Raw genomic sequence first — 84,680 nt, 5'->3', positions numbered from 1 at the left:
TTGTAGTTGCGGGTCTCGCTCAAGTCCCGCCCCCCCCGGGTACCGGGGGGGGGGGCCCGGGGTGGGGGGGGCGGGGCCGAGACTGGGCTCCGTGCCGGTGGTCGCCCCCTCCGTCACGGCGCTGATAGCGCCGCGCCACCTCCCCCGTTTCTCGGGGGAGGAGCAGGAGGCTAACCCGTCAGATCAAATCCCCGGCACGATCGCCTTCAGACGCGCTTCGCCGGTCGGGGCCTCGTGGCGGGGCGGGCCGCCATTGGGGAAGCCGCCGGGCGGCGGGCCGGGCGGGCGGCTGTTGGCGCCCTGGGGCGGCATGCCGCCGGGAGGCGGGCCCATGCCTCCGGGAGGGGGACCGCCAGGACCACCCGGACCCATCCCCGCATCGTCCTTCCAGTCGGCGGCGGGATCGACGCCCAGGACGAGGGCCAGGACGTAGCCGTCTTTCCCTTCCTTGACGCTGGCGACCATAGCCTCGCCGCCTTGCAGGGCGATGCCGTCCTGGCGGTTGAACATGTCCCGGTCCCGGGGCCGCTTGTAGGCCGGGAGGTTCTCGTAAAGGAACTCCGACAGGGCGTCGGGCACGAACAGCTGGGCGGTCAGGGCCGTGCGCTGATCGAGGTGCACCTTGATATGGATGTGCGGGGTGCGGCCTTCGTACCAGCCCGGCCAGATGGTCCTGAAGGCGACCTTGCCGGCGCTGTCGGTGGTCTGGGCCCCGCGCAGGAAGGTTGCTCCCTTGGCGGCGGCCTGGTGGTCGTCGCCCTGGCCTTCGTAGCCCGAATAGATGCCCTGCGCGTCGCAGTGCCAGATGTCGACCCGCGCGCCCTTCAGCGGCCGGCAGGCGCCGTCGACGACGGTCAGGGCCACGGTGACCGGCGCGCCTTTCTTGCCCTCGGTGATATCCGCGCGGTCGAGCTTGGGATCGAACCAGTAGGGGCCTTGCGTGACCTGGGGCGTCAGCGCGCAGACGCTTTCAGCGGCGGCGACCGGCCGAGCTGAGGCGGCGATGGCGGCGAACGGCGCGGCGCCGGCCAGGGCCAGCAGGCCGCGGCGGCTGGGGGAAACGGGCGAGGGCATCGGGACTCCGAAACGTGAGCCGCCCTTGTGGCCGGGCGATCCTGCCGGCGTATGTCGAGGTCTTGCGGGTTTGCAATGGTGGACGTCGCATGTGGGGCGCGAGTGCGAGGAACCTCCCCCCGTGGGGGAGGCGATCGCGAAGCGATCGGTGGGGGGAGTGAGGGGAGATCGGCCTGTGTCTTGGAAGCTGAAAGCGGCCCCCCACCGGCCTTCGGCCGCCTCCCCCAGAGGGGGAGGTTCCTCGCGTCGCCCTACAGATACTTCGTCAGGCTCAGCGACGAGAGCGTCGAGATCATCGAGTACATGGCCTCCAGCTGCGTCTCGTACTGGGTGGCCAGCACCGCGGTTTCGGCCAGGTCGGCGTCCTTGAGGTTGGAGGCCAGGGTGTCGATGCTCTCGATCTTGGCCTCGTTGCGCTCGATCAGGCGGTCGAGGGTGGAGGCCTGGATCGAGACCTGCTCCTGCAGCGAGCCGATGCCGGTCAGGGCCTCGCCGGCCAGGTCGTAGGCGGCCGAGACCACGTCGCTGTCGTTGGGCGAGGCGACGATCATCGACAGGGCGCGGGCCAGCTTCTCGAACGCCGCCGAGCCGCCCGAGACCGACAGGTCGATGGTCTGGCCGTCGGTGGTGGTGAAGGTCCGGGTGGCCGACGAGCCCTGGTAATAGTCGGCGTCGACGCCGGCCGAGGGATCCCAGTCCGCATCGCTGAAGTCGGCGGCTGCGGTGTCGCCCGCCGTGCCCGAGAACAGGTAGGTGCCGCCGGAGGTGCTGTTCATCAGCGCCTGAAGGTCATTGAGCCAGTTGGTCGCGTACTGGGCGGTGGTGGCCGAGTCGATCGTGGTGCTGGAGATCATCGAGGCCAGCTGGGTCTTGATGGTGGTGGCGAGGTCGGCGATGTCGCCCAGCGCCGAATAGGCGGCGTTAACGTAGGCCGTGGCGGTCTGGGCGGCGGCGTTCTCGGCGGTCAGGGCGCTGCTCTGGCTGGACAGGCGCAGCAGGCTGCCGGTGTTGCTGCCCAGGCCCCCGTAGGTGGTCGATTTCAGGCCGGAGGCCGTCTGGGCCTGCTGGTCGGCGAGCTTGGCCTGCACCTTGAGGCTGGCGGCCAGCATGGTCGTGGAATGGCCGAAGGTGGCGATGCGGCTGATCATGGTCAGTTCACCATCTGGATCAGGGTGTCGAACAGCTCCTGCACCATCGAGACGAGCTGGGCGTTGGCCTCGTACTGCGACTGGTAGGTGGTCAGCAGGGCCAGTTCCTCGTCGACATTGACGGCGGTGGTGTTCTGCAAGCGCGTGGTCGCCGCCTCGTAGGTCGACAGGGCGCTGGCGGCGCTGGACGAGGCGTTGGAAACGAGGGCGGCCGCGCCCGAGACGAAGCTTGCGGCATAGGACGACAGGCTGACGGTCTTGGCGGCCTGGTCGCCGGCGGCGGCGAAGCTGAGCGTCCCCGACAGCATCGAAGACAGCTTGTCGATCGTGGCGCTGTCGGAGGTCGACAGGGCCCGGTCGCCGGCCGCCAGGGTGGTCGAGGTGTCGAGGGCCGCGGTGGCCAGCAGGCTGTAGTCGCCCGACAGTTTGGATGAGATGGCGATGTCGGCGGCGGTCGAGCCCGAGAACAGGTCGTTGAAGCCGAAATAGTCCGAGAAGCCCTGCGATGAGGCTCCGACCGAGGCGGCGATGTCGCCCAGGGCGACGCCGTTGGCGCTGTCGTCGGCGGTGATCGACAGCTTGCCGTCCGAACCGATGCTGGCCGACAGGCCGTCGACGGCGTCGAGTGCGCTGACCAGGTCGGCGAGGTTGGAATAGGCCGAAAGGTCGATGTCCTGGGTCGAGACGGTCGAGCCGCTGGCGTCGACAACGGCCACCCGCAGCGTGCCGGTCGCCGAGAAGGCGTCGGCGCCCGAGATGGTGGACGCGCTGGTCAGGGCGGTCGGCGCGGGCGTGGCCGAGCCGGCGTTGGTGATGGCGTTGACCTGGGCGATCAAGGTCGAGGCCAGGGCGTCGAGTTCGGCCTGTTCGCCCGGCAGGGTGGTGTCGCGCAGGGTGACCAGCGCGCCCAGCTGGCCGGAATCGAGGCTTTCGGTGATGTCCTTGCCGTTCAGCGTGATGCCCGCGATCGAAGTCGGATAGGCGCTGGTCGAGGAAAGCGCGCTGGAGGCGGTGTAGGAAAGCTTGGCCGCCGTCGTGCCCAGAAGCTGGTCGCCGCCGGTGGTGTAGACCACCAGCCGGTTGTCGGAGGTGGTGTAGCTGCTGACCCCGATCAGGCTCGACAGGGTGGTCAGGGCCGCGTCGCGCTGGTCTTGCAGGGCGGTGACATCGCCGCCCTGGGCGGTGACCGAGACGATCTGGTCGTTCAGCGAGGCCAGGGTCGACAGGGTCGAGTTGATGGTGTCGACCGTGGTGGCGATCTCGGCGTTGGCCTGGGTGCGCAGGTCCTGGATCGAGGCCGACAGGCTGCTGATCCCCGCGGCCAGGTCGGACGCGGCCGAGACCGTCGCGGCCTTGGCCGTGTCGCTGTCGGTGCTGGCCGACAGGGCGGTCAGGGCGCTGGAAAAGGCGTCGAGCAGGCTGGAAAGGTCATCGCCGCTATCCACCGAGCCGAGGGCGGCGTCGTAGGACTGCATGTAGGTGTCGATGGTGGAGGCGTAGCCCGAGGCGGCCGCCGTCTTGACCACGGTCTTGGCCAGATAGGTGTCGGCCGCCCGCTGCACGGTGGCGCTGGAGGCCGAGTTCAGGGCGGTGGTCGCCGTCGTGCTGACCGTCTTCTTGCTGTAGGTCAGGTCGTCGGCGTTGGCCACGTTGGCGTTGGCCACCGCGATCTGCATCTGGGCGGTCGACAGGGCCGACGAGGCCGAGCTGATGATCGACGACAGCGACATGGCGTCAGTCCTTGCGGCGGCGATGGTCGCGCAGCGACGCCACCCCGCCGCGATAGCCGGCCTGGGCGTTCAGCCCGCGATTGACGGCCTGGATGCGCACGCGGTCCTGGGCCATCTCGGTCTCCAGGGTCGCCATGCGGTCTTCCAGCGTCGCCTGCACCTCGTGCAGGTTCGACAGCATGAGCAGCCGCTGGTCGTCCGACAGCGCCGACAGGCCCTCGGCGATGCTGCGGGCCAGGGCGCGGGCCTCCTCGACCGACGAGACCACGGGCGTGGCGGGATCGCGGCGGGCCTTCTGGGCGCGGGTGTGCAGGCGTTCGATCGTGCCCATGACGCTCACCGGACGGCCTGGATCAGGGTGTCGAACATGTCGCTGGTGGCGCTGATCACCTGCGAGGCGGCCGAATAGGCCTGCTGGGCGATGATCATCTTGTTGAACTCGGTCGCCGTGTCGGTGGTCGAGCCTTCCAGGGCGCTGGCCACCAGGCTGCCGGCGTTGCCCTCGCCCGGCAGGTTCAGGTGCACCTGGCCGGCGGCGGTGTTCTCGTCATAGACCGTGCCCGAGACGTGGGTCAGGCCGTTGGGGTTGCTGAAGGTGGCGACCGGGATCTGGTAGATCGCGAGACTCACCCCGTTGTCGAAATTGGCCGTGACCAGGCCGCTCTCGTCGATCGTGATCCCCGACAGCTCGCCGTAGTTGGCGCCGTCCTGCTCGAAGGTCGGGCTGATCGACAGGGTCGAGGAGGTCGAGGCGTACTGGGTCAGGCCGTCGGTGCCGCCCGACGAGCCGAGGTCGAGCACGATGGCGCTGTCGGCCGCGCCGGTCGACAGGCCCGTGATGCTGATGTTGACCGGCGACGGATCGGTGGTCGACAGACTGCCGTCGGAGTTAAAGGTGACGGTCACGGTGCTGGGGCTGATCGTGCCCGAGGTGGTGGCGCTGTCCTTGGTCAGGGTCGGGTCCGACAGGGTCAGCGACCAGGTGTTGTCGCCGGTCTTGGTCCAGGTCTGGCCGACCGTGTGGCTGACGCCCAGGGAGTCGATGATCTCCATGCTGGTGTCGAAGCTCTGGCCTGTCGTGGCGTCGGCCGGCAGGTTGGCGGCCATGCTCACCGTCGAGGTGGCCTTGGCGGTGCCGCTGATGGAGTCGAGATTGATCGCCGACAGGCTGGTCAGGTCGCTGGTGTTCGACGCCAGGACGTTGCCGTCGGAGTCCGTCGGATAACCCATCAGGTAATAGCCTTCGCTATTGACCAGATAGCCGTTGGCGTCCGTCGAGAAGCTGCCGTTGCGGCTGTAGACCAGGTCGCTACCGGTGTCGCCGGCGTTGGCCGCGACCACGAAATAGCCCGAGCCGTCGATGGCGATGTTGGTCGCCACGCTGGTCGACGAGATGGCGCCGGTGACGTTCAGCGCCTGGCTGGTCTTGGCCACCACCGAGCTGGTCGAGGTGTTGGTGCCCATGGCGCCGCTGACCAGCGACTGGAACGACACTTCCGTCGTCTTGTAGGCGGTGGTCGAGGCGTTGGCGATGTTCTCGGAGATCGCCGACAGGGCGATGCTCTGGGCCGAAAGGCCCGAGACGGCGGTCGAGAGGGCGGAAGACAGGCTCATGCTTGCGGCCCCTATTCCGAAGCCGAGGCGAGCAGTTGAACCTGGGTCAGCAGCGACGACATGTTGTCCGACATCGTCGTCAGCGTGTCGTTCATGTTGATCTGCTGCTCGAGCGACGAGTAGGTCGCCAGCTGGCTGGTGAACTCGGTCGGGTCGGTCGGATCGAGCGGGTTCTGGTTGGTCAGCTGCGTCATCAGCAGCTTCAGGAAGTCGGTGGTGCCAAGCTGCAGCGTGCCGGACGAGCTGCTCGAGCTCGTCGTGCTGGTGCTCGTCGCCGAGGAGACGGTGGTCATGGAGAAAGCCCTCCGGTGAAGTCGGTCCGGTCGCTCTGGGCGCCGATCGACGGGTTCAACGGAGGCTCCGCGCTGGATGGGGCGGATTATTTTTAGTTGGCCTGCCCCCTCTCTCATCGAGAGAGGGAGGGGCCCATGGCGCAGCCATGGGAGGGTGAGAGGTTACAATCTCCCAGGATGAGGCGCGGTCGTCGCGCGCTTCCGGTGATTTGAATTTTGCTCGCGCGCGTGTGGGTTTTCCGGTGAGCGGTGAAACCTCTCACCCTCCCACCGCTTCGCGGCGGGCCCCTCCCTCTCTCAAAGAGAGAGGGGACAGGGAGAGCGAAAAATAATCCGCCCCATCGTCGGCGGACGTCCCGTTCAACCCGTCGAAGCCAGGCCGTCAGAACGGCGGACAGCTTCCCGACCGGACTCTCCCCCGGGCGGACTCCAGACAGAGAACCGGACTAGAACATGCCTGTTATCTCCACCAACACGGCCGCCAACACCGCCCTGCGCTACCTGAACAACAATTCGGCGGCGCAGAGCGAATCCCTGGCGAAGCTGTCGAGCGGCTCGCGGATCGTCAGCGCGAAGGACGACGCCTCCGGCCTCGCCATCGCGACGTCCATGAACGCCGACATCACCGTGCTCAACCAGGCCGCCACCAACGTGACCAGCGGCACTTCGGTGCTGAACACCGCGGACGGCGCCCTGTCGAACATCGCCGACATCCTGCAGCGCATGAACTCCCTGACGGCCCAGGCCCAGTCGGGGACGTCGAGCACTGCCGACCTGTCGTACATCAGCGCCGAGTACGAACAGCTGACCGAAGAAATCGACGACATCGCCAAGACGACGACCTTCAACGGCGTCACTCTGCTCAACGGTGACAGCAACTACACCGAAGGCACGGGCGTCGATTTCATGGTCGGCACGTCCAGCACCGATGTCATCAAGGTCGAGCTGGGTGAGGCCAACACCACGGGGCTGAGCCTGACCGTCACCTCGATCACCTCCACCAGCGACGCCGTCGCTGCCATGGACGAAATCGACTCGGCGATCACGGCGGTCTCGAAAATGCGCGCCGACGTCGGCGCCACCCTGTCGCGCTTCGAGTTCCGCGGCGACGTGATCTCCACGTCGCTCGAGAACCTGGAGTCGGCGGCGTCGGCGATCACCGACGTGGACATCGCCGCCGAGCAGACCAACTTCACCAACGCTCAGACCCTGACCAGCGCAGCGATTTCGGCCCTCAGCCAGGCCAACTCGATGAGCCAGTCGCTTCTGAAGTTGCTGCAGTAGTCGCTCGTGTCGCGATGGCGGGGGCCTGGCTCCCGTCGTCCTGCAGACTGGCGGGGGAGCCCCTTAAGGCTCTCCCGCCGACTTTCCGGACATTGCCATGACGACCACCAGCAGCGTCTCGACCTCGGGTTCGACGACCTATCTGACGGGCACGATCTCGGGCCTCGACACCGACTCCCTGATCGAGGCGGCCGTCGCCCAGAAGACCGCCCGCGCCGACACCATCGACGCCAAGGTCACGGCCAACGAGACCAAGATCGCCTCGTATCAGTCGTTGCAGACCCTGCTGCAGGCGATTTCGGATTCGATGACCGCGCTGGCGGGCACGACCTACAGCTCGGTCACGACCACCACCAACGCCTTCGACGAGAAGAGCGCCTATCTGACCGCCTCTGACGGCACGGACGCCACCTCGGTGATCGCCGTCGACGCCGACAGCGACGCGGTGGCCGCCTCTTACGAAATCACCGTCACCCAGCTGGCCAAGGCCATGAAGGTGACGTCGACCGCCCAGACCGCCGGCACGGCGCTTGGTCTGTCGGGCGTGATGTCGGTGGGCGTCGACGGCGGGACCGCCGCCGAGATCACCGTCACCTCGACCATGACCGTCAGCGACATCGCCGCGGCGATCAACGCCAAGACCTCGACCACCGGCGTCACCGCCACCCTGATCACCAGCTCGACCGGCACGCGCCTGGTGATGTCGACCAGCGACACCAACCAGCAGATCAGCCTGGCGTCGGTCTCGGGCGACGATATCGGTCAGTCGCTGGGCCTGACCGACAGTTCGGGCGCCTTCGCCAACGTGCTTCAGGCCGCCCAGCCCTCGATCGTCACCATCGACGGGGTCGAGATCGAGAGCGACGGCAACGAGCTGACCGACGTCATTCCCGGCCTGTCGATCTCGCTGCTGCAAGCCACCAGCGGCCAGACCATCACCCTCGACATCGAGGCCAACTACGACGACATCAAGACGGCGATCACCGACTTCATCGACGCCTACAACGCCCTGCGCGCCTTCGTGGTGACCAACCAGACGGTGGGTTCGGGCGGGGTGGTGGCCGACGACGCGGTGCTGTTCGCCGACGGCATACTGCGTGACGTCAATCGCCAGCTGAACGCCCTCCTGGGCGGCAAGTCGGGTTCGGACGATGAGCTGACCGACCTGTCGGCCCTGGGCATCACGCTCAACAGCGCCAACCAGCTGGAGCTGTCGGACGAGACCTCGCTCGACAACCTGCTGCTGACCGATCTCTCCAGCGTGGCGGCCTTCTTCGAGACCAAGTTCGAGGCCAGCGACAGCAACCTCAAGCTCCTGAAGAACGACACCACCCTGTCGTACGACTTCGACCTGGAGGTCACCGTCACAGACGGGGCGATCTCCAGCGTGTCGGTGGATGGCGACTCGAGCCTGTTCACGATCTCGGGCAGCCGGATCATCGGCGCGACTGGGTCGATCTACGAAGGCCTGTCCTTCGCCCTGGCCACCCCCACCAGCGGCACGATCTCGGTGCAGATCACCCAGGGCTTCGCCAACCTGATCACCAGCCTGATGAGCGACTACGCCAACACCACCACCGGCGTGATCCAGCAGCGCATCAACACCCTCGACACGGTCAACACCAGCCTGACCGAACAGTCGGAGACCATCCGCGACAACGCGGAGACCTACCGAACCAAGCTGATCGCGAAGTACTCGGCGATGGAGACAGAGCTCTACGCCGCCCAGATCCTTCAAGAGCAGATCAAGGCCATCCTCGGAGCCAGCAGTGATGACGACGACTAACAGCCAGGCGTTCAGCGCCTATGCGGCCTCCAGCCGCCTGACCGCCAGCCCGCGCGACGTGCTGGCCTCGGTGCACGAGGAGCTCTACCGGGCCATCGGCTCGGCAAAATTCGCCCACGAGCAGGGGCGGCTGGATCAAATGTGCCGACACGCCATGCGGGCGACCCAGATCCTCACCGTGCTGTCGACCAGCCTGGATTTCTCGGCCGCCGGACCGGACGGCAAGACGTTGCGCAGCTTTTACCAGTACGTGCTCGACAGCATGGTTCGCGCCAGTCGCCGCAAAGATGTGTCCGGTTCGTATCAAATCGTACTCGACTTGTTGCGCCCGTTCTGCAAAGAACTCCGTTCTGAAAAATAGAAATATGCTGACGTATTGCGAATGTATCGGATGAATTCAGTGATGTAGTTATCTGACATGTGGCACGCTGTTTGCCAATCCCATTGCGATACAGCGATGGAGGCGAGTAATCGCCATGGCGAATTCAGCGATGACTGTGACGGGTGAGTTCGGGCTGGTGGACGCCCGCTCGGACGAAGACCTGTTCCTGGCCTGCCGCGACGGTGACCAGGTGGCGTTCCGGGTGCTGGTTGACCGGCATCTGCGGATGGTCCGGCGGCTGGCCCTGAACGTCCTGGGTGACGTGCAGGAGGCCGAGGACGCGGCCCAGGAGGCATTTATTGCCGCCTGGCGCGCCCGCGAACGCTGGACGCCGGAGGCGCGGTTCTCGACCTGGCTGCACCGCATCGCGGTTAACAAGGCCATCGACCGTCGCCGCGTTCGCAAGGCCGTGCCGGAAAGCCAGGAGGTCATCACCCGCCTGGCCGACGCCGAGGTGCGAGGAGCGGCCCAGGCCGACGCCCTGGCCAACCTCGAACGGTCGGAAGTCGCCGTGACCTTGCAGCAGGCCCTGGGCAAGCTGCCGGACACCCAGCGCCAGGCTTTGACTTTGTTCTATTTCGAAGAGCTCGAGGTCGGTAGAATCGCCGACGCCATGGGCTGTTCGGAACAGGCGGTCCGCTCGCTCCTGAAACGGGGCCGGCAGACCTTGAAGACGAGACTCCAGAGGCAGAAGAAGATCTGTGGCTATGGACCTGAAACTGTTCGAAGCGCGCCTGAAGGCGCTGGGCGCGGCGCTTGACCGCTGGCCCGAAGACGAGGCGGAGGCCGCGCTCGACCTGCTGACGACGTCGGAGGCGGCGCAGGACCTGTTCGCGCAGGTGACGGCCCAGGACATGGGGGTGTTCGACGACGCCGGCGGCGACCTGTCGCCCCTGGCCGACCGCATCGCCAGGAACCTCTAGCGGCGCCGCGCCTTGAAGCCGTCGTGATCGGCGGGCCATCCTGGCCGCCGAAAGCGAGGATCCGCATGCTGCTTCGACGACTGACGCTCGGCCTGGCGCTGCTGGCCATCGCCGCGCCGCCGGCCTTGGCCGCCTCGGATCCGATCGATCCCCAGAAGGAATACTCGCCGGCCTACGACCGCTGCCTCAATAGCGGCGACGCCATCAAGGGCGTCACCGTGGCCATGGCCGGCTGCACCAATGAAGAGCTCCAGAAACAGGACGCCCGCCTGAACCGCGCCTACAAGGCGGCGATGGCTGGCCGGTCCAAAGCTGACCAGGCCAAGCTGCGCACCGTTCAGCGGGCCTGGATCAAGCGCCGCGACGCCGAGTGCCGGGAAGACCTGACCGGCGGCACCATCGACATGCTCAACATCGGCGGCTGTCATCTCAGCATGACCACCGTCCGGGCGGTCGAGCTGGAGCGGATGGCGAAGGGCAAGCGGTAGCTGTCTTTTTGTCGTCATCCCGGCCGTAGCGAAGCGTAGAGCCGGGACCCAGGGGCCGCCGCACTGCGCTTGGCCCCTGGGTCCCGGATAAGCGCTGCGCGCTTTCCGGGATGACGGGCTGTGGAGGGGGCGGCGCCTACGCAGAACCCCTTATGCGGCGCTCCCGAATTTACCCGCACGAAGAGTAGGGAGAATGTGCCGGCGTCGGGGCGGCGTTTTTCGCCCCCATTCCTTCGGGAGCCGTCTGATGCTGTCGCCCCTCCGTTTCGAGCCCGCCTACGCCCAGCCGGCCCTGCCGGTCGCCGCCGCCAGCGTGATCCGCTACGCCGCCGGCGAGGAGATCTTCGCCGAGGGGGATCGCGCCGACCACGTCTACGAGCTGGTCGAGGGCACGGTGCGCACGGGACGCCTGCTGCGTGACGGCCGCCGCCAGATCGACGCCTTCCACTTCGCCGGCGAGGCCTTCGGCTTCGAGGCCGGCGAGGTGCGCCGCACCACGGCCGAGGCGGTCTGCGAGGTGACGGTCCGCATCGTCCGCCGCCGGGCGCTCAGCGACCTGGCAGCCCGCGACGGGCAGGTGGCGCGGCAGCTTTACCAGCTGACCATCTCGGGCCTTCAGCGCAGCCAGGACCACGTGCTGATGCTGGGCCGCCGCAGCGCCTGCGAGCGGGTGGCGGGGCTCTTGTTGCTGCTGGCCGACCGCACCGGCGAGGCCGCCTTCGACCTGCCGATGAGCCGCCAGGACATGGCCGACTATCTGGGCCTGACCATCGAGACGGTATCGCGCACCCTGACCGGCTTTCTCCAGGAGGGGCTGATCGCCCTGCCGACCGTGCGCCATGTGGATCTGCTCGACCGCGAGGCGCTGGAAGCGCTCTGCGAATAGGCCTCTGCGAGTAGGTTTGGGCGAATAGCAGAACGGCCTCCCCGCGGGGGCGGGGAGGCCGTTCGACGTCTTCGGGCTGTCGAGCGGATCAGGCCGCCGGCAGCTCGCCCATGGCGCTTTGCAGGTAGTTCTGCTCGCCCAGCGACTTGATCAGCGACAGCTGGGTTTCGAGGTAGTCGATGTGCTCCTCGGTGTCGTTGAGGATCTCGCGCAGCAGTTCGCGGCTGATGTAGTCGCGGGCCTGCTCGCACTGGACGATGCCCGGCACCAGCAGTTCGCGGTTGAACAGCTCGATCGACAGGTCGGCGGCCAGGCACTCGGGAACGGTCTCGCCGATCTTCAGCTTGTGCAGGTCCTGCAGGTTGGGCAGGCCCTCGAGGAAGAGGATGCGGTTGATCAGCTTGTCGGCGTGCTTCATCTCGCCGATCGATTCCTGGTAGACGATCTGGCCGAGGCGCTTGAAGCCCCAGTTGTCGTGCATGCGGGCGTGCAGGAAGTACTGGTTGACGGCCGTCAGCTCGTTGGTGAGCACAGCGTTCAGGACGCGGATAACGCCGGGATCGCCTTGCATGGCGGCCTCCTAAGGTTCGAGTTCGCCCGAACCCTTAGCCGCCTTTTTCAGGGCTTCAACAGTAATGTGTGCAAGTGTTTCGCAGCCTCACAGAAAAGCGTGAGAGTGCTTCGCGGTAACCTGAGATTGTCGACTTTGCGTCGCAAGAAGCCTTATTCGGCCGCGTAAGCCAGAGCTTCCTGGGCTTCCTGGATCATCTGGCGCATCTCGCAGACGCACTTGGCGCACTGGGCCTGGCAGCCCTTGTGGCGGAAGATCTCGGCCGGACGAGTCGCGCCCGCGTCGATCGCAGCGCGGACTTCACGTTGGCGGATGCCGTTACAATTGCAGACGTACAAGGAAAGAACGCCCTACCGAATGATTGTCATTCTCATCTAACAGTTTTCCACCGGTTTGCAACTGACTCTCAGTCGAGTGAACGGCGGCGCGTCGTCGCAGTGGAGGGGGGCGGAGTAACAGCCGAGGGCTTGGCCCCCCCTTTTCCCGAGCTTCCCCGCGAAGGCGGGGATCCAAGCTGATCCGGCGGATCTGTCGCGGCGCAGCCTCATCCTGAAAGTCGGCTTGGGTCCCCGCCTTCGCGGGGAATTGACGGTGTATACGGGGTCTATCGGAGAGAGCCTTCCCGGCCCAAGCACCCCCAAAGTCGCGCTGCGCGTCAAATCGGCGTAAAGGCGGCGCATGACGCTCGACTGCCGCCTCTACCTGATCACCCCGCCGTCCCTGCCGGACCTGGCCGCCTTCGGCCGCCAACTGGCCCGCGCTTTGGAGGGCGGCGACGTCGCGGCCCTGCAGATCCGCCTCAAGGACGTGCCCGACGATGTGGTCGCCGCGGCCGTCGAGGCGCTGTCGCCGATCGCCCGCGCCCGCGACGTGGCGGTGATCCTCAACGACCGGCCCGACCTGGCCTCCCGCCTCGACTGCGACGGCGTGCACGTGGGGCAGGGCGATACGCCCTATGCGGCCGCCCGCAAGCTGATGGGCAGGGACCGCATGGTCGGCGTCACCTGCCACGACAGCCGCCACTTGGCGATGGAGGCCGCTGAGGCCGGGGCCGACTATGTGGCCTTCGGGGCCTTCTTCCCGACCACCACCAAGGATGCGCCGATCGTCGCCGAACCCGACATTCTGTCGATCTGGCAGGAGACGATGGAGGTTCCGTGCGTGGCCATCGGCGGTATCACCGCCGCCAACGCTTCGGGCCTGGCGACCGCCGGCGCCGACTTCCTGGCCGTTTCGGGCGGGGTGTGGGCGCATCCCGGAGGTCCCGACGCGGCCGTGGCGGCGCTGAACGTGGCCATCGCGCAAGGGCTCGCGGCGCGCGGCTGATAGGTCGCCCGGCGCGCATAACGGCGTTCTCTTGCCGTGGTTGCAGGAGAGGCATAGCGTCCTTCCCGCGAACCATAACGGGGAGGGACCGCCATGAAGAAGCGGCTCGTAGCGTGTTTGCTCAGCGTACCCATGGTCATGGCCGCCGTTCCGACGGCCGCCGAGACCTGGAAGCCGGCCCCCGGCGAGGCCAAGACCTTCTATGACGCCGACTTTCTGAGGGTGGACGAGAAGACCGGCCTGGTGGTGCTGCGCATCGCCGAAGGCAAGGGCGGCGGGCCTTACAAGGCCTGGCCGGCCGGCAAGGGCCCGATCATGCTCTTCGCCCTCGACTGCGCCGCCGACAAGTGGATGGACCTCGGCATGGACTTCGCCGGCGACAAGGGTCTGCCCAAGAACTGGCGACAGGAAGCCAAGGTCGACGACATCTCCGGCGCGGCGGGCAAGGCCGGCAAGCTGGCCTGCGAGACGAAGGACAGCCTGCCCAAGACGCCCTTGCCCTGAAACGCGAAGTCGCCGCCCCGGCGGGCCCGCCGAGGCGACGTAATCGTCATGCTTAAGAATAGGGTTTCGTCGCCCCGGTAATTGAGGCGGCCCCCGGACAGTCCGGGGCGTCGGCGGAGGCCTGTCCGCGCGCGGTCGGCCTCCGCCCGTCCAGGCTTGGCCTAGACGTTCAGTTGCACGACCCGGTTGGTCCCGGTCGCGGCGTTGACCGCCCCGGCCGTGGCGCAGCCGCCGCTGTTGTTGTTGGCGATGACGTACCAGTCGCTGGGCTGGTCGACCCGGATCATGTGCTGGACGGTCTCGCCGCTCTGGCGGCGCATCAGGTTGCCGGTGCACACGACGTTCTGCACGGTGTGGAACTCGATGGCCGGGCCGCTGGTCCAGGTCAGGTCGGAGATCTGGTTGTCGGTCACCGTCAGGCCGGCGGCCTTGTAGGCGTCGAGGAAGATCTTCGACCCGCCGTTGCTCCAGTTGTTGCTGACGAACACGCCCTTCACGAGGTGGATCTGATCGTCGGCGTTGGGCGACTCCATCTTCACGAACTCCAGCGCGCTGCCCTGGAAGTAGCAGCCGAAGATGTGGACGTTGGAGATCCAGCACGGGTTCGCCGACGAGCCGTTCGACTTCAGCAGGACGCCGCGGCCGCACGGGCCGTCCATCTGGCAGTTGGTGATCCAGATGTCGGTGATGTTGGAGCGGTAGCCGTTCTGGGTGGTGCTCGACACGCCGTCGACAAGATGGAAGGCGTCGTTGAACTTGTGGAAGATGCACTTGTCGAAGCGCAGGGCCTGGATGCCGCCGAGCGCCGAGGCCTCGATAACGGTCTCCACGCCATAGGCGCTGTTGGCGGCGTTGTAGGCGGGGCCCGCGAACTCGCAGTTCTCGAACTCGCTGTCGCCGACCTCGGCCCGGCTGATGGTCGCGGCGGGCACGCGCACCCGGACGGCCACGCCGTTGGGCTGGTTCTCGAGCCACACGCCCAGGCGGTGGAACTTCACCAGGCGGGTGCGCTGCAGCAGCACCCCGACCGGGAAGCCGTGGATGACCACGTCCTCGACCAGGCTCAGGCGCTGGCCCTGGACATCGTACCCGTCGGTTTCCACGCCGACCTGCAGCCCGATCTTGGCGGTCGAGCCTTCGTTGACGATCGCGAAGCCGCGCAGTTCGAAGTCCGAGGTCTTGGAGACGTCATTGCGCCCGTTGATGGTGACGACCGCCTGGGTGGCCGGCCAGCTCGAGCCCCTGGCGATCAGCCGCGAGACGATGCCGCCGCCGCCGCCGGTGACGTGCAGGTTGTTGAGGCTGGTGGGGGTGAGGCTGACGCCTTCCGTCACCGGATAGGGGCCGGTCAGAACCAGTTCCAGCGGACCGCTGGAGGTGTCGATAGCATCCTCCATGCAGTTGATGGCGGCCTGGATGAAGGGGGCGTTGTTGGCCGCGCCCGAGCCGGCGCCCCACCACTCGGGGCACACCCGGCGAAGGCCGGTGATCTTGCCGCCGTTCTTGAGAATGAAGATCGTGCGATAGCCCGCGATCACCGAACCTTCGATGCGCAGAGTACAGCCGTCGACTTCGAAGTAACCGCCGGTCTCGAAGGTCCAGACCTGGTCGCGGGCGAGGGTGGTGTTGGTGGTGAAAACCTGGGTCGTATTGACAATGGGCATTCTGAAAATTCCTGAGTGCTGAAATGCCCTGCGATAGTGCGGTTTCAGCGCTGTCGCCGCAATCGCTAAGTTCGCATTTTGTTCTCATGTGTGACCGATTTTGACGTGGGTGCGCCTCGGCGCGGTTTCAGGCTTGGATCCGCGCCAGCTTGTCGGGATTGCGCATGGTGTAGACGGCGGCGATGCGGCCATCGACGATGTCCAGGCCCCAGGTCTGGAACACCACGCCGCGGTTCGACAGCACCACGCCGGGCTGGCCGTTGATGCGCGCCAGGCGCACGCTGGTGTCGCCGGGGTGGGGCCACTTGCGGGCGATGCCTTCGAGCAGGCGCACGGCGTTTTCCAGGCCGAAGACCGGGTTCATCGTGGCCGAGGCCTTGCCGCCGCCGTCGGCGTGCATGACGACGTCCTCGGCGAGAAGTCCGCGCAGGCTAGCTGCGTCCCCGCTCATCGCCGCGGCGATGAAGGCCTGCGTCAGGCGGCGCTCCTCGTCGGCGCTGGGCTTGTAGCGCGGCTTGCCGGCCTTGACGTGGTCTCGGGCCCGGGCGGCCAGCTGGCGCACGGCGGCCTCGGAGCGGTCCAGGGTGGCGGCGATCTCGGAAAAGGGCGTGTCGAACACGTCGTGCAGCAGGAAGGCCGCGCGTTCGAGCGGGGTCAGGCGTTCCAGGGCCAGCAGGAAGGCCACGGTCAGGTTCTCGCCCAGGCCGAAGGTCTCGTCGACATCGACCACCGGCTCGGGCAGCCATTCGCCGACATAGAGCTCGCGGCGGGCGCGGGCCGATTTCAGCCGGTCCAGGCACAGGCGCGAGACCACGCGGTTAAGAAAGGCGCCCGGATTGTCGACGCCGGCCGCATCGACCTCGCGCCAGCGCAGCCAGGCGTCCTGCACCACGTCCTCGGCCTCGGCCCGCGAGCCGAGCATCCGATAGGCCAGGCCGGTCATGGCGTGGCGGCGGCTTTCGAAGATCGTGTCGGCGGCGGTCATCGGCGGATCCCTCGGGTTCTCGCCGACAGGACGAGGCCAGGGCGCCAGACGTGACATGGCCGCGAAGTTTTTTCCCGACAAATCCACGCCGCCGGAAGGAGGGGTCCGGCGGCGTGGCGGGGGAGGCCTTATTCAGCCGCGTTGGCGGCGGCCGAGCGCAGGGCGGCGTAGTCGGCGCGGGCCTGGCCGAGGGTCTCGGCCACGCACGAGGCGTAGTTGGGGTGGCGGCTGGTCTTCAGCGTCTTGACGCACACCTGGCGGGCGGCGCGGGTCAGCTCGTCGCTTACGGCGGCCGAGGACTTGCCGGTCACCGAGACGCGCTGCGAGGCGCCGTTCAGCAGGGTCTCGGCGGCGACGGGTTGGGCCGCGGCCAGCAGGGCGAAGGCGGCGGCGGTGATCAGGGGGAGCTTGGTCATGGGGTCGTTCCTTGTTTGCGCTAAGGGGAGTTTGCGCGTGGCGCGACCCCTCGCTTTGCGCTGGATCAACCGCCGCCCTTAAAATTGACCGACCGGTCCCTTTTTTCAAGAGGGCTCGCTCAAGACGCGACAATCTGCCCCGCCTTGCCTTCCGACGGCGCCGCGTCTAGGTTCCGCGCCCGCTCTTTCCCACTGCCATCGTCCGTCTCCCGCCGCCGCGCTTCTGCGCGCCGGTGCAGGGAAACCCATAGGATACTTGCCCGTGCCCACGCCTTCCGCCCTTCTCAACGTGATGATCGACGCCGCGCGCAAGGCCGCCCGGGGTCTGGCCCGTGACTTCGGCGAAGTCACCGAGCTGCAGGTTTCCAAGAAGGGCGCGGGCGATTTCGTGACCAACGCCGACCTCAAGGCCGAGCAGACCCTGTTCGAGATCCTGACCAAGGCGCGTCCGGGCTACAGCTTCCTGGGCGAAGAGCGCGGCATGATCGAAGGCACCGACAAGACCCACACCTGGATCGTCGACCCGCTGGACGGCACCACCAACTTCATGCACGCCATCCCGCACTTCGCGGTCAACATCGCCCTGCAGCGCGAGGGCGAGGTCGTCGCCGGCGTCACCTACAATCCGATCACCCACGACCTGTTCTGGGTCGAGAAGGGCCGTGGCGCGTTCCTCGGCGCCGAGAAGCGCCTGCGCGTCGCCGCCCGCAAGCACCTGGACGAGTCGGTGCTGGCCACCGGCGTGCCGTTCGTAGGCAAGCCGGGCCATGGCCAGTTCCTGAAGGAGCTGCACCAGGTCAGCCAGAAGGTCGCCGGCGTGCGCCGCTTCGGCGCCGCCTCGCTCGACCTGGCCTGGGTGGCCGCCGGCCGCTTCGACGCCTACTGGGAACGCAACCTCAAGCCCTGGGACGTCGCCGCCGGCGTGCTGATGGTTCAGGAATCGGGCGGCAAGGTCACCACCATCGAAGAGCACGGCGACCCCGTGCAGGGCGCCTCGATCCTGGCCTCGAACCCCGAGCTGCACCCGCAGGTTCTGAAGGCCCTGCAAGCCGCCGGCTGAGGCGGTTCGCTGCTGAGATTGGAAGGGCTCCGGAATATCCGGGGCCCTTTTCATTTGTGGGTGCACGACTCCTATTTGCTTTTCTCGCCCTTGTGGCGAGGACCCATGCCGGAGACGGCTCAAACCTTGGCCGTCCTGTCAGTGTTTGAGCTGCGGAGACATGGATCCTGGGCACAAGGCCCAGGAAGGCAAAAGGCAAGGAGAGGGCATCAAACCGCCATCGGCCTCTCGCCAAACCGTCACACCCGCGCGCTAATCAGCCGCCATGACCCTACTGACCCGCCGCGCCATGACGACCGCCGCCCTCGCCGGCACCATGGGCGCCAGCATGATCCCGACCATGGTCCGCGCCGGGGTGCGCAAGCCGATCGTCATCGCCCACCGCGGCGCTTCGGGAGAGCGCCCCGAGCACACGCTGCTGGCCTACGGTCTGGCGGTCGAGCAGGGCTGCGACTTCATCGAGCCGGACCTGGTCGTCACCAAGGACGGCCATCTGGTGGTGCGCCACGAGAACGAGATCGGTGGCACGACCGACGTGGCCCAGCGGCCCGAGTTCGCCGCCCGCAAGGCGACCAAGACCATCGACGGCGAAAGCCTGACGGGCTGGTTCACCGAGGACTTCACCCTGGCCGAGATCAAGAGCCTGCGGGCCCGCGAGCGGCTGCCGCAGCTGCGTCCGGCCAGCGCCGCCTTCGACGGTCAGGCCGGCGTGCTCACCTTCGACGAGGTGGTCGCCTTCGCCCGGTCCGAGAGCAAGCGCGTGGGCCGCACCATCGGCGTCTATCCGGAGATGAAGCACCCGGCCTATTTCGCCTCGATCGGCCTGCCGATCGAAGGGCGGATGGTCGAGGCGCTGAAGCGCAACGACCTCAACTCCAAGACCGCGCCTGTGTTCGTGCAGTGCTTCGAGGTCGGGCCGCTGAAGACCCTGCGCCTGAAGACGCCCGCGCGCCTCGTTCTGCTGGTGGCGGGCGAGGGCGGCCCGGCCGATCTGCCGAACGTGAAATATGCCGAGCTCGTCACGCCCGAGGGGCTGAAAGGCGTGGCGGCCTATGCCGACGGCCTGGGCCCGGAAAAGACGATGATCATCCCGCAGGACAAGCAGACCCTGCTGCCGGCGACCTCGCTGGTGAAGGACGCCCATGCGGCGGGCCTCTTGGTGCATCCCTGGACGGTGCGGGCCGAGAACTACTTCCTGCCGGCCAGCCTGCGGCGGGGCAATGCGAGCGCCGCCGACTACCTGGCCCAGCGCGGGGACGTGGCCGCTGTGCTGAAGGCGCTGTACGCCGCCGGCGTCGACGGCGTGTTCAGCGACTTCCCGGGCCTGGCGGTCACGGCGCGCGGCTGATCACGGCTTGGGCGAGACGGGCGTTTCCTCAATGCCGTCCGTCGGAACGTCACACGCAAGCGTTGCAAACGGCGCATGCTGGCCTCTCCAGATCGGGAGGCCCGCATGACCCAGCCGTTCCAGCTTTCCCTCGCGCCGCGCCAGCTGACCCAGACCATCAATCCGTGGTCGTGGAGCTTCGGCGACTTCTCGCTGTTCACCGTCAATCTGGGCCAGTCGCGCAGCCCCGAGGTCGAGGCCCGGGTGCTGGACGAGGTGGGCAGCTACGGCCGCCAGATCGGCCGCATCAGCGAGGCGCTGCTGGCCCTGGTCGACTGGGCGCAGGAGCAACCGGACGGCCCCTCCAGCCCCGCCTTCCAGGCTCTGCGCGACCAGGTGGCCCACGTGGCCCTGATCAAGAAGGCCGTCGAGGCCGAGGGCGGCTAGGCGGCGTTGCGCAGCGCGTGCAGGCGGAAGCCGCCGCGGACGCCGGCGATGAAGCACAGCAGGGCGACCACGCTCATCACGATGCTGAAGGCCATCTGTACGGGCGGAACCAGGCCCAGTGCGGCCTGTCCGTTGGCGAAGGCCAGCACGGTGGTCAGCAGGCCGTAGGCGGCGAACAGCAGCATCAGCAGCGGGATCATCCGCGTCAGCCGCCGCCACTGCACGAAGCCCAGCCAGACGTAGACCAGCGTGATGACCACCGAGAAGCCGATGGTGGTCCAGGCCAGGATCGGGCCCATCATGGCCATGCTGGCTTCGAGCGTGGCCGGGTCCTGGGCGCTGGGGCTGGCCAGGGCCGCCTCGCGCATCTTGGCCAGATAGGTGTCGAAGCGGAAGAAGATCGAGGCCGCGCCGATGGCGCCGCCGACCGCGCTCAGCCAGGCGCCGACGGCGCCGGCCTTGGCGGCCCTGGTCGCGGCCTCGGCGTCGGGCAGCTTGGCGAACGGGTTCAGGACGGCCAGCTTGTCGATCATCTACGCACCCCCAGGATGAAGGGCGCGAGCTTTCGATGCTTGCGGGCGTCGCGTCAACGCCCGGGGCGCGGTCAGGCGGCCTCGACGCCGAATTGCAGGCGGGCCAGACGCGAATAGAGCCCGCCCCTGGCCACCAGGTCGGCGTGCGTGCCTTCCTCGACCACCCGGCCTTCCTCCATGACCACGATGCGGTCGGCCTGCAGCACGGTGGCCAGGCGGTGGGCGATCACGAGCGTGGTTCGCCCGCTCATGGCCGCGTCCAGGGCCTGCTGCACCAGCCGCTCGTTCTCGGCGTCCAGGGCGCTGGTGGCTTCGTCGAGCAGCAGGATCGGGGCCTGGCGCACCAGGGCGCGGGCGATGGCCAGGCGCTGGCGCTGGCCGCCCGACAGGGTCTTGGCGCGCTCGCCGACGGGCGTGTCGAAGCCCTGGGGCAGGGCGGTGATGAAGCCGGTGGCCTGGGCCGCGTCGGCGGCGGCGCGGGCTTCCTCCTCGGTGGCGTCGGCGCGGCCGAAGCGGATGTTGTCCATGGCCGAGCCCGAGAACAGCGGCGAGTCCTGGGCGACCAGCGCCATGGTCCCGCGCACCTCGGCGGGCGTGGCCTCGCGCAGGTCCACGCCGTCCAGGCGGATCGCGCCCCCTTGCGGGTCGTAGAAGCGTAGCAGCAGGCGCAGCACGGTGCTCTTGCCCGCGCCCGAGGGGCCGACCAGGGCGACGGTCTCGCCCGGCTTCACGGTCAGGGAAAAGCCGTTGAGGGCCGGCAGGTCCGGACGGCCCGGATAGGCGAAGGCCACGTCGCTGAAGGCGATCTCGCCGCGCACGGGCGAGGGCAGGGCCTTGGGCGCTTCCGGCGGGGCGATGCCGGGCTTGGCGTTCAAGAGCTCGGCGATGCGGTCCATGGCCCCCGACGCCTTCTGGACGTCGCCCCAGACCTCGCCCAGGGCGCCGACCGAGCCGGCCGCCATGATCGCCAGCAGGGCGAACTGGGCCAGGGTGCCCGGCGTCATCTCGCCCTTCAGGACGAGCTGGGCGCCGAACCACAGCAAGAGGGTCACGCCGCCGAAGGCCAGGGTGATGACCACCGAGGTCATCATGGCCCGCGCGCGGATGCGGCGCACCGAGGCGTCGAAGGCGGTCTCGACGGCCGAGCCGAACCGGCGGTCGGCCTCGCGCTCGCGCACGAAGGCCTGGACGGTGTCGAGCGCGTCCAGGCTCTCGCCCGCATAGCCCACGGCGTCGGCGAAGCGGTCTTGCGCCGTCGCCGAGAGTTTGCGGACGTTGCGGCCCATCAGGAACATCGGCGCCAGCACCACCGGCACCATCAGCACGATGAAGCCCGCCAGCTTGGGGCTGACCACGGCCATGTAGCCCAGGCCCCCGACGAGGCTGAGGGTGTTGCGGATGGCGATCGAGGCCGAGGCGCCGACCAGCTGGTCGATCAGGGTGACGTCGGTGGTCATCCGCGACAGCACCTCGCCGGTGCGGGTCTTGAGGAAATAGGCCGGGTCCAGCGACAGCACGTGGCCATAGAGCGCGCGGCGCAGGTCGGCCACGACCCGCTCGCCCAGGCGCGTGACGAAGAAGAAGCGCGCGGCCGTGGCCACGGCCAGCACCAAAGCCACGCCGCCCAGCAGCAGGAAGGCGCTGTTGACCGAACCGTGCGAGCCCTTGGCGAATCCCTTGTCGATCACTTCCTTGAAGGCGGCGGTCAGGCCCAGGGTGGCGCTGGTCGAGAACAGCAGGAAGAAACCCGCCGCCAGGGCGTCGCCGATGTGGCGGCGGACGAACGGCAGGAGGTGGGCGAGAGGCCGGATGTCCTTGCGGCGCGGGCGGCGGGCGGCCGCCTCGCTCAGGCTCTGGGCCAGTTCGGCTCCGGCGCCCGGGCGGCCGTCGGCCGAAATCTCGCCGCCGTTAACGTCGGTCATCAACTGGGTCCTTGCCAAAATCGCGCGGGTTCTTTATAGCCGCGCGTCTTCGAGGGCCACCCCGCTGGTGGTGCTCACCCACATTTCACGCCGCGCTCTAGTCGGTTGGACCGTCCGATGAAACAGAACATTCACCCCGACTACCACTTCATCACCGTCACCCTGACCGACGGCTCGAGCTACCAAACCCGCTCGACCTACGGCAAGGAAGGCGCGAATCTGGCGCTCGACATCGACCCGCGCACCCACCCGGCGTGGACGGGCGGCAACGCCCAGCTGATGGACCGTGGCGGCCGCGTCTCGCGCTTCAACGCCAAGTTCGCCGGTTTCACCGCGAAGAAGGCCTAAGGCCTCCAAGTCTCGCCGTAAGGGCGACGAAAAGCCGGCTCCGCGTTCGCGGGCCGGCTTTTTCTGTATCTGGGGTCTGGTTTGGTAGTGCGGTCCTCGCCCTTCGACAGGCTCAGGGTGAGGACTGGTAGAGGCTGTACGGTAGAAAACCTCATCCTGAGCTTGTCGAAGGACGAGGTTTTCGGTGCGAGGCTCAGCGCCAGGCGGTGGTGGTCTCGGCTTCCGGCTTGAACTCGAAGTCGCCGTCGGTCGAGGCCGACAGGTCACGCCAGGCGTCGAGCTCGCCTTGCAGGCTGTCGATCTTGGCCTGCACCATGCCAAGCGCGTCCGTGCCCGCGCACCAGCGCACGGGCGGCCGCTCGACGCCCGCCAGCGTCACCAGGGCCTGGCCCAGGCGCAGGGGATCGCCGGCCTGGTTGCGGCTGCGGGCGTCGTAGAAGGCCTTCAGGTCGGCGGCGACCTGGGCGTAGTCGGCGATGGCGTGCGAGGCGTGCCGCACCGAGGTCGGCTCCAGGAAGTCGGTGCGGAAGAAGCCCGGCTCGACCACCGTGACGTGGATGCCGAAGCGGCGGACCTCGCCGGCCAGGGACTCCGAGAAGCCCTCCACGGCGAACTTCGAGGCGCAATACAGCGTGCCGCTTTCGCCGCCGACGATGCCGCCCACCGACGAGATGTTGAAGATCCGGCCCGATCGCTGGGCGCGCATGGCCGGCAGCACGGCGCGGGTGACGTGCATCAGGCCAAAGACGTTGGTGTCGTACTGGGCCTGGGCGTCGGCGGCGGTCGACTCCTCGAACACCGACAGGTGGCCGTAGCCGGCGTTGTTGACCAGCACGTCGATGCGGCCAAAGCGCGCCAGGGCGGCGTCGACGGCGGCCTGCACCTGGTCGGGGCGGGTGACGTCGAGGGCCAGCGACAGCAGGTTGTCGGCGTCGGGGCCGAGGGTGTCGACCAGGCCCTGGCGGTTGCGGGCGGTGGCCACGACGCGGTCGCCGGCGGCCAGGACGGCGCGGACGATGTCGGCGCCGAGGCCGCGCGAGGCGCCGGTGACGAACCAGGTGCGGGGGGCGGTGGAAGTCATGGGGAAGCTCCTTCTGAGGAGCTTGCAGCATGGGCCCGGGTTGAGCGGAGGGCGTAGACGGATGCCGCCAGCCTCTTGCACGATCCTGCCATCGCGGCGATCGTGGTTGCTCGGCCAAGCCTTCAACGGTTGAATGTCGTCATGAACAAGTTGCCCGAACTCGTCGCCATGGTCCGCGGCCACCTGGGAACGGACTCGACGGACGGCGTCGGTCCGCTGGTCGCGCCGGGCCTGCACCTGATCGCCAGCACGACCGTCACCGAGGCCCAGCAGCTGGTCTATGAGCCTATGCTGTGCCTGATCCTCGACGGGTCCAAGACCACGACCCTGGGGGCCGAGAGCTATCCGTATCGCGCTGGCGAATATCTGGTGGTGTCGGCCGACCTGCCGGTCAGCGGGCGGGTGATCGCCGCGCCTTACCTGGCCGTGGGGATCCCGCTGGACCCGGCCATGATCGCCGATCTGCTGGTCGAGGCGGGAGAGGCCGTGCCCGAGATCACCCCGACCCGGGCCCTGGCGGTCAGCCGGATGGATGACGAGCTGATCGAGACGGTGATGCGGCTGGTGCGCCTGCTGGACCGTCCGCGCGAGGCGGCGGTGCTGGGGCCGATGGTGCGACGCGAGTTGATGTGGCGCCTGCTGAACGGCGAGCGAGGCGGCATGATGCGCCAGATCGCCTCGTCGGGCGGCCGCCCGGACCAGGTGCGCCGGGCCATCCGCTGGCTGCGCGCGCATTATGCCGAGCCGATGCGGATCGAGGCGCTGGCGCAGGTGGCGGGCATGAGCGAGACCTCGCTGCACCGGCACTTCAAGGCGGTGACGGCCATGAGCCCGCTGCAGTACCAGAAGCAGATCCGCCTGCAGGAGGCGCGCAACCTCCTGATGGTGCAGGGCCGCGACGTGGCCGGCGTGGGCTTCTCCGTCGGCTACGACAGCCCCTCGCAGTTCAGCAGGGAATATGCGCGCCTCTACGGCCGCCCGCCGGGCCGCGACATGGCGCGCTTGCGGGCCGATCCGTCGCTCAGCGTGGCGGTGTAGGGCCCAGAAGGATCTCCAACCAACTCCGCAAAGGAACCTCTCCCTGTGGGGGAGGCGTCACCAAAGACCCTCCCCCAGAAGGGGGAGGTGGCCCGGAGGGCCGGAGGGGGAAGTGTCTGATGAGCCTGAGCCAAGCGCCGGCGTGGGCAATCCCTTCCCCCTCAGTCGCTTCGCGACAGCTCCCCCTTCAGGGGGAGCGTCTTTGGGAGGGCCGAAGCGCGCCTCAGCGCGGCGGGGCGAAGCGGATGACGTTCTCGCCCAGGAAGGGCTCTTCGGACGCTTCCGGAGACGGCGCGAACAGCGGCTCCATGGCGTCGGCCGTAGCCGTGGGGCTTTCGGGTTGTTCCGGCGCCTTGGGGGCGGCCAGCAGGATGGGCATGCGCACCGAGACGCTGGTGCCCGCGCCCAGGCGGCTTTCGACGTGCATCTCGCCGCCATGCAGCTGGGCGAAGGCCCGCACCAGCGACAGGCCAAGGCCAGTGCCCTTGGCGCGCTGGTCGACGCCGCCGGCCTGCTCGTAGGGGCGGCCCAGACGTTCGAGGTCTTCCGGGCTGATGCCGACGCCGGTGTCGGCCACCACGATTTCCAGCATGCCGTCGTGGCCGTCGGCCGTGACCGTCACCTGGCCCCCTCTGGGCGTGAACTTGAGCGCGTTCGAAACCAGGTTCAGCACGATCTGCTTGAGCGCCCGGCGGTCGGCGTCGACGTCCAGTTCGCCCGGCGGCAGCACGCCGCGCAGCTGCACGCCGACGCTGTCGGCCTGCACGCGTAGCAGGCGCATGGCGGCGTTGACGGCCTCGCGGGCGTCGAACTCGCCGCGCGACAGCTCGAAGCGCTCGGCCTCGATCTTCGACATGTCGAGCACGTCGTTGATCAGGTCCAAGAGGTGGCGGCCGCTCTCGTGGATCAGTTCGGCATATTCGCCATAGCGATCGGTCAGGGGGCCGAACATGCGGGCGCGCATGATGTCGGAGAAGCCCATGATGGCGTTCAGCGGCGTGCGCAGCTCGTGGCTCATATTGGCCAGGAAGCGGGCGCGGCCCGAGGCCAGGTTCTCGGCGTCGGCGCGGGCCTGGTCCAGCTGCTGCAGGTGGCGGGTCTCGGCGGTGACGTCGCGCAGCACGCCCACCAGCATGCCGGGGCCGACGCGGCGCAGGGTCAGCGACAGGGTCTTTTCCGGGGCCTCGGCGGCCGGGAAGGTCAGCACGGCCTGATGCTCGCGCAGGGCCTGGCCCAGGGCGAAGTCGACGCGGGCGCGCTCGCCGGCCACGGCGGCCTGCGACAGGCCGTCGATCATGATCTTGTCGAGGGCGGCCCCTTCGGGCGGCACGCCGCGCACGGTGCGCACCCGGCCCTGAAGGGTGACGACGAAGGCCAGGAACGGCAGGCCGTCCAGCAGGGTGGAGAGGGCGGTCAGCTCCGACAGATTGCGCACGTCGCGCTCGCCGGCCCGGCGGTGGGTCAGCATCAGGCCGGCGGCGAGGCCAAGGCCGGTGGTGGCGACGGCCAGAAAGCCGAGGATGAAGGCGGTGGGGCCGGTGGGCGGCGGCGGGGCCAGGCCCGACAGCTGGGTCAGGGCGGCCATGGCGCCGCCGATCAGGGCCAGGGCCGCGCCCTCGGCCAGGCGGCGCGGGGCCGCCAGGGTCGAGGCGGCGGCCACGGGCGCCAGGCACCAGGCGCTCATGGCGCCCGAGACGCCGCCGGTCAGGGCGGCGGCCAGCGCGCCGCCGGCGGCCCAGCCGACCAGCAGAATCGACTGGGTGCGCTCGTCCTCGCTGTCGCCCAGCAGCAGGGCGGCGATGGCGGGCAGGGCGCCGGCCAGCAGGGCCGTCCAGATCGGCCAGCCCGTCGAGCCCGGGGTGAAGGCCACCGCTCCGCCGGCCAGCAGGGCCGCGGCCAGCCAGCCCAGACGCCAGGCGCGCGCGGTCTCGCCCGCGCCGAGCGCGGGGCGTAGAGCGGCTTCATCCTGCCGGGGCTGCACCGGGTCGATGTTCAAGTTGGCGGGTCCGCCTCAAAAGGTTCGTTATTGGTGAATCCTAACCCCGCTTCGCCCGATCTCCCAAGCGCGCACAATTGTGGGGCGACCAGCCGAATCCAGCTTCTTGTGGACGGAAACGGTTTCGTAAGCGGGTTGGTTCAGGGTGGCACAGAATGCCTTTACGGACAGAAGGTCCGGGAGTCCCCTATGTCACAGACGGCGTCCGCGGACGCTTCGTTCCCAGCCGAAGAGCTCGCCGAAAGCGGGGTCGAGGTTGATTCGCGCGGCGTGCAGCGGCCCTCCGAAGGCCCCACCGCGACGTTTCGCCGCGCCGCGGCCCGCGCACGCCGCAAGGCCGCGCTCGACGATCAGAAGCGTTCCTTCCTGCGCATGGTCAGCCACGAGCTGCGCACGCCCCTGAACGCGGTCATCGGTTTCTCTGAGATTCTGGCCAGCGAGCTCTACGGTCCGCTCGGCTCGCCGCAGTACAAAGAGTACGCCAAGCTGGTGCACGAGAGCGGCCTCAAGCTGCTGAAACTCGTCAATCAGATCGTCGAGATCGCCCGCCTGGAAGGCCACGTCACCGACCTGGACGTCGCCGCCGAGCCGCTGGACGAGGCCGTCGAGGACGTGATGGCCCAGCTGCGGGCCGAGTGCGAGGCGCGGGGCGTGGCGCTCAGCGCGCCCGATCTCGTCGGCATGCCCGGCGTGCTGGCCGACCGTCGGGGCCTGCGCACCATCCTCTCCAACCTGATGCAGAACGCCGTCGCCCACTCGCCGCGCGACGGGGTGGTGACCATCGAGACCGAGCGAGTCGCCGGCGGCATGGTCGAGATTTCGATCCGCGACCAGGGCGAGGGGGTCGACGCCGCCGACCTGCCGCGCCTTCTGCGCCCGTTCGAGCAGGGCGGGGCGTCGCTGACGCGGACCGGCGAGGGGGTGGGTCTTGGCCTGCCGATCGTCGACCTGCTGACGCGGGCGATGAATGGTTCTCTGCGTCTGAAGTCGGCGCCGGGGCAGGGGCTGACCGCGATCGTGAGCCTGCCCGGCGCCTGACGGCTTGCCCTTGATGGCTTGCATCGGGGGCGCGGCCCGCCTAGATGCCGCGCCATGAGCACCAGCCCCATCGACGCCGCCCTCAACGACCTCGCCGACGAGTTCGAAATGCTCGGCGACTGGGAAGAGCGCTATCGCTACGTGATCGAGCTGGGCAAGGACCTCGAGCCGCTGACGGCCGAGGAGCACTCCGAAGAGAACAAGGTGCGCGGCTGCGCCAGCCAGGTGTGGCTGGTCACCGAGCCGCAGGGCGACGGAAGCGTGCGCTTCCGCGGCGACAGCGACGCCCACATCGTCAGCGGGCTGATCGCCGTGGTGTTGCGGCTCTATTCGGGCGCCCAGGCCAGGGACATCGCCGCCTTCGACGCCTCGGCGGCCATGGCGCGCCTGGGGCTGTCGGAAGCGCTGTCGTCGCAGCGCTCCAACGGCCTCAAGTCGATGGTCGCCCGCATCCAGCGCGATGCGGCGGCTCTGGCGGGGGCCTAGAAGAACCCCGCCCTGTTGCCGATGAACACGATGGCCACGACGATCAGCAGAAGCTGGATCAGCCAGTTCACGGGCGAGGGGATCGGCGAGCGCTGGACGGCGTAGAGGGCCAGGCCAAGCAGCACGAGGGCGATGATGACTGTGATCAGGATGCTCATGGCCCGGTAACCCGCGTTATGCGCGCTTGGTTCCGGCCGTGCTTGAGCAGACCCGTCCGATCTTCTATGGCCCGCCCATGACCTCGACCTGGCGCATCGCCGCCCTCTACCGCTTCGCGACCTTCGACGACCCGGAAGCCATCCAGGCCGATCTCGCCAAGCTGTGCTGCGGCCTGAAGGTCAAGGGCACGCTGCTGCTGGCCCGCGAGGGGATCAACGGCACCATCGCCGGGACGCCAGCAGCGATCGACGCGGTGATCGCCCATATCCGCACCCTGCCAGGCTGCGAGACCTTGGAGCTGAAGTTCGCCGACGCCGACCATGCGCCGTTCCACCGGCTGAAGGTCAAGGTGAAGTCCGAGATCGTCACGCTTGGCGAGCCAGACCTCGATCCGGCCCACAATCACGGCGTCCACGTCGATCCGGCCGACTGGAACGCCCTGATCGCGCGAGACGACGTGATCGTCATCGACACCCGCAACGGCTACGAGGTCGATTGCGGCACCTTCGAGGGGGCGATCGATCCCAAGACGCCCAGCTTCGCCGACTTCCCCGCCTGGTTCGACGCCTTCCGCCAGACCTGGGACCCGGCCGCGCCGGCCCCGAAGGTGGCGATGTTCTGCACCGGCGGCATCCGCTGCGAGAAGTCCACGGCCTTGCTGAAGGCGCGCGGCGTCGAGGAGGTGTTCCATCTCAAGGGCGGGATCCTGAACTATCTGGAGACCGTGCCGCAGGACGAAAGCCTGTGGCGCGGCGAGTGCTTCGTGTTCGACGAGCGGGTCGCGGTCGGTCATGGCCTGTCGCAGGGCACGCACGCCCTTTGCCGGGGCTGCCGGATGCCGGTGTCCGAGGCCGACAGGGCCTCGTCGCTGTATGTCGAGGGCGTGGCCTGCCCGCGTTGCCATGACAGCCGCACCGACGACCAGAAGGCCCGATATGCCGAGCGCCAGCGCCAGGCTGCGCGGGCCCTGGAGCTTGGCATCGACCACGTGGGCGCGAGCCTGCCGCCGAAGTCCCCGCGCGAGGCCTGACGGATCGCCCTCGCCCGCACGGCGTTATCTGTCCCGACCCCTTCCAAGGACATGGAGACAGACGCCATGGTCGCCTATGACCCCACGCTGAACACCGGCCAGACCAACGGGGCCGGCCCGGCCCGCGCCCGCCAGAGCCTGATCGACACCCTGTCGGACAAGGTCTCTAACTTCCTCGACCACCAGTCCAGGCCGGCCGATCCGCAGGCCCCGATCGCCGACTACGCCGTTGGTGGAGCGGCGAAGCGGCCGCTGACCATCGCCGGCCGCGAGGTTCACATCGGCGGCCGCACCGTGCCGGTGGCCGTCGCAGTGCTGGGAGGGGCGGTGCTGGCCGGCCTGCTGATCAACAAGCGCACCCGCGGTGCGGCGATCACCGCCGCCGGCGCCGCCTGGACCTTCCTGCAATCGAAGAAACCGTAAGGCGCAGCTTCGAACCTTTCCCGGAGGGGCCGCGTTGCTGCGGTCCCTCCATTCGAAAGCTCAGGGAGCCCCAGCATGGCCCATACGAACGAAGACCACATCAAGCTCGTCAATGGCCTGGTCGAGATCACCATCGACAGCGCCGACGGCTACGAGGAAGCCGCCAAGGACGCGCAGAGCAGCCGCTTCAAGACCCTGTTCCAGTCGCGCGCCCAGGAGCGCCGCGCCATCGTTTCCGACCTCCAGGCCGAGGTCCGTCGCCTGGGCGGCACGCCTGACGACGACGGCAGCATTCTGGCCGCCGCCCACCGCGTGTTCCTGAATGTCCGCGACGCCCTGACCAAGGGCGACGAGGCGGTGGTCAAGACCGTCGAGGACGGCGAGGACCACATCAAGGCCAAGTACGAGAAGGCCCTGGGCGACGTCGACATCCAGCCGGAGACCCGCCGGGCCATCGAGGAGGCCTACGCCAAGGTCAAGGCCGGCCACGACCAGATGCGCGACATCAAGCACATGCTGGCCTCGTAAGGGCCGGCATCGTCGTCATCCCGGCCCGGCGCCGAGCCGAGGCCGGGATGACGGTGAGAGACAGACGGGACGGTTCACGCCATTCCGTAATGCGCCGCCAGGCGCTGCAGGGCCGCCTTGAGGGCGGCCTTGCCCGTTCTGGGCTTCAGTCCCAGGGCGATTTCGGCGCCTTGCAGCGATGCGCCCGTGACGCAGATCAAAGTGATGATCGGCATGCCGTCGGGGCCGACCGCCTCTATTGCCCGGCCCAGGCGCTGGCGGGCGGCGTGGGCGCGCTCCATGGGTTCCAGCCGGGAGACGCCGCCGGAGCGGGGCGTGGGATCCCAGCGCATGGTCAGGCGTCCGACAACGCCCGAAGCGTGGGCGTCGGCCGACAGCTTCTCGCCGGCGGCGTGCTCGGCGGGCGTGATGTGCCTGCGCCGCAGCAGCCACTCCAGCGGCGCCTCGCCGAGATTGGCGCGATGCGTGACGGCGCGGCCGCCGGGTTCGACCACGGTCTTCTCGCCCTCGATGAAACCCGGGCGGCCCGGCGGCGGGGAAGGGGCCTGGGGCGACAATCGCCAGCCGCCGTCGCCGCGCGGCAGCAGCCGGGCGGCCAGCTTGCGGAAGGCGGCTTCGTCGATGACCAGCATCGGGCGGCGACCGCGGGCGAAGCGCACGGCGTAGGCCGCCCCCTTGGCCTCGAGCACCGAGCCGGCCCTGGCCAGCAGACGAGCGGCGCGGTCGGCCAGATGCTCGGCCTCCAGGTCGCGTTCGAAGATGGCGGCGGCGCTCATCGCCCAAGCCCCGCGCGCTGGAATTCGATGCCGGCGAGATCGGGGATGGTTTCGGGCGCCTGGCGCACGCAGGCTTCCAGCGCGGCCATCCGGGCGTCGAACACTCGGTCCTCGCGCAAATCCTCGATGCGGTGGCAGGCGTGGGCGCAGGTGGTGCGATCACGCCCGAAGGCGAAGGCCACGCGGGTCAGCGGCCAGTGGAAGATTACGTGCGCCAGGTAGATCGCGATCTGCCGGGCGCGAGCGGCAGACTTGTGGGTGCGCTTGTCCGAGGTGATATCGACCGGCGCGACGCCGGTGGCCAGGGCCACGGCGTGGGTGACAAAAGCCGCGGCGAGCCGGTCGCGACGCGGATCGGGCGAGATCGCCCAGGCTTCCTCCAGGATTTGAGCGAGCATGATGGTCCCTCAAGAGCGGCGCCCCCATGACGCCCATGAGCATCAGCCTAGGCTGATATTCCGCACGTAGGATAACTTTCCTATGGCTCGCGTCCAGCGGGAATTTAAACCTTTGATTGTATTGGCTTGACTGGTCGCCTATCCTCTTCGGCGGACGGGGATGGCGGCTTCGGCGCGGATTTTCAGCGTGTACGAGCCCTTCCTGTGTCCCTGGGGGGAAGCATGAAGACTTTTATCGGTGCGACCGCGCTCGCGGCTGCGCTCGTATCCACGAGTGTGTGGGCCGACACCTGCAATGGCGGCGGCGGCTTGGTGAGGATGACCGCGGACTCGGAGTTGCGGGTCGATCTCGTCCGGGACGCCGAGGGCGCCCTGGTCGCCCACATCGGTTGGGACACGCTGGGGCCGACCGGCGCTAATCCGGCGCTGTATTTCATGGCCAGCTTGCGGCCGACCTCCGAGCGGAGCTCAAGGCTGAGCCGCTTGAGTGTTGGCGTACGCAGTTCGGTCCGGTCGCCAGGAGGCGAGACGCCGACGGAGCTGCTTGTCTTCTTCGATGGCGTCGAGGTTGCGAGGCAGCCCTATCCTCAGGTCGAGCCTTCGCGGTTCGGTGGTGAGGCCTATCGCTACGAAACCGTCACCGCCGCCGGGCGAGGCGGCGAGCGGCCCGAATTGCTGGACCGCTTCATGCGCAGCCGCGAAATCGTGTCCGAGGCCCGCACCGCTGATGGCGAGGTGGTGGCGCGGGCGAGGACGGCGCTGCCCGGTCTCGAAGGTTGGGAACGCGCACAGGCGCAGGCCTTTGCCGCGGCGACGAAGCAAAGCCGCTCTCCCTACGAATGCCCTCCGCCGCCGATCGCGATCCCCGCCCCGCAGTAAGCGGCCAGCTCTAGGGCTGGCCGGGCGCCGGACCGGCGTTGGCGGCCGGCGGGTTGGGTTTGGTGAGTTCGGCCTCGATGGCCACCTGCACCTCGTCGCCCACGCCCATGGTCGAGCCGGGCTGGGGCACGCCATAGGCGACGCCGAAGTCCGAGCGCTTGAAGCTGCCGGTCAGCGAGAAGCCGATGCGGGCGTTGGGGTCCATCGGCGGGTAGCCGGTGTAGGCGCCGTTGAACCTGGCCTTCAGGGTCACAGGCTTGGTCACGCCGTGCAGAGTCAGGTCGCCTGTGACGTCGGCGGTGTCGTCGCCGGTCTTGGCGACCTTGGTCGAGCGGAAAGTGATGGCCGGGTACTTGGCCGCGTCCAGCCATTGGGCGCCCAGAAGCTCCTCTGTGAAGCCCGGGGGCGGGGCGGGCAGCAGCAGCGAGGCGGTCTTGATACTGGCCTCAATGTGCGCGCTCTCAGGCGCCTTCGGGTCGAGGGTCAGCTTGGCGTCGAAATCGGAAAAGCGCGCCGTGTACCAGGAAAAGCCCAGGTGATTGACCTTGAAGCTGAGGTCGGCGTGGGTCTTGTCGAGGGTGTAGTCGCCGGCCGGCAGGTCGGCGGGCGGCTTGGCCGGCGCAGCGGCCGTGGCCGTTTCGCCGGCGGGCTTGGCCGGGGCCTCGGTCTTGGCGGCCTTCTGGTCGGAGCAGGCCGACAGGGCCAGCAGCAGGGCGCCGCCGATAGCGAGCTTCGAGGCGTAGGACATGAAACCTCCCTTTTATTCAGGCGGGAGGTTCGGCCCGGGGCGATGATGGGGTCAACCCCGGGACGTGGTGCAGCTTGGAGTTATTTTCGCGCGGCGATCCAGGCGTCGGTGCGCGCCTCCAGCACCGCCAGGGGCGTGGAGCCGCCCAGCAGCACCAGATCGTGGAAGGCCCGCTCGTCGAACTTCGGGCCAAGGGCCGTTTCGGCGCGCTTGCGCAGCTCCAGGATCTTCAGCTCGCCGATCTTGTAGGACAGGGCCTGCCCCGGCCAGGAGACATAGCGCTTCAGCTCGACCTCGATATTGGTCGATGACAGGGCGCTGTTCTCGGTAAAGCAGGCTCGGGCCTGCTCCAGGCTCCAGCCCTTCCAGTGCATGCCGGTGTCGGCCACCAGGCGGCAGGCGCGCCACATCTCGTAGGAGAGGCGGCCGAACAGCTCGTAGGGGTCGCGATAGATGCCCATCTCCTCGCCCAGCCACTCCGAATATAGGCCCCAGCCTTCGCCGAAGGCGCTGAAATAGAGGTTCTTGCGGAACTCGGGGCCGGCCTGCTCCTGGGCCAGCGAGGTCTGGACGTGGTGGCCAGGCGCGCCCTCGTGCAGCACCAGGGCCGGCAGCTCGTAGAGCCCGCGCTGGTCGAGGTCGGAAGTGTTGATCATCAGCCCGCCGGCGCGGCCTGTCTTCGGGTCGCCGCCGAAATAGCGGCCGGTGGTGTAGCCCTTCTCGATGCTGGCCGGCACGGGCCGCACGCCGTAGGTCAGGCGCGGCAGGGTCCCAAAGTGGGCCGGCAGCTGGTCGTCGGCGCGCTTGGCGATCTCGCTGGCCTTCTCCAGCAGCTGCTGGCGGCTGGTGGCGTAGAAGCGCGGATCGGTGCGCAGGAAGGTCAGGAAGGCCGGCAGGTCGCCCTTGAAGCCGGCCTCTTTCATCACCGTCTCCATCCGGGCGCGGATACGGCGCACCTCGGCCTGGCCGATCTCGTGCACCTGGTCGGGAGTCATGTCGGTGGTGGTGTAGCGCTTGACCAGGAAGGCGTAGTAGCGCTTGCCGTCGGGCAGGTCGCCGGCCGCCAGGCTCCTGGCCGACTTGGGCAGGTACTCGTCCTGCATGAAGGCCACGAAGCTGGCGCGGGCCGGGGCGACCTTGGCCTTCAGCACCGCCTCGCCCTCGGCGATCAGGGCCGCCTTGCGATCGGCCGGCACGCTGGCGGGCAGGGCGCGCAACGGGGCCAGCAGCGGATCCTCGGCCGGCGGCGTGGCGGCCGTGCGCTGGGCGCGCTCCAGCACCGACTGGGCGGTCATGCGGGTGTGAACGAAGCCGGTGGCGATCCCGCGCCGGGCCTCGGCGATGTTGGCGGCGTACCAGTCGGGCGCCTGGGCCAGCAGGGCGATCCATTTCCTGGCCTCGTCCTCGCTCTTCAGGCGGGCGCTGCTGGCGCGGTAGAGCAGGGCGACGTCGAAGCCGCCGTCGCTGCTGAACGGCATGCGGCTTTCGTCGAACGACAGGCCGGTGAGCTTGTCGTCCAGGCTCCAGTCCAGGATCTGGCGGGTCAGCTTCTCGTCTTCGGAGAGGGCCGAGGCGTCGACCTGCGCCAGCAGGGCCTTGGCCTTCTCGTACTTGGCCTTGCGGTCGGCGTCGGCCTTGGGGCCGACCGGCGGCAGGCGCCAGCGGGCGGCGTCGGAACCGCTTTCCTCGTCGTCGATGGCCGACACCGACTCGTAGGCCTTCACGGCCTGCGTCAGCTGGGCCGAGGCCGCGGCGGGGGCGGCGTGCGCGCCGCTCGCCAGCAGCACGGCCGACAGGGCCGCGCCGGCGGCGAGGTGGAGAAGATGATGACGCATGAACGCTCCCCGGAATGAACCGACGGGAGGTTAGAACAGGATTTGCCGCCGGGCCAAACGGCCCCGCTTCGCATCCGGATCAGAATGTGGGGAAGAGGAAGAAAATGGAGCGGGCGAAGAGATTCGAACTCTCGACATCCACCTTGGCAAGGTGGCGCTCTACCACTGAGCTACGCCCGCGCACCGATTTTCTTGTCTCGTCCATCCGTCTCCGCAAGGGAGGGAATGGAGCGGGCGAAGAGATTCGAACTCTCGACATCCACCTTGGCAAGGTGGCGCTCTACCACTGAGCTACGCCCGCATCGAAGAGGCTGAAAACAGCGCCCCGCGACGAGGAGGCGGCTTATGGCAGAGCGTTCCGCGCTTGGCAAGCACTGTCGCGCAACTTCATTGGGGATGAATGCCGCACTTGCGGAAAGGCCCGTTTCGACGGCTCATTGATCCCTTGGATTTGAGGGCGGGGCTCTGGGTTTGCGTCTGTTCGTGTTCGGATTGGGCTATGTCGGCGCCGCCTTCGCCGAATCTCTGGCTGCGCGCGGCTGGTCGGTCAGCGCCACGGGGCGTTCGCCCGAGGCGCGGGCCGCCGTCGAGGCGCTGGGCTTTTCCGCCGTCGATCCCGACGACAAGGCCGCCATGGTCGAAGCGATGCGCGGGGTGAACGCGGTGCTGGTCACCTCGCCCCCCACTGGCGAGGGCTGTCCGGCCCTGGAGGCGGTGATTCCCGCCCTGGCCGCCGCTGAGGCCTTCCCCGACTGGATCGGCTATCTGTCGACCACCGGCGTCTATGGCGACTTTGACGGCGGCTGGGTGTTCGAATCTAGCCCGCTGAAGGCCCAGTCGGTCGAGGGCGCGCGCCGGGTCGGGGCCGAACGCGACTGGCGCCAGGTCTGCCGGGGCATGGGCCTGACCGTCGCCACCTTCCGCCTGCCGGGCATCTACGGCCCCGGCCGCAGCGCCTTCGACCGCCTGAAGGCCGGCGAGGGCCGCCGAATCGTCAAGCCGGGCCAGGTGTTCAGCCGCATCCATCGCGACGACATCGTCTCGGGCCTGCTGGCCTCGCTGGAGCGGCCCCGCGCCGGGGCGGTCTACAATCTGTGCGACGACGAGCCGGCTCCGCCGCAGGACGTCATGGAGCACGCCGCCCGCCTGCTGGGCGTTCCAGCGCCGCCGGACCTGCCGTTCAACGCCCTGGGCCTGTCGCCCGCCACCCGCCGCTTCTACGCCGAGAACAAGCGCGTCTCGAACGCCTTGGCCAAGGCCGAGCTGGGCTGGCGGCCGAAGTATCCGACCTATCGCGAGGGGCTGGCGGCGATTCTGGAGGGCTAGAAGCTGTCGGGCCAGCGTTGGGCGCCGTGCATAACGCGCAGGATTTCGATCCGGTCTTTCGAAACGCGATAGGCAATGATGAAGGGTGTCCTGGGGACGACCATTTCGCGTGTCCCCGGGCGGCGCCCGGTGCGGCCTTGATCCGGGAAGGCGACAAGGCCGGTCGCGCTCTCAAGAACTCGCACGACCTGGGTCGCGGCAGCCTTGGGCCTGTCGGCGGTGATCCAAGCCTGTGCTGAACGAAGGTCGCGCAACGCAGGCGCGGTCCAGACTAACCGCACTTCGGCATGGGCTTTTCGTCGGGGCCGCCCCATGAGGCGATCCACTCGACCACGGCGTCATGCTCGGCGAATTCACCGGCGTCAGCCGCACGAATCCCCTCGTCGATCGCCGCCGCCTGCCAATCACGAACAGCGATGAATTCGCGCACGGCCTGTTCGACCACCCAGGCCTTTGACTGGTCCATGGCCTGGGCGATTTCCGCGACCTGATCGTCGAGGTCCGGTTCGAGGTCTATCGTGAACGGCTTGGTCATGCGCTTCCGGTTCCGCAGAGCAGTCTAGCGCAAGGCGGGTCGACCGTCGCCTACTCCTCCTCGTCCCCCAGGTCCGCCGCGGCCCAGGCGGCCGCCGGGGCCTGGCCGGCCGAGCGGGCGCGGGCGGCGCGGGCGAGGCGGCGAGCGACCGGGTCGTCGTCCACCGGCGTGGCCAGCACCCGGGCCTCGGCCACGGCGGCGACCAGGCGCTCCAGGTCCTGCGGGCGCGACAAGCGGTGGTCGCCGTCCTTGATCAGAGAGAAGACCACGTCGTCGCTCTTCAGGGCGTTGGCCAACTCCAGGGCGTGGGTCCACGGCACGTCGGCGTCGGCGCCGCCCTGCAGCACGCGCACGGGAACGTCGATCGGGACGGGGCCGGGCAGGATCGACCAGCGGGCGCCGTCCTCCAGCAGGTCGCGGGTGATGGCGTAGCCGCCGTCGTCGTATTCGGACGGTCGGATCCAGAAGCCGTCGCGGGCGATCGCCGCCCTGGCCTCGTCGGACAGCTCGGGCGCCATCAGCTTGTCGGTGAAGTCGGGGGCGGGGGCGATCAGCACCAGGGCTTTCACGCGTTCGGGCCGGGCGATGGCGGCCAGGCAGGCCAGCCAGCCGCCCATCGACGAGCCGACCAGCACCAGCGGACCCTCGGTCAGGTCGTCGATGACGGCTAGAGAGTCGGCGCGCCAGCGGCTGATCGTGCCGTCCCTGAACGCGCCCGACGATTCGCCGTGGCCGAAATAGTCGAAGCGGACGTAGGATCCGCCCGTCGCCAGGGCCTGATCGGCCAGGACCTGGGCCTTCGTGCCGGTCATGTCGGAGTGAAAGCCGCCCAGCCACACCACCGTGGGGCCCTCGCCGTCGATCTTGCGGTACGCGAGACGCTGATTTTCCTCGCGCGGGTGGAAATCGCGGACTTCGGTCATGGCGCGGCCTTGTTCGTTTCGCTAACTAACCCCTCCTAACCTCTTCAGAGCGCGGCGTGTCCATCCTTCCCGATGAATTCACCCTGCTGCAGGTGACTCCGGAACTGGAGACCGGCGGCGCCGAGCAGACCACGATCGACGTCGCGCACGGCGTGGTGGCCCAGGGCGGCAAGGCCCTGGTGGCGACGCGCGGCGGCCGCATGGCTGCGCGGCTGGAGGCAGATGGCGGCCGTTTGGCCCAGATGCCGGCCCAGTCGAAGAACCCGCTGGTCATGCTGGGCAACGCCGCCCGCCTGATCGACCTGATCCGCCGCGAGAAGGTGACTCTGGTGCATGCGCGCTCGCGCGCCCCGGCCTTTCCGGCCCTGTGGGCGGCGCACGCCACCAAGGTGCCGTTCGTGGCCACCTATCACGGGGTCTACAACGCCAAGTCCGCGCTGAAGCGCTGGTACAATGCGGTCATGACCAAGGGCGACCTCGTGATCGCCAATTCCGAGTTCACCCGCGCCCACGTCATCGCCGAGCACGGCATCCACCCCGACAAGGTGGTGGCCATCCCGCGCGGGGTGGACCTTGCCCGCTTCGAGCCCGGGTTCGTCTCGGCCGAGCGGGTCGAGGCCCTGCGCAAGGCCTGGGGCGTGGCCCCTGACGAGCGCCGGCTGAAGGTGCTGCTGGCCGGCCGCCTGACCCGCTGGAAAGGCCAGGGCCTGGCGATCCAGGCGGTGGCGCGGCTGAAGGCGCTGGGCGACGCCCGCGTGCTGCTGCTTCTGGCCGGCGACGACCAGGGACGCAAGGGCTACCGCGCCGAGCTGGAGCACATGATCGCCCAGGCGGGTCTGGAAGACAGCGTCAAGCTGGTCGGTCACTGCGACGACATGCCGGCCGCCTATCTGCTGGCCGACCTGGCCATCGCCCCGTCTCTGGAGCCGGAGGCCTTCGGCCGCACGGCGGTGGAGCCCCAGGTCATGGGCCGCCCGGTGATCGCCGCCGATCATGGCGCGACGCGCGAGACGGTGATCCCCGGCGAGACCGGCTGGCTGGCCGCGCCCGGCGACGTCGAGGCCTGGGCCCAGGCCCTGAACGACGCCTGCGAGGCGGGCGCGGCCGGGCGCCAGGCGATGGGCATGGCGGCGCGCGCCCGTGCGCGACGGTTGTATTCTGTGGACGCGATGGTCGATGCGACCCTTAAGGTCTATGCGCGCGTCATGGCCGCCCGGGGGAACGGGGCGGGGGTTGTGGAGTCTAAGGGTTGAGCAAGGAGATCAAGAAGGTCCTGGTCATCAAGCTGGGCGCGCTGGGCGATTTCGTCCTGGCCCTGGCGGCGATGAAAAAGATCCGTGAGGCGCATCCGCGCGCCAGGATCACCCTTCTGACCACCCCGCCGTTCGAGGCCCTGGCCCGCCTGTCGCCCTATTTCAACGCCGTCGAGGTGGACGGCCGTCCCAGCGACGCGGGCGACCTGTTCAAGATGCTGGGCCGCATCCGCAAGGCCAAGTACGACCGCGTCTACGACCTGCAGACCAACAACCGCACCGGCTGGTACTTCCAGGCCCTGCGCCCGTTCCCGCCGCAGTGGTCGGGCATCGCCAAGGGCGCCAGCCTGCCCCAGCGCGGCCGCGCCCGCCAGCACATGCACACGCTGGAGCGTCACGCCGACCAGCTGCGCCAGGCCGGCATCTGGCCCGACGCGCCCACCGAGCCGGGCAGCGCCCCGCCGCCGGACCTGTCGTGGATCCTGCGCAAGCATAAGGACGCCCGCCCGGTCGCCGGCGCGGTGACGCCCAAGCCCTACGTGCTGCTGGTGCCCGGCGGCTCGGCCCACCGGCCCGAGAAGCGCTGGCCGGTCGAGAGCTACGCCCAGCTGGCGGCCCTCCTGAAGTCCAAGGGCCTGGACATCGTCATCATCGGCGGTCCGCAGGAAAGCGCCATGGCTCGCCAGATCCAGAAGGCGGCCGGCCAGGCCCGCGACCTCACCGGCCGCACCGATTTCGCCCAGCTTGCGGTGCTGGGGGCCAAGGCCGCCCTGGTGGTCGGCAACGACACCGGCCCGACCCACCTGCTGGCCGCCGCCGGCGCGCCGACCATCGCTCTGTTCTCCGACGCCTCGGACCCGGCCCTGTGCGGCCCGCGCGGCCACGTGGCGGTGATCAAGTCGCCAGACCTCAAGGCCCTGCCGGTCAGCACCGTGGCCAGCACGGCGATCTCGCTGCTGCCGCGTTAGGCGCGTTTCAGCCGTCCGGCCGCTGAAAGCAGCGCATCGGCGGCTGAAACCGGGGCATTTCATAGACGGCCTGGATGCTGTCACCGAGGATCGGCGTCCAGCCCCCGCCCTCGCGACGCCAGATCCAGAGCCGGCTCTCTTCGTCCCAGCCATTGTCGTCGAGATGGCAGAACGAGACCTGCGACAGGGCGTAGCGATCGCCGGGTGAAAAGACGATGCGGGAGTACCGCTGGCGGTCGATCTGCCGGGTGGGGCCGTCGTTGTACTTCAGCACGCGCGGGATCCCGGCCGCGTTCATCTGGGCGGCGCAATTGATCGGCGGCGCCGACCTGGGCGCCGTGCGCAGAACCAGGCTCGCCCACCAGGGGGCGTCGCGGCTTGGCGTATGGCGGGGGCGTGGCGGGCCGCCAGTTGCATCCTCGGCGCGCCAGATCTCGAACGGGACCGGTCCGCCTGCGTCGCTACGAACCATGCGTTTCGCCTCGAGCGCGGTGATGAAGCCGCACTCGCGGGAGGCATGGGCGGGGGCGTCGAGGGGATCATGCAAAATGACCGCCACCGCGACACCGCCAACGGCAAGAGCCGCCATGCCCAGGCTTACGATGGTCCATCGTGTCAGGCGTTTTTTGCGGATCGCTACGTCCCCCTTTTGCTTGGGGTTTAGCAATGCGTGAGGTGTGCGCCTAGAGGTTGAATTGCGATCGCTCCGCCTTGACCTCGACGACGCGCGCGGGACGTTGCAGGATGGGCGCGGGGGCGCTGTTCATCTGGAACCAAGCCGGAAACTGGACGGTTTAGGGTTCCGAGTTAACGAGGAGTCCGTCAATGCGCATCACCCCCGGCAAGCCGTACGCCCCCCGCGCCCTGGCCGGCCGCGAAGCGTTCCAGCCGGACACCAGCGGCAACAGCGCCGGCGCTCAGCTGGCCATAGGCTTGGCCCTGGCGGGCGGCGCGATCCTGGCTGCGACGCTGCTGGGCCGTCGCCACGAGCGGGTGATCGACGACGAGGAGTATGCGGTCGGCTATGCCGAGATGCACGAGCCGGTCGCCCATCAGCCCAAGCCGCTGACCAGCCTGCTGCTGCCGCCGTTGTTCATCGCCATGACCCTGTCGGGTCTTCGCACCTGGAACGCGCCGTCCAGCCCGGCCCGCACTCGGGCGCTCACCCTGTGGAGCCTGACCCAGGGCTTCAACGCCCTGTGGCTGGCGTTCGGCACGAAGCGCGGCGGCGGGCAGCTGGCCGTGGCCACCGCCTCGCTGGGCGCCTCGGCCGCCTACGCTGTCGAGGCTCGCAAGGTCGGCGGGGCCTCGGCGCCCGATCTGGGCTGGCTGGGCGTGGCCAACGCCCTGACCGCCCAGCTGTGGCGTCGCCAGCCCGTTCGTCCCACCTTGCACTGACCGTCTCGGCGCGGCCTTCTCCCGGCTTCGCGTCGGGAGAGGTCATGCGGATTCGATCGGGTCATCTGGCTATCGCCATCGCGCTGTTCGTCATCGAGGTGGTGATCGCGCTGTTCGTGCGCGACGCCTTCGTGCGGCCCTATCTGGGCGACGTGCTGGCCACGGCGATGGTCTATTTCGCCGTGCGCGGCCTGACCTCGCGGGGCCGAGGCGCGGCCGCTGCGGCGGCCTTCGGGCTGGGCGCGGCGATTGAGATCGGCCAGGCCCTTCACGTTCTCGACCTCGTCGGCCTGGGCGGCAGCCGTTGGGCGCGGGTGGTGTTCGGCGGCGTTTTCGATCTCAAGGACCTGGCGTGCTACGCGGCGGGCGTCGGCCTGGCGGTGTTGCTCGACCGGCGTCGACGTCCGCCAGTTTCCGCCTCCGCGTGAGGCGCTGGGCGTGCGCTCGCGAAGTTTGGCGCCGCTCAGCCGTGCATTGATATGGCGTCCACAGGCGCTCCACAGTTCTCGCAGAACGGCGGTATTGACTTCCTCTGCCTAACCTTTACGCATTCGCCCGGCTTTTGAGATCGCCTCTCACGAGCGCGCCGCCAGGGGACGGGCGGTGACAGAACAAGCCTGTTGCGGGGGGGGGGAGCGGTTGGCCTTCGACGACGCGACCTATGACGACGGCGTGCTCGCCGTCCGGACGCCTGCGTCGACGTGGCGGCCGACAGCCACGCGGCCGGCCTGGCGCCTGGCCGAGATCGGCGTCGCGGGCGGCCTGGCCGCCCTGCTGCTGGTGCTCTTCTGGCTGGATCTGCGGCCGGACATCGAGGCCGCGCACCAGCAACCGTTCTTCTGGCTGAAGATGGCCTATACCGCCGCCCTGGCGGCCGCGGGCTTCGACGGCCTGGCCCGGCTGATCCGCCGGGGGCCGCCGGCGCCCACGGCGATCGTCGTGGCCGTCATCGCGCTGCTGGTCTTCGCCGTCGGCGGCGTGACCGAGGCGACGCAGCTAGAGCCCGCCAAGCTGGCGCGGCTGTTCTCGCCGGCCTCGGTGGGGGCGTGCTTCTTCAATATCGTCGCCCTGGCCCTGCCGACCCTGCTGCTGGCCCTGACGGTGCTGCGCGGCGTCGAGACCGAGCGGCCGATCCTGGCCGGCTTCGCGGCCGGCGTCTTCGCCGGCGGCCTGGCCGCCAGCGTCTACGGCCTGCACTGCCCGCACTCGACCTTCGTATTCGTGGGCCTGTGGTACCTGGGCGGCGTGCTGTTGTGCGGCCTCGCCGGCGCCGCCCTGAACCGGCTGGCCGCGATCTGACCCAGCCGCGTCCGATCGGGCCCTGACCCCACGAAAAAGGCCCTCCCGGCGAACCGGAAGGGCCCTCGTTTCCGCGCGGGCGGAAAGGCTTACTCGGCGGCGGCCTTGCCGGCCGGAGCGCCGAACTTGGCGTTCAGCTCGCCCGAGATGTAACGCTTGGCCATGGCCGCGGTCGAGATCGCGCGGATCTTGCCGGCGTGGCCGGCCGAACCGAACTGCTCGAAGCGCGCCTGGCAGACCTTGCGCATGGCTTCCTTGGCCGGCTTGAGATAGGCGCGCGGGTCGAACTCCTGCGGCTTCTCGATCAGCAGCTTGCGGATGGCGCCGGTGATGGCCATGCGGTTGTCGGTGTCGACGTTGATCTTGCGCACGCCGTGCTTGATGCCGCGCTGGATCTCTTCGACCGGCACGCCCCAGGTCTGGGGCATCTCGCCGCCATAGGCGTTGATGATGTCCTGCAGGTCCTGCGGCACCGACGACGAGCCGTGCATCACCAGGTGGGTGTTGGGCAGGCGGCGGTGGATTTCCTCGATCACGTTCATGGCCAGGACGTCGCCGTCCGGCTTGCGCGTGAACTTGTAGGCGCCGTGGCTGGTGCCCATCGCGATCGCCAGGGCGTCGACGCCGGTGGCCTGCACGAAGTCGACGGCCTGATCCGGATCGGTCAGCAGCTCGTCGTGCGACAGCTTGCCTTCGAAGCCGTGGCCGTCCTCGGCCTCGCCCATGCCGGTCTCCAGCGAGCCCAGCACGCCCAGCTCGCCCTCGACCGACACGCCGCAGGCGTGGGCCATCTCGACCACCCGGCGGGTGACCTCGACGTTGTACTCGTAGCTGGCGGGGGTCTTGGCGTCCTCCATCAACGAGCCGTCCATCATCACCGAGGTGAAGCCGTACTGGATCGCCGTGGCGCAGGTCGCCGGGCCATTGCCGTGGTCCTGGTGCATGCAGACCGGGATGTGCGGGTAGATGTCGACCAGGGCGTCGATCATCTTGGCCAACATGATGTCGTTGGCGTAGTTGCGCGCACCGCGCGAGGCCTGGATGATGACCGGGCTGTCGACCGCGTCGGCGGCCTCCATGATGGCCAGGCCCTGTTCCATGTTGTTGATGTTGAAGGCGGGCAGCCCGTATTCATGCTCCGCCGCATGATCCAGCAACTGCCTAAGCGTGATCCTCGCCACGTATTTCTCCTGCAAGCTTTGAAGTCGTTGGATTGGTTCTTGTTTTTGGGGCGCGGCGCTTTTGCGCTCTTTGCCCTTGGATCCCGGGGCCGGTTCCTCGTCCGGCGTCCCGAGAGCGGAGGCCCGCGCCCCGAAAGGCTCGGGGCGGGGCGTTCCGACTTTTCCGATGGTCCCGTGGCCGTCTTCGGCTCGCCGGGATCCTCCCTTTAGGCTTCGAGAGCCGCGACGCCCGGAAGCGTCTTGCCCTCCATCCATTCCAGGAACGCGCCGCCCGCCGTCGAGACGAAGGTGAAGTCGGCCGACACGCCTGCGTGGTTCAACGCCGCGACGGTATCACCGCCGCCAGCGACCGCCACGATCTTACCCGATTTAGCGAGAGACGCGGCGTGTTTCGCCGCCGAAACGGTCGCTTCGTCGAAAGGTTGCACCTCGAACACGCCCAGCGGGCCGTTCCAGATCAAGGTGACGCTTTGGTCCATGGCCGCCAGCAGCTTCTTGGCGCTCTCCGGACCGGCGTCGAGGATCAGGTCGTCGGCCTGCACTTCGTTCAGCTGGCGGACGGCCGTTTCGACGCCCGGAGCGACCTTCTTGGCCACCACCACGTCGACCGGCAGCAGCAGTTCGCAGCCGGCGGCGTCGGCCTTCTTCATGATCTCGCGGGCGGTGTCGGCCAGGTCCTTTTCGCAGAGCGAGCCGCCGACGTCGTGGCCCTGGGCGAACAGGAAGGTGTTGGCCATGCCGCCGCCGATGGCCAGGCGGTCGAGCTTGGCGACCAGGTTGTTGAGCAGATCAAGCTTGGTCGAGACCTTCGAGCCGCCGACGATGCCGATCACCGGCTTCTTGGGGTTGCCGAGGGCGGCGTCCAGGGCTTCCAGCTCGCGCTGCATGGCCAGGCCCGGATAGGCCGGCAGCAGCTTGGCCAGGCCCTCGGTCGAGGCGTGGGCGCGGTGGGCGGCGCTGAAGGCGTCGTTGACGTAGACGTCGCCGTTGGCGGCCAGGGCGGCGGCGAACGCGGCGTCGTTCTTTTCCTCGCCGGCGTGGAAGCGGACGTTCTCCAGCAGGGCCACGCCGCCGTTCTCCAGGCCGTCGACGACCTTGGCGGCTTCAGGGCCGATGCAGTCGCTGGCGAAGGCCACCGGCTGCTCCAGCAGCTTGCTCAGCGGCTCGGCCACGAAGCCGAGGCTCATCTCCGGCACGACCTTGCCCTTGGGGCGGTCGAAGTGGGCCAGCAGCACCACCTTGGCGCCGGCCTTCGACAGGAAGGCGATGGTCGGCAGGGCCGCGCGCAGGCGGGTGTCGTCCGACACCTTGCCGCCGTCGACGGGGACATTGAAGTCCACCCGGACCAGGGCGCGCTTGCCGGCGAGATCGGCGGTGTCGAGGGTGCGGAAGGTCATCGGGAATCCTGATGGTCTGTGCGTTGGATCCTCGTCCTTCGACAGGCTCAGGATGAGGATCCAAGAGCGGGCATCGCATTAGCCCTCATCCTGAGCCTGTCGAAGGACGAGGGCGGCCTCGCGAGAGAGGCCAAGGAAAACCCCCGCTCCTGGGGAGGGGCGGGGGCTTTGAAGGCTTAGAGGAACTTCGCCATTTCCAGAGCGGTGTCGCTCATGCGGGTCGCGAAGCCCCACTCGTTGTCGTACCAGCTGAGCACGCGGGCCAGCTTGCCTTCGATGACTTGCGTCTGGGGCAGGGCGGCCGTCGAGCTGGCGGCGATGTGGTTGAGGTCGGTCGAGACCAGCGGGTCGGTGGTCACGGCCAGGACGCCCTTCATCGGACCGTCGGCGGCGGCTTGCAGCGCGGCGTTGATCTCGGCGATCGTGGTCTCGCGGCCGGTGACGACCTTCAGGTCGATGACCGAGACGTTCGGGGTCGGGACGCGGATCGACGAGCCGTCCAGCTTGCCCTTCAGTTCCGGCAGAACCAGGCCCAGGGCCTTGGCGGCGCCGGTCGAGGTCGGGATCATGCTCAGGGCCGCGGCGCGGGCGCGGTAGAGGTCCTTGTGCATGGTGTCCAGCGTCGGCTGGTCGCCGGTGTAGCTGTGGATCGTGGTCATGTAGCCACGCTCGATGCCGACTAGGTCGTGCAGGACCTTGGCCACCGGGGCCAGGGCGTTGGTGGTGCACGAGCCGTTCGAGACGACGATGTCGTCGGCGGTCAAGGTCTCGTGGTTGACCTTGTAGACGATGGTCTTGTCGGCGCCGTCGGCCGGAGCCGAGACCAGCACGCGCTTGGCGCCGGCCTTCAGGTGCAGGGCGGCCTTGTCGCGGGCGGTGAAGATGCCGGTGCACTCGAAGGCGATGTCGACGCCCAGTTCGGCGTGCGGCAGCTCTTCGGGGTTGCGGATCGCGGTGACCTTGATCTTGCCCGTGCCGACGTCGATCCAGTCCTCGCCCGAGGTGACCACGCCCGGGAAGCGGCCATGCACGCTGTCGTAGCGCAGCAGGTGAGCGTTGGTCTCGACCGGGCCCAGATCGTTGATCGCCACCACCTCGATGTCACGGCGGCCGTGCTCGGCGATGGAGCGCAGCACGAGGCGGCCGATACGGCCAAAGCCGTTGATGGCGACGCGAAGGGCCATGTGGTCTTTCTCCTCACGATCGGACCCGCTCGGAAGCGAGCGGCGTTCCTTGATTTTGCAGGGGGTTTCGCGGTCGAAAGCGGCGAAGTCAACCCCAGGAACGCTCACAAGACATTAGCTATTGTTGTGACGCTCGTTACATCGCCCAATTGTGGTCACGCCGGCTGGCGAAGTCGGCGACGATCTATATGTTGCGCCGCATGATGGGAACTTGCCGATGATACCGGGCGAAGGAAGCGCCCTCGACCTGGCCGCTCGGCGGCTGGAGCGCGCCGTCGCGAACCTGGAGCAGAAGATCGCCGCCGAACGGGCCGAGCGCGCGCGCGCCGCCGCCCAGCCGGCGTCGGGCGATCTGTTCGAGGCGCCGGCGGCTGTCGCCGACGCGGCTGTGGTCGAGAAGGCCGCCCAGCTGGCCGCCGATCTTGAGGCCGCCCGCGTCCGCGAGCGCGCCCTGGAAGAGGCCGGCGAGCAGGCCAGCGAGGCCCTGGGCCGCGCCATCGCCGAGATCCGCGCCGCCCTGGGCGACGAGAGCCTGATCGGCGAAGGCGTCCATGACGACGAGGAGGGGGCCGCGCCTGCCGAGTTCGCGGACGAAGCCGAAGACGACCCCGAAGCGTTGTACGACGAGGACGACCCGCCGTTCGACCCCGACCCGCCCGCGAAGGCCTGAGCCCATGGCGCAACTGACCATCCACGTGAACGGCCGCCCCTACAGCGTAGGCTGCGAAGACGGCCAGGAGGCCCATCTTCTGGAGATCGCGCGCCTGTTCGACCGCCAGGTCCGCCAGGTCAGCCAGGAGGTCGGCCAGCTCGGCGAGACGCGCCTGTTCCTGATGGGCGCCCTGCTGCTGGCCGACGAGCTGTCGGACCTGAAGCTGCGCCTGGCTCACAACCAGTCGGAACTGGCCCGCCTGCAGAACGAACAGACCCGCGTCGAAATCCGCGCCATCAAGGCCATCGACGCCGCGGCCGAGCGCATCGAGAAGCTGGCGGCGGGGTAGGTTTTTGGATGCTCCCGCAGAGGGGGAGGATCTAATCAGCGCTTTGGGGCGGCGATCCTACTAGCTGTGCGTGGCGGCCGCGGATCGCGGTGAAGACTTCTGACGCCGGGACGGCTCGGTTAGGATCGGCTTGCATGGCGTCGTAGACCGGGGCCACCCGGTCGATCAGCCAGCGCTCAATTGTGGAGGAGTGTGTTTCGTCACGGTCCATCCCACCCTCCGCGTAAGCGCTTCGATCGTAAATGGTGCTCGCTATTGCCGCCAGCGTCCGCGACTCTTTGCGCGGAGCCCTTTCCCCGGCGCTTCAGAACCCCTATCTTGCTCCACGGCGGGTCGTGCTGCGGCTCTCGTCGAAGATTTCTAATCCCAGGGACCTTAATCTCTCTATCGGGATCTGTTCCCTCCCGTGGCCGTGGCTGCGGGAACACGGAGCCCACCTGTATCTAACAGGTTCGAGTGGATTGAAACGTCTTCACGGTTCTTCGCGGCGCCGCCACCCTTTCCCTTTATCCCTGTCCTTCGGCTAGAAGGTCGCGATGACCATCGCCGACCCCGCCGCCGCCAAGACCGCCCTGCGCGTCTTCGTGCGCAATCGCCGCAAGCAGCTGGCCCTGGAGCACCCCGAGGCCGACTGGATGGCGGTGGACGTGGCGCGCGAGCCGCTGTCGGCGCGCTTTCCTGATCCGAAGGGCAAGGTCGCCGCGCTCTATCATGGGCTGGGCTCGGAGGTTTCGGCCCGAGCCCTGGCCGACTGGCTGGCGGGGGAGGGCTGGAGTCTCGCCCTGCCCAGCGTCGAGGGCGCCGATCCGCACGGCAAGGGCGGGCGGATGGTCTTCCGGTCCTGGGCGCCTGGCGAGCCCCTGGCCCGCGACGCCATCGGCATGGTCGCGCCGGTCGCCCACAATCCGATCGTCCAGCCCGACCTGGTGGTCGCGCCGCTGCTGGCCTGGGATCGCGAAGGTCGGCGCCTGGGGCAGGGCGGCGGCTATTACGACCGGGCGCTGGAGGCCCTGCGCGGCCGCAAGGACACCTTCGTGCTGGGTCTCGCCTACCAGGGCCAGGAGACCCACGGCCTGCCCGACGAACGGCACGATCAACGATTGGACGCGATCTTGACCGAAAACGAGTATATCGAGGTCCGAAAGGACTGATCGATCATGCGTTTTGCTTTCTTCGGCGACGTCGTCGGCAAGTCGGGCCGCGACGGCCTGGCCGACCACCTGCCGGGCCTCCGTCGCCAACTGGGCCTCGAGTTCGTCATCATCAACGCCGAGAACGCCGCAGCGGGCTTCGGCATCACCGAGAACACCGCTCGTGAGCTGTTCGACGCCGGGGCCGACTGCCTGACCCTGGGCAACCACAGCTGGGACCAGCGCGAGGCGCTGACCTACATCGTGCGCGAGCCGCGCCTGATCCGTCCGGCCAACTACCCGATCCTGTCGGACGCGCCGGGCAGGGGCAGCCACCTGTTCCAGACGGACTCGGGAAAGACCGTCTTCGTGGTGAACCTGCTGGGCCGGGTGCACATGGACGCCATGGACGACCCGTTCGCCGCCGCCGATCGCGAGCTCGACAAGGCTCCGCTGGGCCAGGTCGCCGACGCGGTGATCGTCGACATGCACTGCGAGGCCACCTCCGAGAAGATGGCCATGGGCCACTATTGCGACGGCCGCGCCAGCCTGGTGGTGGGCACCCACACCCACGTGCCGACCGCCGACTGCCAGATCCTGACCGGCGGCACCGCCTACCAGACCGACGCCGGCGCCTGCGCCGACTACGACAGCGTCATCGGCAACCAGAAGGAAGAGCCCCTGCGGCGCTTCACCACCAAGATCAGCGGCGGCCGCTACCAGCCCGCAAGTGGCCCGGCCACGGTCTGCGGCGTGTTCGTCGAAACCGACGACCGCACGGGCCTGGCGGTGCGCGTCGAGCCGATCCGCGTCGGCGGCCGGCTGAAGCAGAGCGTGCCGGAAGTCTGAGACCTGGCGATCCCTCTCCCCTCCGGGAGAGGGATAAAAAGCTTCAATCCACTCCCGCTTGCATCCGTCACGATCTGCGGCCCAACCTCTCGTCGAGGCAAGCACAGGAGCCCTCCATGACCGACGCCGCCGTCTACACCGCCAAGGCCCATGCCGTAGGCGGGCGCCAGGGGACCGCCAAGACCGACGACGGTCACCTGGACGTCCAGTTGGGCTATCCCAAGTCGATGGGCGGCGACGGGCAGGGGACCAATCCCGAGCAGCTGTTCGCGACGGGCTACGCGGCCTGCTTCCTGGGTGCGCTGGGCCTGGTGGCCCGCAGCCAGAGCGTCAAGCTGGGCGAGCACAGCCTCGATAGCGAGGTCGATTTGATCGAGGACGACGTCAGCTTCCACATCGGCGTGCGCCTGACGCTCAATGCCCCCGAGGTCGACCGCGCCGTGGCCGAGGACCTGCTGCACAAGGCCCACCAGGTGTGCCCGTACTCCAAGGCCACGCGCGGCAACGTGGTGGTGGAGCTGAAGGTCGCCTGATCGGGCTTTCGACGGTGGAATGGACGCGCCGAGAGCGCCGCCTGGGGTGACAAGATGCGTCTCCAGGCGGTAGAAGCGCCGCCAACCCATTCCATCGTCAGATCAGAGAAGAGCCTCCGAATGGCCGGCCACTCGAAATTCAAGAACATCATGCACCGCAAGGGCCGCGCCGACGCCGCGCGCTCCAAGCTGTTCTCCAAGCTGTCGCGTGAAATCACCGTGGCGGCCAAGACGGGCCTGCCCGACCCGGCCATGAACCCGCGCCTGCGCCTGGCCGTGAACAACGCCAAGGCCGAAAGCCTGCCCAAGGACGTCATCGAGCGCGCGATCAAGAAGTCGCAGATGGGCGACGCGGCCGACTATACCGAGATCCGCTACGAGGGCATGGGCCCCGGCGGCGTCGGCGTGATCGTCGAGGTGCTGACCGACAACAAGAACCGCGCGGCCTCGAACGTCCGCTCGCTGTTCTCCAAGTACGGCGGCAATCTGGGCGCCACCGGCTCGGTGACCTTCAACTTCGACCGTCTGGGCCAGATCGAGTATCCGGCCGCCAAGGCCAGCGAAGACGACATGATGGAAGCCGCCATCGAGGCCGGCGCCCAGGACGTCGAGAGCGACATGGGCGAAGAGGGTTCGGGCCACACCGTCTACACCGCCTTCGAGGACCTGAACGAAGTGTCGTCGGCCCTGGAGGCCAAGTTCGGCGAAGCCTCGTCGACCAAGATCGTCTGGAAGCCCAAGCTGCTGAACGAGGTCACCGGCGACAGCGTCGCGACCCTGATGAAGCTGCTCGACGCGCTCGACGAGGACGACGACGTCCAGAACGTCTACTCCAGCGCCGACATCAGCGAAGAAGACCTGGCCAAGCTGGGCTGATCTTCGCGGATCGACGAGAAAAGCGGCCGCCCCGGGAAACCGAGGCGGCCGTTTCCTTTTGCGGCTTCGCCCTTTGCGGGCGGACGTCGCTCTGCTATCCCCTCGCTCCATGAGTTTCGTTCGGAAGATCGCGCGAATTATCCGCCCGGCGTGACGCCGCCGGACGAGACCTCCAGCGCGCGCCGGGTTCCACCCGCCTTCTTCCGACATTCCAGAGCTGGATAGCCTTCCCATGGCCGACGACGCCGCGCCCGCCCGCGACTACCGCGAAACCGTTTTTCTTCCCGATACGCCGTTCCCGATGCGCGCGGGCCTGCCCAAGAAAGAGCCCGAGATCCTGGAGGGCTGGGCGGCCCTGTCCGACAAGGGCCTGTACGGCGCGGTCCGCAAGGCTCGCCAGGACGCCGGCGCGCCGCTGTTCGTGCTGCACGACGGCCCGCCCTACGCCAACGGCGCGATTCACATCGGCCACGCGCTTAACAAGACCCTGAAGGACTTCGTGGTCCGCTCGCGCTTCGCGCTCGGCTACGACGTCGACTACGTGCCGGGCTGGGACTGCCACGGCCTGCCGATCGAGTGGAAGATCGAGGAAAAGTTCCGCAGCCAGGGCCGCCGCAAGGACGAGGTTCCGGCCGAGGAGTTCCGCCGCGAATGCCGCGCCTACGCCGCCGGCTGGATCGAGGCCCAGAAGGTCGAGTTCCAGCGCCTGGGCGTGCTGGGCGACTGGTGGAACCGCTACGCCACCATGGACTTCACCTCGGAAGCCAAGATCGTCGAGGAGTTCCACCGCTTCGCCTCGAGCGGCCAGCTCTATCGCGGCTCCAAGCCGGTGATGTGGAGCCCGGTCGAGCGCACGGCCCTGGCCGACGCCGAGATCGAGTATCACGACCACGTCTCGCCCACGATCTGGGTGAAGTTCCCGGTCGTCGAGGGCTCTGAAGCCGCCCAAGGCGCCAAGCTGGTGATCTGGACGACCACGCCCTGGACCATCCCGGCCAACCGCGCGGTCTCCTACAATCCCGACATTCCCTACGCCGTCTTCGAGGTGAAGGCGCTGGAGGAGGGGCTCGAATTCGCGCCCTGGTCCCAGGTCGGCGATCGCCTGATCGTGGCCGAAAAGCTGGCCGAGGCGGTCTTCAAGGCCGCCAAGGTCGCCGCCTTCGAGAAGGTCGAAAGCGTCGATTGCGAGGGCATGGTGCTGGCCCACCCGCTGGCCGATCTCGACAGCCACTACGGCTTCGCCGTGCCGCTGCTGGCCGGCGACCACGTCACCGACGACGCCGGTACGGGCTTCGTGCACACCGCGCCTGGCCACGGCGCCGACGACTATCAGGTCTGGCTGGCCCACGGTCATCGCGAGATCCCCGACACGGTCGACCCGGATGGCGCCTACTACGCCCATGTCCCGCTGTTCGGCGGCCTCAAGGTCATCGAGACCGAGGGCAAGAAGACCGGCAAGTTCGGCCCCGCCAACGGCGCGGTGATGGACAAGCTGATCGAGGCCGGCAACCTGCTGGCCCGCGGCCGCGTCGAGCACAGCTATCCGCACAGCTGGCGCTCCAAGGCCCCGGTGATCTTCCGCAACACCCCGCAGTGGTTCATCCGCATGGACCACGAGGTCGAGGCCCTGGGCGGCAAGACCCTGCGCGAGACCGCCGTCCAGGCTATCGCCGACACCGCCTTCCACCCTGACGCCGGCCGCAACCGCATCGGCGCGATGGTCGAGACCCGCCCCGACTGGCTGATCAGCCGCCAGCGCAACTGGGGCACGCCCCTGGCGATGTTCGTCGACAAGCACACCGGCCATCCGCTGATGGACGCCGAGGTCAACGCCCGCATCCTGGCGGCCATCAAGGAAGGCGGCGCCGACGCCTGGTTCACCCGTCCGGACGCCGATTTCCTGGGCGCGCATGATCCGGCCCAGTACGAAAAGGTCGTCGACATCCTCGACGTCTGGTTCGACAGCGGCTGCACCCACGCCTTCACCATCGAGGGCCGCGACGACAGCGCCTGGCCGGCCGACCTCTATCTGGAAGGCTCCGACCAGCATCGCGGCTGGTTCCAGTCCAGCCTGCTCGAAGGCTGCGGCTCGCGTGGTCGCGCGCCCTACAAGGCCGTCCTGACCCATGGCTTCACCATGGACGAGAACGGCGAGAAGATGTCCAAGTCCAAGGGCAACACGATCGAGCCCCAGGCCATCACCAAGGAGTCTGGCGCGGAAATCCTGCGGCTCTGGGCGGCCATGGTCGACTATTCGGAAGACCAGCGGATCGGCAAGACGATCCTGGCCACCACCACCGACGCCTATCGCAAGCTGCGCAACACCATGCGCTACCTGCTGGGCGCCCTGGCCGGATTCACCGAGGAAGAGCGCGTCGTCGACTACGCCGACTTCCCGCCGCTGGAGAAGTTCATCCTGCACCGCCTGTGGGAGCTGGATGGCCAGGTGAAGGCCGCCTACGAGAGCTATCGCTTCTCGGACGTGATCCGGCCGCTGGTCGATTTCTGCCAGGGCGACCTCTCGGCCCTGTTCTTCGACATCCGCAAGGACAGCCTCTATTGCGACGCGCCGACGGCCCTGCGCCGCCGCGCCTATCGCACCGTGCTGGACTACGTGTTCGACCGCCTGACCATCTGGCTGGCCCCGCTGGCCAGCTTCACGATGGAAGAGGCCTGGGTCACCCGCTTCCCGCAAGCGGGCCCTGTGGCCCTGCGCGTGATCCCGGAAACGCCGGCCGCGTGGGAAAACCAGGCTGAGGCCGCACGCTGGGCCAAGGTCGAAGCCGTCACCGGCGTCGTCACCGGGGCCCTGGAAGTCGAGCGCCGCGAAAAGCGCATCGGTTCGGCCCTGGAGGCCGCGCCGGTCGTCCACGTCGCCGACGCCGATCTGCTGGCCGCGTTCGAGGGCCTGGACGCCGCCGAGGTGTTCCGCACCAGCGCCGCGACCCTGGTCGCCGGCGAGGGCGGCGCGTTCACGACCGACGAGGTCAAGGGCGTGTCGGTGGATCCGGTGAAGGCCGAAGGTCAGAAGTGCGCCCGTTCGTGGCGCATCCTGCCGGAAGTGGGAACCGACCCCCGCTATCCGGAGCTTAGCCTTCGCGACGCCGACGCCGTGGCCCTCTGGGACGCGCAAAGGGCTTAAGAGCGCCGCATTGATCCTTCTCCCCTTGCGGGAGAAGGTGTCGCCGCAGGCGACGGATGAGGGGTTGAAGGCGCGTTCAACCGCGTACGGTTTCGGCCGGTGCGACCCCTCATCCGACCTGCTGCGCAGGCCACCTTCTCCCACAAGGGGAGAAGGACGACCGGGGATGAGAGAACGAACGTGGCTGCCTTGAAGATCACCCGCCTGGGCTGGACCGCCTACGCCGTCGCCGTCGCCACGGTGGTGCTCGACCAGATCTCCAAGCTCTGGGTGCTGGGCCTGCTGGGCTCGGCCCAGGGCTCCAGCGCCTCGCTGCTGGGTCCGGTCAAGCTGACCATGGTCCATAACTACGGCATGAGCTTTGGCCTGCTGCGCGACCACGCCGAGTGGGGGCGCTGGCTGCTGACGATCTTTTCGGCGGCGGTGGTGGTCGGCCTGGGAATCTGGGCGCGCAAGGCTGTGCGGCCGCTGACGGCCCTGGGCCTGGGCATGATCATCGGCGGGGCGATCGGCAACAACCTGATCGACCGGGTGATCTACGGCTACGTCGTCGACTTCATCGACGTATCGCGACTCTACTTCCCCTGGGTGTTCAACGTCGCCGACTCGGGCATCTCGGTCGGGGTGGCGTTCCTGTTGCTGGACAGTTTCATCGGTGAAGAGAAGAAGCTGTCGCACCAGACGGAATAGGGGCCAAACCGGGGCTTAGCGCCCAAGCAAGGCCACAAATTCGAAGGACATTGGCGCCCGCCTTCGGATGTCGTATCGAGGGCGTCCGATTTTCGGCCCCGGGGGCGGCCGCTGGAGCATGGGTTCATGAAGTTCAACCGGGTTGCGACCCTGAGCGTGCTGGCCGCCGTGGCCGCCACCGGTCTGGCCGGCTGCCAGTCGGCCTCGAAGGCCCTGGGCATGAGCAAGGTGGTCCCCGACGAGTTCCGCGTCGTCACCAAGGCCCCGCTCGTCGTTCCGCCCGACTACAGCCTGCGCCCGCCGGCGCCCGGCGAGCCGCGTCCGCAGGAACTGCAGCCGGAAAGCGCCGCGCGCCAGGCGCTGCTGGGCCAGAGCATGGCCGCCAACCGCACGGACGGCGAGAAGCTGCTTGTCTCCAAGGCCGGTGTCGACAAGGCAGACCCGCTGATCCGCTTCGTCGTCGACGACGAGAACGGCGACCTGGCCCACAAGGACGAGAGCTTCGCCAAGAAGGTCATGTTCTGGCGCAAGGACGACAAGACCGCCGGCGCGGTGACCGCGGCGGAAGCCGGCGCCACGGCGCCCGTGCCGGTCGACGCGGCCGCCGAAGAGGCGCGCCTGAAGACGCTGACCGGCGGCGGCGCGGTGATCATCAGCCGCGACAAGCAAGGCAAGATCAAGCTGCCGGGCCTCTAAGCCCGGAGCCGATCAGGCTGGAAGGAATTCGACGGCCCGGAGGCTTTGCTTCCGGGCCGTTTGCTTTTCGAGCTCAGTCGCGGGACGTGCGTTCCAGGATGGCGCGCAGCGACTGGGCCTTCTGGGGCAGGTCGGACGACAGCCGCGAGGCCATCTCCCGCAAGCCGACCGCATAGGCCTCGCCCCCGTGAGCGATCTGCATGGCCCGCTCGCCCAGGGCGATCAGGTCCCGCTCCAGGGCCTCGACTTCCTCGCGGGCCAGCTGGCGGGCTTCTTGTTGCAGGCGTTGCAGGCGTTGGGCCGTCGTCTCCGGCCCCCGGGTCAGGTTGTAGACTTCGGCGCCGGCGGTTTCTTCCGGCACGACGGTCAGATGCGGACCGCTCATCGTCATCGGCTCCTCGAACTCACGGAACCCCCATGCAGAGACAATGAACCTACAAGCCTTGCTGTTCCTGCAAAAAAGCGACGTTCCCTGCGAAGCTCGGCGTTTGTGGCTCGGGAGCCACATAAGGTGTTTGAGCTAGGCTTGGTGACTAGGTCTTGGGCGCAGGCGCCGGTTCATCCCTGGCTTCGCAAGGGCCGACATAGACGCTTTCGGTGTGCAGCCGCATGACCTTGGAGGCGCCGTAGGCCTGCACCTTCATCTCCAGATCGGTGGTGGTGCGGGTTTGGAAGTCGCCCTTCACCACGCCGGCCAGGCTGTAGGTGACGGCGTCCTTGCGGCAGGTCAGTTCCAGCGTGAAGCCGTCGATGACCTGGGTGACCTGCGGCTTGCCGCACGGGGCGGCCTTGGCGGCTTCGGCGGCGGGGTCGTGGCCTTCGCCGATGCACTGGGTGGTGCTCTGTTCGCCGCTGGGCGAGCGGGCGGTAGTCTTCCAGAGGCCGGCTCGCAGGGGCTTGGGCGGTCCGCCGGCCACGGCGGCTGCTTCGCTTTCGGCAGAGGGTGTCGCCGCGCCGGCCGTCGGGGCGCCGGCCTTGTCGTCGCTGCGCGAGCAGGCGGCGGCCGCCGTCAGCGCGGCGAGAAGGAGGGCGAGGCGGGCGGCGGTGGTCATCGGCGTACTGTCCCGAAAAGCGAGGCGCGGCGAAGCGCTTCGATCCCAACAATACGCGGACGCGCCGCCCGGTTGCCAGAGGATCAGCCGACGGCGGGGGCGTAAGGAGCCGGAGCGGCGGCAGGCGCCGGGGCAGGGGCGGGGACCGGCTGCGGCGCGGGGCGAGTGAACTTGACGCTGCGGCCCTGGAAATCGGCGCCGCTTTCCATGGCCAGCTGTTCGTGGGCGATGTCGCCCTCGACCTTGGCCGTGCCGTAGAGCCGCACCTGGCGGGCGGCGAGGGCGCCGATCACCTTGCCGTGGATCTCGACGGCCTGGGCGGCGATCGAGCCTTCCACCCGCCCGTTGGGGCCCAGGACCAGCTTGCCCACCTTGATGTCGCCGACCACCACGCAGTCCAGGTGCAGTTCGCCGTCGCCGGAGACGTCGCCGCGGATGGTCAGGCCCTGGGCGATCAGCGAGGCGGGCTTGGGGCGCGGCGGCGGGGCCGGAGCGGCGGCCTGGGCCAGCGGGGCGGGCGTCGGAGCGGCCGCCAGCGGCTCCAGGGCCAGCGGGGCGGGGGCGTCTTTCTTCTTCTGGAACATGAGGCGGCGGCTTTCTCGAATTGGGTCGCTTGCCACCCTGTGGAGCAAGTGCGGCGCCAGTTTCGAAAAGCGCGGTCTCGGATCCAGGGCTCGATCGACATCAGATCGATCAACCTGCTCAATCCCGTCCTTCCCCGCGAAGGCGGGGATCCAAGCCGAGGTTGGGGAGGTGCTCGCTGCCGATCTCTATCCTGAGATTCAGCTTGGGTCCCCGCCTTCGCGGGGATGCGCGGTGTGGGATGGCGAGCGCCCACTCAGCGCCGATCTTGCCTTGGCCTCGTCACCAGCGGCGGCGGGCGGCCACCGTCTCGAAGAACAACCTGAAGTCGCCCATCAGGCTGTAGAGCGGATAGGTGAAGGTGGCGGGGCGGTTCTTCTCGAACACGAAGTGCCCGACCCAGGCGAAGCCGTAGCCGACCAGCGGGGCGACCAGGAAGAACCACGCGCTGACCGTGAAGCCCATCACCAGGCTGATGATCACCAGGCCGGTGCCGACCACGTGCAGCCGGCGGCTGGTGCGGTTGGCGTGTTCGGAGAGATAGAAGGGATAGAAGTCGGCGAACGAGCGGTAGCGCTCTTCGCCCGGCGCGTGCTCGACGCGATGCTGGCCCATGGGGCGTGTCCTCCCGGTCGACATGGCCCGACCTTGATCCTAGTGGAGGACGCTCCGTCGCCGGATGCAAGAGGTCTCGTCGAGGGCGGCCCCCGCCGCCCTCGAGGCGAGTTCCCTCAGCTCAGGGGGCTGACGTAGGGGCTGACCAGGCCGAGCGGCACGGCGGTCGAGTTCTTGACGCCGCGGATGACGATGCGGCTCTCGATGTTCGACACCAGGCCCAGCGACAGGATCTTGTCGCGCAGGAATTCGTCGAAGGCGTGCATGTCGCGGGTGACGATGCGCATCTCGTAGTCGGCTGCGCCGGTCACGGTGGCGCACTGCACCACCTCGGCCCACTTGGCGACCGCGTGCTCGAAGGTTTCGAGGTTTTCCTTGGTCGGCAGCGACAGCTTCACGGTGCAATAGACCTCAAAGCCCAGGCCCAGCTTTTCGCGGTCCAGGATGGTCACGCGGCGTTGGATGACGCCGGCGTCCTCGAGGCGCTTGATACGCCGCCAGCACGGGCTGGAAGACAGCCCGACTCGCTCGGCGATCTCGGCGACGGACAGTCCGGCGTCGTGTTGGATGAGATCCAGGATCTTGGCATCCACGGCGTCGAGTTGTTCGGACAAGAATTCCTCCCCCCAGAGGGTGTTTGACGCGTCGATCTTGCGCAAAGCCCGCCCGAGTCGGGCACGCCTTGGGCAAACAATTTCCGCGCTTCTATAAGATATTGCCTTACGGGCGAAAAGACCCGGGAGGAAAATTTTTGCCATGCGGCACTCGGAAGTCACGCTCGACGACAAATATGTGCTCGAAGATGGTCGCGCCTTCATCACTGGCGTGCAGGCGCTGCTCCGTGTGCTGCTCGATAGAAAGCGCCTGGATCGACTCGCCGGGCTGAACACCGCCGGCTTCATGTCGGGCTATCGCGGCTCGCCCCTGGGCGGCCTCGACCAGCAGGCCGCGCGTATAAAGAAGCTGCTCACCGCCCACGACGTGGTCTTCAAGGAAGGCCTGAACGAGGATCTGGCCGCCACCGCCGTCTGGGGCAGCCAGCAGGCCAACCTCTTCCCCGGCGCCACGCACGATGGCGTCTATGGCATGTGGTACGGCAAGGCGCCGGGCGTCGACCGCACCGGCGACGTCTTCAAGCACGCCAATTTCGCCGGCACGTTCCCGACCGGCGGCGTCCTGGCCGTGGCCGGCGACGACCATGCCTGCAAGAGCTCGACCCTGCCGTCGCAGTCGGAATTCGCCTTCCAGGACTTCGAGATCCCCGTCCTGTCGCCCGCCGACGTGCAGGAGGTGCTGGACTACGGCATCCTGGGCATCGCCATGTCGCGGTTCTCGGGCCTGTGGACCGGCCTGATCGCCCTGGCCGACACCATGGACAGCGGCGTCACGATCGATGTCTCGCTGGGTCGCCACCAGGCGGTCATTCCCGAATTCGCCATGCCGCCCGGCGGCCTGGGCATCCGGCTGAAGGACCAGCCGATGGAGAAGGAGCGTCGTCTCCGCCTCCACAAGATCCCCGCGGCCCTGGCCTTCGCCCGCGCCAACCAGATCGACCGCGTGGTGCTGGGAAGCTCGCATGTGCGGGTGGGCAAGGCCCGCCTGGGCATCGTCTGCCAGGGGCAGGCCTACAAGGATGTGCTGGAGGCCTTCTCGGCCATGGGCATGAGCCTGCAGGAAGCCGCCGACCTGGGCGTCTCGGTCTACAAGGTGGGCATGCCCTGGCCGCTGGAGCCGCTGGGCCTGCGCGCCTTCGCCGCCGGCCTCGAAACCCTGATGGTCATCGAGCACAAGCGCGCCCTGATCGAGCCCCAGGCCCGGGCCGCGCTCTACGACCTGCCGGCCCAGGCCCGTCCGCGGATCATCGGCAAGACCGACGAGAAGGGCCATCCGCTGCTGTCGGAGTTGGGCTCGCTGTCGGTGGCCGAAATCGCCCTGGCCATCTACGACCGCCTGCCCGACGGCCCGCACATGGAGCGGGCGCGGGCCTATCTGAACCGCGTCTCTGCCGCCGGCGTCGCCGCCGTCAGCCTGGCCTCGGACCAGGCCCGCAAGCCGTTCTTCTGCTCGGGCTGCCCGCACAACACCTCGACCAAGCTGCCGGAAGGCAGCCGGGCGCTGGCGGGGATCGGCTGCCACTACATGGCCGGCTTCAACGACCCGTCGACCGACCTCAACACCCACATGGGCGGCGAGGGCCTGACCTGGGTGGGCGCCGCGCCTTTCACCACCGAGAAGCACGTCTTCCAGAACCTGGGCGACGGCACCTACAACCACTCGGGATCCCTCGCCATCCGCGCCGCCGTCGCGGCCGGGGCCAACATCACCTACAAGCTCTTGTTCAACGACGCGGTGGCCATGACCGGCGGCCAGCGCGCCGAGAGCGGCTTCACCCCGGCCCAGATCACCCGCCAACTGGCCAGCGAGGGCGTGACCAAGACGGTCATCGTCGTCGATGAGCTGGAACGCTATGCCGGGGTCAGCGGCCTGGCCCCCGGTGTCGAGGTGTTCCCGCGGTCCGAGCTGATGACCGTGCAGAAGGCCCTGCGCGACACGCCCGGGACCACCGTGCTGCTCTACGACCAGACCTGCGCCACCGAGAAGCGCCGCCGCCGCAAGCGCGGGACCATGGCCAAGGCGACCCAGAAGGTCTTCATCAACCCGCTGGTCTGCGAGGGCTGCGGCGACTGCTCGGTGAAGTCCAACTGCGTGTCGGTCGAACCGCTCGACACGGCCTTCGGCCGCAAGCGCAAGATCAACCAGTCCAGCTGCAACCAGGACTATTCGTGCCTGGAGGGCTTCTGCCCGTCCTTCGTCACCCTGGAAGGGGCCGAAAAGGCCGGCGAGAAGGCCAAGCCCGCGCCGTTGTCGGCCGACTCTACGCCGCTGCCGGCCTTCGAAGAGTTCCACGGCGTGCGCCGGATCATCTTCACCGGCGTTGGCGGTACGGGCGTGACGACCGTGGCCTCGATCCTGGCCATGGCCGCCCATGTCGACGGCCGCGCCGGCAGCGTGGTCGACATGACGGGCCTGGCGCAGAAGGGCGGCTCGGTGTTCAGCCACGTCAAGATCGGCGAGACCGAGGAGACGGTGGTCGGCGGCCGCGTGCCGGCCGCCAGCGCCGACGTGCTGATCGCCTGCGACCTGCTGGTCGCCGCCAGCCCCGAGGCCCTGGCCCTCTACGCCAAGGACCGGACCATGGCCTTCGGCAACAGCGATTTTGCGCCAACCGCCGACTTCGTCACCAGCCGCGACGTGAAGTTCGACGGCGGCGCCATGGCCCGCCGGGTGAAGGCCGCCACCAAGGCCTTCGACGCCTGCCCGGCCCAGCGCCTGGCCGAGAGCCGCTTCGGCGACGCCATCTACGCCAACATGATCATGGTCGGTTTCGCCTGGCAGCGCGGGGTGATCCCGGTCTCCAGCCGCGCCCTCTATCGCGCCATCAAGCTGAACGGGGTGGACGCCGAGGCCAACCTGCAGGCCTTCGAACTGGGCCGCCAGATCGCCTTCGACCCGGCCGCGGCCGGCGACAAGCCGGTCGACGTCGTCACCCCCCAGACCGAGCCGCTGGACGCCCTGATCGCCCGTCGGGTCGAGGATCTGGTCGCCTACCAGGACGCCCATTACGCCGCCCGCTACGCCGAGCGCATCGCCAAGCTGCGCCATGCCGAGGTCGCGGTGGTGGGCGAGGGGGCTGACTTGCCGCTGACCCGCGCGGCGGCGACCAACCTCTACAAGCTGATGGCCTACAAGGACGAGTACGAGGTCGCCCGCCTCTATACCGACGGCCGCTTCGCAAGTGAGCTGGCCGGAACCTTCAAGGGCGGCAAGGCCAAGGTCTGGCTGTCGCCGCCGCTGATCGCGCCCAAGGGCAAGGACGGCAGGCCGAAGAAGATCGCCTTCGGCGGCTGGATGCTGGACCTGGCCTTCCCGATGATCGCCCGGATGAAAGGCCTGCGCGGCGGGGCCTTCGACATCTTCGGCAAGACCGAGGAGCGCCGGATGGAGCGCGGCCTGATCGCCGACTACGAGGTCACGCTGGACCGCCTGGGCGCCGGCCTGCGGGCTGAGAACAAGGCTCTGGCGGTGAAGCTGGCCGAGGTTCCCTCCGAGATCCGCGGCTACGGCCACGTCAAGGAGGCCGCCGTCGAGAAAGCCAAGGCGACGGCCGTCAGGCTGTGGGGGCAGTGGGAGGGCTGAGGCCCTCCCGAGTCTCTAGTTCGGCGCGTCGTTGTAGAGTGGAGCGTAGGTCGCGTTCAGGGCCGCCCAGTCGAAGATGGCGATCACCTGACGGCCGTCCACTTTCTGACCGTTCCAGGTGCGCTCGGGCGGGGCGTAGCGCGGCGCGAGCGACAGCATCGCGTCGCGGCCCGCCTGGGTCAGGCTGTCGCCCATGGCGCGGCAGTCGATAAGCTTGCCGGCCTTGGCGGTGCATTGCAGGTTGGCCAGACCGTTCTCCGGGCCGATGGCCGCCGCGAGCGGGCCGAAGAGGCCGACGGTCGGCATGGTCTTCCAGCTTAGCCCGTGCACGGCGCACTGGGCCGCGGTCCGGTTGTCGAAGTCGCAGGGCATTATCCCCTCCGGATCGGGGACCAGGATCGCGCCCCAGATCGGGCATGGGAAGCCGAGGATTGTTTCGCCCGCTCGGGGTCAACAGCGTGATCGGAATGGTGATCATCGCGCCCGCGACCGCCTGCCCGTCCTCGGTGGTGGACGCCATGCGGAACTTGTCAGCCAGCTTCAGGGCCATATCGTCGAAGTTTTCGCCCTTGGGGAACGACACTGGGGCGCGGCAGGCCTCCAGATAGCCATCGGCTTGAACACGACAGCGCAGCAGGGCCCAGCCGCCCAGATCCCGCCTTTGGGCTCGATCGGGATAATAGTTGGACATGTCGTTGGCGCTGGGCTTGCGCTGCCACACGACGCCGTCGACGAGCTCCCTGGACGGGGGCGCAGGCTCGGCTGCGACGGAGCCGGCGACGGCGAGGCCCATCAGCAGGGCGAGAAAAGGTGTCGTCGCGGTCATGGAAAATCCCCCGCGCCCTTATGGCCGGGTTCGTCGCGACGCTCAACGTTCCGGCGAGCCTGACTCGGCGTTCGCCCTTCCTTTCATCAGCGCATAGAGCGCCAGCGCCGCCAGCAGAAGCGCCCCCGCCGTCAGGGGCGCGGCCAGGGCGCCGGTGCTGACGCGCACGACGATCAGCCCCAGGCAGACGATCGCACCCAGGGTCGGCACGAAGGCCGGCGGCTCGAAGGCGCCCTTCCTTTCGCCCGGGCGCTTGCGAAGGACCAGCAGGGCAAGGTTGACCACGGTGAACACCGCCAGCAGCAGCAGGGTCGTGGCCTCGCCCAACTGGGCGACGCCGCCCGACAGGACCAGCACCACGATGATCGCCAGCAGCACCAGTATGGCCACGTGCGGCGTCTTGCGGGTGGTGTGCACCTTCGACAGCGGTGCGGGCAGGCGTCCGTCGCGGGCCATGCCGTAGAGCAGCCGCGAGGCGGTGACGTAGTTGACCAACGCGCTGTTGGCGACGGCGAAGACCGTGATGACCACGAAGGCCCAGCCCGGCAGCCACGGCGCTGCGGTGGTCATCACGTGGGCCAGCGGGGCCTTGGCCTCGCCCAACTCGCGCCAGGGAACCACCGAAACGGCGGTGATCGCCACGCCGATGTACAGCAGGGCGGTGATCCCCATGGCCAGCAGGATGCCCAGAGGCAGGTCGCGGCGCGGGTTCTTCACCTCCTCGCCGACATTGATCGAGTCCTCGAAGCCGACGAAAGCGAAGAAGGTCAGGGCTGCGCCTTGGACGATCAGCAGGGGAACCAGCCCGGTCGACGCGCCTTGCGACGGGGCAGGGACCTCGAACAGGTCCTGCGTCCCCCAGAACCGCGCGCCGACCACGATCACCAGCAGCAGGCCGCCGGCCTCGACGAAGGTGCAGACGAGATTGGCCCAGATCGACTCCTTGATGCCCCGGAAGACGATCCCGGCCATCAGCAGGGCGTAGGCCAGGGCGATCACGACCGGCGGCGCCGCCGCCAGCGGCGCGAAGGTATTGAGGTTCTCGCCGATCACCCAGGCGCCGGCGGCGATCGAGGTCAGGCCCGAGCAGGCGGTGGCCATGCCGACGAGGTGGGTCAGCAGACCCCGGTCGAAGGCCCGATGGGTGACATAGGCGGCTCCCCCGGCCCGGGGATAGCGCGACGCCAGGCAGGCATAGGACAGTCCCGTCAGCAGGGCGGCGACCAGCGCCACCAGGAACGAGGCCCAGACCATCGCGCCGACCTGGCCGGCCGCCTTGCCGATGAGGCCGTAGATGCCCGCGCCCATCATGCTGCCGGCCGCATAGAGCGTCATCTGCATCGGTCCGATGGCTCGGACGAGCTCCTGCCGGGGCGGTGCGGCGGCGGTCTGATCTGTCATCGGCGAGGCTTCCTCGTGTCCTTGAAGGCAACGCGAGGGATGCGCCGGGGTTCTGCCGCTCGGGCGGTGGCGTGCCGAGCAGGGCGTGGTAGGCTTGGGGCCATGAACAAGCCCGTTCGACATCCCGATAGGCACTTCATCCCGCCGACTCTCGCCGAACGGTTCCGCCCGGCCGTCGAGGATGGCCAGTTCGAAAGCGTGAGCGAAGCGGTGTTTGTCGCAGCGCAGGCCTTGGCCGACCGTCTCGAATTCGGCGTTACGGACGATGTCGAAGCGGTTCGACGTTCCATCGACAGGTCGATCGCCGAAGACGACTACCAGGATGCCGAGGCAGTATTCGCGAGGCTGCGCCAGCGCTACGGCGAGGGCGAGGATTGAGGCGTCTTCGGTTTTCGCGGCGTGCGGAACTCGACCTTATCGGTATCGGCGACTGGATTGCCGCCGATCGTCCTATCGCGGCCCGACGCTTTGTCGCCCGATTGATCGATAGCGCTCAGGCTCTGTGCGAGACGCCCGAGATGGCTCCGCTGACGCCCGTCTACGGCGAGGGTGTCCGAGGCCTGTCTGTCAGGCCCTACATCCTTCTCTACCGCGTTTCCAATAAGGCCGTGTTCGTCGAGCGCGTCATCCACGGCGCGCGACTGCCAAAGATCATCAGATGACCCAAGACTTCGATTTCGACGCCGTCGTGGTCGGCGCGGGCGCCGTGGGGCTGGCCTGCGGCTATGCGCTGTCGCAGCGGGGCCTTGTGGTGGCGGTGCTGGAGGCCGAGGGGCACATCGGCCAGGGCGTGTCGTCGCGCAATTCCGAGGTGATCCACGGCGGGCTCTACTATCCCACCGGTTCGCTGAAGGCGCGGCTGTGCGTGCAGGGCCGCCGGCGGCTCTATGCGTTCCTCGACGCCCACAAGGTCGCCTACAAGAAGTGCGGCAAGCTGGTGGTGGCCACCAGCGACGACGAGGTCGCCCGCCTGGACGCCATCTGGGACCAGGCCCTGGCCAACGACGTCGAGGGCATGGAGCGACTGTCCGGCGCGCAGGCCGTGGCGCTGGAGCCGGGCCTCAACGCCCACGCCGCCCTGCTGTCGCCCGAGAGCGGGGTCTTCGCCAGTCACGACTACATGCTGGCCCTGCACGGCGAGATCGAGGCTGCCGGCGGTGCGGTGGTGATCGGCACGCCCTTCGAGGGCGCGGCCCCGCTGGAGGGCGGCGGCTTTTCTGTGCGGGCCGGCGGCGCCGAGCCCACGACCCTGACCTGTCGCCTGCTGGTCACCGCCCCGGGGCTGTCGGCGCAGGACGTGGCGGACCGCATCGAGGGCTTCCCGAAAGAGCAGATCCCGAAGGCCCATTATGGCAAGGGCGTCTATTTCCGCCTGATGGGCAAGGCGCCGTTCCAGCGCCTCGTATATCCGCCGCCGATCCACGGGGCGCTGGGCACCCATTACCGCAATGACATGGGCGGCCAGGCGGTGTTCGGACCCGACCTGGAGTACGTGCCGGCGCCGGACTATTCGGTGGACCCGGCCCGGGCGCAGGCCTTCGCCGCCTATATCCGCAAGTTCTGGCCGGGCCTGCCCGACGGGGCGCTCACCCCGGACTACGCCGGCGTGCGCCCTAAGATCCATGGCCCCGATGAACCGCAGCCGGATTTCCAGCTGCGCGGCGCAGACAGCCACGGCCTGATCGGCCTGGTGGCGCTGTTCGGAATCGAAAGCCCCGGCCTGACCAGCAGCCTGGCCATCGGCGAAGCGGTGGCCGATCTGCTTGAGTCGGCTGGCTGACACCAATCCCCGCTTCGTGCGTTAGCTCCGAAGGCTGTTCGACGGAGAGGGCGATGGTGGACGATTTCATCGACAGGCTGACTTCGCGCCTGGTGCGCGGCGCGGGCCTGGTCATGGCCGCGGCGATCGCGGCGGTGTCGGGCGCGATGGCGGTCTTCGCCTTCCTGGCTGCGCTGGTCGGGGCGGCCTGGGCCCACGCCATAGTGGCGGCCATCGCCGCGGCGGTGGTGGCGGTCTGGGCCCTGGCCCAGTCCAACCAGCAGGCCAGGGAGCGCAAGGCCCCCATCGAGGAGCGGGTGGCCGACATCATCCTGGCCCATCCCACCGCGTCGTTCCTGGCAGGCCTCGCGGCCGGCGCCCTGGTCAAGGGCAAGCCCTCGGAGGCCCGCAAGGCCTGGCGCGCCCGCCGCGACGTGGACTGACGCGAAGCCGGCCGAGGGCCGGCCTCAGCCCTTCGGCGCGATCCGGATCACCTTGCCGTCGTCCTCGTCGGTCACGGCCCAGACGGCGCCGTCGGGTCCCACCACGACGTCGCGGATACGCTCGCCGAACTCGACGGCGATGCGCTCCTCGCCGACCACCTTGTCGCCGTCCAGCGTCAGGCGGGCGATGTGATGCTCCTTCAGCGAGCCGACCAGCAGGCTGCCCTTCCAGGCCGGGAAGAGGGCGCCTTCGTAGAAGGCCATGCCCGAGGGCGCGATCACCGGATCCCAGTAGTAGATCGGCTGCTCCAGGCCTTCCTTGGCGGTGATCCCTTCGCCTATCGGCTTGCCGGAATATTCCTCGCCGTAGGTGATCGACGGCCAGCCGTAGTTCTTGCCGGCGCGGGGGATGTTCAGCTCGTCGCCGCCCTTGGCGCCGTGCTCGACGGTCCACAACTCGCCGGTCTTGGGATTGATGGCGGCCGATTGCAGGTTGCGGTGGCCGATCGACCAGATCTCGGGCTTGGCCCCGGCCTGGCCGACATAGGGGTTGTCGGCCGGGATCGCGCCGTCGGGCTTGATCCGCACCACCTTGCCCAGCGTGCCGTCGAGGTGCTGGGCCTGGCGGCGGCCTTCGAGGATCGAGCGCTCGCCGGTGGTGATGAAGAGATTGCCGTCGCGGGCGAACACCAGGCGGCCGCCGAAGTGCAGCGACGAGGCCAGGGTGGGGGTCTGGCGCCAGATGACCTGGACGTTCTCGACCTTGGGCGCGGCGCCCGCAACCAGCTTGCCGCGGGCCACGGCCGTGCCGTTGCCGCCGTCGCGGGGCTCGGCATAGCTCCAGTAGACGAGGCCGTTTTCCGCGTAGTTCGGGTCGATCGCCAGGCCCAGCAGGCCGCCCTGGCCGTTGGCGTCCACCGCCGGCAGACCGGCGACGGCCGCCGACAGCTTGCCGTCCTTGCCCAGCACCCGCAGGCGGCCGGCCGACTTCTCGGTGACCAGGGCCGAGCCGTCGGGCAGGAAGGCTATGGCCCACGGGTGGTCCAGCCCCTTGGCCACGACCTGCACTTGGTACTCGACGCCGGCGGCCTTGAGGGGCGCGCGGGTCTGGCCGGCGAAGGCGGGTTTCTGGTCGGGCGCGTTGGCGGGGCGCGTCTCCACGGGGCCGCCGTCGGCCGTCACGGCCGGGGCGCTGCTGTCTTGAGCCTCGCCGGGGCCGCAGGCGGCGATGGCGAGCAGGGCGGAGGCGGCGAAGAGCAATGAAGAGCGCATGGAGCGACCATAACCGGCTTTTCCTCCCACGGGCGAGGGGGGAGGGGCCCATTTCTCTCCCTCCATTGACACCGCGAGCGGCGCGGGGAAGTTTCCGCCGCTTCCCCTCGTCTTTCCCGGAGCCCGCCCTTGACCGCCATCCTGCACGCCATGCTGGGCAAGGGTCTGGGCGGACTGGAGCAGGTTTTCCTCGACTACCAGCCGATCCTCGAGGCCTGGGCCGCGCGCCGGGGCGGGATCTGCGCCGGCGTGGTCAGGGGCGGCGGCGCGGTGGCCAAGGCGCAGAGCGGCCGCACCCCGCCGCTGCTGTCGATGCCCGCCCATACCGACTGGGACCCCCTGACCCTGGGCGCGGCCCGCCGGATCGTGCGGGCGGTGAAGCCGGCGATCATCCTCAGCCATGGCCAGCGCCCGGCGCGCCTGTTCGAGAAGGCCGCGCCGAAGTCCGCCCGCCTGGCGATCTGCGTGCACAAGCCGGTGTTCGACATCGAGACCACTCGCACCGACTATATCTGCGTAGGTCGCCACCTGGCCGAGCTGGCGGTCGAGCGGGGCGTCCCGGCAAGCCGCGTGCACTTCGTGCCCAACGCCGTGAAGATCCCGACGGTGCTGGCCCAGCCGTTCGCCGACCCCGGCCGGCCGCCGCGCATCGTCGCCGCCGGCCGCCTGCACCCCAAGAAGGGCTTCGACGTGCTGGTCGCCGCCGCCGCGCTCCTGCGTGACCGCGGTCTCTCGTTCGAGGTCGAGATCGCCGGCGAGGGCGACGAGCGCGGCAAGCTCGAGGGCCTGATCGCCGAGCACGGCCTGGGCGACCGCGTGCGGCTGGTCGGCTGGCGCGACGCCTCGGCTTTCCTGGCCACGGGCGACCTCTTCGCCTTCCCGTCCTACCAGGAGGGCTTCCCGCTGGTGCTGCTGGAGGCCATGGCCGTCGGCCTGCCCGTCGCCGCCAGCGCCATTCCCGGGCCTGACGAAATGATCGTCGAGGGCGCCAGCGGCCGCCTGCTGCCGCCCGGCGACGCCGCCGCCCTGGCCGACGCCCTGGCCGACCTGATCGCCGATCCCGCCGCCGCCGTGGGCTTTGGTCGCAAGGCGCGCGCCGACGTGCTGGCCGACTATGGTCCCGACAGTCTGGCCAGGCGTTTGAGCGCAGTTGTGGATGAGATCGCAAACCGGGCTTGAAGCCCGCCCCGGTTTGCGCTTATAAGCCCGCTCCGCTTCGGCGGCTGGGTAGCTCAGATGGTTAGAGCGGTGGATTCATAACCCACAGGTCGGCGGTTCGATCCCGCCCCCAGCCACCAACGGTTTCTCCCGACAATTCCTTGAATTAATGCTGCTTTGCGGGCGCTTGCTGCTGTTTGGGCGCGTCCGTGAGGGCGGCGTTTGCGCCGCCGTTCGGCGCGGTGTCCGTCCTGATTCCACGGTGGTCGGGCCTATGTGGCCGCTCGGTCAATTGCAACGCAACTTAAGTCTATGTAAATATCGCCGATAAACGATAAATTGCGATTGGGGAGACAAGCCTGATGAAGTGCGTTGTTGCTCTGTCCGCCACCGTCCTCATGGCGGCCGCCGGTTCGGCCTCGGCGGCGACGTTCACGCCGAACCCGGTCTCGGGTTTCACGATGGATGGAAGTCTCACCATCTCTCAATCGACGTTGGTCGACTGTAGCGTCAGGCTGACGGGCGATATCGCCAGCGGCGGCGCGACCGCGACGATCACCGACGTGGAGGTGGCGCCGGGCAGTTGGCAATGCGGCTGGCTTGTGACGCCCAGCGGCACGCCTTGGATCGTCGTGCCGACCAGCACCTCCTCGATCATGATCTGGATGGGCTTCGCCGCGCCCTCGATCTGCGCCGGGGCGACGACCGTCGGCTGGACGAACGGATCACCGAGCACGGCCAGTTTCTTGAGCACGATCGTTCCCGGATCACCGGCCTGCACCCTCGACGGCGCGCTGACGGCGTCGCATTCGGTGACGATCATTTAGGTACGCCCCGTGCTCAGGAGGCCGCGGCTTCCTCGGCCATGTAGACCGTTGCGAGGCGGAAGATCTCGTTGCGCACCGGTTCGGGCAGGGCGACGGCGGCGGCCATGAACGGGGCGGCGTCGCGCAGGCTCATGAAGCGGGCGACCAGGCTTTCGCCGCCGCCGGCCACGACGTCGACGCCCTCGAACAGCGCGCCAACGGGCAGCGACAGCGCGCGGGCCACCTCGACCAGTTTCGAGGCGCTGATGCGGTTCTCGCCGGTCTCGTACTTCTGGATCTGCTGGAAGGTCAGGCCCAGGGCCGCGCCCATTTCTTCCTGCGACACGCCCGCGGCGCGCCGGTGGGCGCGGATCATGGCGCCGACATGTCGGTCGATCGGGTGCGTGGGAGGCGAGGCCGCCATGACGTTATTTCCGTATACGAAAATCAACGTTTTGGCTTTGCCCCGAGGGCGTCGAAAAAACAAGCGCTCAGGCCGGCTCGCCCGCGCGAATATTCCATCCGGTCAAGTTCAACTGCGCCGGATCAGGCCGACAGCACCGCCAGCACGCCCTCGGGAACCCCGTCCCGACGGATCGTGGCCAGGGCCAGTTCGACCACGCGCTCGGCGCCGTCCTTGACCAGCAGGGTCACCGGCAGGCGGGCGGGGGCTTCGCCCTGCAAGGCGTGCTCGATGGCCTGGGTCAGGGCGCGGCGTTCGGCCGGACGCACGATGTCGCTGAGCCGGCAGTCGCGCAGCTCGGCGTCCGAAAAGCCGGTCAGCCGCAGGAAGTCGGCATCCATCGCGGCCAGCACGCCTCGGATGTTCAGGCGCGCGGTGGCTACGCCGGGCAGCACCGACAACGCCGCCTCCAGCGCCGAGGCGCGGTCGAGGCGGGCGCGCAGGTCGCGTTCCTCGGTGCGGTTGACGAACAGGGCCGCCACGCCGCCGGGGTAGGGGAACACCCGCACGCCGAACGACCGCCCCGACTGCACGGTGGATTCGGATTCGAACTCCAGCGTCTCGCCGGTGCGCAGCACGCGGCGGAACTGCTCGCCGATCAGGGCCTGCACCGGGGCGCTGAACACCTCGTTCCAGGCCAGGCCGACCAACTGAGCGGCGCTGGCGCCCTTGAGGTCCTCGAAGACGGTGTTGACCGCGGTGATCCGCAGGTCGGGGTCCAGCGCCACGAAGGCTTCGTTGAGATGGCCAAGGATCGCCGAACGGGCCGTCTCGACAGTCTGCAGGGCGGAGTCGTTGTCGAATCCGGCTGGTCCCTCGTCGAGACCCGCGGCCGCGTAGTGCTCGGCCGAGATCATCACGACGCGGGGGCGGCCGTGATGGGTCACGATCACCGGGCCTGACAGGGCCACGTCCTGCCACTGGCCAAAGTTTCTGCTTATCTCTCCGGCGGTCACCCGGGCCGGCGCGATGTCGCGCGACTTCATGTCTCTTTCTCCAGATCCACGCAAAATCCGGACGCTACGCAATCGCTGAAACAAACTCTCGGAATGGTTGGTCGGTTGCGACTTAAAGTTACCGCCACGGGAGTTTGGGAACAACGGCTCCGACCCAGTGGCACAACGTCGCAGCGAGCCGCATTTCCTTATGCGCGAACTTCAAATAACGCGGATTTTCCGCAAAAACTCCGCCGCAGCCAACCACGGCCTAGGTTCGTCCCACCAAGGAACAGGTGCGGGAGGCGCCTATGCGCAGACAGCGGTTCTTCAGCAGGTTCGGCGGCGACCAGGCGGGTACGGCCCTGGTCGAGTTCGCGCTGGTCTGCCCGATGCTTATCGTTCTCCTGGTCGGCATGCTCGGGTGGGGGACCTATTTCTGGATGGCTCACTCGGTGCAGCAGGTCGCCAACGACGCCGCGCGGGCGGCCGTGGCCGGCCTCAACGGCGCCGAGCGCGAGTCCCTGGCCAAGGCCGCCGCGACCCAGGGCGCGGCCGACTACGCCGGACTGAGCGCCGCCCTGCTCAAGACCACCGTCAGCGAGCGCACGGACCGGGCCGTGGTTTCGGTGTCCTATGACGCTTCCAACACCGTGGTCTTCGCCTTCGCCAAGATCGCGCCGATGCCCTCGAGCATGATCACGCGCCAGGCCTCGGTGCGCCTGGGAGGCTATTGAATGCTGCGCCGCTGGCTCCGCGACCAGGAAGGCGGCGTGGCGATCATCGCCGCGGCCGCGCTGACCGGCGGCGTCGGCCTGGCCGCCATGGCCGTCGATCTCGGCTCTGTCTATCTGCAGTCGCGCCGCCTGCAGGGCGTGGCCGACCTGGCGGCCCTGGCCGCCGCCGGCGATCTCGCCCGGGCGCAGGCCGCCGCCGACGCCACGCTGGCGGTCAACCCGATCGGCGCGACGGTGACGGCGAACGTCGTCCGCGGCCGCTATGATCCGCGCGCGGCCGGCGGACCCGACAAGCGCTTCCAGCCCGGCGAGACCGAACCCGACGCCGTGCGCGTCACCCTGCAAGGCGAAGCCAGCCTGATCTTCGCCCAGGCCCTGCTTGGCCGGAAGTCCGTCCCGATCCGCCGCCAGGCGACGGCCACGCGGGCCGACCTGGCCAGTTTCTCGATCGGCACGCGACTGGCGAGCCTCGACGCCGGTGTCGCCAATGCTCTCTTGAGCGGCCTGACCGGCAGCAAGGTCAGCCTGTCGGTGATGGATTACGACGCCCTGGCCCAGGCCGATGTCGACCTCTTCACCTATCTCGACGCCCTGGACGCCAAGCTGGGGATCAACGCCGCCAGCTACGACGACCTGCTGGCGACCGACGTCAAGACCGGCAAGGCGCTGTCGGTGCTGTCGGATGTGCTCAACGCCGCCGGCGAGAGCCGCGCGGCCAGCGCCGCCACCGTGCTGGCCTCGGCCACGGCCTCCAGCGAGAGCGTCAAGCTCAGCACCCTGGTCGACCTTGGTCCCTACGGCGGCCAGGACCATGTGGCCGGCGGCTCCAGCGCGGGCATCGGCACGGACGCCATGCAACTGGCCAACGCCATGCTGATGCTCAGCAACGGCGCCCGGCAGGTCCAGCTCGACCTGGGGACCGCCATCCCGGGCCTAGCCGATGTCGACGCCTGGCTGGCCATCGGCGAGCCGATGAACAACTCGCCCTACATGACCGTGACGCAGGACAAGTCGGTGGTCATCCGCACCGCCCAGACCCGGCTCTATGTCGAGGCCAAGCTGCTGGGCTCGGGCATCCTCGGCGGTCTGGCGCAGGTCAAGGTCCCGCTGCTGGTGGAGCTGGCCTCCGGCGAGGCCAAGCTGGCGGCGCTGGACTGCAAGGCCCGCACGACCACCCTGGCGGTCAAGCCCAGCGTCGGCTCGCTGACCATCGGCCAGATCGACACCAGCAAGCTGTCCAACTTCAAGGTGGGGCTCAGCCCGACCAAGGCCCGGATCGTCCAGGCGCCGCTGTTCACCGTCGACGGCTCGTCCAAGGTCGACCTGGGCGGGGCCTCGTTCCGCAATGTCGTGTTCAGCAGCGCCGACGTGAAGGCCGGCACGGTCAAGACCGTCAAGACCAACGATCTGGTCTCCACCACGGTCGCGACGCTGCTGGGCGACCTGTCGCTGGACGTCAACCTGCTGGGCCTGCAACTGGGCCTGGGCGAGTCCGCGATCCTGACGGCCCTCAAGCCCGTGCTTTCGGCCGCCGCCGCGCCGCTCGACGTGGCGATCAACCGTCTGACCGCCCTGGTGGGCGTGGGTCTGGGCGAGGCCGACGTGAGGACCAACGGCATGCGCTGCGGCGTCCCGGCCCTGGTGGCCTGATGAGTTCTAACCCCGAGGAAGGAAAGCGTAGTTCGATCATGTCCAGGAAGTCGTACGAGCAGCAGGGTCACGGACAGCGCCATGGGCAATCGTGGCCGGGCCTGGGCGAGGCGCCCGAGGACGCGCCCGCCGGAGCGTTCGGACGTCTCGGGGTCTCCGAGGCCGAGCTGTCGGCGCCGTCCGTGCTGCACTCGGACTTCCAGCCGCCCAGCATCCGCGCCCGCCTGCACGTGCTGTGCGCCCTCTACGCCCACACGCCGTCGCCGGCGCGCCGCCTGGAGCTGCTCGACAGCCTGGAAGGCCAGGTGCTGGAGCTGGCGCACCTGATGGCGCTGGACCTGCTGGCCAATGGCTGGCGTCCAGAGCCCGGGCGCGACGCGGCCTGACCCGTCCCCGCGTTCATCCACTGCCAAGCTTGGGTAAACGGCGGAAAAACCACCTAAAACGACGACCGATTAACCGCGCCGTGCGTTGTTGAGGTCATGTCGAGGTTTGATTCAGGCACGGGGGCCGATCGTCGCGCTGCGCCGCGCCTGAACACCAACAGGTCGGGCAAGGTGCTGTGCGGCGCCTTCGCCTGGGACTGCGTGATCAAGGACGTCTCGGACGGCGGCGCGCGCATCCTGATGCTTTCGGGCTCGACCCCGCCCGCTAGCCTGCAACTGGTCGACCTGGTCGGCGGCTTCGCCCACGACGTGAAGGTGGCCTGGCGCAAGGATCGCGAGCTGGGCGTGACCTTCCTGCGCAGCCACGACCTGCGGGGCCTCGCCCCCGCCAGCCTGCAGACCGCTAAGCGGATCTGGCTGGCGGCCCAGAGCCGGGCCAGCACCGGCTAAGGCGTCTTCCATAGAAAAAGCCTCGCCTGGGGGGAGGCGAGGCTCTTCTAAGCTTTTACTCGGTGGTCGCGAGGATCAGGCGTCGGCGCGGGCGGCTTCCTCGGCCATGGCGCGGACGAGGTCCAGCACTTGGCGACGGACGCGGCCGCGGTTGATCTTCGGGAACACTTCGGCCAGTTCCAGGCCTTCCGGCGTGGTCAGGAATTCCTGAACGACGCGTTCGGCGTGGTGGCCGACTTCGTCCTCTTCGGCGCCGCTCATCGGGTCGGCAAGGCCGTCGAAGAAGAAGGACACCGGCACCTGCAGGGTGCGGGCGATCTCATACAGTTTCGAAGCGCTGACGCGGTTGGCGCCACGCTCGTACTTCTGGACCTGCTGGAACGTCAGGCCCAGGGAATCGGCCAGTTGTTCCTGGCTCACGCCCAACAGCTTGCGACGCATACGGACTCGACCGCCGACGTGCAGATCGACCGGGTTGGGTCGCCGGCCTTCGGTTTCTTCACTCAACTTTTTCGCCTCCAACGGTTGTTTGTGTAAAATGACACGACCGGGGCGTTGGCGAAAGCCGAGCTAGGACAGGTGCGGCGCTACGTCGCTGAGGTGGAGCTTGGGCTCCGCCTAAGCGTTAAGCTGAAACTCCGGTTTCTGATCACGATGATTCCAGATCCGCCGAGCCTGGCCGCTCGCGTCGTGCAAGCGGTACAGCGCTTCTGCGGAAAGGGTTTCGTCGCGCTCCGAACCCGGAAGAATTTGGGGCGTCATAGCCCGCAGCACCTGACGCTGAACGGAGGCGAGATCGCCGAAGGCCCGCAGGTCGAGTTCGTCGACGTGATAGCCGACCGTCGATTCGATGGCGATCGATTCGCGCACCCGCTGAAGCAGTTCTCGCGACAGGAGAATTTCCGAGCCGGCGACGACACCGAACGCATAGGGGCGAGGCAGTCCGACCAGCCGGGTGTCGATCGGCGAGTTCATGATCCCGGGATAGAGGGCCATGTCGATCATGCCGACGAAGCGGGTGACGTTGTTGACCAGGGCCAGCTCCATGGCTGCGGCCCAGGCCTCGAACACGCGCGTTCCCCGACCCTGGCCTTTCTTGGCGCGATAGGCCTCGGTGGTGAACAGGCGGCTGGCTTCCCAGACGTCATGACCCTTCTTGGGCGTCTCGCCGGGAGCGATCAGGTGGGCGAACTTGTCGGCCAGCATGCAGCGGTCGTCGGTGGGCCGCAGGCGCAGGCCGACCTCGAGCTGCATGTCGTCGTCGAAGCCCAGCAGGTAGATGGCGCGGGCGTCGTCGTAGTCGTCGACCTCGCCGCCGTCGAGCACGACCAGGTCGACCCAGCCGTTCTTCTCGACGCACTGTTTGCGGCGTTCCTCGTGCATGGCCCAGAGCTGGGGCCCGTAGAGGTGGCGGTTTTCGCAGGTGATGATGTGGATCATGGCTGTCCCCCGTTCTGGACAGCCCGCATTAGGCAGTATGATCCGCCCAATCGCCGATAGGCCAAACGGCCTATGCGCGCACCGCCCCAGTCCGTGGGGGCATTACCGATGATCGGGAAAAACGCTTCTGTGCGCTGGCGCACACCCCGGCGCAAAAGGATCGCGCCAGCCCATGCCGCGCGCATGCGACGCGATAAGTCGAACACCTAACAGATGATCGGTGCACATTCAAGGTTGTGAAATTTCATATTCCAGCGTGGCGCGCGTGGGCGCTCAGCCGGCCTTCAGCAGGCCCAGTTCGCCGGCTTTCATCACCGCTTCCTGGCGCTTGACCACGCCCAGCCGCTTCTTGGCGGCCTCGATGTGGTGGTGGACGGTGCGCGGCGACAGTTCGAGGATGGCCCCGATCTCCCAGTCGGTCTTGCCGCGGCTGGCCCAGTAGAGGCACTGGGCCTGGCGTTCGGAGATCACGCCGTAGTCGGGGTTGTCGTCCTGCAATTCCCAGTGCTTGAGCATGATAGTGCCGAACACCGTGGCCAGGCTCTCGACCACGGCGCGGTTGGCCGGGTCGGTGTCGGGCGCAGCGGTCGACATGCGGATCAGCACCTCGTGGCCGGCCGGACCGAACACGCGCACGACGTAGCCGTCGTTCATGCCGAACTCCGAGGCTTCGCCCCACATGGCCTGTGCCCGCTGGTCGCCCAGCGGCTTGGCGTCGCTCCAGGCGAACGACTTGGAGGATTTCAGCAGCAGCTTGACGCAGGGATCGTGGACGACGTGACGCTCGCTCCAGTAGCGCGCGTCCCAGGTCTCGAAGTCCTGGCGCGACAGGGCCGGCGGCTCCTTGCCGTAGCGCTCGGCGTTGACCAGGGTGGCGGCGAAGCGGTCGTAGCCGAAGGCGGCCAGGGCGCGCCCGAAATGGGCTTCGACCTCGGCCGGGGCGCCGTAATGCGGCGCCTTGCTCAGGAATTCCCAAGCCTGCTGTTCGGCCGAATTCAACACGACGCTATCGTCTCCCGCTCCTCCATCAACTTAGAGGTGCTGTAACGATGGCGCCAGTAGCGGCGTCGATGTGTCGCGGGCTTTACTGAAGCCAACACTTGGCGCAACTTATCAGGGTTACGCTTTCGGGTAAGTTGAGCTGCGATCTACTGGTGCGCTGACCGGTGGATCAGGCGGCTTCCTGTTCGTCCTCGCCGCCCAGCAGGGCGCTCAGCACGATGGCCAGGCGCTCGGGCTTGATCGGCTTTTCAACCACGTCCTGCATGCCGGCGGCCAGGTAGACGGCGACGTCCTCGGGGCCGGCGTTGGCGGTCAGGGCGACGATGGGCGCGGCGCCGGCCGGGCCGGGCAGTTCGCGAATGGCGCGGGTGGCGGTCACCCCGTCCATGCGGGGCATCTTGATGTCCATCAGGATCAGGTCGAAGCGGCCGGTGCGGGCGGCCTCTACGGCTTCCACACCGTCGACCACCTGCTCGGAGGTGCAGTCGAACATCTCGCACAGCGCCTCTGCGACCATGCGGTTGGTGGCGTTGTCGTCGACGATCAGGATGTGGGCCGGGCGGGCCGAGACGCTGAGGTCCTCGTGGTCGTCGGTATCGACCTGGGCGACCGGGGCGGTGAGGGCGAAGCGCAGGGTCAGGCCGGCGCCGCGATTGGGCTCGGCGCGCACCTGGCCGCCCATCTCGCGCAGCACGCGGTGAGCCAGGGCCATGCCCACGCCCAGGGCCATCTCGGCGCGGTCGTCCATGCGGCCTTCGCCGAGCGGGTCGAACACCCGGGCCAGGCGTTCCTCGGCGGTGACGGCGGCGGCGTTGTCGCGCACGTCGCCTTCCAGGCGCAGGCGGCCGTCGTCGAGGCGGGCCCTCAGGCTGGCCTCGATGACACCGCGGCCATGGGCCAGTGCGCCGTCGATCAGGGCGTCGAACACCTGCAGCAGGCGCGAGGGGTCGACCAGGGCGGCGGCTTCGGGCTCGCCGTCGTAGGAGAACAGCAGGGTCGAGCCGCTTTCGGCGGCCCGCGGGGCCCATCGGGCCTCGACGGCGTCGGCCAGATCGCGCAGGCGGGTCGGTTCGGGCGACAGCGACAGTCCGCCGGTCGCGGCCCGATGCAGGTCCATGGCCCGGCCGAGGATCTCGCTCATGTCGCGGCTGGTGTCGCTGATGGCGCGCACGCAGGCGGCCGCGTCGGGCGCAAGGCGCTGCTGCTCCAGCCGGTCGGTGAAGGCCTGGACGCCTTCCAGGTGCAGGCCGATGTCGTGCGCCATGCGCTCGACCAGGCCCATGGCCTCGCGGGCCTCGCGCTGCTTGCGGCGGTGCGAGGCGAGCAGGGAGGCCAGGCCGCCCACGCCGACATAGTGGCCGTTCTCGTCGGTGGCGACGAAGGCGGTGCGGAAGACGGGGGTGGCGCTCTGGGCCAGTGCGTCGACGAAGACGCCAGGCTCCATCGCCACGCGCACGCTGCGCGGGTCGGGGTCCATGACCTCCGAGACGGGGCGCGCGTTCAGGTGCTCGGCGGCGACCAGCATCTGTCCGACGAAGACGTCGCGATAGACGAGGCCGATGGGCGCGCCGTCCTGCGTAACCGCCAGGGCGGCCAGGGCCGGTTCGCTCGCGAAGATCTCCAGCACCGCCCGGCAGGGGGTGTCTGGGTCGACCGGATCGCGGCGATCGATGAGGCGGGCGAGCGTTTCCATGCGGCCGGGGGGTAGGCGTCGGGGAATTCACAGATTGGACGACTTGGCCTTGCAGAGTCGTTAAGTCACAGCACTGAAAGCAAAAGGGGCGGCGGACATGTGTCCGCCGCCCCCAGTCTCGAGCCGATCCGGCCCGATCAGGTCACCAGGTCTTGGTCAGGCTGACCCCGTAGAGGCGGGGTTCCAGAGTGTAGACGTTGGTGAACAGGCCCGAGGTGTCGTCGGTGGTGTAGGCGTCGGTGATCGGCGTCTTGTTCAGCAGGTTCTTCACATAGGCGTCGATCGACAGGCCCAGCTCCGGCTTTTCGATCTTCAGCGTCAGGTTGACGTTCTCCCAGGATTTCAGCCGGTCGTACTCGGTGTTGTAGATGCGGGCGTACTGTTCGCTCTGGCGGTAGTAGTCGCCGCGCAGGGTGGCGGCCCAGCCGGACGACAGGTCCCAGGTGTATTGGGCGCCCAGCGACAGGGTCCAGTGCGGCGAGTTGGGCAGTTCATTGCCGGTCAGGTCGGCGGCGCGGCCGTCGATCGAGGCGCCGGCGGCGTAGTTGTAGAGGCCCACATTGTTGGCCAGGGTGTTGGCCGTCAGGGCCACGGTGACCAGGCCCGTGGCCTGGGCGGGGGTGAAGCCCTGCGAAATCAGGGCCCCGGCCAGGGTCGAGGCCCCGGCCGCCGGGCCGCCGGCCGCCGCCAGGATGGTCTGCACCGCCGTGGCCTGTGCCGCGGTCAGGCCCGCCCCGCCCGAAGCGGTGGGCAGGGTGTAGAGGGTGTTGGCCAGGTTGCTGTAGTAGCTGCTGGTGCCGGTGCCGGGGCCAGCGCAGGCCAGCGGCAGGGTGCCGCCCAGACCCGCTCCGATGATCGTGGCCACGCCGGCGGTGGTCAGCACGCAGTTGCTGCCCAGCGCCGCGGTCGGCCGGGCGGCCTTGACCAGGGTCAGGGCCGGGTCGCCCTGGGTGCGGTTCATGACGTCGATCGAGCTGACGCCCTTGCCGATCTCGGTGTTCAGATAGCCGACATTGGCGTTCAGGCGCAGGCCCTTGACCGGCTGCCACAGGGTTTCCAGTTCCACGCCCCAGACCTTGGCGTCGATGTTCTCGTTGACCGAGGTGCGGTTGACGATCTTCGAGATCTGGTAGCCCTGGTAGTCGTAGTAGAAGCCGGTGGCGTTCAGCAGCAGGCTGCCGCCCAGCAGGGTGTTCTTGGCCCCGATCTCGTAGGCGTTGACGAACTCCGGCTGGTAGGTCGCCGCCACGCCCGCCACGCCGATGGCCCCCGGCGGGTTGGCGCCGCCGCCCTTGTAGCCCTTGGAATAGAAGGCATAGAGCAGGGTCTCGTCGGTGAACGGCAGGCTGGCCTTGTAGTCGAAGCCCAGGCGCCCGGTCAGTTCCTTGAAGTCCGACTTCTGCTGCGCCGGCGTGCCGGTGATCAGGCCGTAGCCGGGGGCGAGCAGGGCGGTCGAGATGTTGTCCGAGGTCTTCTTGTCGCGGGTCTGGCGCAGGCCCAGGGTGAACTTCAGATCCTCGCTGGCCTGCCAGTAGACCTCGCCGAACAGGGCCGTGGCCTTCAGGTGATAGGGCGTGCGGTTGTCGAAGTAGTTGTGGCCCTCGCCGGTTGGGTTGGCCGAGGTGTCGATCCCGATGCAGTTGGCCGTGGTCAGCGGATTGCAGTTCGGGTTGCCGGTGTTCTGGAAGTTCAGCGCCAGGGCCGAGATCGTCAGGCCGTTTGAGACCACGTAGTAGTCGGTGACGCCGCGATAGTCGAAATAGATGCCGCCGATGTTGAAGTTGATCGGCCCGTCGAAGGCCGACTGCAGGCGGAACTCCTGGCTGATCTGCTTGGCGTTGGATTTGGAGATGTCGTAGGTCAGGAAGGTGTTGGCCGTCCCGGTCTGCGGATCGGTGAAGTTGCCGCCCGGCGTCAGGGCTGTGCTGTTGAACGTGCCCGGCGAGATGTTCCGGAAGTAGTCCTGCTTGGAATAGATGTCGCTGGTGGTGATCGAGCTCAGCGACGTGAAGGTCAACTGGTCGGTCAGGTCGTAGGCGAAGTTGAACTGGTAGTTGTCCGAGGTCGACCGGTAGATCGGGTCGAAGCGGGTCTCGATCTCGCGCAGGTCGCGGGTGACCGTGTCGCCGGCGTTGAGGTCGCCGCTGGTGAAGCCCACCAGGTTGCCCAGGACGCCGTAGAGCGTGCCGGACGTGTTGACCGTGCCGTAGGCGGCGTTGGTGTAGAGGCTGGCCGAGGCGCAGCCCTGGGTCAGGTAGCGGCGCGCCGTGCCGGTGGCGACGCCGCCGACCGTGGCCGGGCCGTCGTCCTTGGTGCAGAGCTGCTTGCCGATGCGGGCGCGGTTGTCGTCTTCCTTGAAGTGCTCCCACATCAGGTTGACGCGCAGGCGCTCGTTCGGGTTCACCGCCAGGCTGACCCGCGTGGAATAGAGGTCGCGATCGTCGACCTTGTTGTTGTTGAAGGTGTTGGTGACGAAGCCGTCGCGCTGGATCATCGCACCGGCGATGCGCAGGGCCATCTTCTCCTCGACGATCGGGATGTTGACCGTTCCTCGCAGGCGTTTGCTGTCATAGTTGCCGTATTCGGCGCGCAGCAGCCCTTCGAAGCGATCCGTCGGCTTGGCCGTGATGATGTTGACGACGCCGCCGGTGGCGTTGCGGCCATACAGCGTGCCTTGCGGGCCGCGCAGCACTTCCACCCGCTCGACGTCGTAGAACTCGGCCTCGAACAGGTTGCTGGCCTGCAGCGGGGCGTTGTTGAGGTGCACGCCGACGCCGTTGTCGGCCGAGACGCCGACGCCCTTGGAGCCGATGCCGCGGATCTGGAAGTTGAAGCTGTTGGTGAAGTTGCTCTTGCCGAAGCTGACGTTCGGAATGGCCTGCTGCAGGTTGGGGCCGCCGTCGATCTTCTGGGCTTCCAGGCTGTCCTGGCTGAAGGCCGAGACCGCGATCGGCACGTCCTGGAGGGCTTCCTCCTTCTTCTGGGCGGTGACGACCAGTTCCTCGATCACGTTGTCGGAGGCCGGCTTGGCCGGAACCTGAGTCTGGGCGAAGGCGGCCGGAGCGGCCACGGCGGTCAGAACGGCGGCGGAAGCGCCCATAGCCAGAAGGCGCCGCAAGCGCGGAGTCTGCGTCATTCGAAATCCCTCCCTGGACGCGATGACGCCTTGTGGGCGGCCCCTATCCGCGTCCCGTTGTTTCCTCGTCGCCGCACGTTTTCATTGTCGTATCTCCGTTGCGGAGATCGGCGCGCAGGTGTCCGGCAGACCTGCTTCGGCTTTGCGAGATTGCATACTTGCGTTCTTTAGCTGTCAACTGGCGGCGCTGTAAGTAAACGGCGATAGGTTACGGCTTTTCACTTTCCGCAACGTCAATCAATTGTTCCGAGTCAGCGTTTTCGCCGAAATTAGAAAAACGGGTGTATCGCCTGACCTTAGGTCAAGCGTGCGGATGGGCTGAATACAGCGAGGAAATCCGCTCCCCCACGGCGCGTATCTTGGCCTATTCCCGTAAAAGGTACAGCGCAAAACGATGTTCCGCGACCGCCGTCGCCCGTGGCGACAGGCGCACCGCCGTTCCAGCCGAAGCCAAGGTCGTGTAGAGGAGCGGGCATGTCCGCATCACTCACGCCTTCCGCGCCCTCCGGCGCCGCCCTGGTGCTGTTCTCCGGCGGCCAGGACTCCAGCGTCTGCCTGGCCTGGGCGCTCGAGCGCTATGCTCGCGTCGAGACCCTGGGCTTCGACTACGGCCAGCGTCACTCGGTCGAGATGGAGGCCCGCCAGGCCGTCCGTCACCAGGTCGCCGCCCGCTTCCCACATTGGGCCGACCGCCTGGGCGAGGACCATGTCCTGGACATCAAGAGCTTCGGCGCCGTCGCTCAGTCGGCCCTGACCGCCGATCGCGCCATCGAGATGACCGAGCGCGGCCTGCCGTCGACCTTCGTGCCCGGCCGCAACCTGGTGTTCCTGATCTACGCCGCGGCCCTGGCCGACCGCCGGGGCATCGACGCCCTGGTCGGCGGTATGTGCGAGACCGACTTCTCGGGCTATCCCGACTGCCGTCGCGACACGCTGGACGCCATGCAGAGCGCCATGAACCTGGGCATGGATCGCAATTTCCGCGTCGAGACGCCGCTGATGCACCTGACCAAGGCGCAGACCTGGGCCCTGGCCAAGCAGCTGGGCGGCGAGGACCTCGTCGACCTGATCGTGGTCGAGAGCCACACCTGCTACCAGGGCGAACGCGGCGAGCTGCATCCGTGGGGCCATGGCTGCGGCGAATGCCCGGCCTGCGAGCTGCGCGAGAAGGGCTATGCCGAGTGGGATGCGGCTGGGCGCTTTCCGCTTCCTTCTCCCCTTGCGGGAGAAGGTGGCGGCGAAGCCGTCGGATGAGGGGTCTCTCAAACCGATGACGCCGCGCCCGATCGTTCCGCCCCACGCGGCGGATATCGCCATCAACCCCTCACCCGACGGTCCTTCGGACCGCCACCCTCTCCCGCAAGGGGAGAGGGGAGGTCTTCGATGACCTATTCCGTCAAAGAGATCTTCCTGACCTTGCAGGGCGAAGGCGGCCAGGCGGGCAAGGCGGCCGTGTTCTGCCGCTTTTCGGGCTGCAACCTGTGGACCGGCCGCGAGCAGGACCGCGCCAAGGCTGTCTGCACCTTCTGCGACACCGACTTCGTGGGTACGGACGGTGAGGGCGGCGGCAAGTTCGCCACCGCCGACGCCCTGGCCGATGCGGTCGAGGCCGCCTGGACCGGAGGCCCGGACGACCGGCTGGTGGTCTGCACCGGCGGCGAGCCGCTGCTGCAACTGGACGCGGCCATCGTCGAGGCCCTGCATGCGCGTGGCTTCCAGATCGCCATGGAAAGCAACGGCACCCTGCCGGCCATCGACGGCATCGACTGGATCTGCGTCAGCCCCAAGGCCGACGCCCCGGTGGTGCAGACCTCGGGCCAGGAGCTGAAGCTTGTCTTCCCGCAGGAGAAGGCCATGCCCGAGCGCTTCGAGGACATGGATTTCGAGCGTTTCTATCTCCAGCCTATGGACGGCCCGGACCGCGACAGGAACACGCAATTGGCCGTCGCCTATTGCCTTGCCCACCCCAAATGGCGTTTAAGCGTCCAGACACACAAGTATCTCGGCCTGCCCTGATGGATAGGGCGCTCGGTTTGGTGACAGGACCGCGCGCTAGAGCCTCCCAGGCCTAGTCATAAAAGAAGTCCATGTCCGAACCCGTCTTCGAGATCACGAAGGCCGCGCATTTCGATGCGGCCCACTACATTGAGCAAGGCCCCGGCGATCACCGCTATCGCCGCCTGCACGGCCACTCGTTCCGCGTCGAGGCCAGCGTGAAGGGCGTCATGCAGCCCGCCGGCTGGGTCGCCGACCTCGAGAGCCTGGACGTCGCCCTGAAGGCGGTGGCCACCGAGCTCGACCACGGCCTGCTCAACGACCGCCCCGGCCTGGAAAGCCCGACGCTGGAGCGGATCTGCCTCTATTTCGCCGAGCGCCTGAAGCCGCAGTTCCCCGGGCTGTCGCGCGTGGTGCTGTCGCGCCCGACCATCGGCGAGAGCTGTGCGCTGACGCTTTAGATTTCAGGGAACCTCCCCCTGTGGGGGAGGAGGCCGAAGGCCGGTGGGGGGAAGTTTTCAGCGTCCACCGCGTCGGCCGATTTCGAAAATGCTCCCCCCACCGATCGTTGCGCGATCGCCTCCCCCAAAGGGGGAGGTTCCTCGTCGTCGCGTTCGTTTATCCCCGACTTTGACGCCGTCGCCCCTTTCGCGGCGGCGCGGAGTTCGCCACACACGCGCCATGCGCATGATCGGCTACTTCCGGGTCCCGCCCGTTCGGGGCGCGACCTTCGACGGACCCCTGGCGGAAAAGCTGACGGCGGCCGGCTGCGAGGCGCTGCATCACGACGCCTGCTACGCCCTGGCCGTGCACAAGCCGGGCCTGGAGGCGGCGATCGCCTCGGCCAAGCCGGGCGACCTGCTGGTGGTTCCCAGCCTGCACGCCTTCGCCGCCCATATCGTCGACCTGCTACAGGTCATGGGCAAGCTTCAGGCCGCCGGCATCTATCTGATGAGCTTGAGCGAGGGCGTCGACACCCGCATGCCCGGCGGCTTCTTCCCGGTCTGCGCCCAACTGCTGCAATTCAACGACCAGACCCGGATGGTGCGCACCGCCGAGGAGAAGATCGTCCGCCTGGGCCGTCCGCGTCCCAAGCCGGCCGAGGCTGTGATCGACGAGCCTGCGTCGGAAACGGTCGCAGAGCCGCCGCCCGAGGCCTGAAGGGCTCTTTCCAC

92 protein-coding genes, 3 tRNA genes, 1 other RNA gene and 2 pseudogenes are annotated in these 84,680 nt (G+C 68.4%); 52 read left to right on the top strand and 46 right to left on the bottom strand.

What is annotated here, in order from left to right:
• Nucleotides 1–183: 183 nt before the first annotated feature.
• From P7A99_RS15035 to P7A99_RS15010, 6 genes are all read right to left on the bottom strand, one after another.
• Nucleotides 184–1,074: an intradiol ring-cleavage dioxygenase gene (locus P7A99_RS15035; RefSeq protein WP_277794616.1), complete on the bottom strand. Its 891-nt coding sequence runs from the start codon at nucleotides 1,072–1,074 to the stop codon at nucleotides 184–186.
• Nucleotides 1,075–1,325: 251 nt separating this feature from the next.
• Entirely contained in the window at nucleotides 1,326–2,222 is an 897-nt protein-coding gene (locus P7A99_RS15030; protein WP_277794615.1) for a flagellin, read from the bottom strand.
• Nucleotides 2,223–2,224: 2 nt separating this feature from the next.
• Nucleotides 2,225–3,952, bottom strand: a complete 1,728-nt coding sequence (gene flgK / locus P7A99_RS15025; protein ID WP_277794614.1) for a flagellar hook-associated protein FlgK — start codon at nucleotides 3,950–3,952, stop codon at nucleotides 2,225–2,227.
• Nucleotides 3,953–3,956: 4 nt separating this feature from the next.
• Nucleotides 3,957–4,283 (bottom strand): hypothetical protein, encoded by a 327-nt coding sequence (locus P7A99_RS15020; RefSeq protein ID WP_277794613.1) that lies wholly within the window; start codon nucleotides 4,281–4,283, stop codon nucleotides 3,957–3,959.
• A gap of 5 nt (nucleotides 4,284–4,288) precedes the next feature.
• Nucleotides 4,289–5,566, bottom strand: coding sequence for a flagellar hook protein FlgE (gene flgE / locus P7A99_RS15015; protein WP_277794612.1), 1,278 nt, complete (start codon nucleotides 5,564–5,566; stop codon nucleotides 4,289–4,291).
• An 11-nt stretch (nucleotides 5,567–5,577) separates the two neighbouring features.
• On the bottom strand, nucleotides 5,578–5,859 hold the full coding sequence (locus P7A99_RS15010) for a flagellar hook capping FlgD N-terminal domain-containing protein (protein WP_101720058.1): 282 nt from the start codon (nucleotides 5,857–5,859) through the stop codon (nucleotides 5,578–5,580).
• Nucleotides 5,860–6,312: 453 nt separating this feature from the next.
• Between P7A99_RS15010 and P7A99_RS15005 the strand changes: the two genes are divergently transcribed.
• The 8 genes and pseudogenes from P7A99_RS15005 to P7A99_RS14975 all read left to right on the top strand — a co-directional run bounded on the left by P7A99_RS15005 (nucleotide 6,313) and on the right by P7A99_RS14975 (nucleotide 11,608).
• Nucleotides 6,313–7,143: a flagellin gene (locus P7A99_RS15005; RefSeq protein WP_109100101.1), complete on the top strand. Its 831-nt coding sequence runs from the start codon at nucleotides 6,313–6,315 to the stop codon at nucleotides 7,141–7,143.
• Nucleotides 7,144–7,240: 97 nt separating this feature from the next.
• Nucleotides 7,241–8,929: a flagellar filament capping protein FliD gene (gene fliD / locus P7A99_RS15000; protein ID WP_277794611.1), complete on the top strand. Its 1,689-nt coding sequence runs from the start codon at nucleotides 7,241–7,243 to the stop codon at nucleotides 8,927–8,929.
• Nucleotides 8,916–9,290: a flagellar protein FliS gene (locus P7A99_RS14995; RefSeq protein WP_277794610.1), complete on the top strand. Its 375-nt coding sequence runs from the start codon at nucleotides 8,916–8,918 to the stop codon at nucleotides 9,288–9,290. Before fliD ends, P7A99_RS14995 begins: the two co-directional genes overlap by 14 nt.
• 130 nt (nucleotides 9,291–9,420) lie before the next feature.
• Entirely contained in the window at nucleotides 9,421–10,071 is a 651-nt protein-coding gene (locus P7A99_RS14990) for an RNA polymerase sigma factor (RefSeq protein WP_277794609.1), read from the top strand.
• Complete coding sequence (locus P7A99_RS14985; RefSeq protein ID WP_277794608.1) at nucleotides 10,019–10,234, top strand: hypothetical protein; 216 nt, start codon at nucleotides 10,019–10,021, stop codon at nucleotides 10,232–10,234. The genes P7A99_RS14990 and P7A99_RS14985 overlap by 53 nt, the downstream gene beginning before the upstream one ends.
• 65 nt (nucleotides 10,235–10,299) lie before the next feature.
• On the top strand, nucleotides 10,300–10,722 hold the full coding sequence (locus P7A99_RS14980; protein ID WP_277794607.1) for a lysozyme inhibitor LprI family protein: 423 nt from the start codon (nucleotides 10,300–10,302) through the stop codon (nucleotides 10,720–10,722).
• A 15-nt stretch (nucleotides 10,723–10,737) separates the two neighbouring features.
• A pseudogene (locus P7A99_RS25225) lies at nucleotides 10,738–10,810 on the top strand (hypothetical protein); the annotation flags it as partial.
• Between the two features lie 159 nt (nucleotides 10,811–10,969).
• Nucleotides 10,970–11,608 (top strand): transcriptional regulator FixK, encoded by a 639-nt coding sequence (locus tag P7A99_RS14975; protein WP_277794606.1) that lies wholly within the window; start codon nucleotides 10,970–10,972, stop codon nucleotides 11,606–11,608.
• A gap of 88 nt (nucleotides 11,609–11,696) precedes the next feature.
• Here P7A99_RS14975 and bfr read toward each other — a convergent pair whose 3' ends face one another.
• Nucleotides 11,697–12,179: a bacterioferritin gene (bfr, locus tag P7A99_RS14970; protein ID WP_058349593.1), complete on the bottom strand. Its 483-nt coding sequence runs from the start codon at nucleotides 12,177–12,179 to the stop codon at nucleotides 11,697–11,699.
• A 152-nt stretch (nucleotides 12,180–12,331) separates the two neighbouring features.
• On the bottom strand, nucleotides 12,332–12,517 hold the full coding sequence (locus P7A99_RS14965) for a (2Fe-2S)-binding protein (protein ID WP_058349592.1): 186 nt from the start codon (nucleotides 12,515–12,517) through the stop codon (nucleotides 12,332–12,334).
• A gap of 340 nt (nucleotides 12,518–12,857) precedes the next feature.
• On the opposite strand from P7A99_RS14965, the gene thiE reads away from it, so the two are divergent.
• The gene (gene thiE, locus P7A99_RS14960; RefSeq protein ID WP_277794605.1) at nucleotides 12,858–13,505 is read left to right on the top strand and encodes a thiamine phosphate synthase; all 648 of its coding nucleotides are present in this window, start codon (nucleotides 12,858–12,860) and stop codon (nucleotides 13,503–13,505) included.
• A gap of 93 nt (nucleotides 13,506–13,598) precedes the next feature.
• Nucleotides 13,599–14,009, top strand: coding sequence for a hypothetical protein (locus P7A99_RS14955; RefSeq protein WP_277794604.1), 411 nt, complete (start codon nucleotides 13,599–13,601; stop codon nucleotides 14,007–14,009).
• A 161-nt stretch (nucleotides 14,010–14,170) separates the two neighbouring features.
• Here the strand turns inward: P7A99_RS14955 and P7A99_RS14950 are convergent, their stop codons facing one another.
• From P7A99_RS14950 to P7A99_RS14940, 3 genes are all read right to left on the bottom strand, one after another.
• Nucleotides 14,171–15,673 (bottom strand): hypothetical protein, encoded by a 1,503-nt coding sequence (locus P7A99_RS14950; RefSeq protein WP_277794603.1) that lies wholly within the window; start codon nucleotides 15,671–15,673, stop codon nucleotides 14,171–14,173.
• 127 nt (nucleotides 15,674–15,800) lie between these two features.
• Nucleotides 15,801–16,658 carry a sigma-70 family RNA polymerase sigma factor gene (locus P7A99_RS14945; protein ID WP_277794602.1) on the bottom strand — a complete coding sequence of 286 codons (858 nt, stop codon included), beginning with the start codon at nucleotides 16,656–16,658 and terminating at the stop codon, nucleotides 15,801–15,803.
• A gap of 128 nt (nucleotides 16,659–16,786) precedes the next feature.
• On the bottom strand, nucleotides 16,787–17,074 hold the full coding sequence (locus P7A99_RS14940; RefSeq protein ID WP_277794601.1) for a hypothetical protein: 288 nt from the start codon (nucleotides 17,072–17,074) through the stop codon (nucleotides 16,787–16,789).
• Between the two features lie 262 nt (nucleotides 17,075–17,336).
• Between P7A99_RS14940 and P7A99_RS14935 the strand changes: the two genes are divergently transcribed.
• From P7A99_RS14935 to P7A99_RS14925, 3 genes are all read left to right on the top strand, one after another.
• Entirely contained in the window at nucleotides 17,337–18,134 is a 798-nt protein-coding gene (locus tag P7A99_RS14935; protein ID WP_277794600.1) for an inositol monophosphatase family protein, read from the top strand.
• A gap of 265 nt (nucleotides 18,135–18,399) precedes the next feature.
• Nucleotides 18,400–19,482, top strand: a complete 1,083-nt coding sequence (locus P7A99_RS14930) for a glycerophosphodiester phosphodiesterase (RefSeq protein WP_277794599.1) — start codon at nucleotides 18,400–18,402, stop codon at nucleotides 19,480–19,482.
• 105 nt (nucleotides 19,483–19,587) lie between these two features.
• Nucleotides 19,588–19,908: a hypothetical protein gene (locus P7A99_RS14925; RefSeq protein ID WP_277794598.1), complete on the top strand. Its 321-nt coding sequence runs from the start codon at nucleotides 19,588–19,590 to the stop codon at nucleotides 19,906–19,908.
• On the opposite strand, the gene P7A99_RS14920 is transcribed toward P7A99_RS14925, so the two are convergent.
• Entirely contained in the window at nucleotides 19,905–20,441 is a 537-nt protein-coding gene (locus tag P7A99_RS14920; protein WP_277794597.1) for a hypothetical protein, read from the bottom strand. The two genes, P7A99_RS14925 and P7A99_RS14920, sit on opposite strands and share 4 nt — an antisense overlap.
• Before the next feature lie 71 nt (nucleotides 20,442–20,512).
• Complete coding sequence (locus P7A99_RS14915) at nucleotides 20,513–22,366, bottom strand: ABC transporter transmembrane domain-containing protein (RefSeq protein ID WP_277794596.1); 1,854 nt, start codon at nucleotides 22,364–22,366, stop codon at nucleotides 20,513–20,515.
• Nucleotides 22,367–22,480: 114 nt separating this feature from the next.
• On the opposite strand from P7A99_RS14915, the gene rpmE reads away from it, so the two are divergent.
• On the top strand, nucleotides 22,481–22,711 hold the full coding sequence (gene rpmE, locus P7A99_RS14910; RefSeq protein ID WP_058349579.1) for a 50S ribosomal protein L31: 231 nt from the start codon (nucleotides 22,481–22,483) through the stop codon (nucleotides 22,709–22,711).
• Between the two features lie 193 nt (nucleotides 22,712–22,904).
• Here rpmE and P7A99_RS14905 read toward each other — a convergent pair whose 3' ends face one another.
• Entirely contained in the window at nucleotides 22,905–23,792 is an 888-nt protein-coding gene (locus tag P7A99_RS14905) for an oxidoreductase (protein ID WP_277794595.1), read from the bottom strand.
• 141 nt (nucleotides 23,793–23,933) lie between these two features.
• Between P7A99_RS14905 and P7A99_RS14900 the strand changes: the two genes are divergently transcribed.
• The gene (locus P7A99_RS14900; protein ID WP_277794594.1) at nucleotides 23,934–24,830 is read left to right on the top strand and encodes an AraC family transcriptional regulator; all 897 of its coding nucleotides are present in this window, start codon (nucleotides 23,934–23,936) and stop codon (nucleotides 24,828–24,830) included.
• Between the two features lie 223 nt (nucleotides 24,831–25,053).
• On the opposite strand, the gene P7A99_RS14895 is transcribed toward P7A99_RS14900, so the two are convergent.
• A complete protein-coding gene (locus P7A99_RS14895; protein WP_431307677.1) occupies nucleotides 25,054–26,826 on the bottom strand; it encodes a sensor histidine kinase in 1,773 nt (590 codons plus the stop codon).
• Nucleotides 26,827–27,015: 189 nt separating this feature from the next.
• Between P7A99_RS14895 and P7A99_RS14890 the strand changes: the two genes are divergently transcribed.
• Together P7A99_RS14890 and P7A99_RS14885 are read left to right on the top strand one after the other, a co-directional pair.
• Entirely contained in the window at nucleotides 27,016–27,864 is an 849-nt protein-coding gene (locus P7A99_RS14890; RefSeq protein WP_277794593.1) for a sensor histidine kinase, read from the top strand.
• Nucleotides 27,865–27,918: 54 nt separating this feature from the next.
• Nucleotides 27,919–28,350 carry a SufE family protein gene (locus P7A99_RS14885; protein WP_277794592.1) on the top strand — a complete coding sequence of 144 codons (432 nt, stop codon included), beginning with the start codon at nucleotides 27,919–27,921 and terminating at the stop codon, nucleotides 28,348–28,350.
• Here P7A99_RS14885 and P7A99_RS14880 read toward each other — a convergent pair.
• Nucleotides 28,347–28,508 (bottom strand): hypothetical protein, encoded by a 162-nt coding sequence (locus P7A99_RS14880; RefSeq protein WP_165799372.1) that lies wholly within the window; start codon nucleotides 28,506–28,508, stop codon nucleotides 28,347–28,349. The two genes, P7A99_RS14885 and P7A99_RS14880, sit on opposite strands and share 4 nt — an antisense overlap.
• 77 nt (nucleotides 28,509–28,585) lie before the next feature.
• Between P7A99_RS14880 and P7A99_RS14875 the strand changes: the two genes are divergently transcribed.
• From P7A99_RS14875 to P7A99_RS14865, 3 genes are all read left to right on the top strand, one after another.
• Nucleotides 28,586–29,539 carry a rhodanese-related sulfurtransferase gene (locus P7A99_RS14875; protein ID WP_277794619.1) on the top strand — a complete coding sequence of 318 codons (954 nt, stop codon included), beginning with the start codon at nucleotides 28,586–28,588 and terminating at the stop codon, nucleotides 29,537–29,539.
• Nucleotides 29,540–29,605: 66 nt separating this feature from the next.
• A complete protein-coding gene (locus tag P7A99_RS14870; RefSeq protein ID WP_277794591.1) occupies nucleotides 29,606–29,962 on the top strand; it encodes a hypothetical protein in 357 nt (118 codons plus the stop codon).
• 75 nt (nucleotides 29,963–30,037) lie between these two features.
• A complete protein-coding gene (locus tag P7A99_RS14865) occupies nucleotides 30,038–30,490 on the top strand; it encodes a PA2169 family four-helix-bundle protein (RefSeq protein ID WP_277794590.1) in 453 nt (150 codons plus the stop codon).
• Between the two features lie 74 nt (nucleotides 30,491–30,564).
• On the opposite strand, the gene P7A99_RS14860 is transcribed toward P7A99_RS14865, so the two are convergent.
• Together P7A99_RS14860 and P7A99_RS14855 are read right to left on the bottom strand one after the other, a co-directional pair.
• Nucleotides 30,565–31,266 (bottom strand): DUF6456 domain-containing protein, encoded by a 702-nt coding sequence (locus P7A99_RS14860; RefSeq protein WP_277794589.1) that lies wholly within the window; start codon nucleotides 31,264–31,266, stop codon nucleotides 30,565–30,567.
• On the bottom strand, nucleotides 31,263–31,664 hold the full coding sequence (locus P7A99_RS14855) for a helix-turn-helix domain-containing protein (protein WP_277794588.1): 402 nt from the start codon (nucleotides 31,662–31,664) through the stop codon (nucleotides 31,263–31,265). Before P7A99_RS14855 ends, P7A99_RS14860 begins: the two co-directional genes overlap by 4 nt.
• A 222-nt stretch (nucleotides 31,665–31,886) precedes the next feature.
• Between P7A99_RS14855 and P7A99_RS14850 the strand changes: the two genes are divergently transcribed.
• Nucleotides 31,887–32,543 (top strand): hypothetical protein, encoded by a 657-nt coding sequence (locus P7A99_RS14850; protein WP_277794587.1) that lies wholly within the window; start codon nucleotides 31,887–31,889, stop codon nucleotides 32,541–32,543.
• Nucleotides 32,544–32,553: 10 nt separating this feature from the next.
• Here the strand turns inward: P7A99_RS14850 and P7A99_RS14845 are convergent, their stop codons facing one another.
• The 4 genes from P7A99_RS14845 to P7A99_RS14830 form a co-directional block, all read right to left on the bottom strand.
• Nucleotides 32,554–33,291 (bottom strand): YceI family protein, encoded by a 738-nt coding sequence (locus P7A99_RS14845; RefSeq protein ID WP_277794586.1) that lies wholly within the window; start codon nucleotides 33,289–33,291, stop codon nucleotides 32,554–32,556.
• An 80-nt stretch (nucleotides 33,292–33,371) separates the two neighbouring features.
• Nucleotides 33,372–35,126 carry a DUF885 domain-containing protein gene (locus P7A99_RS14840; RefSeq protein WP_277794585.1) on the bottom strand — a complete coding sequence of 585 codons (1,755 nt, stop codon included), beginning with the start codon at nucleotides 35,124–35,126 and terminating at the stop codon, nucleotides 33,372–33,374.
• Between the two features lie 105 nt (nucleotides 35,127–35,231).
• Nucleotides 35,232–35,306: transfer RNA gene (locus tag P7A99_RS14835), tRNA-Gly, on the bottom strand.
• A 46-nt stretch (nucleotides 35,307–35,352) separates the two neighbouring features.
• Nucleotides 35,353–35,427: transfer RNA gene (locus P7A99_RS14830), tRNA-Gly, on the bottom strand.
• 170 nt (nucleotides 35,428–35,597) lie between these two features.
• Between P7A99_RS14830 and P7A99_RS14825 the strand changes: the two genes are divergently transcribed.
• Nucleotides 35,598–36,452, top strand: coding sequence for an SDR family oxidoreductase (locus P7A99_RS14825; protein ID WP_277794584.1), 855 nt, complete (start codon nucleotides 35,598–35,600; stop codon nucleotides 36,450–36,452).
• Here P7A99_RS14825 and P7A99_RS14820 read toward each other — a convergent pair.
• Genes P7A99_RS14820 through P7A99_RS14810 form a run of 3 tightly spaced genes read right to left on the bottom strand, consistent with a single transcriptional unit; the run spans nucleotide 36,449 to nucleotide 37,910 of the window.
• Nucleotides 36,449–36,706 (bottom strand): type II toxin-antitoxin system RelE/ParE family toxin, encoded by a 258-nt coding sequence (locus tag P7A99_RS14820; protein WP_277794583.1) that lies wholly within the window; start codon nucleotides 36,704–36,706, stop codon nucleotides 36,449–36,451. The genes P7A99_RS14825 and P7A99_RS14820 overlap by 4 nt on opposite strands.
• 17 nt (nucleotides 36,707–36,723) lie before the next feature.
• Nucleotides 36,724–36,987 carry a CopG family ribbon-helix-helix protein gene (locus P7A99_RS14815; protein WP_277794582.1) on the bottom strand — a complete coding sequence of 88 codons (264 nt, stop codon included), beginning with the start codon at nucleotides 36,985–36,987 and terminating at the stop codon, nucleotides 36,724–36,726.
• Between the two features lie 50 nt (nucleotides 36,988–37,037).
• Entirely contained in the window at nucleotides 37,038–37,910 is an 873-nt protein-coding gene (locus P7A99_RS14810) for an alpha/beta fold hydrolase (protein WP_277794581.1), read from the bottom strand.
• A 56-nt stretch (nucleotides 37,911–37,966) separates the two neighbouring features.
• Between P7A99_RS14810 and P7A99_RS14805 the strand changes: the two genes are divergently transcribed.
• Both P7A99_RS14805 and P7A99_RS14800 read left to right on the top strand, forming a co-directional pair.
• Nucleotides 37,967–39,163 (top strand): glycosyltransferase family 4 protein, encoded by a 1,197-nt coding sequence (locus P7A99_RS14805; protein ID WP_277794580.1) that lies wholly within the window; start codon nucleotides 37,967–37,969, stop codon nucleotides 39,161–39,163.
• Nucleotides 39,160–40,131 carry a glycosyltransferase family 9 protein gene (locus tag P7A99_RS14800; RefSeq protein ID WP_277794579.1) on the top strand — a complete coding sequence of 324 codons (972 nt, stop codon included), beginning with the start codon at nucleotides 39,160–39,162 and terminating at the stop codon, nucleotides 40,129–40,131. Before P7A99_RS14805 ends, P7A99_RS14800 begins: the two co-directional genes overlap by 4 nt.
• A gap of 7 nt (nucleotides 40,132–40,138) precedes the next feature.
• Here P7A99_RS14800 and P7A99_RS14795 read toward each other — a convergent pair whose 3' ends face one another.
• On the bottom strand, nucleotides 40,139–40,720 hold the full coding sequence (locus tag P7A99_RS14795) for a hypothetical protein (protein ID WP_277794578.1): 582 nt from the start codon (nucleotides 40,718–40,720) through the stop codon (nucleotides 40,139–40,141).
• 236 nt (nucleotides 40,721–40,956) lie between these two features.
• Between P7A99_RS14795 and P7A99_RS14790 the strand changes: the two genes are divergently transcribed.
• From P7A99_RS14790 to P7A99_RS14780, 3 genes are all read left to right on the top strand, one after another.
• Entirely contained in the window at nucleotides 40,957–41,529 is a 573-nt protein-coding gene (locus P7A99_RS14790) for a TspO/MBR family protein (protein ID WP_277794577.1), read from the top strand.
• A 44-nt stretch (nucleotides 41,530–41,573) separates the two neighbouring features.
• A complete protein-coding gene (locus P7A99_RS14785; protein WP_277794576.1) occupies nucleotides 41,574–41,957 on the top strand; it encodes a DUF2809 domain-containing protein in 384 nt (127 codons plus the stop codon).
• A gap of 211 nt (nucleotides 41,958–42,168) precedes the next feature.
• Entirely contained in the window at nucleotides 42,169–42,828 is a 660-nt protein-coding gene (locus tag P7A99_RS14780) for a DUF1109 domain-containing protein (protein ID WP_277794575.1), read from the top strand.
• Nucleotides 42,829–42,917: 89 nt separating this feature from the next.
• Here the strand turns inward: P7A99_RS14780 and fba are convergent, their stop codons facing one another.
• The 3 genes from fba to gap form a co-directional block, all read right to left on the bottom strand.
• Complete coding sequence (fba, locus tag P7A99_RS14775; RefSeq protein ID WP_277794574.1) at nucleotides 42,918–44,009, bottom strand: class II fructose-bisphosphate aldolase; 1,092 nt, start codon at nucleotides 44,007–44,009, stop codon at nucleotides 42,918–42,920.
• A 206-nt stretch (nucleotides 44,010–44,215) separates the two neighbouring features.
• The gene (locus P7A99_RS14770; RefSeq protein WP_277794573.1) at nucleotides 44,216–45,406 is read right to left on the bottom strand and encodes a phosphoglycerate kinase; all 1,191 of its coding nucleotides are present in this window, start codon (nucleotides 45,404–45,406) and stop codon (nucleotides 44,216–44,218) included.
• A gap of 176 nt (nucleotides 45,407–45,582) precedes the next feature.
• A complete protein-coding gene (gap, locus tag P7A99_RS14765) occupies nucleotides 45,583–46,590 on the bottom strand; it encodes a type I glyceraldehyde-3-phosphate dehydrogenase (RefSeq protein WP_277794572.1) in 1,008 nt (335 codons plus the stop codon).
• A gap of 217 nt (nucleotides 46,591–46,807) precedes the next feature.
• Between gap and P7A99_RS14760 the strand changes: the two genes are divergently transcribed.
• From P7A99_RS14760 to P7A99_RS14715, 10 genes are all read left to right on the top strand, one after another.
• A complete protein-coding gene (locus tag P7A99_RS14760) occupies nucleotides 46,808–47,260 on the top strand; it encodes a hypothetical protein (RefSeq protein WP_277794571.1) in 453 nt (150 codons plus the stop codon).
• A gap of 4 nt (nucleotides 47,261–47,264) precedes the next feature.
• On the top strand, nucleotides 47,265–47,591 hold the full coding sequence (locus P7A99_RS14755) for a cell division protein ZapA (protein ID WP_058348093.1): 327 nt from the start codon (nucleotides 47,265–47,267) through the stop codon (nucleotides 47,589–47,591).
• Nucleotides 47,592–47,923: 332 nt separating this feature from the next.
• Nucleotides 47,924–48,086, top strand: a non-coding RNA gene (gene ssrS, locus P7A99_RS14750) — 6S RNA.
• Between the two features lie 41 nt (nucleotides 48,087–48,127).
• On the top strand, nucleotides 48,128–48,742 hold the full coding sequence (locus tag P7A99_RS14745) for a 5-formyltetrahydrofolate cyclo-ligase (protein WP_277794570.1): 615 nt from the start codon (nucleotides 48,128–48,130) through the stop codon (nucleotides 48,740–48,742).
• A 6-nt stretch (nucleotides 48,743–48,748) separates the two neighbouring features.
• Complete coding sequence (locus P7A99_RS14740) at nucleotides 48,749–49,570, top strand: TIGR00282 family metallophosphoesterase (protein ID WP_101719415.1); 822 nt, start codon at nucleotides 48,749–48,751, stop codon at nucleotides 49,568–49,570.
• A gap of 116 nt (nucleotides 49,571–49,686) precedes the next feature.
• The gene (locus P7A99_RS14735) at nucleotides 49,687–50,103 is read left to right on the top strand and encodes an organic hydroperoxide resistance protein (RefSeq protein ID WP_277794569.1); all 417 of its coding nucleotides are present in this window, start codon (nucleotides 49,687–49,689) and stop codon (nucleotides 50,101–50,103) included.
• 120 nt (nucleotides 50,104–50,223) lie between these two features.
• Nucleotides 50,224–50,979, top strand: a complete 756-nt coding sequence (locus P7A99_RS14730) for a YebC/PmpR family DNA-binding transcriptional regulator (protein WP_277794568.1) — start codon at nucleotides 50,224–50,226, stop codon at nucleotides 50,977–50,979.
• 232 nt (nucleotides 50,980–51,211) lie between these two features.
• On the top strand, nucleotides 51,212–54,121 hold the full coding sequence (ileS, locus tag P7A99_RS14725) for an isoleucine--tRNA ligase (RefSeq protein ID WP_277794567.1): 2,910 nt from the start codon (nucleotides 51,212–51,214) through the stop codon (nucleotides 54,119–54,121).
• Between the two features lie 180 nt (nucleotides 54,122–54,301).
• Nucleotides 54,302–54,811 (top strand): signal peptidase II, encoded by a 510-nt coding sequence (gene lspA, locus P7A99_RS14720; protein ID WP_277794566.1) that lies wholly within the window; start codon nucleotides 54,302–54,304, stop codon nucleotides 54,809–54,811.
• 126 nt (nucleotides 54,812–54,937) lie between these two features.
• Nucleotides 54,938–55,507, top strand: a complete 570-nt coding sequence (locus tag P7A99_RS14715; RefSeq protein ID WP_277794565.1) for a DUF3035 domain-containing protein — start codon at nucleotides 54,938–54,940, stop codon at nucleotides 55,505–55,507.
• A 73-nt stretch (nucleotides 55,508–55,580) separates the two neighbouring features.
• Here the strand turns inward: P7A99_RS14715 and P7A99_RS14710 are convergent, their stop codons facing one another.
• The 5 genes from P7A99_RS14710 to P7A99_RS14690 all read right to left on the bottom strand — a co-directional run bounded on the left by P7A99_RS14710 (nucleotide 55,581) and on the right by P7A99_RS14690 (nucleotide 58,370).
• Nucleotides 55,581–55,892: a hypothetical protein gene (locus P7A99_RS14710; protein WP_277794564.1), complete on the bottom strand. Its 312-nt coding sequence runs from the start codon at nucleotides 55,890–55,892 to the stop codon at nucleotides 55,581–55,583.
• 148 nt (nucleotides 55,893–56,040) lie between these two features.
• Complete coding sequence (locus tag P7A99_RS14705) at nucleotides 56,041–56,559, bottom strand: DUF3617 family protein (protein WP_277794563.1); 519 nt, start codon at nucleotides 56,557–56,559, stop codon at nucleotides 56,041–56,043.
• A gap of 83 nt (nucleotides 56,560–56,642) precedes the next feature.
• A complete protein-coding gene (locus P7A99_RS14700; RefSeq protein WP_277794562.1) occupies nucleotides 56,643–57,143 on the bottom strand; it encodes a bactofilin family protein in 501 nt (166 codons plus the stop codon).
• A 280-nt stretch (nucleotides 57,144–57,423) separates the two neighbouring features.
• Nucleotides 57,424–57,756, bottom strand: a complete 333-nt coding sequence (locus P7A99_RS14695) for an Mpo1-like protein (protein ID WP_277794561.1) — start codon at nucleotides 57,754–57,756, stop codon at nucleotides 57,424–57,426.
• Nucleotides 57,757–57,872: 116 nt separating this feature from the next.
• Nucleotides 57,873–58,370: an Lrp/AsnC family transcriptional regulator gene (locus P7A99_RS14690; protein ID WP_116490685.1), complete on the bottom strand. Its 498-nt coding sequence runs from the start codon at nucleotides 58,368–58,370 to the stop codon at nucleotides 57,873–57,875.
• Between the two features lie 142 nt (nucleotides 58,371–58,512).
• On the opposite strand from P7A99_RS14690, the gene P7A99_RS14685 reads away from it, so the two are divergent.
• Nucleotides 58,513–61,953 (top strand): indolepyruvate ferredoxin oxidoreductase family protein, encoded by a 3,441-nt coding sequence (locus P7A99_RS14685; RefSeq protein ID WP_277794560.1) that lies wholly within the window; start codon nucleotides 58,513–58,515, stop codon nucleotides 61,951–61,953.
• Nucleotides 61,954–61,968: 15 nt separating this feature from the next.
• On the opposite strand, the gene P7A99_RS14680 is transcribed toward P7A99_RS14685, so the two are convergent.
• The 3 genes and pseudogenes from P7A99_RS14680 to P7A99_RS14675 all read right to left on the bottom strand — a co-directional run bounded on the left by P7A99_RS14680 (nucleotide 61,969) and on the right by P7A99_RS14675 (nucleotide 64,180).
• Nucleotides 61,969–62,325 carry a hypothetical protein gene (locus P7A99_RS14680; protein WP_277794559.1) on the bottom strand — a complete coding sequence of 119 codons (357 nt, stop codon included), beginning with the start codon at nucleotides 62,323–62,325 and terminating at the stop codon, nucleotides 61,969–61,971.
• Nucleotides 62,326–62,422: 97 nt separating this feature from the next.
• Nucleotides 62,423–62,644: pseudogene (locus tag P7A99_RS25220) on the bottom strand (energy transducer TonB); the annotation flags it as partial.
• Nucleotides 62,645–62,821: 177 nt separating this feature from the next.
• The gene (locus P7A99_RS14675; RefSeq protein WP_277794558.1) at nucleotides 62,822–64,180 is read right to left on the bottom strand and encodes an APC family permease; all 1,359 of its coding nucleotides are present in this window, start codon (nucleotides 64,178–64,180) and stop codon (nucleotides 62,822–62,824) included.
• A 102-nt stretch (nucleotides 64,181–64,282) separates the two neighbouring features.
• On the opposite strand from P7A99_RS14675, the gene P7A99_RS14670 reads away from it, so the two are divergent.
• The 4 genes from P7A99_RS14670 to P7A99_RS14655 are packed head-to-tail and all read left to right on the top strand — an operon-like array spanning nucleotide 64,283 to nucleotide 66,382.
• Entirely contained in the window at nucleotides 64,283–64,558 is a 276-nt protein-coding gene (locus tag P7A99_RS14670) for a hypothetical protein (protein ID WP_277794557.1), read from the top strand.
• Nucleotides 64,555–64,842 (top strand): type II toxin-antitoxin system RelE/ParE family toxin, encoded by a 288-nt coding sequence (locus P7A99_RS14665; protein ID WP_277794556.1) that lies wholly within the window; start codon nucleotides 64,555–64,557, stop codon nucleotides 64,840–64,842. Before P7A99_RS14670 ends, P7A99_RS14665 begins: the two co-directional genes overlap by 4 nt.
• Nucleotides 64,839–65,960, top strand: coding sequence for an NAD(P)/FAD-dependent oxidoreductase (locus tag P7A99_RS14660; RefSeq protein ID WP_277794555.1), 1,122 nt, complete (start codon nucleotides 64,839–64,841; stop codon nucleotides 65,958–65,960). Before P7A99_RS14665 ends, P7A99_RS14660 begins: the two co-directional genes overlap by 4 nt.
• 53 nt (nucleotides 65,961–66,013) lie before the next feature.
• Entirely contained in the window at nucleotides 66,014–66,382 is a 369-nt protein-coding gene (locus tag P7A99_RS14655) for a hypothetical protein (protein WP_277794554.1), read from the top strand.
• A 24-nt stretch (nucleotides 66,383–66,406) separates the two neighbouring features.
• On the opposite strand, the gene P7A99_RS14650 is transcribed toward P7A99_RS14655, so the two are convergent.
• The gene (locus tag P7A99_RS14650; protein ID WP_277794553.1) at nucleotides 66,407–67,654 is read right to left on the bottom strand and encodes a PQQ-dependent sugar dehydrogenase; all 1,248 of its coding nucleotides are present in this window, start codon (nucleotides 67,652–67,654) and stop codon (nucleotides 66,407–66,409) included.
• A gap of 129 nt (nucleotides 67,655–67,783) precedes the next feature.
• Here P7A99_RS14650 and P7A99_RS14645 point away from each other — a divergent pair, with 129 nt between their 5' ends.
• Both P7A99_RS14645 and P7A99_RS14640 read left to right on the top strand, forming a co-directional pair.
• On the top strand, nucleotides 67,784–68,833 hold the full coding sequence (locus P7A99_RS14645) for a glycosyltransferase (protein WP_277794552.1): 1,050 nt from the start codon (nucleotides 67,784–67,786) through the stop codon (nucleotides 68,831–68,833).
• Between the two features lie 42 nt (nucleotides 68,834–68,875).
• Nucleotides 68,876–68,952 (top strand) — tRNA-Met (locus tag P7A99_RS14640).
• 344 nt (nucleotides 68,953–69,296) lie between these two features.
• On the opposite strand, the gene P7A99_RS14635 is transcribed toward P7A99_RS14640, so the two are convergent.
• The 3 genes from P7A99_RS14635 to P7A99_RS14625 all read right to left on the bottom strand — a co-directional run bounded on the left by P7A99_RS14635 (nucleotide 69,297) and on the right by P7A99_RS14625 (nucleotide 71,067).
• Nucleotides 69,297–69,635, bottom strand: a complete 339-nt coding sequence (locus P7A99_RS14635) for a hypothetical protein (protein ID WP_277794551.1) — start codon at nucleotides 69,633–69,635, stop codon at nucleotides 69,297–69,299.
• A gap of 17 nt (nucleotides 69,636–69,652) precedes the next feature.
• Entirely contained in the window at nucleotides 69,653–70,042 is a 390-nt protein-coding gene (locus tag P7A99_RS14630; protein ID WP_277794550.1) for a helix-turn-helix domain-containing protein, read from the bottom strand.
• Between the two features lie 122 nt (nucleotides 70,043–70,164).
• Nucleotides 70,165–71,067: a PAS domain-containing protein gene (locus tag P7A99_RS14625; RefSeq protein WP_277794549.1), complete on the bottom strand. Its 903-nt coding sequence runs from the start codon at nucleotides 71,065–71,067 to the stop codon at nucleotides 70,165–70,167.
• Nucleotides 71,068–71,327: 260 nt separating this feature from the next.
• On the opposite strand from P7A99_RS14625, the gene P7A99_RS14620 reads away from it, so the two are divergent.
• The 4 genes from P7A99_RS14620 (at nucleotide 71,328) to P7A99_RS14605 (ending at nucleotide 74,239) form a co-directional block, all read left to right on the top strand.
• The gene (locus tag P7A99_RS14620; protein ID WP_277794548.1) at nucleotides 71,328–71,753 is read left to right on the top strand and encodes a TadE/TadG family type IV pilus assembly protein; all 426 of its coding nucleotides are present in this window, start codon (nucleotides 71,328–71,330) and stop codon (nucleotides 71,751–71,753) included.
• A complete protein-coding gene (locus P7A99_RS14615) occupies nucleotides 71,754–73,403 on the top strand; it encodes a pilus assembly protein TadG-related protein (protein WP_277794547.1) in 1,650 nt (549 codons plus the stop codon). It abuts the gene before it with no gap.
• Between the two features lie 38 nt (nucleotides 73,404–73,441).
• Nucleotides 73,442–73,789 carry a hypothetical protein gene (locus P7A99_RS14610; RefSeq protein ID WP_277794546.1) on the top strand — a complete coding sequence of 116 codons (348 nt, stop codon included), beginning with the start codon at nucleotides 73,442–73,444 and terminating at the stop codon, nucleotides 73,787–73,789.
• A gap of 96 nt (nucleotides 73,790–73,885) precedes the next feature.
• Entirely contained in the window at nucleotides 73,886–74,239 is a 354-nt protein-coding gene (locus P7A99_RS14605) for a PilZ domain-containing protein (RefSeq protein ID WP_277794545.1), read from the top strand.
• 75 nt (nucleotides 74,240–74,314) lie between these two features.
• Here P7A99_RS14605 and P7A99_RS14600 read toward each other — a convergent pair whose 3' ends face one another.
• The 5 genes from P7A99_RS14600 to P7A99_RS14580 all read right to left on the bottom strand — a co-directional run bounded on the left by P7A99_RS14600 (nucleotide 74,315) and on the right by P7A99_RS14580 (nucleotide 81,510).
• Entirely contained in the window at nucleotides 74,315–74,746 is a 432-nt protein-coding gene (locus P7A99_RS14600; RefSeq protein ID WP_058348070.1) for a helix-turn-helix domain-containing protein, read from the bottom strand.
• Nucleotides 74,747–74,857: 111 nt separating this feature from the next.
• Nucleotides 74,858–75,679, bottom strand: coding sequence for an acyl-homoserine-lactone synthase (locus tag P7A99_RS14595; protein ID WP_277794544.1), 822 nt, complete (start codon nucleotides 75,677–75,679; stop codon nucleotides 74,858–74,860).
• 273 nt (nucleotides 75,680–75,952) lie between these two features.
• Nucleotides 75,953–76,681: a helix-turn-helix transcriptional regulator gene (locus P7A99_RS14590; RefSeq protein WP_277794543.1), complete on the bottom strand. Its 729-nt coding sequence runs from the start codon at nucleotides 76,679–76,681 to the stop codon at nucleotides 75,953–75,955.
• Nucleotides 76,682–76,850: 169 nt separating this feature from the next.
• Nucleotides 76,851–78,374 (bottom strand): response regulator, encoded by a 1,524-nt coding sequence (locus P7A99_RS14585; RefSeq protein ID WP_277794542.1) that lies wholly within the window; start codon nucleotides 78,372–78,374, stop codon nucleotides 76,851–76,853.
• A gap of 142 nt (nucleotides 78,375–78,516) precedes the next feature.
• Nucleotides 78,517–81,510, bottom strand: a complete 2,994-nt coding sequence (locus P7A99_RS14580; protein WP_277794541.1) for a TonB-dependent receptor — start codon at nucleotides 81,508–81,510, stop codon at nucleotides 78,517–78,519.
• A 474-nt stretch (nucleotides 81,511–81,984) separates the two neighbouring features.
• Here P7A99_RS14580 and queC point away from each other — a divergent pair, with 474 nt between their 5' ends.
• From queC to P7A99_RS14560, 4 genes are all read left to right on the top strand, one after another.
• On the top strand, nucleotides 81,985–82,764 hold the full coding sequence (gene queC, locus P7A99_RS14575; protein WP_277794540.1) for a 7-cyano-7-deazaguanine synthase QueC: 780 nt from the start codon (nucleotides 81,985–81,987) through the stop codon (nucleotides 82,762–82,764).
• A 129-nt stretch (nucleotides 82,765–82,893) separates the two neighbouring features.
• Nucleotides 82,894–83,526: a 7-carboxy-7-deazaguanine synthase gene (queE, locus tag P7A99_RS14570; RefSeq protein ID WP_101719454.1), complete on the top strand. Its 633-nt coding sequence runs from the start codon at nucleotides 82,894–82,896 to the stop codon at nucleotides 83,524–83,526.
• A gap of 71 nt (nucleotides 83,527–83,597) precedes the next feature.
• On the top strand, nucleotides 83,598–83,966 hold the full coding sequence (locus P7A99_RS14565; RefSeq protein ID WP_109099966.1) for a 6-pyruvoyl trahydropterin synthase family protein: 369 nt from the start codon (nucleotides 83,598–83,600) through the stop codon (nucleotides 83,964–83,966).
• Nucleotides 83,967–84,192: 226 nt separating this feature from the next.
• The gene (locus tag P7A99_RS14560; protein WP_277794539.1) at nucleotides 84,193–84,666 is read left to right on the top strand and encodes a recombinase family protein; all 474 of its coding nucleotides are present in this window, start codon (nucleotides 84,193–84,195) and stop codon (nucleotides 84,664–84,666) included.
• Nucleotides 84,667–84,680: the final 14 nt, after the last annotated feature.

The sequence above is a fragment of the Caulobacter endophyticus genome, from assembly GCF_029543245.1.
Classification (GTDB): Bacteria; Pseudomonadota; Alphaproteobacteria; order Caulobacterales; family Caulobacteraceae; genus Caulobacter; species Caulobacter endophyticus_A.
Note: the sequence above shows the minus strand (reverse complement) of the source record. Positions and strands in the feature narration are given on the sequence as shown.

Bases quoted from the DNA above. Each gene is read 5' to 3' on its own strand.
- P7A99_RS15035 (WP_277794616.1), bottom strand. From the start codon at position 1,074: ATGCCCTCGCCCGTTTCCCCCAGCCGCCGCGGCCTGCTGGCCCTGGCC.
- P7A99_RS15030 (WP_277794615.1), bottom strand. From the start codon at position 2,222: ATGATCAGCCGCATCGCCACCTTCGGCCATTCCACGACCATGCTGGCC.
- flgK (WP_277794614.1), bottom strand. From the start codon at position 3,952: ATGTCGCTGTCGTCGATCATCAGCTCGGCCTCGTCGGCCCTGTCGACC.
- P7A99_RS15020 (WP_277794613.1), bottom strand. From the start codon at position 4,283: ATGGGCACGATCGAACGCCTGCACACCCGCGCCCAGAAGGCCCGCCGC.
- flgE (WP_277794612.1), bottom strand. From the start codon at position 5,566: ATGAGCCTGTCTTCCGCCCTCTCGACCGCCGTCTCGGGCCTTTCGGCC.
- P7A99_RS15010 (WP_101720058.1), bottom strand. From the start codon at position 5,859: ATGACCACCGTCTCCTCGGCGACGAGCACCAGCACGACGAGCTCGAGC.
- P7A99_RS15005 (WP_109100101.1), top strand. From the start codon at position 6,313: ATGCCTGTTATCTCCACCAACACGGCCGCCAACACCGCCCTGCGCTAC.
- fliD (WP_277794611.1), top strand. From the start codon at position 7,241: ATGACGACCACCAGCAGCGTCTCGACCTCGGGTTCGACGACCTATCTG.
- P7A99_RS14995 (WP_277794610.1), top strand. From the start codon at position 8,916: ATGACGACGACTAACAGCCAGGCGTTCAGCGCCTATGCGGCCTCCAGC.
- P7A99_RS14990 (WP_277794609.1), top strand. From the start codon at position 9,421: ATGACTGTGACGGGTGAGTTCGGGCTGGTGGACGCCCGCTCGGACGAA.
- P7A99_RS14985 (WP_277794608.1), top strand. From the start codon at position 10,019: ATGGACCTGAAACTGTTCGAAGCGCGCCTGAAGGCGCTGGGCGCGGCG.
- P7A99_RS14980 (WP_277794607.1), top strand. From the start codon at position 10,300: ATGCTGCTTCGACGACTGACGCTCGGCCTGGCGCTGCTGGCCATCGCC.
- P7A99_RS14975 (WP_277794606.1), top strand. From the start codon at position 10,970: ATGCTGTCGCCCCTCCGTTTCGAGCCCGCCTACGCCCAGCCGGCCCTG.
- bfr (WP_058349593.1), bottom strand. From the start codon at position 12,179: ATGCAAGGCGATCCCGGCGTTATCCGCGTCCTGAACGCTGTGCTCACC.
- thiE (WP_277794605.1), top strand. From the start codon at position 12,858: ATGACGCTCGACTGCCGCCTCTACCTGATCACCCCGCCGTCCCTGCCG.
- P7A99_RS14955 (WP_277794604.1), top strand. From the start codon at position 13,599: ATGAAGAAGCGGCTCGTAGCGTGTTTGCTCAGCGTACCCATGGTCATG.
- P7A99_RS14950 (WP_277794603.1), bottom strand. From the start codon at position 15,673: ATGCCCATTGTCAATACGACCCAGGTTTTCACCACCAACACCACCCTC.
- P7A99_RS14945 (WP_277794602.1), bottom strand. From the start codon at position 16,658: ATGACCGCCGCCGACACGATCTTCGAAAGCCGCCGCCACGCCATGACC.
- P7A99_RS14940 (WP_277794601.1), bottom strand. From the start codon at position 17,074: ATGACCAAGCTCCCCCTGATCACCGCCGCCGCCTTCGCCCTGCTGGCC.
- P7A99_RS14930 (WP_277794599.1), top strand. From the start codon at position 18,400: ATGACCCTACTGACCCGCCGCGCCATGACGACCGCCGCCCTCGCCGGC.
- P7A99_RS14925 (WP_277794598.1), top strand. From the start codon at position 19,588: ATGACCCAGCCGTTCCAGCTTTCCCTCGCGCCGCGCCAGCTGACCCAG.
- P7A99_RS14920 (WP_277794597.1), bottom strand. From the start codon at position 20,441: ATGATCGACAAGCTGGCCGTCCTGAACCCGTTCGCCAAGCTGCCCGAC.
- rpmE (WP_058349579.1), top strand. From the start codon at position 22,481: ATGAAACAGAACATTCACCCCGACTACCACTTCATCACCGTCACCCTG.
- P7A99_RS14905 (WP_277794595.1), bottom strand. From the start codon at position 23,792: ATGACTTCCACCGCCCCCCGCACCTGGTTCGTCACCGGCGCCTCGCGC.
- P7A99_RS14900 (WP_277794594.1), top strand. From the start codon at position 23,934: ATGAACAAGTTGCCCGAACTCGTCGCCATGGTCCGCGGCCACCTGGGA.
- P7A99_RS14890 (WP_277794593.1), top strand. From the start codon at position 27,016: ATGTCACAGACGGCGTCCGCGGACGCTTCGTTCCCAGCCGAAGAGCTC.
- P7A99_RS14885 (WP_277794592.1), top strand. From the start codon at position 27,919: ATGAGCACCAGCCCCATCGACGCCGCCCTCAACGACCTCGCCGACGAG.
- P7A99_RS14880 (WP_165799372.1), bottom strand. From the start codon at position 28,508: ATGAGCATCCTGATCACAGTCATCATCGCCCTCGTGCTGCTTGGCCTG.
- P7A99_RS14875 (WP_277794619.1), top strand. From the start codon at position 28,586: ATGACCTCGACCTGGCGCATCGCCGCCCTCTACCGCTTCGCGACCTTC.
- P7A99_RS14870 (WP_277794591.1), top strand. From the start codon at position 29,606: ATGGTCGCCTATGACCCCACGCTGAACACCGGCCAGACCAACGGGGCC.
- P7A99_RS14865 (WP_277794590.1), top strand. From the start codon at position 30,038: ATGGCCCATACGAACGAAGACCACATCAAGCTCGTCAATGGCCTGGTC.
- P7A99_RS14860 (WP_277794589.1), bottom strand. From the start codon at position 31,266: ATGAGCGCCGCCGCCATCTTCGAACGCGACCTGGAGGCCGAGCATCTG.
- P7A99_RS14855 (WP_277794588.1), bottom strand. From the start codon at position 31,664: ATGCTCGCTCAAATCCTGGAGGAAGCCTGGGCGATCTCGCCCGATCCG.
- P7A99_RS14850 (WP_277794587.1), top strand. From the start codon at position 31,887: ATGAAGACTTTTATCGGTGCGACCGCGCTCGCGGCTGCGCTCGTATCC.
- P7A99_RS14845 (WP_277794586.1), bottom strand. From the start codon at position 33,291: ATGTCCTACGCCTCGAAGCTCGCTATCGGCGGCGCCCTGCTGCTGGCC.
- P7A99_RS14840 (WP_277794585.1), bottom strand. From the start codon at position 35,126: ATGCGTCATCATCTTCTCCACCTCGCCGCCGGCGCGGCCCTGTCGGCC.
- P7A99_RS14815 (WP_277794582.1), bottom strand. From the start codon at position 36,987: ATGACCAAGCCGTTCACGATAGACCTCGAACCGGACCTCGACGATCAG.
- P7A99_RS14810 (WP_277794581.1), bottom strand. From the start codon at position 37,910: ATGACCGAAGTCCGCGATTTCCACCCGCGCGAGGAAAATCAGCGTCTC.
- P7A99_RS14795 (WP_277794578.1), bottom strand. From the start codon at position 40,720: ATGGCGGCTCTTGCCGTTGGCGGTGTCGCGGTGGCGGTCATTTTGCAT.
- P7A99_RS14790 (WP_277794577.1), top strand. From the start codon at position 40,957: ATGCGCATCACCCCCGGCAAGCCGTACGCCCCCCGCGCCCTGGCCGGC.
- P7A99_RS14785 (WP_277794576.1), top strand. From the start codon at position 41,574: ATGCGGATTCGATCGGGTCATCTGGCTATCGCCATCGCGCTGTTCGTC.
- P7A99_RS14770 (WP_277794573.1), bottom strand. From the start codon at position 45,406: ATGACCTTCCGCACCCTCGACACCGCCGATCTCGCCGGCAAGCGCGCC.
- gap (WP_277794572.1), bottom strand. From the start codon at position 46,590: ATGGCCCTTCGCGTCGCCATCAACGGCTTTGGCCGTATCGGCCGCCTC.
- P7A99_RS14760 (WP_277794571.1), top strand. From the start codon at position 46,808: ATGATACCGGGCGAAGGAAGCGCCCTCGACCTGGCCGCTCGGCGGCTG.
- P7A99_RS14755 (WP_058348093.1), top strand. From the start codon at position 47,265: ATGGCGCAACTGACCATCCACGTGAACGGCCGCCCCTACAGCGTAGGC.
- P7A99_RS14745 (WP_277794570.1), top strand. From the start codon at position 48,128: ATGACCATCGCCGACCCCGCCGCCGCCAAGACCGCCCTGCGCGTCTTC.
- P7A99_RS14740 (WP_101719415.1), top strand. From the start codon at position 48,749: ATGCGTTTTGCTTTCTTCGGCGACGTCGTCGGCAAGTCGGGCCGCGAC.
- P7A99_RS14735 (WP_277794569.1), top strand. From the start codon at position 49,687: ATGACCGACGCCGCCGTCTACACCGCCAAGGCCCATGCCGTAGGCGGG.
- P7A99_RS14730 (WP_277794568.1), top strand. From the start codon at position 50,224: ATGGCCGGCCACTCGAAATTCAAGAACATCATGCACCGCAAGGGCCGC.
- ileS (WP_277794567.1), top strand. From the start codon at position 51,212: ATGGCCGACGACGCCGCGCCCGCCCGCGACTACCGCGAAACCGTTTTT.
- P7A99_RS14715 (WP_277794565.1), top strand. From the start codon at position 54,938: ATGAAGTTCAACCGGGTTGCGACCCTGAGCGTGCTGGCCGCCGTGGCC.
- P7A99_RS14710 (WP_277794564.1), bottom strand. From the start codon at position 55,892: ATGAGCGGTCCGCATCTGACCGTCGTGCCGGAAGAAACCGCCGGCGCC.
- P7A99_RS14705 (WP_277794563.1), bottom strand. From the start codon at position 56,559: ATGACCACCGCCGCCCGCCTCGCCCTCCTTCTCGCCGCGCTGACGGCG.
- P7A99_RS14700 (WP_277794562.1), bottom strand. From the start codon at position 57,143: ATGTTCCAGAAGAAGAAAGACGCCCCCGCCCCGCTGGCCCTGGAGCCG.
- P7A99_RS14695 (WP_277794561.1), bottom strand. From the start codon at position 57,756: ATGGGCCAGCATCGCGTCGAGCACGCGCCGGGCGAAGAGCGCTACCGC.
- P7A99_RS14685 (WP_277794560.1), top strand. From the start codon at position 58,513: ATGCGGCACTCGGAAGTCACGCTCGACGACAAATATGTGCTCGAAGAT.
- P7A99_RS14680 (WP_277794559.1), bottom strand. From the start codon at position 62,325: ATGCCCTGCGACTTCGACAACCGGACCGCGGCCCAGTGCGCCGTGCAC.
- P7A99_RS14675 (WP_277794558.1), bottom strand. From the start codon at position 64,180: ATGACAGATCAGACCGCCGCCGCACCGCCCCGGCAGGAGCTCGTCCGA.
- P7A99_RS14670 (WP_277794557.1), top strand. From the start codon at position 64,283: ATGAACAAGCCCGTTCGACATCCCGATAGGCACTTCATCCCGCCGACT.
- P7A99_RS14660 (WP_277794555.1), top strand. From the start codon at position 64,839: ATGACCCAAGACTTCGATTTCGACGCCGTCGTGGTCGGCGCGGGCGCC.
- P7A99_RS14655 (WP_277794554.1), top strand. From the start codon at position 66,014: ATGGTGGACGATTTCATCGACAGGCTGACTTCGCGCCTGGTGCGCGGC.
- P7A99_RS14650 (WP_277794553.1), bottom strand. From the start codon at position 67,654: ATGCGCTCTTCATTGCTCTTCGCCGCCTCCGCCCTGCTCGCCATCGCC.
- P7A99_RS14635 (WP_277794551.1), bottom strand. From the start codon at position 69,635: ATGATCGTCACCGAATGCGACGCCGTCAGCGCGCCGTCGAGGGTGCAG.
- P7A99_RS14630 (WP_277794550.1), bottom strand. From the start codon at position 70,042: ATGGCGGCCTCGCCTCCCACGCACCCGATCGACCGACATGTCGGCGCC.
- P7A99_RS14625 (WP_277794549.1), bottom strand. From the start codon at position 71,067: ATGAAGTCGCGCGACATCGCGCCGGCCCGGGTGACCGCCGGAGAGATA.
- P7A99_RS14620 (WP_277794548.1), top strand. From the start codon at position 71,328: ATGCGCAGACAGCGGTTCTTCAGCAGGTTCGGCGGCGACCAGGCGGGT.
- P7A99_RS14615 (WP_277794547.1), top strand. From the start codon at position 71,754: ATGCTGCGCCGCTGGCTCCGCGACCAGGAAGGCGGCGTGGCGATCATC.
- P7A99_RS14610 (WP_277794546.1), top strand. From the start codon at position 73,442: ATGTCCAGGAAGTCGTACGAGCAGCAGGGTCACGGACAGCGCCATGGG.
- P7A99_RS14605 (WP_277794545.1), top strand. From the start codon at position 73,886: ATGTCGAGGTTTGATTCAGGCACGGGGGCCGATCGTCGCGCTGCGCCG.
- P7A99_RS14595 (WP_277794544.1), bottom strand. From the start codon at position 75,679: ATGATCCACATCATCACCTGCGAAAACCGCCACCTCTACGGGCCCCAG.
- P7A99_RS14585 (WP_277794542.1), bottom strand. From the start codon at position 78,374: ATGGAAACGCTCGCCCGCCTCATCGATCGCCGCGATCCGGTCGACCCA.
- P7A99_RS14580 (WP_277794541.1), bottom strand. From the start codon at position 81,510: ATGACGCAGACTCCGCGCTTGCGGCGCCTTCTGGCTATGGGCGCTTCC.
- queC (WP_277794540.1), top strand. From the start codon at position 81,985: ATGTCCGCATCACTCACGCCTTCCGCGCCCTCCGGCGCCGCCCTGGTG.
- queE (WP_101719454.1), top strand. From the start codon at position 82,894: ATGACCTATTCCGTCAAAGAGATCTTCCTGACCTTGCAGGGCGAAGGC.
- P7A99_RS14565 (WP_109099966.1), top strand. From the start codon at position 83,598: ATGTCCGAACCCGTCTTCGAGATCACGAAGGCCGCGCATTTCGATGCG.
- P7A99_RS14560 (WP_277794539.1), top strand. From the start codon at position 84,193: ATGATCGGCTACTTCCGGGTCCCGCCCGTTCGGGGCGCGACCTTCGAC.